The following is a 100,830-nucleotide window of genomic DNA, read 5'->3' as shown; positions in this document are numbered from 1 at the left end:
TCCCTGGTTGTAATGGTTTACTCGCTTACGCCGCCATAACCGGATTTAGGCAGAGCATGAGGCTTAACACTTTTCGCGCGAAGCTTGTGCTCTCCACTTACAGCATTTTTGTGCAATTTATGTCCCTCTTTTTTGGCTTTCATATGCATTTTGTGTTCTCCGTGCTTCGCCTTCGTGTGCAGCTTGTGTTCTGCATGATGCGCGGATTTCTCCATTTTGTGCGTAGGTTCTGTAGCAGCAGATGCGGAAGCGGATGCAGCAGTAGCAGCAAACAGCATACATGCAGCAATTGCAAGGCCTGTCTTATTCATGTTGTTTTCCTCCTCAAACGTATTTGGATTTGAATTTACATCAATAAGGTTGGCAGTCATGGTGATTTTTATGTTGAAAAATTTTGCCTTTATTCACATGCGAGAGTCGATTTCATTTTCGAACAGTTTATCAGCAAAAAACTACCGAATCTATAAATTCGGTAGTTTTTTCCCGAAAACGTATACTCTTGCGGGTGAGAGTTGTGATCAAATTCATGATCTTATAAAATCGTATGCATCTTTTAATGCTTTATGTTCTTAATTAATTCAAAAATTCATGACAGCGAAGGAGGCGGGAATTAAAGCGTGCATTGCATACATCCTTAGGTTCGCGGTAAGTATAACCTTTAAAGTAACGACTCAAAATCTTTCAATGGAAAGCAAAATGGAATGTGCCAGAATGGTTGGAGGTTGTTTTTCGGACGTTGTCCGCTGTAACTCTGCTTTTTATCATTACAAAAATGTTAGGGAAGCGGCAGATCACTGAACTATCTTTGTTTGAGTATATTACGGGTATTACCTCGGGTAATTTGGTTGGATACATATCACTAGATACAGACACAAGTTGGTATTTGGGCTTTCTGGCAGTACTCGTGTGGGTTTCAATCTCCGTAGGTGCGGAGTATCTAACCATGTGTTGTGGACGGGAAATCAACGGTACTTATATTAATAGAAGTATTCTTTCTTGAACATGCAAATAAAAGCAAACCTTCCACCGTGAAGCTGAGTTTATATCGTAAGCATAATAACGAGTAAAGGGTGGAAACGATGAACAATACATTTTGGAAGAAAATATGCATCATTAGTCTCATTGCAGCTATAATGATGGTGCTAATCATTTGTCTGTTTGTTAATTTTGGTGAAGCACTCAACAAATCATATCAAATTCTAGGATAGTTCAATCAAGAGAGGCAGGTACTTATGCGAAAAAAATGGATGCTTTCAACTTCAACTGCTGTGTTATTCAGTGTTATTTTATTGGCTGTTACTTTCGATGACAATTCAAAAATGCAAGCTTCTGGAGATGATATGAGGAAATCTTACACGGATTTAATGGAACCACTGCCTGCTAGCTTGGTATATGACAGTGAGCATCCTGATGAAATCTACGTCAAAGATTGCGGTGTTTTTGTGAAAAGTAAAAAGCCTTTTATCGACTATAGCGGGATGGTGGTCGTGCATGATGTGCAGCAGGTGACGAAAGAAACAACTCTCATTGTGGCTTACGAAGCACAGTACATAAAACAAAGAGAGTGGAAATAATAAAGAAATAGTACAAGCGAGAAGAACGAGTGGCAGAGCTACTGGTTCTTTTTTGTGTGCATTATAAAAGGTGGTTTTCAGAAATTTACATCAATTATGTTTCAAATATATGTTGATAGTTTCATATATAAAAGGTATACTAATTTTAAATTTGAAGCAATATAATTTTAAATAATTTATTTGGAGATGTTCATATGAATCAAGCGAAACAACTGGTTGATACACAGCGCATGTTTTTTAATACAGGAAAAACGAAACAAGTGCAGTATCGAATTCAGGCTTTGAAAGACTTGAGACAAGGAATTGAAAAGTACCAGCAACGCATTCTGGATGCCCTTCGAGCTGATCTGAACAAATCTGAAGCTGAGGGTTACGGTTCCGAGATTCGCATTGTATTGGGAGAGCTGGATCATGCGCTGGAGCATTTGCGTGACTGGGCTGCGCCGCGTACAGTACCAACGAGCTCGGTAATGCCTGATGCAGTTAGCACGATATACCCTGAACCATACGGAGTTGCGCTGATCATTGCCCCTTGGAATTATCCGTTTCAACTGGCGTTTGGACCTTTAATTGGCGCTATTGCTGCAGGGAACTGTGCAGTGATCAAACCTTCTGAGCTTACACCTGCAACATCTCGTTTAATTTATGATCTTATACAGGAGGTATATCCTGAGGAGTATATTGCTGTTATGGAGGGCGAGGTTGAGACTAGCACAGCGCTGCTGAATGAAAAATTTGATTATATTTTCTTTACAGGCAGTACAGGAGTAGGTCGCATTGTCATGAAAGCTGCAGCAGAGCACTTGACTCCGGTAACGTTAGAGCTCGGGGGTAAAAGTCCGGCGATTGTGCATCATGACGCGGATTTGCAAACGGCAGCACAACGTCTTGTACGTGGTAAATTTTTGAATGCAGGACAAACCTGTGTAGCACCGGATTATTTGTTAGTTCATGAGCAGGTGTATGATCAATTGATGGAACAGATCCAGGCGGAGGTACACGATAAGTTTGGTGATGACGTGATGCAAAATGCCGATTTTCCGCATATCGTCAACACTCGTAACTTTGATCGTTTAGCTGCTTTTCTTGCGAATGGGAAAACAGTTCTGGGAGGCCGCTCGAGCTGCGACCAACTTATGATTGAACCGACTGTTCTCACTGACATCGATTGGGATTCACCCGTGATGCAGGAAGAGATTTTTGGTCCTATTTTGCCTGTCTTCACGTATAGTGACCTTAATCCGATGCTTGATGAAATTGTGCGTCGTCCGAAACCGCTGGCGTTGTATCTGTTCACGGAGGATGAGGCTTTGCAGGAGAAGGTATTGAATCAGGTTTCCTTTGGCGGGGGATGTATTAATGAGACTTTGTCCCATATGACCTCGCATTATCTTCCTTTTGGCGGCGTTGGCGAGAGCGGCATGGGTTCATATCATGGGCAGCAAAGCTTTGAAGTATTCTCCCATCACAAAAGCGTTCTTAAACGCAATAAATAACCTTTGTTTTTTATCAAAAAAATAGATGAGGTTACTTCATTACACATGAGCATGTTTGTAACATAGGAGAGTGAATAAAAGAGGTTGTCCTGTAGTCAGGGCAACCTCTTTCATATGGCGTGAAATATAACAAATATAGAAACTAGTTGTATTAATGAATATCACGGAAAAGACCGATAACCTTGCCTAAAATGCTGACATGTTTCAAACGAAGCGGCTCAAGTGTAGCATTCTCCGGCTGCAGGCGGATGTGATCCTTCTCCTTATAGAACGTTTTCACTGTTGCTTCATCATCTTCAGTCATTGCTACGACAATGTCACCATTATCCGCGGTCTGCTGTTGACGAACAATGACATAATCTCCATTCACGATTCCTGCTTCAATCATACTGTCCCCGACAACGGAAAGCATAAACACTTTCTGTTCGCCAACATAGTGAGTTGGAAGCGGGAAGTAATCCTCGATATTTTCGGTTGCTGTAATCGGAACCCCGGCTGTAACCTTACCTACAACTGGAATTCGTGCAACGCTGTGGGCAAATTGATGAGAATGCTCCGACTCCTCCTGGCTCAAAAGCTCGATCGCTCTTGGCTTGGTAGGGTCGCGTCTGATCAGTCCCTTCTTCTCCAAACGATCCAAATGACCATGAACCGTGGAGCTGGAAGCCAGTCCAACAGCTTCGCCAATTTCCCGTACGGAAGGAGGATACCCCTTCAACCGGACTTCATTTCGTATAAACTCCAGAATTGCCTGCTGCCTGCTGGATATCTTCGACATACCGTATCAACCCCATTTTAGTAACGTTTGGGAAAATTATAACATAGAACCTCCGTTCGTACAAACATAAGTTCTAAACAAATCGCAAGTTTTCAGTGTTTTTTTCGAAACTAAGACATGATCTGATAAGAACATATGCAAATCCTTGAGTTTATGAATTCTGATAGCTGTCGATTGTTCTGCCAGGACTCAGTATGAATCCGTTCTCTCAAGCTTAAATATTGAGTTGTGTTATCAAACTTCAACAATAAGCTGCTTTATTAGACTTACTAATAGGAGAAGTTTTCGTTGGTCTGATAAAGGTCGTTAAATTATCGGAAAAAGAGCGAACAATTGTTCTAAAAAGTTATTGAACAAAACAAATGTTCGTGTTATATTGATTTCATGAGATAGGAACAAACGTTTGGAGGCGGGATACACATGAGATATTCTACTTATCAAAGCATTTATGAACCGGTAAATTCAGTAGCTGTGAAGTCTAACATAGGGCAATTGAGAACATTTATGGCACGTTTCAAGCTTTCCTCAGGATTAATCAAACTAGCTATCGCTTCATTAATTATATTTATAGGCTGCAGCACTGTACTAACCGTTTTTGCCGGCAACGAAAATGATTTACTTCCAGGGGGAAAGATCGCTGTATCTCAAGGGGAAACATTGTGGAGCATTTCTTTGGAGCATAAGCCAGCAGCAATGGACACCAGGGTATATATAGAAGCAATCAAAAAGGTGAATCAGCTGGAATCAACAACAATTCAGACTGGACAAGTTCTGATATTACCTCAGTTTGCTCAATAGAAATTCGTATCAACAGGCATTGCCGCTTACCAACTTGACAAGCAGCCCTGATCATGTCAAAGTTAATATGACTTTGTATTTTTGGAGGGGACAAGCTTGGATATAGATAGTCTGGTAGCACGTATTAATGAATTGGCTCGCAAGCAGAAATCCACTGGACTGTCAGAGGAAGAACTTGTTGAACGTGCCAAGCTAAGAGAGATTTATTTGGGTAACATTCGTAGCAATTTCAGACAGCAGCTGGATTCCATTGAAATTGTAGATGACGATAAGGGCAAAGGCCACCAAGGCAAACTCAAACATTAATTCCAGAAACCTAAACATATCTTAATGATATTTAGGTTTCTTCATGTTATTTGAGGCTGCTTACTATAAAGGGGGAATATCGGTTTGCATATTGTTATGTAAGCCGATACAAGACACATAAGGGGGATTTACATGTCACGGCGTTCGTTCGAGAGAACGGTTCGGAAAAATTCGAAGCAATTGAATCAGCAGCGTAAAAAAAATGGTCAGCCAATTACGGGAAATCCAGGTGAAGATATTTTCAAGGGTAGAAGCCTGTTATTCCCCATTTTTCTGATTGGTCTTGCCTTTTTGTATCTGTTCATGAGTACTTTTTTAGTGAAGGCGCCTATGACAACCTGGGATTGGGTAACGATGCTGCTTTATGTATTCCTGGCAGTTATTTTTATGCTTCGTCGTCCTTACATTAAAATCAGCAGTAACCGGATCATTACAACCAAGGGCAATCGTGAACGCTCCATCGGGGTTGATGACATCATCAAATTCAGATTTGAACCGGGCACTGTAGTGATTGAACATAACAGCCGTGGCAAAAGATGGGTCTTCACCAAGCTGTTAAACCGTTACGATACGGATGCAATGACAGAGCGATTGTTGAAATTTGCAAAAGCACACCAGATCACCGTAGAAACCATTGATAAGTAATTCAATGTATAAAGGGGCAGATGAGCAGCATGGCATTGAAAGCGATTATGTTCGACCTGGATGATACTTTATTGTGGGACGAACGCAGTGTTCGAGAGGCTTTTCATGAAACTTGTTTAGTTGCAGCGAACGAGACCGGAGTTGACGCCGAAGCGCTCGAAGAGGCTGTTCGTAATGAAGCACGTGAGCTTTATGAGTCCTACGAGACATTTCCTTTTACCAAAATGATTGGAATTAATCCTTTTGAAGGTCTATGGGCTAATTTCACCGCTGGAGAGCAGCCGGAATTCCGCCAGCTGGAACAATTGGCTCCAATCTACCGTAAGGAGTCCTGGCGCCGTGGCTTGTTAAAGCTTGGTGTAGATCAGGAAGATCTTGCAGAGCGACTGGCTTCGCAATTTGGGGCTGAACGTCGATCCAGACCGCATGTTTATGAAGAAACAATGGATACACTGCGTCATCTGCATGGAAAATACAAATTACTGCTTCTGACGAATGGATGTCCTGCGTTACAGCAGGAGAAGCTGGATGGTGTTCCTGAGTTATCTCCGTTCTTTGATGAGATTATCATCTCGGGAAGCTTTGGAAGAGGCAAACCCGATCCGTCCATTTTCCAACACGCTTTAAGTAAATTAGGTGTGAAGCCAGAAGAAAGCATGATGGTTGGAGATAAATTAACTACGGATATCCGTGGTGCGTTGTCTTCAGGTATTCGTGCAGTATGGATTAATCGCGAAAACAAAATCAACAATGAAACCTATTCCCCAGATCACGAAATTAAGCACTTATCTGAATTAGAAGAACTGATTGCTAATTTTTAAAGCTGTGATTAATTCTTCTATCTTATTTCTTTAAATTAAACATTGGTTATGACATGAATGATGTTTATCTCGTTCATGCATTAACCAATGTTTTTTTATTATCATCCAATTTTATGAGTGTCTTTTGCTTACTGTTAGAAGTGATTTGTATGATTTATCGAGAAAAAATATTGAAATTTAAAAGGCTCTGTTTTAAAATACAACTAACATACTAGTATGACTAGTATTTCGCAAGAGGTTCGTTGACAATGTCGTTTAAATATCTATCTCATCTGAACAGTACAGTGGCAGACAATCTGTGAATGGAAAAACAGAGTGCAACATGAATAGCAACAATGATTGCTGCTTTTTTACATCAATGCGTTGTAAGCGCTTTATAACAATTGTTCTTGTTGGACTCATTCAAACATCAGCATGTTTCACTTGCTTCAGAAGCATATGCAGATATGTTTGAGTGTACATAAAAGAAAAAGTTGATACCGCTTACAATTTATTTTGAGTGGGGGTGAAATGTACAACAGGCCCGACCTCTGCGTACAGAGGTAAGGCAGAATGACGTCACAAGGTGCAGCACAGAATCTCGTTAATCAAGTTATGGATCGGAGTGAATGACACATGGAGTCAGAGACATCCAAGGCGACGTTACCAATGATATCTTCACGTAAAGAAAGCAGGCTGCAAACAGCGCTCATATTGATTCGTAAAGATTGGCAATTGTACTCACTGTTAGTTCTTCCCATCATTTATCTGATTATTTTCAAATACGGTCCGATGCTGGGCAATATTATTGCCTTCAGACGATTTGTCCCGGGAGGCAGTATATTTGGAGAGACCTGGGTAGGTTTACGTTATTTCAAAATGTTCATTGAGGACCCGACCTTCTGGCGAGTCTTTAGTAACACCCTGATGCTGGGCGGGCTTGCATTATTATTCACGTTCCCCATGCCCATTATTTTTGCACTGCTGCTCAACGAGGTGAAGAGCAAACGCTTCAAAAAGTTTGTGCAAACGGCCTCGTACCTGCCACACTTCCTGTCCATCGTGATCGTGGCCGGTATGATTCTGCAATTGACAGCCGTGAATGGTTCAATTAACGGACTGGTTGCTTTTTTTACAGGGGATAACATTCCGTTTATGCAGCGAGCAGAGTGGTTCAGAACCATCTATATCTCATCGGAAATCTGGCAGGGCATGGGTTGGGGAGCCATATTGTATCTGGCGGCGCTGACCACCATTGATGATTCGTTGTATGAAGCCGCACGGATTGACGGAGCGAATCGCTGGAAGCAAACCATTCATGTCACCATTCCAGGCATTTTGCCAACGATTGTAACGCTGCTTATCCTGAACATGGGTAACTTTCTGGCAGTAGGCTTTGAGAAAATTCTGCTCCTGTACAATCCGCTGATCTATGAAACTTCCGATGTAATCTCGACTTATTTGTACCGTGTGGGTCTTGAATCCAGTAACTTCAGTTACGCTACAGCCATTGGTTTGTTTGAATCAGTGATTGGGCTGACTCTGGTGTTCACTGTAAACGCCATCTCACGTAAATTGACCGAGCGAAGCTTGTGGTAGAGGAGGAGCATCATGCAGGAATCGAGATCATACAAGGTGTTTAAGGTGTTTAATGTTACATTTTTGCTGTTTATCGTTTTTATTACGCTGTACCCGTTCCTGAACGTTGTTGCACAATCCTTCAGTAGTGAAGCGTATATCAATTCAGGCAAGGTTAGTCTATTCCCACGCGGGTTCAATGTGGATACGTATAAAACCATTTCCAAGGACAGCATGTTCTGGATGAACTATAAAAACACGGTCGTTTATACGGTGGTAGGTACATTAATCTCTATGTTTATGACAACGATCTTTGCATACGCACTGTCCAAAAAGAGACTGATGGGACGTAAATTTCTAACGATGTTTGCCGTATTTACGATGTTCTTCAGCGGCGGGCTTATTCCAAACTACGTGCTGATTAATTCCCTTGGTTTCAATAACACCATGTGGGCCTTGGTAGTCCCGGGTGCAATAAGCATATATAACATGCTGATTATGAAATCCTTTTTTGAAAACATGCCTGAAGAATTAGAGGAAGCTGCTGCAATTGACGGCTTGAGCACTTACGGCATCTTGCTGCGTATCATTTTGCCTCTCAGTAAAGCGGTTATGGCTACGATGGTGCTGTTTTATGCAGTTGCACACTGGAATTCCTGGTTTCCGGCCTTCTTGTATCTGGACAAAAAAGAGCTGTTTCCGGTTACGATCTACTTGCGCAACATGATTGCCGGAGCGACGAGCGGGGCCTCTGCCGGTGCGACCTCTGCGGATAACTTGACCCAGATTGCTGCCAACATCAAATCGGTGACCATGGTTTTGACCATCCTGCCGATTTTGACGATTTATCCGTTTGTACAGCGATATTTTGTAACCGGTATCATGCTGGGCTCTGTTAAGCAGTAACAAGAGTAGACCTGGTTCAAAACAAAATAGATTAAAGGGGATGAATGGTTTGAGCAGAAAGCCACGAAAAATGCTTGGCAAGATGATTTTGGCAATGACAATGTCTGCAGTACTCGCTGCGTGCAGTAGTGGTGCTGGAACGGGTCCGGATATCTCTGAAGTGGGTACGAAATCAGCGATGGAGAGTTATAACGTCGGTGATACTTTCAAAGCAACGGAGCCGTTTAATCTGTCCATTTTGTACAGTGATCACCCGATCTACCCATACAAAAAAGACTGGATGTTATTCGAAAAAATTACAGAAATGACGGGTGTCACGCTGGAACCAACAATTGTGCCGATGAGTGATTATCCGCAAAAAAGATCCCTTCTGATCAGCTCGGGTGATGCACCGCTTGTTATTCCGAAGACTTACCCGGGGGAAGAGGCTGCTTTTGTATCCTCAGGAGCGATTCTTCCGATTAGCGACTACATTGATTTAATGCCTAACTTCAAGGATAAGGTGGAAAAGTGGAATCTGGAGCCTGATCTTGAAAGCCTTCGCCAAGAGGATGGCAAATATTACGTACTGCCGGGATTGCATGAGGCCGTATGGCCGGATTATACGCTGATTGTAAGAACGGATTTGTTTAAAGACAACAATATTGCTACTCCTACAACCTGGGATGAGCTATATACTGCCGCGAAAAAGTTAAAAGAAATCTATCCCGACTCTATTCCGTTCTCGGACAGCTTCAAGTTTAAAAGTACGCTCGGCATTGCAGCTACCGGTTTTGGCACCAAGGCTGGCTGGGGTTATGGAAACGGCTTGACGTACAAAGCAGATCAGGACGAATTCGTATACACGGCTACGACACCAGAGTACAAGGAACTGCTCACGTTTTTTAACAAGATGGTTGCAGAAGGGCTGCTCGATAAAGAAAGCTTCACACAAGACGATGACCAAGCCATTCAGAAGTTTGTATCGGGCAAATCATTTATGATTAACGGCAATTCACAGACGCTGGTGCTTCATCGGAATGACATGAACAAAACACTCGGTGAAGGAAAATTCTCGATTGCCAAGATTACCGTTCCGGGAGGACCCAAAGGACAGTTAATGTCTGGTTCAAGACTTGAAAACGGTGTGATGATCTCGGGTAAAATTAAAGATAGCGACAATTTCAAAGCCATATTACAATTTATTGATTGGTTGTACTACAGTGACGAAGGACAGGAATTCGCAAAGTGGGGTGTAGAGAACGAGACATACACCAAAGAAGGCGGCAAACGCAAATTGGCAGATGACATCAACTACAACGGTTTGAATCCAAAGGGCACCAAAGACCTTCGTGTTGACTACGGCTTCTCCGGCGGTGTGTTTGCTTACGGAGGCACAACAGAGCTGCTTCAATCCATGTTTAGCGAAGAGGAGCTTGTTTTCCAGAAAAACATGAAAGAAACCAAAGAAGTCATCCCGGCCGAACCACCTATTCCGTATTCCTCCGAGGATCGTGAACGTGTAACACTTCTCAGCACGCCGTTGAAAGACTACACAGAACAGAACACATTGAAGTTTATATTGGGTGAACGGAAATTGTCTGAGTACGATACTTTTATCAAAGAGCTGGAGAGCCAGGGGCTGTCGAATTACGTGAAGCTGGCCAATGATACCTACAAGACATATAAAGAAAACAAAAAATAAGTTAATTGATTCATGCCAGACTGTCGTTTCGCTAAAGATATTTAAGTGGAACGGCAGTTTGTGCTAATATGAAGGAATATGGCTGAGAGAAAGAGGTCAATTCATGTCACTTAATCAGAAAATGAGAGGCTCGACAAGGGCTTATTCCTATAATTTGGTCAAAGAACGAATTCTGCATCTGGAGCTGAAACCCGGCACCAAAATTTCAGAAAAAGAAATTGCAGATGAGCTGCAGGTCAGCCGGACTCCGGTCCGAGAGGCTTTTATGAAGCTGGCAGAGGAAGAGCTGCTGGATATTATCCCGCAGAGCGGCACGATTGTGTCACACATTAATCTGGAGCATGTCGAAGAAGGCCGCTTTATGCGCGAGAAGATGGAGAAGGAGATTGTCACCCTCGCATGTGCTTCATTCCCGGAAGAATACGTATTCAGACTGGAAACGAACATTGCGATGCAGGAAGTGTGCGTAGGCAAAAACAATTTTTATCGACTATTTGAGCTGGACGAGGAGTTTCATCAGATCTTGTTTCAGGGAACCGGGAAGCTGCGAACCTGGAAGATGCTGCAGCAGCTGAACATGCCGTTTAATCGGCTTCGTTTGCTGCGACTTGCAGAGGATTCAAACCTTGAAGTCATTATATCTCAGCATAAAGAGATTTTGCGGCTGGTGACGGAGCGTAAGACGGAGCAAGCAGTACTTGTAATGGAAGCGCATCTGCGGCTTGTCGTGGTTGAACAGGAGATGCTAAAGGCTAAATATCCTCATTATTTTATCTAGCGAACACATGATCTGGAGAATACAAAGCAACCCCCCGTTCCTAAGAGCAGGGGGTAGATTCATACATACAAATTTTAAATTCTATAATAAGGTACAAAAATTCCGTGATACGGTATAAAAAGATGCAATCATACCGCTAAGAGAGCCGAGGTTAGCTTAGGCGTTCTTGATAAACGTTGGATCAGGATATGGATCGGCGATCCAGCCGTCTTTTTCGATAAACAGGCGCACGGCAATAATTTGTTTGTTCTCCATCAATGTGAAGAAATGCGGTGTGTTCTCGGGAACAGAAATGACGTCTCCAGGAGACAATTCTACATTAAAGTAACCTGTGTCATCTGTCGCCTTAATCACAAAGATGCCTTTACCTGCGACAATTGCACGAATCTCATCTTCTGCATGGGTGTGGATTTCTTCAAACTTAGCGAGCTTTTCTTCGATGTCTGGTGTTTGCTCTGAAAGAGTGATGACATCCCAGATTTGATACCCGCGGCGTGCGGCCAAATCCTTGATTTCGTAATCGTAGGTTTCCAATACCTGCTGCTTCTGATCATCCGTTAAGCCGAAGTTATTCTGTAACTCCGGGCTTAATTTGGTAGCGTCCCATTTTTCATATAATACATCATATTTGTTCAAGAAATTTCGAACGTTTTCGTCTCCAGTGATGCGTTCGTTCGTATTTCGGATAACAATTTCAGCCATGATCTTTCCCTCTTTTCCACTTGGATTAATTGATATTATATCGGATTGCTTGACTTTTGTCGATTCACAATTGGCCTGTATTCCTGTGAATTCGCCGCCATTCGGGAGCAAAACCGATCTTTCACAATAAGTAAGTTTCTGTTAAACTAAGATTTAACGTTTTGCGGGGGTGAAGATATTGGATAAGCTTAGTCTACACGATGCATTAAAACAACGAATATTAATCCTCGACGGCGCAATGGGGACGATGATTCAACAGGTGGATCTGACCAGCGAAGATTTTGGCGGTGAAGATCTGGATGGATGTAATGAAATGCTGGTGCTGACACGCCCGGATTTAATCCAACGAATACATGAGGATTATCTGGAAGCCGGTGCCGATTTAATCGAGACCAATACATTTGGTGCGACTTCTGTCGTGCTTGCTGAATACGATATTCAAGATCGTGCACGCGAAATTAATCTGGAAGCAGCCCGAATTGCAAAAGCAGCCGTGGATCGTTTTTCCACACTGGAGTCACCACGTTATGTCGTCGGCGCAATGGGGCCCACAACCAAAACGTTGTCCGTGACGGGAGGCGTAACGTTCAAGGAGCTGGTTGACAGCTATTTCGAGCAGGCTCTTGCTTTAATAGAGGGAGGCGTTGATGCGCTACTGCTTGAAACTTCGCAGGATACCCTTAACGTCAAGGCTGGAAGCATTGGCATCCAGCAAGCTTTTGATCAAAGTGGCATCAAGCTGCCTCTGATGATCTCAGGAACAATTGAACCGATGGGTACGACCCTGGCAGGTCAGAACATTGAATCCTTTTATATATCCCTAGAACACCTTAACCCGATTTCGGTGGGATTAAACTGTGCGACAGGTCCGGAATTCATGCGTGACCATATTCGTTCCCTCTCTGGCATGGCGTCTGTCGCTGTGAGCTGTTATCCCAACGCAGGGCTTCCTGATGAAAACGGGAACTATCACGAATCTCCGGATTCGCTCGCACAGAAGATCGGGGCATTTGCCGAACAAGGCTGGCTGAACATTGCAGGTGGCTGCTGTGGAACAACGCCGGCTCATATTCGGGCTATGCGTGACACGCTTGCCAAGTATCCCCCAAGAGAATTGAACGGAACACATCCGCCCGCATTGTCCGGGATCGACCCGGTATATGTCGAGCAGGATAATCGCCCTTATATGGTTGGTGAGCGTACCAACGTACTGGGTTCACGCAAATTCAAGCGATTGATTGTCGAAGGCAAGTACGAGGAAGCTTCAGAGATCGCTCGGGCTCAAGTGAAAAATGGAGCACATATCGTTGACGTCTGTGTACAGGACCCTGACCGTGAGGAAACGGAAGATATGATCAAGTTCCTCGAGCTTGTTGTCAAAAAGGTCAAGGTGCCGCTCATGATTGACACCACAGATGCGGCAGTTATTGATACGGCTCTTCAATATTCTCAAGGGAAGGCGATCATTAACTCCATTAACCTTGAGGATGGGGAAGAAAAGTTTGAGCTGGTCACCCCGTTGCTCCATAAATACGGCGGAGCAGTGGTTGTCGGAACCATTGATGAGCGTGGTCAGGCGATCAGTCGTGAGGACAAGCTGGAAGTGGCGAAGCGTTCGTATGACCTGCTGGTGAACAAGTACGGCTTGAAGCCGGAGGATATTATTTTTGATACACTGGTATTCCCGGTGGGCACAGGCGACGAGCAATACATCGGTTCTGCCAAAGAAACGATTGAAGGCATTCGGATTATCAAGGAAGCCATGCCGGAGTGTCACACGATTCTCGGTATCAGTAACATCTCCTTTGGTCTGCCCGAAGCGGGCCGTGAGGTGTTAAACTCCGTATTTCTGTACGAATGTACCAAGGCCGGACTGGACTATGCCATCGTAAATACCGAAAAGCTGGAGCGTTATGCATCCATTCCGGAAGAAGAGCGCAGACTCTCGGAAGAGCTTTTATATAACACAAACGATGATACACTTGCAGCCTTCGTTGCGGCATTCCGCAACAAAAAGGTCGAGAAAAAAGAGAAAATCTCCAATCTTTCGCTGGAAGAACGTCTTGCATCCTATGTGGTGGAAGGCAGCAAAGAAGGGCTGCTGCCCGATCTGGAGCAGGCTCTCGCCAAATATTCCGCGCTCGAAGTTATCAATGGTCCATTGATGCGGGGCATGGAGGAAGTCGGCCGTCTGTTCAACAACAATGAGTTAATTGTAGCAGAGGTGCTTCAAAGTGCAGAAGTGATGAAGGCTTCCGTAGCGTATCTGGAGCAGTTTATGGAGAAAAATGAAACTTCCGTAAAAGGAAAGATCATTCTGGCTACCGTTAAAGGGGACGTACACGACATCGGCAAAAACCTGGTGGAGATCATCTTGTCCAACAACGGTTACCGGATCATTAATTTGGGTATAAAAGTACCACCAGAGCGTATTATCGAGGCTTATCGGGAAGAGAAGGTTGATGCCATCGGCCTGTCAGGGCTGCTTGTTAAATCGGCTCAACAGATGATTCTCACCGCTCAGGATTTGCGTACAGCTGGCATTGATGTACCGATTATGGTAGGTGGCGCCGCTCTAACACGCAAGTTCACCAAAAACCGCATTCGTCCTGAATACAACGGTATGGTTGTGTATGCGAAGGATGCAATGGATGGTCTCGATCTGGCGAATAAGCTGATGAATCCTGTTACGCGAGAAGCGATGCAGGCCGAGATGGATGCGGAAAAAGAAGCCGATGCTTCCAGTGCTGGTGAAGTTCAGGCATTGCCTGAGCTTACACGGGTGGAGCGATCAGCGATCTCCGCTGATCATCCGGTGCTTGTACCGCCTGATCTGGAGCGGCATACGCTCCGCAATTATCCGCTGTCCCACATCCTGCCGTATGTGAATATGCAGATGCTGCTGGGACATCATCTGGGGCTGCGCGGCTCGGTTGAGCAGCTTCTGGCTTCCGGCGATCCCAAGGCTACCGATCTGAAAGCGGTTGTGGATGGCATCATGCAGGAAGCGGTTAGAGACGGAATTATTCAGGCGCATGCGATGTATCGTTTCTTCCCGGCCCAGTCGAGCGGCAACAGCGTCATTATTTATGATCCGCAAGATACAAGCAACATCCTGCATACCTTTACGTTCCCGCGTCAAAAGGTAGAGCCGTTCCTGTGCTTGTCCGACTTCCTGAAGCCGGTTGAATCCGGTGAAATGGATTATGTTGGTTTCCTTGTCGTCACTGCGGGACATGGCGTACGTGAGCTGTCTACGGCTTGGAAAGATCAAGGGGATTATCTCCGTTCACACGCTCTGCAATCGGTAGCGCTTGAAGTAGCGGAAGGTTTGGCAGAACGCGTGCACCATATGATGAGGGATATATGGGGGTTCCCGGACCCGGCCGAAATGACCATGAAGCAGCGTCATGGTGCGCGTTATCAGGGTATTCGTGTGTCCTTTGGATATCCAGCCTGCCCGGATCTGGAGGATCAGGGTCCGCTGTTCAAGCTGATGCAGCCTGAAGATATTGGAGTAGAATTAACGGAAGGTTTCATGATGGAACCGGAAGCATCGGTGTCTGCAATGGTGTTCAGCCATCCTCAGGCCAAATATTTTAACGTCGAAAAAGCATAAAATCGTCAGTCGTCAAGCAAGCCCTCCGCATGGTCGGAGGTTTTTTGCTGGCAACAGAAAGAGGTGCGATCCAGAATGGAACTATATTTCCTGGGAACGAATGCTGGTGTACCTACGCTGCAACGGAATGTAACGTCTATTGGGCTCCGTATGTTGGATGAACGCAGAGCTTTGTGGTTGTTCGACTGCGGGGAGGGAACACAGCATCAGATTTTAAGCTCACCGCTTAAATTAAGCAAATTGGAAAAGATTTTTATCACTCATCTGCACGGTGACCACGTGTTTGGATTGCCCGGTCTGCTCTCCAGCAGAGCATATCAAGGCGGAACAAGTCCACTCACGGTATATGGACCGCCAGGGACAGAGCGAATGATTAAAACGACGATGGAACTTAGTCAGTCACACCTGAACTATGATCTGAACATTGTTGAGCATACAGGCGGCATTGTCTTTGAAGATGACAGCTTTGTTGTAGAGGCCGCCTTGCTTGAGCATCGGATTGACAGTTACGGGTATCGCGTGACAGAAAAAGATCGTCCTGGCAGTCTTGATCCTGCAAAGCTGGCAGCATATGGCCTGAAGCCGGGCCCCTTGTTTGGAAGATTAAAACGGGGAGAACCGATCTCACTGGATAGCGGAGAGACCGTGCGTCCCGAGGATGTGCTGGGAGCGCCCAAACGCGGAATGGTGATCACCATACTTGGCGATACCCGCCCTTGCGCTAATGTTCAACCCCTGGCACAGAATGCCGATGTCCTTGTTCATGAAGCGACGTTTATGCATGATCTTGCGGATACTGCTCATGAGTACTACCATAGTACATCCATAGAAGCGGCGGAAGCGGCCCGAGCGGCTAATGTGGGTCAGCTTATCATGACTCATTTCAGTTCACGCTACAAAGATGAAGAGCAGCTTCAACCACTTTTGGAAGAGGCCAGGTCTATTTTCCCGAACACAAGGCTTGCTGATGAGCATCAGCTTATTCCTGTTGTTCATCGTGAGCAGGACTCATTACCTTCAGACTGAGGGTTGGGGCTTACAGGCGAGGCATGGTGCATCATGCGGAGCTGAACCGTATGTGATGATGCGCGAAATGCACGATTTCAAGACCGGCGAATGAAACGGGACTGAGGGAGAATTGTTCCCGAGGTCCCTTTTGCAATCTGGTCAAAAAGCGTGTAGGATGGGCAATATGAGCAGGGAAATGATCTGAATTATTTTCCGGGAAAGCGCAGGAAATGACAAGCTTGTACACCAGGCGCGCGAGAGAAAACGTCTGAGTTCGATTTCGTTCGACTCGTTACGTGTCTCTGATAACAAGATTCATCCTGTATGCCTGAATACATATGATTATTATTTATTTTCATGCATGTGTTTTTTTAATGGCATGAACTGTTAATGGAATGAAGAAAGGAAGTGCTTGTATGATCAAAGCTTATCTGATCGATCTGGATGGTACACTGTATCATGGCAGACATCGAATTGATGGAGCTGATCAGCTTATTCGTACACTACAGGAGCAAGGTGTGCCTTATTTGTTTGTGACCAACAATTCCTCGCGTACACCTCAAGGTGTGGCGGATCATCTAAACGGCATGGGCATAACCGCTGATGCTTCTCAGGTGTGTACCTCTGCGGTGGCCGCAGCTGAATATGTTGCAGCAGAAGCTCCGGGAGCGAAGGTGGCATGTATTGGGGAGATTGGTCTGATTCAGGCGATTAAGGATGCTGGTTTGGTCCTGACAGAGGATAACCCGGATTATGTAATCCAGGGGATTGACCGTGAGTTTTCCTATCAAAAACTAACGAAGGCTCTTCGCTGGATTAATGGCGGAGCTCAGTTTATTATGACGAATCCGGATTTACAGCTTCCGGCTGATGACGGTCTCACGCCTGGTGCGGGTACAATTGGAGCAGCGATCGAGGCGGCAACGGGTGTACAACCCGTCGTTATCGGCAAACCTTCAAGTATCATTATGAGATCAGCCATTCGCCGTCTGAACCTGAAGGCTGACGAAACAGCGGTTATTGGTGACAATATGCGTACAGATATTGCTGCTGGTGTGGCGGCCGGCTGTGAGACACTGCTTGTGCTGACGGGTGTGACAACACGTGATAATATGGATGGTCATATTCAGGCGGCCAAGGCACGGCCTGATCATGTTTTTGAAGATTTGCATACACTGATTGCATGGCTGACCGAACAGGCAGACCCAGCTTCCAAGAAGGAGTAGATAAAGAATGCCAGAGTTGCCGGAAATGGAAAACTACCGGACGTTACTGTCCGAGCATATACTTGATAAACTGATTACCGGTGTCGTTGTGAATCGTGAGAAAACGATTAATACATCAACGGACGTGTTCGTAAGTGAACTGACGGGTAACCGTATTATTTTTGTCGAGCGCAGGGCAAAACATCTGATTTTTCACCTCGCAAATGGCAAACGTCTGGTGCTTCACCTGATGCTGGGCGGCATGCTGTTCTGGGGCACGGAGGACGAGCGTCCTGACCGCACCACACAGGTAGAGCTTCAATTTGGAGATCATATTCTGTTTTTCATCGGCTTGCGTCTCGGATATCTGCATCTGATGACTTCGAAAGAAACGGAAGCAGCCATGGCTGATCTGGGTCCAGAGCCGCTGGACCGGCGAATGAATCTGGAACGCTTTGCTTCCCTCCTCAAAGGACGCCGGGGAACACTCAAAACAACGCTGGTGAATCAGCATATTATTGCGGGCATTGGCAACTGTTATTCCGATGAGATTGCTTTTGCAGCGAGTCTCAGACCAAGCTCCAAAACACAGAATATCGCGAGCTCGCCCGAGTTGACAGAGCGTCTGTATCATGCGATGCAGTCCGTGCTGCGTGAAGCCGCATCCGAGGGTGGTTATATGGAGATGCCTTTGATGCAGGGAGATACCAAAACCGGTAAGTTTGACGAGCAGTGTCGGGTGTATGATCGGGAAGGCGAGGCTTGTCCGCGCTGCGGGGGAATCATTGAGCGTGTTGAAATTACGGGCAAAAAAGCATTTTTCTGTCCGAACTGTCAGCATGAGGCCTAAAACCGGCATCGGGGCACATGTCAGCACCAGAGGGGGATTTGTACAAGCGGCCAAACGGGCATATGAGATGGGAGCAACGGCTTTTCAGTATTTTCCGAAAAACCCGCGCAGTCTCAGCTTGAAACGCTTTGATCCGAAGGATGCTGCTCAGTGCCGGGATTGGTGTGAAGCGCATGGACTTGCCTCCATTGCCCATTCACCTTATCCTACGAATCCGGCGCTTGGCATGACCCGTGGAGAGGCGGGGTTTCATGCTGTAGTTGATTCCATACGTAATGATCTTGAAATCTCTGATGCGTGCGGCTCGGTGGGAACGGTTGTTCATTTTGGACATCTTCAGACCAGAGACCCGCTGGAAGGATACCACAATCTGATTCAATGTCTGGATACTGTACTTGAACAGTGGCAGGGTGAGGCCAAGATTTTATTGGAAAATCAAGCTGGCGATCATGGGCCTATGGGAACAACGATGGAAGAGATGATACAGATTCGCAAGCTAAGCCGGTACCCGGAACATATTGCTTTTTGTTTCGACACATGTCATGCTTTTGCTTCAGGGATGTGGACTGCCGGAGATGAGGCGGCTTTACTGGATAAGGGCAGGCAGCTTGGGTACTGGGATGCACTGGCCGCTGTTCATTTTAATGATTCCAAATACGCCTCCGGCTTGAACAAAGACAGGCATGCGAGGATTGGTCAGGGAGAGATCGGTTTTTCTTCCATGCAAAGTCTGCTGCAATCGCCGGAGATTCATCAATCCGTTGTTGTACTGGAGACAGAAGCGGGAGAAGACGGAACGCATCGTGAGGATATAAAGATCATGCGTTCCTGGTTATAAGTTGGGGAGGTGCGAGACGATGCATGTTTTTCTGGATGATTATCGTTCTTGTCCAAAAGGGTTTGTTCTGGCAACCAATGCCGAGGAATGTCTTATGCTCCTGAGAGAAGGCGATGTAGACATTCTTTCGCTGGATTATGAGCTTGGGCCGGATTCGATGAACGGTGGTGAAGTGGCTGCAGCGATTGTAAGAGAAGGGCTGTATCCAAGTCAAATCTATTTACATACTTCAAGTATGTATGGAAAGCGTCAGATGTTCGAGATGCTGTACAGCAACAAACCTGATTCGGTGGTTATTCATAACGGGCCGATGACAGGTGAAGTAATGCTGCGTGTAGCTGCAGAGGCTGAGAAGTTATGAAGCCGATCACATCGAAATTGTTAATGCGCGGTGTATGGGAAGGCGTGCCTCAGGCTGTTTTTATCTATACTCCGCTGTGTGGAACGTGCGCGGCGGCTCGCCGCATGCTGGAGGTTACAGAGCATATGCTTCCTGACAACATTTTATATGAGATGAACATTCATGACATTCCTGAACTTGTGCAGCAGTTCCAGATTTCAAGCGTACCTGCGCTGATGCTGTTTGATGGGGAAATGGATGTACCCTCGATGGTGTACCGCATGAATTCGGTGGAGCATCTGCTGAATGAAATTCGGAAGGTGGTAGTGAGATGAGTGTTGTCGCTATGGAGAAAATTTCGCTGCGCCGTGAAGAGCATCAGATTCTTGATGACGTTCATTTACGAATCGAACCAGGTGAACACTGGGTAATTCTGGGCCGTAATGGCTCAGGCAAAACCACACTGCTGGAGATGATGAACGGTTATCTTTTCCCAAGTCAAGGTCGTATTGAAGTGCTCGGCAATGTTTATGGACAATGCGACGTCAGGGAGGTTCGCAAAGAGATCGGTTATATCAGTCAAACGCTGATTGAAAAGCTGACCTTGCGTGATCCGGTGTGGGAAGTTGTCGCTACAGGGGCTTATGCCTTTTTACGCTTTTACCAGACGATTCCTGATGAAGTGAAGAACAAGGCCATGCAGCTGCTGCACGACATGGGCTTTACCAAGTTGGCGAATCAGCCGTTGGGCACTTTATCCCAGGGAGAACGCAAAAAAGTCATGCTCGCACGTTCATTGATGGCTGAGCCTAAGCTGCTTATTATGGACGAGCCCTGTGCCGGTCTTGATCTGTATGAACGCGAGAAGATGCTGATCGAGATTGATCGTCTGCGTCAGCGAAATATGACGGTGGTATACGTCACCCACCATGTGGAAGAGATTGTACCTCTTTTCACACATGTTGCTCTGGTTCGTGATGGACGGATTGCGGCTGCGGGGCCGAAGCATGAGGTATTAACAGAAGAAACAATTAAGCATACGTATGATATCCCGGTGGATATACAGTGGCATGAAGGCCGGCCGTGGATACGCGTACGTTCTGGAGGGTAACACAAGTTGAGTACACAATCGTCATGGGGAGAAGGCGACTTTTCCCGTTTCATATGCACGGCCAATCATGGCTTTGCACCTTATGCTCAGGAGGAACTGCGCCGAACCTTCGGTGCAGTGAAGAGCACTGTGCTGGTACCAGGTGAGATTTTGCTTGCCGGCCTGCCTGCTGCAGAGGAAGAGGTTTCGGTCAGGCTGCTGCAGGAGTCTCCAACGTTTTTACGTCATATTCAGCCTGTGCAATTTCAGGAAAATACAGAAGATGCTGCGCAGTCGCTGGAAAAACTGGTGGCCTTCATTCTAAATCATAAGGAATTGTCTGGTGCTCAGGTCGTTCTGCAAACGCGTAAAACAGAAGCTTCTTTCTGGCGCGAAAATGCCGCTTCCTTGAAACAAACGCTGACAGAGAAGCTGGATGAACTCGGATGTGAGTGGGTTATTCGGGACGCCGAGTATGTTATCTCGGTATTTGCTGCGGATGACATGTTATATGCCGGTGTGTCCAGACCTGATCAGAATCTGTCCGACTGGAGCGGCGGGGCAGTTCGTTTCCAGAAGGAAGAAGGACAGATTTCACGAGCCAAGTTCAAGCTGCTTGAAGCAGAGCAAACGTTTGGCATTGATTTTACTTCTTTTCACAAAGCACTGGATATCGGAGCAGCGCCAGGAGGCTGGACATCGTTCCTGCTGGAGCGCGGACTTGAAGTGACGGCTGTTGATCCTGCCAAAATGGATGCATCTCTGCTGGCTTCGCCCAAATTGACGTTTTTGAAAAAAAATGCAGGCGATGTCCGCTTCCGCGAAGGAGAATTCGACTTGCTTGTATGTGATATGAGCTGGAGTCCCAAGCTGATGAGCAGACTCGTATCGGATTTGTTATACAGCTTGCAATCTGGTGGAACCGCTATTGTAACGGTAAAATTGCTGCATAAGAAACCGCTCGCGCTGATCAAGGAAGTCATTGATACGTTTGAGCGTTCACGCATGCAGATTCAGCGTTCGAAGCAGCTGTTTCATAACCGTGAGGAGATCACGCTCTATATGATTAAATATTAAATCATATATGTTATGAAATTTCTGCTTTACAACGAATGATGCTGTATACTATAATGATACCAATATTAACCATAACGTTACAAATTTTGAGGGAAAGCATCCCAAAGTGAACTTAACCAGCATGCTGGTTGGTTCGTTTCGGTGAAGCTTTCCCTTTTTTGTGCTGTGTGGAAGGAGGTAAACCTATGAGACATCCGGTCAGGCTGGAACGCGGAAGCCTGCTGGGAGGAAGATATCGTATCCTGTCGGTGCTGGCATCAGGCGGGATGAGCTACGTGTATGAGGCAGAGGATCTGAAGCTGCCAGGGAAAATGTGGGCTGTGAAAGAAAGTGTCACGGAGATGCCTTACGAGGGAAGTGTAGAAAGGGAGGCGTCGCTACTCACATCGCTGCGTCATCCGAGACTTCCGCAAATTGTTGATTTTTTCGCACCTGATGAAGAGGGGTATACGTACCTGGTGATGGAGTACATCGAGGGTTTGACGCTTAGCGATTACATCAAGCAGTGCAGGGGTAAAATCCCGATCCAGCAGTTCGCTGAATTTCTGCTTCAGCTGCTCGATGTACTAAGTTATCTGCATAATCTGGACCCGCCCGTCATCTACAGGGATATGAAGCCGTCTAACATTATGATTACACCAGAGCATGAAGTACGTTTAATTGATTTTGGCATCGCTCGCAGCTACAAAAGGCAGCACACAGAGGACACGATCAAGCTGGGAACCGCAGGGTTTGCAGCACCCGAACAATATGGTTCAGGGCAAACGGATGCCCGCTCCGATCTGTATGGTCTTGGCGCTTTAATGTTATATCTGATGACGAGCGGAGCTTATACCGAATGGATTCAAGGGGTCGAAAGCTCGATACGAAGTGATGTGCCTCGCACCTATATTCCTGTAGCCAGGCGGCTGCTAAGGTATAACGCCGAGGAACGCTTCCAAACGGCCGATGAGGTGAGGAAGGAGCTTCTGCGAATACCGGGAGCGGCGGTTCCCGCCTCTGCTTCCGAATCACAGCTGATGTTTAGTGGAGGGACCAGAGTTATAGCATTAACGGGAACCTCTGCCGGAGCAGGAGTGACACACACCGCGATAGCCATCAGCCATTTTCTGGAGCGGCAGAACTATAAAGTTGCTGTAATTGAGATGTCTCCACGTTCCCAATCGTTTGCTCGCATTCAGCAAGTCGTGCAAGGTGGTAAAGCTGTGGCGACAGGAAGGAAGTTTGCCGTGGACGGTGTGCATTATTGGAAGCAGTCTGGCCGAGCGGATATTTTATCCCTGCTGGGTGGCAGCTACCAGTTTATTGTGATGGATCTCGGGAGCGGTCAGGATCAGAATCGGCTGGAAGAGTTTCTGCGTGCGGATCTGCCCATCGTTGTCGGGTCGGGTGCGGAATGGAAACAGGCCGAGATTACTGCTTTTGTCCGCACGCATCACAGCTATCCCCAAGATAAATGGATATATTGTCTTCCGCTTGCTGCAGCAGATGCTGTGGAGCGTGTACGCAGAAATCTGGATACGTCCAGTGTTTACGGACTGCCGCTGCAGCTGGACCCGTTTGACAAGGACTCACATACGGATAAGGTGTTTTCACATATTCTGGGGCATCTAATGGCAAAGCAGTCCAGAAAACGTTCATTTTTTTCACGAAGAAGACCAGTTGAATAGAGGAGATAACGAAAGGAGAGCCTCTTTTGTCCAAATTAAGAAAACAAAGTCGTGAGCGGATTTACGCAGGGCTGATTGGAGCTGGAGTGGTGGGGATGTTCTTTGCGGGATACGTGATATATGAGGTCAGAACTGCCGAGCATGTCAGGTCAGTGATTGAAGACCGTTACGCTTCAGCATACGAGGAAAAGCAGGCTGAATTGTTGCAGCAGTGGAATTCAGGAGCTCAGGGCTGGGTGACAATCAGGGATATTGAAGCTGGTGAGCCTGTCATGCCCGATGATCTGAAGCTGATTGCGATACCTGATGCGCAGGCCCCTCGAAATCTGTGGTCCAGTACAAAGAAGCTGCAGGGTCAGGTAGCCAAGATCGAGCTGAAAAAAGGAACAGCGATTACGACCGAAATGGTCTATGAAGATACGCCGGCTCCATCCGATTTAAGAAACCGCGAGCTGCAGGTGGTGTTGCTGCCTTCTTCTTTGGCTAAAGGAGATATGATCGATATACGGATTCAGTTTCCAACCGGACAGGATTACATTCTGTTATCCAAGAAAAAAGTGGAGCGGCTAAATGCAGCAACTTTATGGGTTACGATGACGGAAGAAGAGATTTTGTCACTGTCCAGCGCAATCGTAGATGCTTACTTACATAAAGCTTCAATCTATGCTCTGACGTATGTTGAACCACAGTTCCAGACAGCGGCTATTCCCACATATCCAGCCAATTCCGAAGTGTTAAAGCTGCTGGAGAGTGATCCAAACATTGTGCGGCATGCCGAACAGGAGTTAACCAGACAGGTGCGCAGCTCGCTCGAAAGCTCGTTAGCTGCTTCCATGTCTGCACCATCCAAAGGCATAGAACAGGATGTCGCCCAATCGTCGGTTACATATAACAAAAGACCGTCCGCACAAGAGTCATCATCGGCGGGAACCTTTTGGAACGATGGTTCAGGAAGTACATCGGATCAAGCGGGGAATGCATCGAATGTTCTCGATTCCTCGACACTTGATGAGCAGCAGCAGTTGTTAACGGGAAATGAATAGATTTTGAGACAAGAAGGGAGTGCTTTTTCATGCATATATGGATGCTGGCAAGTTTATGTGAGAAGCATGATTTAATGTTATACCTGTGCAAAATACTTGCTTCAACGGGTAAGCGTGTGCTGCTGGTCGATGGTACGCTGCAGCAAAAATATGGACACAGTGTTGGAGATCATCGTCACCAGTCACTGCGAATTGTGGAATTTGAGGGCTTTGATATTGCATGTCAATTTGTGACTTCAACGGCAGTAGAGCAGCATTTGCAGGTAAACGGCGACAGTATGGAAGGGTATGATTATGTATTATACGACCTGGAGACGTTACACTTTGCTTCGCGAAATCTGTGGCTTGCGGCAGAGGTGCGTGTCTGGGTAAGTGATTATGAAAGGTACAATCTGGAGCGCGGCAAAGCATGGCTGGAGCAGCTGCTTGCTGAACAGGAGCTGCCTCCAGAGCTGACCTTCCACCGCATGCTGATCAACGGCGTGGACTGCAAGCTTGAAGCGCATTATCTGTGGGCTTATCTGGAGGGAAGTCCCTTCACATGGACCGGGGAATCGCTGATCCTTCCGTGGGACGAGCTGAGTGCAGCCGTTAAGCTGGAAAACGAGCATCATCACCGGGTAGAACTGGGGCATTTATCGCGAAACTACAAAAAAACGTTATGTCGTGTTGTGCAGCAATTCACTGGCTGGGAGCGCATGCACAGTCGTCGTGCAATGAAGGCTGCGGGGAGGATGAGGGCATGAGCACAATCTCCTTCTGGAGCCCTTTTCCTGCAACGGGCTGCTCCTCAAGTACTCTAATCGGTGCTTATGCGTTGGCACTCCAATATAGAACGAGAGTGCTGCTGGTGAATACAGGCCTGGCAGGCGAGGGTATCGAAGCAAGTTTGTTTAAAGACGAGAAACTTTCATCCGAAGTGTTGTTTTCTTTTGAAGAGAACGGCCTGGATGCTGTAGAGCGATTGTTTATTAGCGGTAATCTGAGCAAACACAATTTAAGAGACTACACCAAGCCGCTTCTGAAGGATCGATTGGATCTGCTCACCGGAAGTCAGAACAGGGCCGAGCGTTCCGCCGGATTCAAAGGGGAAATGCTCAAAAAACTGCTGCATACGGCTAATCAATGTTACGATCTGATTCTTCTGGATGCGCCTCATGACCATGTCGATACACCGCTAATGCTAAGGGAAGCAGACTGTGTTGTTGCTGTGCTGAATCAGAATATGAGGAACCTGGAAACCTTCTTTGGACAGATTATGCCAGATCAGCTGCGTGAAAAGAAAGTGCATGTGCTCATTAATAAATATGACTCTCAATCTCGTGCAACTCTCTCTAATATTAAGCGTGGCTTCAAATATAAGGGAAGTTTGTCTGCGATCCCGTACACGACCAGCTGCCTGGATGCTATGAATCGCAGAGATGCGGCCAGATATCTGCAGCTTGAGATTCAGGGAGACAGCAAACATGCCCGTAAAGGGAGTTTTGCCGCTGGTCTGGGTGAACTTGCCCGCCTGATGATGGATGGTGCGGAGATGCGTACTGTACTGAAGAGGCTGGAAAGGGGAGCCTGAATATCCAATGCTCATGAATTCGATAGGCATAACGATGATTGTTATGGCCGGTTTGTATTTTATCTGGTTTAAGTATCGCGCCGTACTTCGGGAACAAAATGAAGCATTACCTGAGCGAGAAGCTCTTACCATTGAATCATTAATTAATCAGGTTAAACATTCATTGCATGAAATAAGCCACAGTCAGCTTGCGGATGCGGGTTTACATGAAGAGGAGTATCGCCGAAGAGTAAATCAGCGTGCCGAGATGAGAAAGGCACTGAAGGGATGTGTATCGGGAAGCATCAGTGACAAAACGTATGTCAAAAACCTGATCGCAGATCTGCTGACAAGAACGATTGGTCTGAACAAGTCTAATGCGGATGAAGTTATGATGTTTGCAGAGCCCGAACGTTTGACTGCACAGGATCGTTTTGAAATTGTCTTTTATATTTATCGTCAGCAATTTGGTACGGATGCACTTTCCAGAATGATTGACACGTATGATCTGGGTAAACTCAGGCTGGAAGCGAATTCTGAAGATGGTGGAAGCTATTATATTTCCGAGCAGGATATCCAATATGTCTTTGAATGTGAGTATCGCGAGCTGGAATTCAGAGAAAAGGTCGAAATTATTGTGCAGCGTATCTACCAGAGCTATAAAGGATTCTCGGTTGTAGATGAGATTCGTGACCAACGGATTGACGGGGTAAGCGGAGGGGTAAACGGGATTCCAGAGGTGCTTCCACATATGAATCATTACACTCCTGCTTCCTGGAATGACCTGCTGGAACATGCTTTCGAGGATCAGCAGTACGAAGAACCGGTTAGCGGCGTGCAAAGTGTCTGGATATTTTATAAAGGAAAGTCGATTCATTTGTCCTTTTTAAGCTTTGGCAGCAACCGGGAATTGAAGCGTGTATGTCAAAACATATACAAATACAACTATCCTGGTCAATTGTCGGAGGCTAGTGGTTATAAAGTCAATGAAATGAAAGACGGCTCGCGTGTTGTTGTGGTTCGTCCGCCATTTGCCGAATCATGGGCGTTCTTTGTACGAAAATTTGATATTCCTAATGCATCACTTGAACAGCTGATTACAGGTAACAACGCACAGTTACCAATCCAACTCCTTCAATATTTGATGAAAGGCAGCCGGATTACAGCGGTGACGGGTGCACAAGGGTCTGGTAAAACGACATTACTGATGGCTATGGTCAAGCACATCTATGCTTCGTACACCCTCAGGGTACAGGAAATGGCGTTTGAACTGCAATTAAGACGGATTTACAGCCGCCGTAACATTCTCAGTTTTCGTGAGACAGAGCATATATCTGGACAGCAGGGGTTGGATTTACAGAAAAAAACAGATGGTACAGTGAACATTCTCGGTGAGGTAGCAAGTGATGAGGTGGCTGCATGGATGATCCAGATGTCTCAAGTGGCATCCCTGTTTACCCTGTTTACGCATCATGCCAAAACATTTCGTGATCTGGTATTTTCACTTCGCAATTCATTGCTGAAAACAGGCATGTTCCAGCATGAACATATTGCAGAGGAACAGGTCGTCAGTGTGATTAATTTCGATGTTCACATGAAAAAGGATGCAGAAGGACGCAGATATATTGAACGAATCACCGAATGTATTCCACATGCTGGCCCTGCAGGAATGGCTCAAGAGAGGAATGGATTTGCATCTCGTAATGTTGTGGAGTATCGGGACGGGACATATGTGGCAAATGCGCCGCTTTCCCTTTTAAGCATAACGGAGATGCGGGAGCAGATGACGCTGCAGGATGCGGAACATTTCGCTCGATTCATCGGGCAGTATTGGGGGGAAGACCAATGAGTGTTAAGTGGCTCTTGCTGCTGGTATTAGGTGTCTGTGCAGTTGGCCTGGTAATTACCCAGATGATCCTGTATGTACTGCGGAGAAAAGGGGCACTGCCGATACATGCTGCTGCCCTTGTAATTCCCATTCGAGGCAAGAGATATAAAGGCTGGGGTTCCCTCCTGCTGCAGGCATATCGGCTTGGCATCAAGATGCCTGGGATATCGACATATATTTTACAGGTCAGAAAAAGAATCTCCTATCGCTATGCCAGGGATGAACCTACACTCAGACGTCTAACAATGAGTATTGTGCTTATCATTATAGGCGGGTATGGAAGTGTTAGTATTGTGCTGTTCTTGCTGCAACCGGGACTTGCTTTTGTTATCCTGTCCATTCTCTGCGCCGTTGTTTTAAATAGTCTTGTGCTGGATATGTGCCTGAGCCGGATGGAGAAGAAGCTGCTTGTACAGATGCTTGATCTGTTTGCAGATGTGAGACATCGGTATCATCAGCATGGAATGGTTGAGGAAGCATTATATGAAGCCGCCGAGGCGGGAACAGGGGAAGCTGCCGAGCAAGTAAGGCTGATCTATGAAGCACTGACCTCTCCCGATCCCAATGAAGCGCTGGAGCGCTATTACGAGATTGCGCCCAATCGTTTTCTGAAAGGGTTCGCCGGTATTTCTTATATGGTTATGGAGTTTGGTGACAAGCACAAGGAGCAGGGATCTATTTATCTTCAAGGATTAAGTCATCTGACTCAGGAGATTCATCTGGAGATTTTGAGACGTGATCGACTCGACTATATGCTGCAAGGATTAAATGTGATCGCGCTTGCCCCTGTGCTGTTTACAGGTCCGATTGAGCGATGGGCCAGGCTCAGTTTCCCTACAATGGATGAGTTTTATCGGAGCAAGCTTGGCTTTATCACGAAAATATCCATCTACGTGATCATCATTGTTGCCTACCTGCTGCTGCAGCGGCTTCAGCAGTACGATGAGACTCGTTACCGTTCCGGACAAAAGCATTCCAGACTGGATCGTTTTTTGTATAAGCAGCTCTTTTTACGAAGGCTGGCTATGCTGTTCACCCCCAAGCCAGGCAGTGCTTCATATCATCAGATAATCCGGCTCATGAGAGAGAGCAGTATCGAGTTGAAATACGAATGGCTGGCGATACGCAGACTTATGTTATTTGTCAGCTGTCTGGTTCTGACTGTGGGTTTTATACTTCTGCTGCACCAGGTTCAGCGTAATCACATCCTGTATGATCCCATCAGGGATGACCGCATGTTCGGTGCGATGTCTGAAGCAGATCTGAAGGTGGCTGAAGTCAAGACACAGCTGGACCGTTCGGTTATGGAGTACGTGGGGATGCAGCGTGGAGTTTCGTATGAGGATATTTCTGAAGCAATGCAGCAGCTTGCACCGCTTGCAATGAATCACGATGCACAGGCGGAAGCAGTTACACGCATTATGGAAAAGATCGAATCGTATAACAAGCAGTATATGCGCTGGTGGGAAGTGGTTTTGGCCATAAGCATTGCTCTATGCGGTTATCATCTGCCGATCTGGCTTATGTTGTTCCAGCGTAAGATGCGAAGCATGGATATGCGGCATGAAATCTATCAGTTTCAAACGGTGATTTCGATTTTGCGTGAGATGGATCGCATGTCTGTGGAGGAAATGGTTGAATGGCTGAATCGATTTGCTGTCATTTTCAAGAGGCCGCTGCAAAAGTGTTTGTTACACTTCGAGCATGGTCCCGAAGACGCGCTTGAGCAATTAAAAGAGGAGGTGGGGCTGCCTGAGTTTCAGCGTTTGATTGATAAGCTGCAGCTTGCGCTGGGTAAAATCTCTATCCGTGAAGCGTTCGATGATCTGGAGAGCATGATGTCCTTTTATTTTGAACAGCGTAAACAGGAGTACAGCAAAATGATTGATATTAAAGCAGGCTGGGGAAGAACAATCGGTTTCGCACCGATGTATGCCTTGATTTTTCTGTATCTGGTCATTCCGCTGGTTGGTATGAGCTTTGTGCAGATGAACATGTACTATGAACAAATTCAGAAGCTGTAGCATACAGAACTGATTCGCGAAGCAGTTGGAGACGGGATATTAACCAATATAAATTAGAGGAGGGTATTTCATTTATGAATAATGCATCAAGTGCCTTGAAGGTAGCCGCAGGAATCTTTTTGACCATCGCTTTGATTACGATTGTGGTGTTGTTGTTTATATCAGCGCAGGAGGCTACCAAAACAGCGCAAAATAATTTTGCAGATATTCAAACAGAGCTGTCCCAGGCTGCATTTACGGTATATGACGGGACAACCATAAGCGGATCACAGGTGACAAACGCTCTGCGTAAATACGCGGACAAAGACCAGTTCGGCATTCAAGTGATTACAGGGAAAAATAGAGGTGGACAATGGTATGGCAATCAGCTCAACATCTCTCAAGACATTAACAACGCGGACTATGGCTCTGTCCTTGCACCAGATGAGAAGGTAGGCAGCATCAATCAGACGATGAGTGAAAAAGACAATCAATATGTTAATCCGAGTGGTAAGTTCAAGGCTATTATCATCAAGGACCGATCCAACGTTGTGAGAGGGCTGATTTTCCAGCAGTCTTGACTGGAGCTGTTATAACATGTCACGTAATACACAGCATCTGATGCTGTTCTGTACGGCGGTTGTGCTTTTTGTGGCAGCCTGCCTGTACGGGCAGCGGAACATCGCTATCTTAACGGGTGCCCTGAATGAAAGAGCAGCAAGCGTTACAGCAATGGATGGCAGAATCCATACGACGCTGCATTCAAGTCAGCTGAATCGTTACACTGGAGCTGAAGTGCTGCATACTGTGCGGCAAATGACAGGCACCGGGGTCCAGGTGGAGGTAGATGGTCATGAATATGTCATTGATCCGCTTGCTGATTCGTCAGCCACAATTCCGGTCGAACTGGAAGGCAGTTACCTGCCTGTGTATAACCGTAGCGACGCGGGAGAACTGTTAAAGCTTTCTTTTCGGAAGGAGGTAGAAAGCAATGATTAATGCAGCGTCCAAATTATTGGCCGTACTGCTGGCCGTGCTGCTGCTTTATATTTATCCTGCAGCCGAGACGGCTCAACGTCAGGATGACATAGCACGGATGACTGCGTCCCAGAGTGTCACTCGTTTCGTTGATGCTGTGCGGACCAAAGGATATATTTCTCCTCGAATGCTGGCAGAGTTTGAAGAGCAGTTAGCGCAGACGGGCAACAATTATGAACTCTCCATGGAGCATTTGCATAAAAAATATGTACCGCGTTATACGGACCCTATGAATCAGAGCAGCTTTACGGGGACCTATGAGGTCGTTCATGACGGCTATTATTTTTACCAGATCCGGGAACGCCTCTTTCCGGTGTCAGGCACATTGACAGTGGATGATCCTGGGCGCAGATATACGCTAAGCGTGGGGGATTTTTTCTCTGTAAGCCTTAAAAGCACCAATCGTACACCTTCTATGCTTATTCGGGAATGGCTTCAAGGTGGTACGGCGCAGGCGGCCGCGATTTTTACTGCACATGGAGGCATGGTGCTGAATGAAGATTACTGAGCTTGGCATCGTGTTTGTATTGATTTTCTTCCCGTTCTTTTACATGCTCACACTTCATACGGATGATGCACAAAAGGCGAATCTGCTTGCAACCCGTTACCAAAAAGCGCTTCAAACCGCAGTAATGGATGCAGGTGCAGTTATGCATCAGAACGAGAAACCGCATGCGGAGGCGGCTTATGATTCTGCCAAGTTTGTCAGAGCGGATAAGGAGCTGGCATTGTCCACCTTTACACAAACGATGGCTCTAAATATGGGAATTCAGGATGATATGCGGGCTATTCAGCATATGTTTGATTACATTCCAGCCATCGTTGTACTGGATTATGACGGTTATTATATTTTTGCCAAAGAAAACGAGATGACCGGGGATATGCAGCAGTCCTTCAGACAGGTGTGGAGCCCCAAAAGGCCTTATACATATACAGATTCGGATGGGAACAGCATTAATTTTACACTTGATCGATATGTGTATGCATATGATGCTGGTACTGGTAAATGGATCGAGGGCTTTCAGCAAGAACTGGCTGACAGCAGCACGATCGGACTGCTTCAGGATTCAACTGTATTTGAACAGGTACGGCGTAGTCGAATCGTGACTCTTGTTCAGGACGAGCTTGCAGAGGTCATTAATCGGCATAATGAGTTTGCAAGAAAAAATGGTGTGTCCTATGTATTCACGATGCCGCTGATTTCGCAGGAAGATTGGTACAATTCGATCAATGACATCGGTATTATCGCTTTTATGCAGGGAATCGCCGTGGGGGATCAGAAAATAAACAATTTTGCGATCGGCGGGGGCAGACTGGTCAAAAGAACAGCAGTTGTTGGCGGGCTCGATCCCGCAACAGGTATTAAATATCATTATCCTGCCACCTGCAATCCTGGCTTTCGTGCTCAAGAGGTGTTTACGACATCGAGGCAGGCATCGGCTCAAGGTTATTTTGAATATAATTGCTCTGCTCAATTTTCATTACTTTCAGAAAAGACAGAACCTGTGCTAAAATAAAGGTTCAAAAATTAACTAAAGTCATGTAAATAGATAGGAGCAGCCTCATCTTATGAGTTTATTGTCTGTAGAGAATGTCAGTCACAATTTTGGAGACCGTACATTATTTAAAAATGTTTCTTTTCGTCTGCTTGCCGGAGAGCGCGTCGGCCTGGTCGGGGCCAATGGTGCAGGTAAATCAACCCTTATGAATATCCTCACGGGTAAACTGCTGAAAGACAGCGGTAAAGTGGAATGGACGCCTAAAGTCCGTTATGGATATCTGGATCAGCATACAAAGCTGACCCCTGGCAAAACGATTCGTGATGTACTGTAGGATGCTTTTCTGCCACTGCTTGAGCTGGAAAAGGAGCTGATGCAGATCACCGATCAGATGGCCGATGCAGATCCGGACAGACTTGAGCAGCTGCTGGAGGAAATGGGTGAAATTCAGGAGCAGCTGGAGCAGGGCGATTTTTATCTGATTGATGTCAAAGTGGAAGAAATGGCAAACGGTTTGGGGTTAAATGCGATTGGTCTTGATCGGGATGTTGCTGCCCTGAGCGGTGGACAGCGCACTAAGGTGTTGCTTGCAAAGCTGCTGCTGGAGAAGCCAACTGCCTTATTATTGGATGAGCCGACAAACTATCTTGATGTAGAGCACATTGAATGGCTGACGCGTTATTTGAAAGACTATCCGCACGCCTTTCTGTTGATATCACATGATACAGAATTTATGAATGAAGTTGTGAATGTGATTTATCATCTGGAATTTGCCAAGCTCACACGCTACGCTGCCAATTATGAGAAGTTTCTGGAGATGGCGGATATGCAGAAGGCGCAGCATATTGACGCTTATGAAAAGCAGCAGGAATATATTAAAAAGCAGGAGGACTTTATTCAGCGGAATAAAGCTCGTGCATCCACCTCGGGACGCGCAAAAAGCCGGGAAAAGCAGCTTGGCAAAATTGAGCGGATTGATCGTCCGGACGAAGCGGCAAAACCAACTTTTAAATTCAAGGATGCCCGTGCAAGCAGCAAAACCGTGTTTGAAGGTGTTGATTTTGAAATTGGTTACACGTATCCGCTCCTGCCAAAGATGACGATGACCATCGAACGCGGAGAGAAGATTGCTATTGTGGGCTGTAACGGTGTCGGCAAATCAACACTGCTCAAGACAATTCTGGGTAAAATCCCGCCCATTAGCGGTAAAACCTTTCTCGGAGATTATCTGGAGACGGCATACTTCGAGCAGGAAGTACGTGCTGCAAATATCACGCCGATTGACGATGTGTGGAATGAGTTTTCTCATCTGACTCAAAATGAAGTGCGTGGACATCTGGCCCGCTGCGGCCTCAAAAATGAACATATTACACGTCCTTTGAACATGCTGAGCGGTGGGGAGCAGGCTAAGGTTCGTTTGTGCAAGCTGCTAATGCGTGAAAGCAATTGGGTGCTGTTTGATGAGCCAACGAACCATCTGGATGTTACTGCGAAGGCCGAGCTTCAGCGTGCGTTGAAGGAATACAAAGGAACCGTTTTGCTTGTATCCCATGAACCTGATTTTTACGAAGGCTGGGTCACCAAAACGTGGAATGTGGAAGAATGGTCTGAAAAAGCACGATGACAAAAAAATCCGACTGTGGTAATATAGGCTACAACTTCAACTTCATATGAACACTAGGGGGGCCGCACGATGCGGCTGAGATGGAAGAATGCGATTCCGGACCCTTTGCACCTGATCTGGATCATACCAGCGTAGGGAAGTGGCGCGTTTCAGCATAATGACAGTAAGTGATCCTTTTATGAACGAACAGGAACCTTACTATACAGTGATGCAGGCATGAGTTACCGCCGAACGGTTATGGACTTAACTGTTTAACAGGTATTAGCTGCACGCTCGTTATTTAACTGGACCTTTGTTTATACGCAGCCACTCCTACGGGAGTGGCTTTTTTGTGTTATGCCATTTCCGTACTTTATGCTGAACCGATGAGAGGAAGGACAACGTGAACAAAACAGAACTTGCGGCAGAAAGTAATGAAAAGAATAAACCGCTGATCGCTAACTCTCCAATGCAAATGGACACATGCAGCCCGACATGCTGCCAAGATGACTCTTCCTTTGAACTGCATGTTGTGTCTACCAATAAGGGTGAGCGAACCACGGTACTGAATGTTGTCAAGCAGATATGGCCTTGGGTGGATTACATTCATATCCGGGAAAAACAGCTCTCGCTGCAGCAGCATTTCATCTGGGCCAGCCACATGACAGAGTCAGGGGTTCCATCCTCACGTATAGTCATCAACGGGGCCAATCCGTTTGTGCCCAGCGAATTTTGCCGGGGTGCACACTGGAGTCAGCAGATGCTGACGAAGGCGGATGTGAGCATAAATGCTGTGAATAAGGGGGAACGGATGCGCTTGGGAGTATCGGTGCACTCCTTAAATGAGGCACGTGTGGCAGCGGATTACGGTGCAGATTACCTGTTCTTCGGGCATGTGTATACAAGCCGAAGCAAGCCTGACTTAACGCCCAGGGGGTTGGAGGTGCTGGCTGAAGTATGCTCAGGCGTTGACATTCCTGTGATTGCCATTGGTGGTATCCAGGCATCCAACATCCAGGCGGTGCGGTTAGCGGGAGCTCGTGGCGCTGCTGTGATCTCGAGTGTATTTCAGCATGAGGACCCAGCTCATGCGATCCGTCTTATAAAACAGGCTGCAGAAAGAGTAATATGAATGTTTCAAAATCAAGGAGATGAGCACATGCAAAAGCGAGGAACCGTCACACGGGATCAAGGTTCTGATGATCAATCCAGATGGAATGCATGCTATGCCTCGGATGAAACATATGAATCCGATACTTCATATGAAACTGCCAATATCCCGCGATCTGTATCATCCGGCATGCAGCATGCAGAAACCATTATTGTTGGCGGAGGCGTTATAGGCTGTGCTATTGCCTATGAATTGACACGAAGAGGACATGAAGTGCTTCTGATCGAGCAAAACGAGATTGCCAGCGGAAGCTCCTGTGCAGCTGCGGGAATGCTGGCTGCGGATAGTGAGGATTTTGCTCATCCTGTTATTGCTCAGGCTGCTCTTGAAAGCAGAGCATTGCTGCACAGTCAAAAGGATCAATTGTCTGCTCTATCGGGCATGGAACTCGGGTTGAGGCAGAGCGGATTCATCACACCGTTCAGATCATACAGTGAAATAAGTCGTTATAAGGAAAATCGAAGAGTCTTGCCACTGACGGAACAGCTTTGGTGGGATAGAAATACGGTGCAGCGAGAAGCAGGCTGGCTTAATCGGGATACGTATGGTGCTTATTACCGATCATTGGAGAGTGAAATTCTGCCCGTGTCGTTGACCAGAGCTTATGTGAGGTCAGCACACAGGATGGGCGCCCGGATATGGGAAGGCGTCAAGGATATTCAATTAATAGTGAATCAATTTGGTGTACAAGGGATTGCTACCCCGAAGGGAAATGTTACCTGTAAACACGTAATTATAGCCGCTGGCTTGAATGGTGAAACGCTGCTGCAGCAGGCTGGTATCAACCTGCCTTCAACTCCGGTCAAAGGCGAGGTAGCTGCGATTCAATTTCCGGCGGACCAAACAGCTTACAAACCGGATCGCACGCTTTATGCGGAGGATGTCTACATCGTTCCAAAAGCGAATGGAGAGGTGTGGATCGGGGCTACGAGCTGGCCCGGGAAAAAAGATCACAGCGTATCAGCCTATAGTGTGCAACGATTGCTTAGTAGCGCAAGCAGCTGGGTTCCTGGCATCAAAGAAGCTCATTTCTTGCGGGCGTGGGCAGGTGTAAGACCTTCGACTCCGGATGGTCTTCCGTATATAGGAGAATGCGAAAACATGCCTGGTTTGTTTACTGCCTATGGGCATTACCGCAACGGAATATTGCTCAGTGCGGTAACCGGACGCTGGATTGCAGACATGCTGGAGGGCAAAAGTGCTGAGGATATTGGGATTGAAGCCTTATCGCCTAATCGATTGAACAGAAAGGAAGTTGTGCGTTGAACATTATCGTGAACGGACAGAAGATGGAAATTGATGATGATTTGAATCGGGTGGACAAATTGCTGCAATCCTTTAACCTGCAAGTGAAAACGGTTGTTGTAGAGCTGAATCGTAACATTTTGACAAAGGATCATCATGAAACAACAGCGCTGAGAGAAGGCGATCGAATCGAAATTGTTCATTTTGTCGGTGGGGGCTAAATTAAGATAGGTCGCAGCATAGTTAATCATTTAAATTTGGGAGAGTGATGATATGCTTCATATCGGAAAATATGAATTTAATTCAAGACTGCTGCTGGGAACAGGCAAGTTCACGGATTTGCAAGTTCAGAGCCAGGCTGTGGATGCCTCGGGTACAGAGATATTGACCTTTGCGGTACGCCGTTTGAATCTGGAGGAGGCGGGTAAGCAGCATTTTCTGGACACGCTGGATTTAAGTAAATATACACTCCTGCCAAATACGGCAGGTGCCTCAACTGCAGAAGAGGCGGTGCGGATTGCGGAGCTTGCACGGGCGTCAGGACTTTGTGATATGATAAAAGTTGAAGTCATCGGAGACGGAGTAACGCTGCTTCCCGATCCGCTTGAAACGTACAAGGCTTGCAGCATTTTGCTGGAAAAAGGCTTCACGGTGCTGCCTTACATTTCGGACGACGTTATTTTAGCCAAACGACTGCAGCTGCTGGGAGTTCATGCGGTGATGCCGGGTGCTTCTCCGATTGGTGCGGGCCGAGGCATCATTAATCCATATAATCTGGAGATAATTATTGAGCAGGCCGTTGTGCCCGTCATTGTTGATGCAGGTCTGCGCTCACCCAAGGATGCTGCTTATGCCATGGAACTGGGAGCAGACGGTGTACTCCTGAACACGGCGGTATCCGGATCTGCTGATCCGGTCAGCATGGCGAAAGCGATGCGGCTGGGGGTGGAGGCAGGAAGGCTCGCGTATACGGCAGGCATGATCCCGGTGAAGCGTTATGCGGCAGCAAGCAGTCCGGCGGAAGGAATGGTTCATACATGACAGAACAGTTATACCAAGCGGAGCAGGGCGATCGTTATTCCAGACAGGAGCGATATGCTCCTCTCGGCCCAGAGGGTCAGGCCAAATTAAAGGACAGCAAGGTATTAATTATTGGAGCAGGCGCACTTGGAACAGGTATTGCCGAAACGCTGGTTCGCTCTGGTGTTGGACAGATAACTATTGTCGATCGGGACTATGTGGAATGGAGCAACCTGCAGCGGCAGCAGCTCTATGTTGAGCAGGATGCAATAGAACGCATGCCCAAAGCCATGGCGGCAGTCAAACGTTTAACTGCGATTAACTCGACCGTTCACATTGAAGCCAAGGTGATGGATGTACGCGTAGACGAACTGGAAGAGCTCATCCCGGAGGCCGATCTGATTATGGATGCAACCGATAATTTTGATACAAGGTTACTCATTAATGATATGGCTCAGAAGCATCAGATTCCATGGATTTACGGGGGCTGTGTCGGCAGCTACGGGATTACGTATACGTTTTTGCCCGGGGAGACACCTTGTTTGAACTGCCTGCTGGGCGAAGTGCCTCTTGGCGGAGATACCTGTGATACGTCGGGAATCATTCCTCAAGCGGTACAGATGGTAACGGCGAATCAGACAGCGGAAGCAATGAAGCTGCTTAGTGGCAACACAGCGGCTCTTAGACGAAAGCTGTTGTCTTTTGACGTGTGGCGCAACGAGTACATATCCATTAATGTGGATGGAGCGAAAAAGCAGGACTGTGCTTCATGCGGCCCATCTGCCACGTATCCGTTTCTTTCGGCATCCAATCTGGAGAAAACGGATGTACTTTGCGGCAGAGACACGGTGCAGATTCGTCCTGCGCGGCCCATGCGGCTTGATCTTCAGCAGACAGCTGATCGTCTGACTCGGCTTGATGAAGGAAAAGTGGAGAGCAATCCTTTTCTGGTGTCATTGACAACAGGTAAGCATAGATTGGTCATTTTTCAGGATGGCCGTGTTCTTGTTCACGGTACAAAAGACACTGCTGAGGCGCGTTCTCTGGTACATCGCTATTTTGGCTAAATAAATAAACTCAACGTACACTCCAATGTGATGAAGGTTTAAAGTCTGTTCCCGGTGGGAATGGACTTTTTCTTTTTAAGGCATCCTAACGGTACAATGCATGCCAGAGAGCGGCGGAAAACAGACGGGCCGGGTGAGATGTATGAAAACAGCGATTATGTTAGCAGGTTTGGGTGAGGCAGCTCAACGTATAGAGCATATTTTGCAAGAAGAGGGTTATGAAGTGAGGCAGCTTGACTGGTCTGAAATTGATAAGCCGCGAGAAACAGATGCTGCTCGGGAACAATTAATCATTCTTGTGGATCGGGATACAGAGGATATACAGAGGACCGAACAGGATAGAATGACTTTGAGAAAATGGATGAATCAAGGAAACGTGACCCCCATTCTTGTTATTATTCCCGAAGCTTCTCCGCAGCGAGTAATTGACTGGCTTGATTTTGGAGCAAACGACGTTATGGAGGAACCGCTGCATCCGAAGGTGATGTTAGCCAGAATACGCAGCTTGCTTCGGCTTTTTGCCAGTGCTTCGTATGATGGGGAGGAAATCATCGTTGTGCAGGACCTCAAAATCAATCTTCGTTCACGCAGAGTGAGCCGTGCGGGGCAGTACCTGAATCTGACTCCCAAAGAATATGAATTATTGGAATATTTAGCGACACATCTGAATGAAGCTTGCACGCGTAGTGATATTTTACGTGAGGTGTGGGGGTATGACTTTGCGATGGATACAAATGTCGTAGACGTGTATATTAAACATCTGCGGGGCAAGGTTGATAAAGGGAGAGATGTGAAGCTGATCCAGACGGTGCGGGGGGTTGGATATATGTTATACGGTTAATGAAATAAATGGTAATGGTTCTCTGTATTAAAGGGAGAGCATCCACCATTATCCAGTTTGAACGGAACAGCATATCGGGTAAATATATAAAACAGAAACAATGAACTAAATGGGGACTTTGAGGAAATCTATTCCGTTATTCGGTTAAATATGAAAAGACCGGATCAATATGACCCGGTCACGTATCATTATTTGATTGTAAGGTAAAGGCGTACTAGAGTACACGACGAGCTGTAATGTAAGTTCTTTTCCAATTACCAGAGTTCAGATCCGACAGCGTTACGCCTGGAGAGCCATACGTATGAAGAATCTGTCCGTTGCCAGCGTAAACACCCACATGGGTAATGTTCGAACCGGTTGAGCGGCTGCCGCTAGAGAAAAAGACCAGGTCGCCTACACGAAGATTCGCTTTTGAGACAAATTTACCTTCCTTGGATTGTTTTACGGACGTGCGCGGAAGGTCTACACCATACTTTTTGAAAATATATTTCATGAATGAAGAGCAGTCAAAGTACTTGGTTGTTGTAGTCGAAGCGCCAAATTTATATGGAGTTCCCATAAAGTTTTTTCCATAGTTCACAATTTGTTGTCCTGTCGATACAGATGCTGTTGCGGCTTGCGCCACAGGTGCATTTGTCATTAGTACAGCTCCAAAACCTAGTGTAGCGCACAACCCGACGGTTACGGCCTTTTGGATCAAGAAGTTTGTTTTCATGTTGTTATTACCTCCAAAATTCGTTTTCGTTAAGTTGCTAGAGCGAGTATAACAGGTTTGTAACAACCTAGAAATTGGATACATAAGCAAAAAGGCTGATAGATCAGTAGTTTTACTACGTTTATTAAAATACGATTAAAAATGTCAAAAAATTAATCATTGACGAATGATATAATAGATTGAAATTAAAAATCCCCTTGATTATCAAGGGGATTCTGTTGTTTGTTTATGTTTTTATCTCTGAAATATAGGTTACAAAAACGTAATAATTAAAGATGGCTCAGGGGGGAATCGAGCGAAAGAATCAGTCTTTGCTTTGGATAATCAACAGAAGACCACTGTCTATTGTCACTGTGCCAGAATCACTTAACAGCTTGTTGCTGATCCCCAGGGACTGTCCCATTCGGATGGTTGCCTGATCCAAAGGGTACATAAATCCTTCAAGACATATGCCGGTAACCTCGTGCGTTAAAGGAAGAAGTGACACATATGTATATCCACGTTTTTCTACAACAGCACTTGAGGTGGTCAGCGTCATATAATTATGCTCGTCCTGCAGTGCACATGTAATATGATGCTGCATAGCCCGAACCATAATATGAACATTCGCAAGTGTGTGGTCCATTCGTGTACCTGTTGCTCCAAAGATGAGAATATGGGTAGGCTCCTGATCCAGAGCTGTCTCAAAAGCCATTTCTGTATCAGTAAGGTCCTTATGCACAGGATCACATGCAATAAACTCTACACTATTACGGCTGACGATCTCCCGTTCCGCTTCGGAGATAGAATCAAAGTCACCTACAGCGATATGTGGTTTAATTCCATGTTCGATTAAATACAGGGCTCCGCGGTCAGCCGCGATGACGATGTCATCGGCCTTGATTTCCTGAAGGAACTCTTTAGCGAGCAAACCGCCTGTAAAAATCACGATACGTTTATAATCCATTCTATTTTCATCCTTCCTTATTATATAGAGGAAAACCATTTACATTTATAGTAGGTTGCAATACAACAAATGATACAACTGTACACAAAACCAGTATAATCGACAAAATGTGGTTGCACAATTTCTACACTCGCGGATACAATGGGGAGAGCGACATGGAGATGACTTGAAAAGTGAGGTTTGAACAGGTTGGACTTACACATTTTTGAAGTATTCAGCATTATCGGTACAATCGCGTTTGCAATGTCTGGTGCATTTGTGGCAATGGAAGAGGAGTATGATATTTTGGGTGTGCTGGTGCTCGGGCTGGTGACAGCATTCGGAGGAGGTATTATCCGCAATGTGCTTATTGGTGTGCCAGTAACGACGCTATGGAGTCAGGGTACGCTTATTATGCTTGCGTTGGTATCGGTAGCTGTTGCTTTTGTATTGCCTCTCAAATGGATAGGTCATTGGAAACGCACAGAAGCATTATTTGATGCGATTGGACTGGCTGCCTTTGCGATCCAGGGAGGATTATACGCAGCTAACATGGGCCATCCGATCAGTGCAGTCATTGTAGCTGCTGTGATGACGGGCATCGGGGGAGGAATCATTCGTGATCTGCTTGCCGGACGAAAACCACTTGTGCTGCGTGATGAAATCTATGCCGTTTGGGCAATGACAGCCGGGTTTGCAATCGGTATGGGCTGGTTTACTACGAACGTTGGTCTTCTGATTTGTTTCGTGACGGTAGTCTTTTTCCGGATGTGCTCGGTGCATTATAAATGGAAGCTGCCGCGCCGCTCATTGGCTGCAGGCGAGAGTACTATCGTAAAGTCGGAGAACCTGATCAAGCAGCATACACCGTCCGCAATTCAAGGGACTCTAAGCAAGGGGGATTAACATGATTAACGTTGTATTTGTATGTCTTGGTAACATTTGCAGATCACCTATGGCGGAAGCGGTTATGCGCCACAAGGTCATTCAGAAGGGATTTGCGGATCAGATTCAAGTGGATTCGGCGGGAACAGGCAACTGGCATATAGGAAAACCTCCGCATGAAGGTACGCGAAAATTGCTTGATTCGGTTCAAATTTCATATGCGAATATGACAGCGAGACAATTTGCGAGTGAAGATTTTACTCAATTTGACTACATTATATGTATGGATAACTCGAATGCGGATAATGTACGAAGCTTGCCGGGAGGAGAAGAGGCAGAGATCCTTAAATTTATGGACTTGCTTCCGAATGAAACGCTGAGAGAAGTACCGGACCCTTATTACACAGGCAACTTTGAAGAAGTGTACGAGCTGGTGAATGCTGGCTGTGATGTGTTGTTAAACAGAATTGAGCAAGAGCATTCGTTATAGATATCAAACATTGGTGAAATGGCAAAGAAGCAGGAAGGAAACGAGAATGATTCAGAAGCTCCTGCTTCTTTTTCAGGGCATTAATGTAAGCGGTAACAATATGGTGTGGGATCAAATCAAGTTTTCAAAAAAAGAAAAGCGGCTGGGCAGCCGCCTGACAAATGAATGAGTTAGAATCGTGCTTGTATTATTCTTGCAAAAAGTAGAGCAAAGCATCCGGCAGTTCCTTTTGCCAGAAGCCCCATTGGTGATTCCCGTCCTTCTCCTGATAGGAGACGTGAGCCCCGCGTTTTTCCAGCAAATCACGAGTATTCCGGTTCAGCTGTACAAAATCATACGTTCCAGTGTCGGCTTCGAAGGCCGTTTCCTGTAAACCGACAATCATCCAGATCGACAGCCATGACAGATCCTCAGCCGCAGCATAGATTTCCTGAGAAGCGGAGTAGAATGCGCCAGACATGCTGATTACGCGGGTAAAGAGTTCTGGATACAACAGTGCCAAATGGAGTGAAACACTGCCGCCAAGCGAATCGCCAGCAAGAACACGCTCCTGCGGAGAACGTCTTACAGGATATTTCTCTTCCACATAGGGAATAATCTCTTCTGCAAAGCACTTGGTGTAGGCTGTGAATCGACTGCCGAAAGGAGCGTACTCCTGAGTTCTTACGGGTACGTGCACTTGAACCCCTACTATTATGAAAGGTTCGGCACCTTCATCGAGAATGATGCGGTTGGCTGTTGTGGCGATTCGTCCAAAGTTAAAAAATTCCTCGCCATCCTGGCAGTACACCACAGGGTAGCTAAGCAGTTCGTTGTAGCCTGGAGGAAGATAGATGCGAAGGGTCCGTTTCTCACCGAGGTAACGGCTTTCAATCTCTTCCTTAACAATTGTCCGTTTCAAATAGCGGGAATCCGTCATAAAACGTCACCTTTCCGGGTTATTTTTGCATTCGACCGCGCAATACGGTAAGATTAACCTGGTGCGGGGATGGGTCAAACACGCAATCATGTATTATGCTGTTATACCAATATTAGACCCCTGTTATACATACAATCCAAAAGGAAACATAAAAATATTACGGATTTCTTTGACGTATGCAGTGAAACAGGTGTATAATAATAATATAACAGCGGAACTTGATATTCAAATTTTTTGTTGAGGTGAAGAAAAAAATGAGCAAGGTTCCTTATGAAGTATACACGGAGGATGTAGAAGCTCTGTCCGTGCTGTCTCCTGACGGCGAAATTGTTAACAAAGACATGATGCCTAAGCTTTCCGACGATCAATTAAAAGAAATTATGTATCGCATGGTATTTACCCGTACTTGGGATGACCGTGCAGTAAACCTTGGCCGTCAAGGACGTCTTGGTTTCTATGCTCCAGTATCTGGTCAAGAAGCTACAATGGTAGGTAGTGAGTTTGCCCTTGAAAAAGAAGATTTTATCGCTCCAGGCTATCGCGACATTCCGCAACTCGTGTGGCACGGACTTCCTCTTTATCAAGCGTTCCTGTACTCCCGTGGACACCAGCATGGTGGACAAATTCCAGACGGCGTTAACGTATTGATGCCGCAAATCATCATTGGTGCACAAATTCTGCACGCAATGGGTATTGCTATGGGTTACAAATTGAAAAAACAAAAACAAGTAGTTATCACATACACAGGTGATGGCGGTTCTTCCGAAGGTGACTTCTATGAAGGCCTGAACTACGCTGGTGTATATAAACTGCCTGTAATCTTCTTTGTACAAAACAACGGTTATGCCATCACAACTCCTTTTGCTAAACAAACAGCAGCTCTGTCCATCGCTCACAAAGCGGTAGCAGCAGGTATCAAAGGTGTTAAAGTTGACGGTATGGACATCTTTGCTGTTATCAAAGCGGTTCAGGAAGCTGCTGAACGCGGACGTAATGGCGAAGGCGCAACGTTGATCGAAGCTGTTACTTATCGTTTCCGTCCACACTCCCTCTCTGATGATGCTTCCAAGTATCGTACAAAAGAAGAAGAGGCTGAGTGGAGCGTAAAAGATCCAATTGCACGTTTTGCTAAATATCTGGAGAAAAAAGGTCTGTGGACTGAAGAAGATACAGCACGTGTAAAAGAAGAAGCAAAAGCAAAAGTGAACGAAGAGATCAAAAAAGCGGAAAAAACCGAGAAAATGACTATTTCAGGCCTGATCGACAGCATGTTCGAACAAACGCCTAAGCACTTGGAAGAGCAAAAAGCTGATTTCCAATAAGTTTTTTCCGATAAAGCATAAACATCCGGCACCTGCACTGGTGTCTCGGTATACATGTATGAATTCAAATGTGAACTGTCAATGTTTAAGGAGGAAATGAAGCAAATGGCACAATTGAACATGAAAGAAGCAATTCGTGATGCGCTTCGCGTAGAGCTGAAACGTGATCCTAACGTTCTGCTCTTCGGTGAAGACGTAGGTAATGTAGGCGGCGTTTTCCGTGTAACGGAAGGTTTGCAAAAAGAGTTTGGTGAAGAGCGTGTATTTGATACACCGCTGGCTGAATCCGCAATCGGCGGTCTGGCTGTAGGTTTGGGTATTCAAGGCTTCCGTCCGGTAGCTGAGATTCAATTCGTAGGTTTTATCTTCGAAGCCCTTGACCAAATGGTGGTTCAAGCAGCTCGTATGCGTTTCCGCTCTGGCGGCAAATACAATTCTCCAATCGTATTCCGTACACCATTCGGTGGCGGCGTTAAAGCGGCAGAATTGCACACAGACTCTCTGGAAGGTTTGCTCACGCAAACTCCGGGTATTAAAGTGGTAGTTCCTTCGAATCCTTATGATGCAAAAGGTCTGATGATCGCTTCTATCCGTGATAACGATCCGGTATTCTTCATGGAGCACTTGAACCTGTACCATGCATTCCGTGCAGAAGTGCCTGAAGAAGACTACGTTGTTGAGCTTGGTAAAGCAAACGTTGTTCGTGAAGGTTCTGACGTTACGATTATTACTTACGGTATGATGGTTCATACTTCTGTAAAAGCTGCTGAAGAGCTTGAAAAACAAGGCATCAAAGTTGAGGTTATCGACCTTCGTACGATCAGCCCGATCGATATCGATACGGTAGTTGCTTCTGTTAAGAAAACAAACCGTGCAATTGTTGTACAAGAAGCTCAGAAGAGCGCAGGTGTTGCTGCTGAAGTCATTGCACAAATCAATGAAAAAGCAATCCTGCATCTGGAAGCACCGGTTCTGCGTGTAGCTGGTCCGGATACGGTATATCCATTTGCACAAATCGAAGATACATGGCTGCCTAACCCTGCGCGTATCGTTGCAGCGGTTAACAAAGTCATGAACTTCTAATTCAATCATCTGACATGCCGCAAGGCGCAGTATGGTGATTCACATCGCAGCTCAGGCTGCACTGTAAACAGCCATTAGCCCCTTGATTGACAGTTATTTGCACTCGCAGTAACAGTTGGTTTTTGGAGCTAAGGGTTGTTTTCAGGATTGAGCAAATAATCAAGGAGGTTTTTCAGTTGGCTAAATTTGAATATAAATTCCCTGAACTGGGCGAAGGCCTTCACGAAGGCGAAATCATCAAGATGCACATCAAAGTCGGGGACAAAGTAACTGACGACGATATCATCATGGAAGTACAGAACGACAAAGCGGTTGTTGAAGTTCCTTGTCCGGTTAACGGCACAGTAACTGAAGTTTTCGCTAAAGACGGTCAAATTTGCCACGTTGGTGAAGTTGTAGCGGTAATCGATGCAGAAGGCGAACTGCCTGAGCAAGACGATGCTCCTGCTGGCGACCAAGGTGCACAAGAGAAAGACGCAGCACAAGGCGGAGCTGATACTAGCGGTTCTTCTGCAGCAGCTTCCAGCTCCAATGCAGCGCAAGAAGGTGGCAGCAACAGTGTTCCTGCAGTACCTGCAAAAGACGTTCTGGCTACGCCAAGCGTTCGCAAATTTGCTCGTGAGCAAGGTGTAGACATCGCTCAGGTTAACGGAACTGGCAACAACGGTAAAGTAACCAAAGAAGATGTGGAATCCTTCAAAAACGGTGGCGGTTCTTCCGCAGCGGCATCTTCCGAAGCTCCGGCTCAAGAAGAGAAAAAATCCGCAGCACCTGCAGCTGCAGCAGCTGATCAACGTCTTGAAGAAGAGCGCGTACCATTCAAAGGTATCCGTAAAGCAATCTCCAATGCGATGGTTAAATCGGCTTACACTGCACCGCACGTTACAATCATGGACGAAGTGGATGTAACTGAGCTGGTTGCTTTCCGTACGCGCATGAAACCAATTGCAGAGAAAAAAGGTACAAAAGTTACTTACTTGCCATTCATCGTTAAAGCATTGGTTGCGGCTTCCCGTCAATTCCCTGCTTTGAACGCAATGATCGATGAAGAAGCAAATGAAATTGTATACAAAAAATACTACAACATCGGTATCGCTACAGATACAGACAACGGCTTGATCGTTCCTGTAATCAAAGATGCTGATCGCAAATCCATCTGGATGATCGCTGATTCCATCCGTGATCTGGCAGCTCGTGGACGCGAAGGCAAGTTGGGTCCTAATGAAATGAAAGGCAGCACAATCTCCATCACTAACATAGGTTCTGCTGGCGGTATGTTCTTCACTCCAATCATCAACTTCCCAGAAGTTGCAATCTTGGGCACAGGACGTATTAGCGAAAAAGCCGTTGTGAAAAACGGAGAAATCGTTGCAGCACCTGTAATGGCTCTGTCCTTGAGCTTCGACCACCGTATTATCGATGGCGCAACAGCACAAAACTTTATGAATTACATTAAACAGCTGCTCGCTAACCCTGAGCTGCTTGTTATGGAGGTGTAAGATATGGTAGTAGGCGACGCTTCTCTCAATATCGACACATTAGTAATTGGTGCGGGACCTGGCGGCTATGTAGCTGCCATCCGCGCTGCACAACTGGGCCAAAGCGTATTGATCGTAGACAAATCCGAGCTGGGCGGCGTATGTTTGAACCGCGGATGTATCCCATCTAAAGCTCTGATCTCTGCTGCACACCAATACGAGTCTGCACTTCACGGCGATGCTTTCGGTATCTCCGCTGAGAACGTAAAAGTAGACTTCGCGAAAACGCAAGAATTCAAAAACGGCGTTGTTAAGAAAATGACTGGCGGCGTAGCTGGTTTGCTTAAAGGCAACAAAGTTGAAGTTTTTAACGGTGAATGCATGTTCATCAACGAAAATGAAGCGCGTGTATTCAACGATCACGAATCCCCGCGTTACAAATTCAAAAATGCAATTATCGCAACAGGTTCCCGTCCAATCGAACTGAAACCTTTCCCGTTTGGCGGACGCATCTTGTCTTCGACAGAAGCATTGAACCTGCCTGAAGTGCCAAAAAGCCTGATCGTTATCGGCGGTGGCTACATCGGTGCTGAGCTTGGTCAAATGTACTCCAAATTCGGTGCGAAAGTAACCATCATCGAAGGTTTGGATACTGTACTGCCAGGTTTCGATAAAGACATGACTAGCCTTGTTGCTAAAAACATGAAGAAAACAGGCATCGAAATCGTAACGGGTGCAAAAGCGGAAAGCGCTGAGCAAACAGATAAAGATGTTACTGTTAAATATTCTGTAAATGGTGAGTCCAAAGAAGTAACTGCAGATTACCTGCTCGTTACTGTAGGACGTCGTCCTAACACAGACGGAGAACTGGGTCTTGATATGATCGGTGTTGACGTTGACGAGCGTGGTTTCGTTAAAGTTGACCACCAAGGTCGCACAAGCATTCCTCATATCTTCGCAATTGGTGATATCGTATCTGGTCTGGCTCTGGCACACAAAGCTTCTTACGAAGGTAAAGTGGCTGCTGAAGCAATCGCTGGACAACCATCTGTAGTTGACTACAAATGTATGCCAGCTGTTGTGTTCACAGATCCTGAGTGCTCCAGCGTAGGTTACACGGAAAAAGAAGCAAAAGAAAAAGGCTACAAAGTAAAAGCAGGCAAATTCCCTTATGCGGGTAACGGCCGTGCGGTATCTTTGAACCATGCTGAAGGCTTCGTGAAAATCGTTGCTGACGAAGAAAGCGGCCTTGTACTGGGTTGCCAAATCGTTGGTCTGGAAGCTTCCAACCTGATTGCTGAGCTTGGTCTTGCAATCGAGATGGGTGCAACTTTGGAAGATCTGGCGCTTACTATTCACGCTCACCCAACTTTGGGCGAAATCGTAATGGAAGCAGCGGAACTGGTAATGGGTCACCCGATCCACATCATCTCCCGTTAAGATCATCTAAAGCTCGGATTCGTCCGGCATCATATGTACATCCGAAAGAGACGAATAGCGCTGATGCGCTGTTCGTCTTTTTTTTGTTAAGTGTGTATCGTGGTATTACGGTTTTACAGTGTTCTGGTACAAGTTTGATGAGGTTATAAGTCTCTTGCCATAGTGTGAAGGATTTATGGTACACTATTAAAATGATCAGACCTGAAATGTCTGTAGCCCATTTGGTTATTAGTGAGCAACATATATAGAGATGCGAGGAGATACCAACATGAAAAACTATCTCGATTTATTACAAGATATACTGGATAACGGCGTGCATAAAGGGGATCGTACTGGAACAGGCACGCAATCCGTGTTTGGCAGACAGCTCCGTTATGACTTGTCCGAAGGATTCCCGCTGGTGACGACCAAGCGAATTCACCTGAAATCGGTCATCCATGAGCTGCTGTGGTTCTTGAGCGGTGATACAAATATCGCTTATCTGAAGGAAAACGGTGTGAAGATCTGGGATGATTGGGCCGATGAGAACGGTGATCTTGGCCCGGTGTATGGCTCACAGTGGCGTACATGGGAAGCGCCCAATGGGGAAAAAATAGATCAGATAGCAGCTGTGGTGGATTCCATTAAAAATAATCCGGATTCCCGCCGTCATCTGGTAAGCGCATGGAATGTGGCCGAGATCAACAATATGAAATTGCCGCCTTGTCATTTTGCGTTTCAATTTTACGTAGCTGAGGGTAAGTTATCCTGTATGCTGACGATGCGATCTGTCGATACATTCCTTGGACTTCCCTTTAACATTGCCAGTTATGCGCTTCTGACACATATGATTGCTCAGCAGTGTGACCTTGAGGTTGGTGAGTTTATCTGGTCCGGTGGAGATGTGCATATCTATTCCAATCATGTGGAGCAGGTGAAAACCCAGCTGGAGCGAGAGCCCTTTGCCCTGCCCAAGCTGATTATCAAGCGGAAGCCAGATTCCATTTTTGACTACAAGTTTGAAGATTTCGAGTTCGAAAACTATCAGCACCACCCGGGCATCAAAGCACCAATAGCGGTATAACAGGCGGCATTTTCCCCTAAAGAAAAGGGAATCGAAAAAATCTGGGGATAACCGCTGCTCTCCAGATTGTTCTGTCATCGGAGTGGATGGTGTAAAATCTTTTGTTCAACCTTTACTTATTTTCATTCAACGGAAGGAGGCACGTTTGTTGAGTATTGAACTTGTATGGGCTATGGGAGAGAACGGTGTTATCGGGCTTAACAATTCGCTTCCCTGGCGATTGCCGAAAGATATGGCGTTCTTCAAACAGCAGACGATTAACAAAACAATTATTATGGGGCGGAATACATGGGAGTCCTTTGGCGGCAAGCCGCTTCCCCAGCGTCGTAATATTGTTGTGACCCGGGACTTGAATTACAAAGCAGATCAAGCGGAGATCGTACATACGATTGAAGAGGGGCTTGCTGCTGCACGGGGCGAGCAGCTCTGTGTTATCGGTGGTTCTCAGGTGTATCGGGAGTTCTTACCGTTTGCCGACCGTCTGGTCGTGACCAAAATTCACGCACAATTTGAGGGCGATACCTTCTTTCCTGAAGTAAATTGGTCGGAATGGGAATTGAAGGAGCAGATTGAAGGCGAGCAGGATGAGAAAAACGTCTATCCCTTCACGTTTGAATTTTACGAGCGTAAACAACAGGTGTGAAGCGTATCGTGTGATTCGAGTGAGAATACAATAGAACAAGAGGCATCGACTTGCGAATTTTTCGTGAACGGTGCCTTTTTATTTTTCATGGATAGTTAAAATTGAAGCAGCATTATGATATGACATTAATATGACACCTGAACTGGATGGTTTTGCATAATATACATTTGGCCGGATTGAGTTTTGGTTAAAAAGTGTAAAAACAGTGTGAGTCAACATTGTAAAGCTTTAAATCATGACTCTAATTCGGTATCAGAGTTATTTTTTCCAAAACTATTGATTTTAATGGTAATTTATCTTACATTTATATAACATTATTAAGAATTATCTCTGAAACTATCGGTTATTACGAAGGGCATCTTGCGTTTTAAAACCAAATTTCTGCTATTGACCATATGTTGATTTGAACGCTATCATGAATAAAATACAAATAATTATGCGGATAATCCATTTAATATTCATTGCCATAAATGCTACTATAATTGAAATATCTTTGAGTAGATTTTGTGATACAATAGACAAAAACTCAGGTAAACGAGTAATCCATTTCATATAGAGCCATGCGCATGAAGGGATTAAGACAAGAACGGATGGGGGAAACGTAAGATGTCTACACCTACTGGATTTATGGAATACAAACGGCAGCTCCCTGCCGATCGAGAGCCAGCGGAGCGCATCAAGGATTGGGAAGAGTTTCATAAACATATGGCTGAGGAAGAGCTCAGAACACAAGGTGCACGATGTATGGATTGTGGTACCCCGTATTGTCATACAGGTATAGATATGATTGGCGGGACGTCGGGATGCCCAGTTCATAACCTGATTCCAGAGTGGAACAATCTCGTCTATCGTGGTTTGTGGAAAGAAGCGCTTGAACGCCTTCACAAAACGAACAATTTCCCGGAATTTACAGGACGCATCTGTCCAGCTCCTTGTGAAGGATCTTGTACAGTCGGACTCATTGGTCAACCTGTAACCATTAAAACGATTGAAGAAGCGATTATCGAAAAAGGATTCGAAGAGGGCTGGGTAGTTCCACAGCCGCCGGAGAAACGCACAGGCAAGCGAGTAGCTGTGGTTGGTTCAGGTCCAGCGGGACTTGCAACAGCAGCTCAATTGAACAAAGCCGGACATTCGGTAACCGTATATGAACGTTCGGACCGTGTCGGCGGATTGCTGATGTACGGAATTCCAACGATGAAGCTGGATAAAAAAGTGGTACAGCGTCGCGTAGATTTGCTGGAAGCGGAAGGCATTCAGTTTATTACGAATACCGAGATCGGAAAAGATATTCCCGCTCAACAGCTTGTTGATGAATATGATGCAGTGGTTCTGTGTGGCGGAGCAACCAAACCACGTGAATTTAACATCGAAGGCTCTACTCTGAAGGGCGTACATTACGCCATGGACTTCTTGAATGGCAGCATCAAGAGTTATCTGGACTCCAACCTGGAAGATGGCAATTATATTTCAGCGAAGGATAAAGATGTGATTGTAATCGGTGGCGGGGACACAGGTTCTGACTGTGTTGCAACCTCGCTTCGTCATGGCTGCCGTACCATTACGCAATTTGGTACACACACGCAAGCACCAATGGAGCGTGATCGTATCAACAACCCTTGGCCGCAATTCCCTAACGTGTATACGCTTGACTATGCACAAGAAGAAGCAAAAGCTTTGTTTGGTCAAGACCCGCGTGAGTTCTCGATCATGACTACAAAATTTGTGGGTGATGATGAGGGCAATCTCAAAGAGCTGCACACGATTCAAATCGAGCGTATTGTTGATGAGACTGGCCGCAAAATCTACCAGCCAATCCCGGGTACAGAGCGTGTATTTCCTGCTCAAATGGCCATGATTGCAATTGGTTTCGATGGACCGGAACAAACGCTGGTTGAGCAGCTTGGACTGGAAACAGATCGTCGTACAAACGTTAAAGCACGTTATGGCAAATACAACACCAATGTGGACAAAGTATTTGCAGCGGGTGATATGCGCCGTGGTCAAAGTCTGGTCGTATGGGCAATCAATGAAGGCCGTGAAGCAGCTCGTGAAGTTGATAAATATTTGATGGGTGCAACGGTGCTTGCTTAATACTGCTGCATAAATGAGCTGTTATTATTACTGTTTATTAAGAAGTCAAAGCAAATAGCATATTGCATAAAAGATCAGCCCTCGCAGATGCGGGGGCTGTTTGTTGTTCATTGTATTACACCGCAATCGTTGCCGTATTTGTTGTGAAAGTGTGATTGAAAGCATTGCTTTTTACAAAATAAAGACTTATTATTAGATTATAATTATTATAAATAAGATAATGTGTAGTGTGAAACATGACCATGATAAAAATGTGAGTATATCTAAGAACATACGTTTAAGTAAAATAAGGTAGAATTATTAACGGAGGTGCACCCGCATGGCAGGTAATCGGGACAAGTCCATTACAGAGCAAATTCATCAAATTAAAAATCAATTGGTTGATAAAGGTTATAAGTTAACGCAACAGCGTGAAGTGACAGTACGTGTGCTGCTTGAACATGAGAAGGATCATTTCAGCGCAGAGGAAGTATTTTTGCTGGTCAAGGAGAAGTTCCCGGAGATCGGGCTTGCAACCGTCTATCGAACACTGGAGCTGCTGAGCGACCTTCAGGTTGTTGAGAAAATTAATTTTGGGGATGGAGCGGCTCGTTTCGACCTGCGCAGCACAGACGGCTCTCATCATCATCACCATCTGATCTGTACCGAATGTGGAAGTGTAGAGGAAATTATGGAAGATGGACTGCTGAAACTGGAGCAGCAGGTGCTGCGCCAGTATGGATTTGCGGTCACAGATCATCGGCTTGATTTTCAGGGAGTCTGCAAAGAATGCAGAGAAAAGCATAAGGTAGATGAGCAAGCGGCTGGATAATTCATTTCCGGTAGGTGCTCTTGAATCCAAAATCTGATATAATATGTTTCAGAAGCAAGGGGCTTCCGTCGGCGGAAGGCCCCTTTTTGCCGTCATACATGGCGGTGAAGGAGGAGAGATGGACGGATGAAGACACTGGTTATCGCGGAGAAACCCGACATGGGTCGAACCATTGCCGCCGTCATAGAACCAAAAGCCAAAAATAATCGAACATATCTGGAAGGTGAGCATTATATCATCACCTGGGCAATTGGGCATTTGCTCGGATTGGCTGAACCGGATGCCTATGATTCGAAGTACAAGCGCTGGAACATTGCAGACCTGCCGATCATCCCGGAGCAATTTAAAATTGTGCCCAATCCACGGACAAAGGATCAGCTTAAAACGATCGGAGAACTCGCAAAGCGGGCTTCGTCTATCGTGAATGCATGTGATGCCGGGCGGGAAGGGCAGTATATTTTTGCCCTCATTCAGCAGCAGTTGAAGCTGCGCCAGCCTGTCAAACGTTTATGGATATCGGACTTGACGGCCGAGAGCATCCGGCGTGGATTTGATGGGCTTAAAGATGCGTCTGAATTTGAAAATCTGACACATGCAGCGCGTGCGCGAAGTGAAGCGGACTGGCTGATTGGCATGAATGCCTCCAGGGCGTTCACGACAAGGCATAATGCTCTTTTGTCTGTAGGCCGTGTGCAGACACCCGTGCTCGCGCTGATCTATGATCGGGAGATCGAGATTGAGGCTTTTCAATCACAGACGTTCTATGAAGTAGCAGCCTGGTTTCGACAGGAGGGTGTCGAGTATCGGGGGGTACGTCAAGGCGACAAGCTGACGGATGCGGAAGCCGCAGAGGCCATAGCAGTCAGTGTGAAGGGCAAGACAGGGCACATCGCGAAATATGAAGCCAAACAAACGAAGGAGTATCCGTATCGGCTGTATGACCTTACTCTTTTGCAGCGGGAGGCGAATGCGAAGTATGGTTACGGGGCCAAAAAAACACTGGATATCGCGCAGGCGTTATATGAAAAACATAAAGTCATTTCGTATCCGCGTACCAATTCCAACTATGTGACGGAGCAGAACATTGAAGGCATGCACAAAACGCTGCAGCTGCTCAAAAATGGAACCTACAGCGAGCTGGCATTGGGTGCAAAGCCTGAGCTGGTGCACAAGAACAATAAAGGGGTATGTAATCCGACCAAGGTGGAGGATCACCATGCGATTCTGCCAACGTTGAAACGGCCAGGAACGCTGTCCAAGGATGAACAGAACATTTACGATCTGATTGTGCGACGTTTTTTGTCTCATTTCTATCCCCCAGCGGAGTACAAGCAGCATACCGTGCTGACGGTAGTTGAAAAGCATGAGTTCAAAACGTCTGTCAAAGAGCTGTTGTCGCTTGGCTGGAAAGTCGTACTGGGTTCCAATGATTCGGAGCAAGGGGCTTCGGGCAAGAAAAAAAGCAAAAAAAACGGCAATGAAGAAGAGGAAGCCGAGGAATGGACCGACAAAGCGTTTGCGGTACAGCCTGACTTGCCTGTTCATTGTACAAAGAGTGAGTTTAAAGAGAAAGCAACCCAGCCGCCCAAAAGTTACACAGAGGGAACGCTGCTCAAGGCAATGGAGAGCGCAGGCAAACAGATCGAGAATGAAGAGCTGCGGGATGCGATGAAAGACAGCGGTCTGGGTACCCCGGCGACACGTGCCGCAACGATTGAGCGACTCAAAAATGTAGGTTATATCACGATGCAGGGGAAAAAGATGCAGTTGACTCTGAAAGGACGGACAGCCATCGAGCTGATTCGTCGTGCAGGTGTAGATTTGCTGACTTCCCCTGAGATGACCGGGCAGTGGGAACGCCGATTGCACCAGATTTCCAAAGGTGAGGCAGGACAGGACAAGTTCATGGAAAACGTCAAAAAATTTACGTTGTCCATTATTGAGAAGGTACGTGTTCAGACTCCGGCTGCGGCCAATGCTTTTGGTGAAGATACACGTGGAGGTAAGGGCAAGGGTAAAGGGACTTCAGCTCGCAAGTCACTGGCAGGAAACACCTCCACTAATCGTGCCGGTTCAAGGAAAGCTTCCGCAGCCAATACAAGCTCAAGTACACAAACGGCTGTGCGAACAAGCGCTTCACCGCAATCAGGTGTGAGAGAGGTGCTTGCTTCATGTCCTTCTCCCGGCTGCAGCGGGCAGATCATTGAGGGCAAGAAGGGGTACGGGTGCTCTCGTTTCAAAGAAGGCTGTACGTTTGTCATCTGGAAAGAATATGCGGGTAAAAAGATTACAAGCAGCATGTTAAAGTCGTTAGTGGAGAAGGGCAGCACGCAGGTGCTCTCGTTCAAACGCAAGGACGGCAGCACGGTGAAGGCACGTATCATTTTGAAGAATGCTGCGACAGGCGAGTTATCAGGGGAGAAGCAGGAAACCTAAAAAATCCTGAAAATCTGAAAATCCTGTCCGTATACACAATGAAAAAGAAACCCGTGTTACCGGTGAAATGTCCTAAACAAAGGATGCATTCGCCAGGAAGCAGGGTTTCTTGTCATTTGCAGGACTCATTATCCATGGGTTCTTTGCTTCTGCTGCTGTTCTATATTTTCATGAATTACTTTAGGGACCTCTTCCAGCGCAGTGATCGTATACATGGAGGTTTCCGGGTTGGGCTGCAGCTCCACGATATTATACTGCCATTCATTGGGCTGTTTGATATAGATGCTGTGAATTCCGGCGTTCACGGCAGGCATGATGTCTGTGCGAAGCGAGTTGCCGATCATCCAGGTTGCACGCCGGTCAAACGGGCCGCTCGCGAGAATGCCCTCCAGTGCTTCGATATTTTTGTGCTGACGAATGTAAATACGGTCATCAAAGTAAATAGAAAGTTTCATCTGATCAATTTTACGCTGCTGAATCACCGTTTCCCCGCCAGTGTAAAGATAGAGCGAATGTCCAGCGGACTTCAGGTCTTCTAACGTTTCTACCATATGGGGGTAAGGTTCAACTTCCTGTGTGTATACACTCATGCCCAGCTTGCTCAGGTATGTTTCTTCTTTGGTTGAAGTAGGCCGGGCATACTTTTTGGAAAAGTAACGATACGTATCAATCAGGGACTGCGGAAAATGGTGGCTTGCGAACCCGACCTTGTTTACACCAGTCACGTCTATTTCAAGCTGCTTCTCCCGAATCTGCTGCGTGGTCAGGGGATGTCCATCAAACCATTGCATCATGTTCTCAAAGAACTCTCCCAGAACCAGATTAAAGTATTTATTACAATACACAAGGGTATCATCGAGATCAAACAAAATATGTTGTTTAATTAAAGCCATAGTTACTCACTCCTTACAGCCGGCAAACTTCTATTGCTCACATCATTCAGATGCGAATATAGGATTCCAGAAACATATTTAATTCAGATACGCCGTCTGGCCGAATGCTGTATTTTTCTTTACGATTGCTTCCAAGCAGATGCGTACGCAGCAGACCGGCAATACGAAGGGCCATGACCTGATCTTTCACTGGATCTTCATCTTTGCCAAGCTCTTCACACATCTCTGCAAGCGACTTCGGTTCGTCCGATACATATCTTAACAGGCGAAGTCTTTCGGGATCTGCCAACGCATGCGTGAATCGAAGCAAACATGTTGGCGGCTCGTCTTCGCTTTCCTCGGGTGTATCTACAGGATACTGTATAATCATCATGCCTTCATAGAAGCAGTACATGTTAATTGGACGGTTATGCACAGTCGGGAACAGAATAACTTCGTTAAGTCCGGGCATCGGTTCAACAATTACACCTGCTGTGGCGTATTCAATTAATAATTCAGGCCCCATCTTTTCAAGCAAAATACGTTTTTCTTCAGCGTCTTCTTCAAGCCATACACGATAATCCTCGCTTATATTCTTGCAGTAATGCTGATCCCATAGTCGCAATAATGGGACATAGCTGTTCCGAATACGCGTGGATTCTTCTATTGTAAGCTCAGGCATTAAAGGAGATACGCGTGCAAACAATTCTTCTGCTGAAAGTTCGGAGAGCATATTCAGAAAGTCCTGGTTCTCCGAGGTTGTATTCTGATAAGCTGCCCATGCAAACAGAACATCGAAATCGTCAAAGGGCCACGTTGCGGCTGGTGCAAGTGCGGCTCTCACATTGGAGCTTAGCTTGCCTTCAACGTCCTGAATCCATTCAGGACCAATGTCCAGATGCTGAATCCATTTCTTAGTAACATAGACCAGAAAGCTGTTAAGCATCTCATATATCGGTGAGACATCAATTTTAACGTGATAAGCCATAATGATGCAGAATCCTCCCGTCACATCTAGATATACACAGCGACTTATGTACTATTATGGCTTGTTTTGCAGGGCGTTGTCCACTATAATGTTCAAGTTCGGGATTATATCGCTTCACAATCGTTAAAGTATACACCTATATAAAGACAGACTAAAGATCGTCAGCGATGGCGATTTTTCTTTGTTTGCGCTTGCAGGAGGAATAAATTATTGTGACATCCCTATTCAAATCTAAAATATCACCTTCCACATTAAACTATTTGATCCTGATTACTGTTATTGTTGCAGCAGGAGTCAGCCAAGGGCTGTTGCTGCCTGTGCTATCCATTTTCCTGGAGCAGCAGGGCGTTTCTCCCGGGGTGAATGGGCTAAATGCTGCAGCGCTCTATGTGGGCTCCTTTGCCATGACACTGGCTGCCGAGCGTCTGCTTGGGGCATTGGGATTTAAAAAGCTGATTGTTGGCGGTTTGATTTTGGTCATGCTGCCTTTACTGTTGTTTCCTTACTTTCCTGGACTGAAAATATGGTTTGTGCTTCGCCTGATTGTTGGCATTGGAGATAGTGCTTTGCATTATGCTGCCCAGCTATGGGTGCTACTGGTCACGGCACCTGAGAAGCGGGGGCGGTACATATCGCTATACGGTATGTCTTATGGACTGGGCTTCAGTATCGGCCCGCTAGGAATTAAACTGCTCACGTTCGGTGATGCTGTTCCGTTTCTGGTGCTGTTTGCAGGTATGGCCGCAGTGCTTGTTCTGGTCATGCTGAAGCTGCCAGATACCAGGCCAGAAAAAGCAGAGCATGGTCATTTGCCGGAACGGCGTTTTCGCCGCAGCTTCGCCTGGGCATGGTATGCCTTGCTGCCGGCACTATTATACGGTTATATGGAGGCTGGCATGAACAGCAATTTCCCGGTGTATGGGCTCCGAATCGGATATGATGCAAACGAGATTGCTTCCCTGCTTCCTTTTATAGGGATCGGGGGATTGTTTCTTCAGCTTCCGCTTGGCATGTTAAGTGACCGATATGGTCGAAAACATGTTCTGATGACAGCTGGTATAGGAGGAGGCCTTGCGTTTATGCTAGTTCCTCTTGTAGGCACGCATTTTTGGTTAACGCTGATACTCATGCTCATTGCGGGCGGGCTTGTCGGTTCCTTTTTCTCTCTCGGTCTGGCGTATGCCGCAGATATTTTGCCGAAAGCCTTGCTGCCTGCAGCAAATGTAGTCGCCTCATTTCATTTTACGATCGGAAGCATCGTTGGCCCCAATCTGGGGGGGCAACTGATTAATTGGGTGTCCCCTGGCAGCATGTTTACGATGCTTGGTTGCCTTTATATCATTTTTGGCATCACGGGTGTATTATTTCGGCGTAAACGTGAAGCGGAATTTGTGTTAAAATAGAAGCGGGTGTTCGCATGGAAATTGATGTCCATTTCCGAGTACACTAGTAGCAGGGAAAAACATGGACAAGAGGAGACATCGCGATGATCAGAGTGGAGAACTTGAGTAAATCCGTTGGAGTGGATCGTATTCCCATCCTGCGTGATATTCGTTTTGATATGCAGCAAGGAGAGATGATTGCGGTGGTCGGCTCCAGCGGGAGCGGCAAAAGCATGCTGCTGAAATGTTTGGCGATGAAAGAAAAGTGGGATTCCGGCAGTTTCACGGTCGATGGCATCGATATTTTGAAAGAGGGCTGGTCCGGTAAACAGAAAATCAGAAGAGAATGGGCATACTTGGAGCAGAACCCGCAGTTGTATCCGAGAAAAACGGCGCTTAAAAACGTACTTATTGGACGTTTTGGTCAGACTCCGTTATGGAGGATGGCAACAGGCATGGTGCGTTCAGACGACTACATGGGAGCGATGGATCATCTCGAAGGCCTTGGTCTCTTGGACAAGGCTCATCAGACTGCCGAGAAGATGAGCGGCGGCGAGAAACAGCGTGTTGCCATTGCACGTGCTCTTGCACACGGGGCCAAGGTTGTTCTGGCGGATGAACCGGTCATCGGTCTTGATCCCCACACCGCTGACGCCGTACTGGAGACTTTGCGCAAATTATGTGAAGAGGAACGAGCAACCATAATTACCGTGCTTCCGATTGAACTCGCAGAGAAGCATGCTTCACGAATCTGGGGCATTGCGGAAGGCCGGATTGTGTTTGATATACGCGGACGCAGATTGACACAGCAGGAAAAAAATCAGATTTAACCGATATAATGAAAAGAGTGATGAGATTGCTTAATTCGCGTTGGGGGCGCTGCATAGCAGCAGGTTCAATGGCTGTTCTGCTTGGAGCGGTGCTGAGCGGCTGTACGGTAATTAGCGACCCCAAGCTTCTGATGAAGCCGCCGATGATGTCTACGGACAAAGAGAAGCTGTATAATATTGTGCAAAAGGAAACTCCGCCCGAAAGCAAGCTGATTCGTCCTAAGGACATGAGCAACACGAGCATGATTCGTGTCGAGGACCTGAATGGCGACGGTATTCGTGAGGCGAGTGTTTTCTATGAGACGCCGAATGAAAATGTGCGTATCCATGGCATGATTTTGGAGGAGCAGGGAGGCTCCTGGGTCAAAAAACTGACGTTTGATGTACCAGGTAACGAACTGGAATCGTTTAAGGTAATGGATATTACGAATGATGGTAATCCGGACATCGTGGTGGGAGTCAGCCTGCAGGATCAGAAAGCTTTGACGGCTTATTCGTATAAGGGAGGCGTACTGGAGCAGGTACTGGGTGGTGTGCCGTATAATCAGGTGATTATTGATGATATGCAGGGCGATGCGCTTGATTTAAGCGGGGACGGCAAAAGTGATTTTGTTGTTGTTTCGTTAAATGCCAATGGATTCGCCACGATTGCTTTGTACCAGTATCAGGACGACAGCTTTAAGGAAATAGACAAGGTTGTTACGGACTATACGGTCAAAGAAGTATACAATGCGCTTGGCGGCGAGATTACTGACGGAAAAATGGGCATCGTGCTGGATGCAGACCTCGATGATCGCAGTTCCTTCACACAAATTATGTATGTTCAGGACAACAAACTCGTCAGCGCTTTTAAATCACCGGATCAAACGTACAGAGATGACAAAATTTTAAGCGGTGATGTGAATAATGATGGTATTATTGAGTTTGGATTAAAAGAAACACCAAAGGGCTGGGAGCATTACGTGTTTGATTCACGCATGTGGTTCTATACGTTCTACCAGTGGGATGGCAAAGAAGGCAAGAAGTTTGTGTCGTTCCAGTTCCGGGATGATGCAGACCTGTTCCATCTTAACCTGAAGCCGGAATGGTACGGCAAGATCACAATTGACACCAAATCGGAGAAGGAAAAATATATCCGGTTCAAAATGATCAAAACGGATGAAACCGTGGCCGAGGTCAAATATTTTACATTTTCACAGTGGGATCTTGAAAAGGGGAAAAGCTGGAAGGAAATTACGCGAACGAAAGATCGGGTAATTGCATCACGTGTTGCACAAGCGGAGGCGGGCAAGGATGCATTAAGTAAAACTTCTCAGCTGAATAGAAAGGAAGAACTTAATGAGTAAAGTACTTATTCTTGAGGATGAAGAATCCATCCGTAGTTTTATCGTAATTAACTTGAAAAGAAACGGATTTGAAGTCCTGGAAGCCGGGGATGGGCATGAAGCGCTTCGCATTCTACAATCCGTCCCGGATATTGATCTGGCGCTGCTGGACGTTATGGTGCCGGGAATTGACGGGTTTGAAGTATGCAGACGCATTCGTGAAACGAACGAACGGCTTGGCATTATTTTTCTGACGGCAAAGGTTCAGGAGCAGGATAAAGTATACGCTCTGTCAGTCGGGGCAGATGATCACGTAAGCAAACCGTTCAGTCCGACCGAACTGATTGCACGTATTCAATCCTTGCTGCGCCGGGTCAACGTGCATCGCGAAACCGCCGCCAAGGTAACGTTCCAATCCGGACCGTTCTCTCTCGATCTAATCTCCAAACAGTTTAAAAAGAATAATGAAGCGATCGAGCTGACGCCTACAGAGTTCTCTTTAATACAGTTTTTCCTTGAAAAAGAAAATACGCCGCTGAGCCGGGATCTGCTGCTGGATCACGTATGGGGCAAAGAGTACATGGGTGATCCTAAAATTGTGGATGTTAACATCCGTCGTTTGCGTCAAAAAATCGAGAACAATCCTTCCGAGCCTGAATACCTGCAAACTGTATGGGGTCACGGGTACAAATGGAAGGGCCGGGATCAATGATAAAAAAAGGTATTACGCGGCAGATTGTGCTGCATTATTTTATTGTAGTATTTCTCGCACTCGTACTGGTTGAATTTGTATTCATGCTGGCCGTGCAGCGGTTTTATTACGAGAGTATCTACAATACGATTAGCACCCACATCACCAACAACAGAGACTTTCTTGAGCCGATAGCCAGAGCGAGCAATGGAGAGGACGGCAATAACAATTTGTCCAGATTGCTCGTTCGCCTTGCTTTGGACAACACCGAGCTGGAGATTCTCGATCTGAACGGGCGGGTGTTAGCAAGTTCGACAGCATTTGAATCAGATCGGGCAGTGCTGCAGACAAGTGATATTATGCAGGCGCTGAACGGTGATATGGGACGCTGGATCGGCAGGCAGCCGAATACGGGTGAATCGGTCATGGCTGTGGCTAACAAATTCGATCTGGGCGGGGAGAACACGTACATTGTACGTTATCTGACCTCTCTAGAATCCGTCAACTCGAAGCTGCTCGTCATGGGACTGCTGGCTATTGCGGTCGGTGTTGGCGTACTTGCCATCGTGTTAATTATCAGTATAGGTATGGCTAACTCGATTGTACGTCCAATCAACAGCATTACAGCGGTATCCGCACAGATGGCGAAAGGACGGCTGGATGTGCGAGTCAAGGGCAATTACAAACACGAACTCGGCGAACTTGCTTCAACGCTGAATTTCATGGCCCATGAGATTGTGCGCAGTAACCAGATCAAGGATGACTTTATTTCCTCCATATCGCATGAACTGCGAACGCCGCTGACCAGTATCAAGGGATGGAGTGAGACACTCGACTCGGGCGGGTATGACCCGGAAGAAACACGCATTGGTATGGGAATCATCGCCAAGGAAACCGAGCGGTTGATTGGGCTAGTGGAGGAAATGCTTGATTTCTCCAAGCTGCAGCAAAATCAGATGAAGCTGGTTAAAGGTACAGTGAATATCCGTGAGATTGTACAGGAGACAATGCTGAATGTTTGGGCCAAAGCAGAACAAAAGCAGGTTCATCTGAAGCTGGAGACGGATGAGACGCGTGCCTACAATGTGTATGGTGACGGGAATCGTCTGAAACAGGTCTTTCTGAATATCGTGGACAATGCGATCAAGTTCTCGCATGAGAATTCCTGGATCTTTCTGTCTGTCAAAGAGGAGAACGGGCAGATTGTTGCTTCCGTTCAGGATACGGGTATCGGTATTAGCGAGGAGCATTTGATCAAGGTAAGAGATCGCTTTTTCCAGGTCAACCATCAAAATGGTGGAACCGGGCTTGGGCTTGCCATCACACAAGAGCTAGTGGAGCTTCATGAGGGTACCATTACGATTCAAAGTGAGCTGGGATCAGGTACAACAGTTACGGTAACTTTGCCTATGCTTATCGAGGAGAATTCGCTGGCTGAACAAGGTATGATAAGTACAGAGCCTGAAGTGAAGCCTGAATCGGGCAATGCTCTTGCTCAGTCGGAGCAGCAGCGTTCAGCTCAAGATTCGTCTGATCAAGAGAAGAAATGATCAATGTGGGTGAATCTCACTTACCAGGATGATATAGTTAAAAACGAAAGGCGAGCCGTCATGGCTCGCCTTCTTATCATATCGCATGTTCTTATGTTGTTATTTATGTTTAAATCCTGAAAATCCCAAGTTCATACATTATGAGGATAATCCACCTGTACGGAGACGACCACTTTTTTCGTAAACTTCTTTTAGTATACGCACCGGCTGTGTGCGAACAGCTGGTTTAGGTGTTACGACTTCATTTGGTCCAACAACGACAATTTCGTCAGCTGTACCTTTAACAATGGCACCGTCCTTGATGATGGCTCCTTCACCGATAATGGCACGTTCAATATGAACGCCGCGGCCTACGCGTGCATTTGGCATAATAACACTGTCAAGCACTTCGGAGCCTTTGCCGACTTCTGCACCACAGAAGATGACGGAGCGTTCTGCACGGCCTTCAATGGCACAGGAGTCGTGAACCATAGAGGAGATATGCTCCGTTTGTGGCTGTCTTGCTTTGATTGCACTCGGTTTAGAGCGCCATTCGCGGGTAAACATCGGCCAGTCTTCTCTCTGCAGGCTCCAGTTCTCCTCGTTGTACAGCAGATCCATATGTGCATCCCAAAGACTTTTCACCGTGCCAACATCTTTCCAATATCCATTAAAGTTGTATACATAAAGAGAGTTTGTTTCATTTAACATCTGCGGGATGACATCTTTACCAAAATCATGACTCGAGTTTGGGTTCGCAGCATCTTCAAGCAGATGCCGTTTCAAATATTGCCAATTAAACATGTAAATGCCCATCGAAGCGAGGTTGCTTTTCGGTTCAGCAGGTTTCTCGGCAAATTCGGTTACGCGCAGATTTTCATCTGCGGCCATAATGCCAAAACGATGAGCTTCGTTCCAAGGCACTTCCATAACGGAAATCGTCGCAGCAGCGTTGTTAGCCTGGTGTGCCTCAAGCATCTCGCGATAGTTCATATGATATATGTGATCACCCGACAAAATCAGCACATTTTCGGGGTTTTGCTGGTCAATATAATCCATATTTTTAAATATGGCATCCGCAGTTCCCAAGTATTCGTCATTTCCTGTATGATAAGATGGAAGCAAGGAGATTCCGGTCTTTTTTGAATCACCATGTGACCATGGCTCTCCTTGACCAATGTGTTCGTGCAACGATTCCGCTTGGTACTGCGTCAGAACTCCTACAGTGTCGATTCCTGAGTTAACGCAGTTACTGAGAGGAAAATCGATGATACGGTAGTGCCCGCCAAACGGTACAGCGGGTTTTGCAATTCTCGAGGTTAAAGGAGCTAATCGCTTTCCTTCTCCTCCCGCCAACAGCATAGCGATGCAATCTTTATTAAACATGATCGTTTCCCTCCCAAAATATTTGTGCATTGTAGTACATTAGTAAACGAAAGCAGGGCTTGTGAAACTATTGTTATTGTAAAAATTCTGAAAAACTACATCATTTTTTTAAATAACGCATTTTTCTTTTCAACTTGGCTAAAATGGGGTAATGGTTAGCGTTATATCTATTTTCTGGAGAAAAGAAGGTGATCTCTTGGCTATTCAACCGCTGACACATCCGGATATTTTGCCGGAGCATATTTATTTATTTCATGAAGGTAATCTTCATCACAGTTATCGAATGTTGGGCGCGCAGCCTGAGACTCGCGATCACCGTCAAGGGTTCCGCTTTACCGTGTGGGCACCAAATGCCGTAGAAGTTGGACTGGCTATGGACCGTAATGGGTGGAAGGGTGAAATGGAACCATTATATAAGATACCCGAATCAGGATTTTGGAGTCGTTTTTTTCCGGGAATTGAAGAAGGTACTTTATACAAATTTCGCATTTTAACGGAAGACGGCACCGAAATGCTCAAAGCCGACCCTTATGCATTTCAGGCCGAGGTTCGCCCTCAAACGGCATCTGTTACAAGTTCGATCCAAGGCTACAAATGGAATGACGGTGCGTGGAGACGCAAGCAGCGCACGATCTTCAATAAGCCTTTACATATTTATGAAATGCATTTGGGCACCTGGAAGCGGAAAGACGATGGAAGTTTATACAGCTATCGTGAGATGGCAGACTTGCTCGTTCCTTATTTACAGGAGATGAATTACACTCATGTCGAAATGATGCCGCTCAGTGAACATCCGTATGATCTGTCATGGGGATACCAAAACACCGGGTTTTACGCGCCAACCAGCCGTTATGGGCATCCAAAAGATCTGATGTATCTGGTGGATACTTTACATCAGGCGGGTATCGGCGTATTGCTGGATTGGGTGCCTGCTCATTTTGCCAAGGATGCTCATGGTCTGCGTCTGTTCGACGGAACACCGCTGTATGAATACGCAGATCCGATGTTAGCCGAGAAGCCGGGATGGGGCACACTCAGCTTTGATTATTCCAAACCGGAGGTTCGTTCATTCCTCATCTCCAATGCATTGTATTGGCTGGAAATGTATCATTTTGACGGACTTCGGGTAGATGCGGTAACAAGTATGCTGAGACTTGATTTTGAAAAGCAGCCCGGTCAGTATCGTACCAATGATGAAGGCGGCCTAGAAAACAAGGAAGCGGTAGCCTTTCTACAGCAATTAAATACTACGGTTTTTGAATATTTCCCCTATGCACTAATGATGGCTGAAGAATCCAGTGCATGGCCGATGGTTACGATGCCGGTGGACAAAGGCGGTCTGGGTTTTAACTATAAGTGGAACATGGGCTGGATGAACGATACGCTGGACTACATGGAATCTGACTTTCATGAACGTGCTTCCAAACATCATTTGCTGACATTCCCGGTTGTATACTCCTTTTCTGAAAATTATGTGCTTCCTCTGTCTCATGACGAGGTGGTGCATGGTAAAAAGTCACTTCTGAACAAAATGCCAGGAAGTTATGAGCAGAAATTCGCGGGTATGCGCGCGTTTCTCGGTTATTTCATGACATTCCCGGGCAAAAAGCTGTTATTCATGGGCGGAGAGTTCGGCCAGTTCATCGAATGGAAAGATGAGGATCAACTGGACTGGTTTTTGCTCGATTATGACAGTCACCGCAGCCTGCACAGGTTTGCACGGGAGCTGTCTAATCTGTACATCCGTGAAAAAGCTTTGTGGGAGCTTGATCATTCCTTTGACGGTTATGAATGGATCACTCCGGATGATCAGGGCCAAAGTGTCATTTCATACGTACGCAAAGGAAAAAAACCTGCGGATACACTCCTGGTGCTCATTAATTTCCAGCCTGTCAAAAGGGAGCGTTACCGGATTGGCGTCATGCGTCCCGGTATGTATACCGAAGTTCTGAACAGTGATCATATCGATTACGGTGGTTCAGGGATAACTAATAATATGCAGTTGCCTACGCAAAAGATTCCTTTTCACGGGCATGGACACAGCCTGGAACTGGATTTGCCGCCGCTCAGCGTTGTCATTTTAAAGAAGATGACACGTCGGAAAACGGAGCCCAGCGCTGAAGGTAGCGCTTCCGTGAAATCGAAAAAAAATATAGCAAAAAAAGAGAAAAAGACCAAAGTGAAAGCTATATAAGTTGAACTATTTATTTACACGTTAACGGAGAGGATAGAAAAAACCTGTAAAAGCGTAGCGGTCGCCTTTATCACCGGATTTTCCCCTTTGGAAAAGGGAATCCAAAAAATCTGGTGATAACAGCGATTGGAAGGTTGTTCTGTCATCGGAGTGGATTGTGTAAAATCTTTAGTTCAATTTATATGGCCCAGAGGACAGCACGCTTAAGCCAAAAAGGGGGACAAAAGCATGAACATTTTATTTGCCGCAGCGGAGGCACATCCGTTTATCAAAACAGGAGGACTGGCCGATGTCATTGGTGCTCTGCCTCAGGCCTTGAAAAAAAATGGAGCAGATGTACGTGTGATTCTGCCGAAGTACAAAGGTATTCCTGACGAATACAAACAGGCGATGAAACCTGTGCTTGTAACGGATATTCCACTGGGATGGCGCAGACCTTATTGCGGGATTGAAATGTTGGAGCATGATGGAATTCCGGTCTACTTTGTAGATAATGAGTATTATTTTGCAAGGGACGGGGTTTATGGATATATGGATGATGGTGAGCGGTTTGCATTTTTTAATCGTGCTGTGCTGGAGGTGCTGCCGCAGCTCGATTTCAAGCCAGATGTTCTGCACACGCATGACTGGCATGCGGGCATGATCCCTCTGCTTTTGAAGGCACATTATGCCCATGATTCGTTCTATAGTGAGATGCGAACGGTGTTCACTATACATAATTTGCTGTATCAAGGTGTGTTCCCGCACGAATTGTTTAGTGAGATTATGGAGCTGGATGACCGTTATTTCACGATGGATGGTGCCGAGTATTACGGAAATGTGAATTTTCTAAAAGCAGGCATAGTGTTCTCGGATCATGTGACTACCGTAAGCCCGACATACGCAAGAGAGGTACAGACTTCACATTACGGATACGGTCTTGATGGACTGCTCAGCTCATTGGGAGACCGCTTTAGCGGCATAGTGAACGGGATTGATACCAAAAATTATAATCCGGCAATGGATAATAAAATTGCTGTTAAATATAGAACGAGCCTGTCCAAAAAGGTTGAAAATAAAATCGAGCTGCAAAAGGAGTTGGGACTTCCCGTTCGCCCGGATGCTCCTCTGATGGTGATGGTGACAAGACTTGTGGATTCAAAGGGTTTGGATCTCGTATGTCGCGTGCTGGATGAACTGCTTTATTATGATGATATTCAATTTGCGGTGCTGGGGACTGGTGATGAAGCATACGAGCATTGGTTCCGGGAAGCGGCCAATCGGTATCCTCTCAAAATGTCAGCGCAAATTACGTTTAACGATGGTTTGTCTCGCCGCTTCTACGCAGGCAGTGATATTTTCCTGATGCCATCAAAGTTCGAGCCATGTGGAATCAGCCAGCTGCTGGCACTGCGTTATGGCAGTGTACCGCTGGTAAGGGAAACTGGAGGACTAAACGATACAGTGCAGGCCTATAATGAGTTTACCGGGGAAGGGAACGGCTTTTCCTTTACGAATTTCAATGCCCACGACATGATGAACACCATACGCCGTGCAGAGGAGTTCTATCGTAAGCCGGATCACTGGAAGAAGATTGTTAAAAATGCAATGGGTGGAGAGTACAGCTGGGATGTGTCAGCAGAGGAATACATGGAAATTTACCGTCGTATTCAGGTTTAGATCATCTCGTTGGGCTTGTCTTGTTTCTACTCAGAGAGCTTAGTATTGCCGCAGTGTTGAAACTGCGGTTTTTCCATTTAACAGCATGTTTAGAGTGAGATAGTGTGCTGTTTGATGAAGTTGAAATGGTAAAAATTGAAAAGAGTCAGCTTGAAATGAGAACAGCTGTGAATTAAATAATTCTTGTCTGTGCATTTCAAGCTAACACTGATTTTAAGTGAGGTGGTTTCTTATCGAACGGCCTGCTCGAATTCTGCGCGAACAGCTTGCAGCAGCTCAGGTTGGCTGATGACGTCAAACGCAGTTCCGGCGAGTGCTTTGGCGCCAAGAATCATGCCATCAAGGGCACGTTCTTGCAGGGCGAGATCACGGAATTCGATCGAGTGCAGCGTGTGTACTTCGTCCACCACCTTGATGTACGGGTGGATGGCTGGACAGCGCAGCGATACGTTGCCAATATCCATCGAGCCATGATCGTTTCCGCTGATAATCTCTTCCTGCGGAATGCCAAGCTCAATCAAATTATGGCTGAACGCGTTAGAAAAGGTTTCATTGGTTACCATCTCATCATAAGACGTTTCATAATTGGATGTTACGAGCCTGCAACCTGTCTGGAGAGCGGCTCCTTGTGCAATTTGAATGACACGCTCGGTTAACACGTTTAATTCTTTGCGGGTAGCAGCGCGAACGTAAAACTGAGCGGAGGCATAATCCGGGATGATGTTTGCCGCTTGTCCGCCGCTGTTAATAATGCCATGAATGCGAACAGTGCTTTTGACCTGCTGACGGAACGCGTTAATTCCGTTAAAGGTTTGAATGACGGCATCCAGTGCATTGATACCTTCATGCGGGCTGGCAGCAGCGTGGGAAGCTTTTCCGTGAAACTCGAATTGCACCGCATCAATCGCAAGGGAGCTGCCTGATTTTTCATACGCATAGAACGGATGGGCCATCAGGGCTACATCACATGTATCAAATAAACCGGCTTCCGCCATTGGAACCTTCGCTCCACGTGTTTCCTCCGCAGGTGTACCAAAAACCTTAATTGTGCCGCCCAATTCGTCAAGAACAGCTTTCAAGCCGACAGCTGCACCGAGGCTCATCATGCAGATCAGATGGTGACCACAGGCATGGCCGATCTCAGGCAAGGCGTCGTACTCACAGAGCAGCGCAATCGTAGGGCCGGGTTTGCTAGCAGTGTAAGTTCCGATGAAGGCAGTCTCCAGTCCAAGCACCGGCGCCTGTACTTCAAATCCATGATAGGACAATTCTTCCTTCAGACGGGCAGAGGCCAAATATTCTTCATTTCCAAGTTCAGGATGTGCTCCAATATATGATGAAATGTCTTTGAAACGGGAAGCATATTGATCAATCACGTTAAATATTCGGGTTTTATCTGATGTCATAGGTAAACTCCTTTGGTAAAATGAAAATTGTCTTGTAATCATAACATATTTGCAATGTTGTTTTCAGAAACACATCAAAATTCATCTCGAAAATGCATTGCATAATCATGCATTGTACTTTATAATGACTCAGTCATCAACACATTGACTGACGAATCAGTACGTAAAAGTAATTATAGCATTGTAAGGGGAGAACAAGGTTGAAATTAATAAGTCGTTATACCGTAATGCTGTTGACGTTTCTTCTTTTTCTGACGGCGGCTGCACCTGCGGCGCTGGCGAGCGGAACTACCAACAGCTCAGGCGGCAAGAAGCTGGTGCTCGGGACGAGTGCCGATTTTGCACCCTATGAATTTCACAAAGTAATTAATGGTAAAGATGAAATCGTTGGCTTTGATATTGCGATTGCCAAAGAAATTGCCAAGGATCTGGGAGCAGAACTTGTCATCGAGGATATGGGCTTTGACGGACTCCTGCCTGCGCTGCAAAGTGGTCGTGTGGATCTGGTCATCTCAGGTATGACACCGACAGATGAGCGCAAAAAAAGCATTGATTTCTCGGAATCATATTATAAATCAAAGCAAGTCATTATGGTCCGTAATGTTGACAAAGACAAATACCCGGATATGAAGGCGCTGGAAAACGCAAAAATCGGTGTACAAAAGGGCTCCATCCAGGAAACGATTGGACAGAAGATTCCAGGTGCGAAGCTGACTTCCCTGGATAAAATCTCCGACATCGTGCTTCAGCTGCAAACGAAACGTGTGGATGCGGCGATTGTGGAGGATACCGTAGCTGCCGGATATCTCGATGATATGATTGGTCTTGCCCCGGCGGTTCCGGACGAGGAACAGGTTGAGGCAGCAATCGGGATTCGCAAAGGCAACACAGAGCTGCTGACCGCAGTGAACCAAACGCTGGAGCGACTGAAAAGCGAAGATAAAATCAACCAGATGGTGACGGATGCAAGTCTCCTGATGGCTGACAGAGTCAACAAATCACAAAATATTTTTGAAGTATTCTGGCAGTATAAAAGCTTCTATGCAACAGGTATCGGTTATACGCTGCTGTTATCGGCATTGGGTGTATTGTTCGGGGTGATCATCGGTCTGATTATCTGTCTCTTCCGTCTTCATAATATGGCAGTATTGCGCTGGATCGGTACAGCTTATGTTGAAGTCATTCGGGGTACGCCAATGCTGGTGCAGCTCATGATTATTTATTATGGTGTTTCCTTGACTTTTGGCATTAACTTCTCGGCGCTTCAAGCAGGTATTATGACACTTTCCATTAACAGTGGTGCGTATCTTGCAGAGATTTTCCGTGCAGGGATTCAAGGCGTGGACCGTGGTCAATTGGAGGCAGCCCGCTCACTTGGTATGGGCAGAGGCGCTGCGATGCGTTATATTATTTTGCCACAGGCCTTCAAAGCCGTGTTGCCGGCGATCGGTAACGAGTTTGTGACCATCATTAAAGAATCTTCCATTATCTCGGTCATCGGTATGGTGGATATTATGTATCAGGCAAGTGTAGTCAAAAACATTACGTACCAGGGAATGAATCCATTCCTTATTGCGGCAGCGATTTATTTTGTAATGACATTTATTTTGTCCAAGCTGCTGGGTCGATTGGAAAGGAAGTTGGGTGCAAGTGATAGACGTTAGACAATTACACAAATCTTATGGAAAAAATGATGTACTGAAGGGAATTGACGTAACCATCGCCAAAGGTGAGGTTGTTGTGGTAATCGGTCCTTCCGGTTCAGGGAAAAGTACGTTTCTGCGCTGTCTGAACCTGCTGGAGCAGCCAACCTCAGGCCAGATTGAATTTGAGGGTGTATCGATTACTGACCCCAAGCACAATATCAACGCAACTCGTGAAAAGATGGGCATGGTGTTCCAGCATTTTAATCTGTTCCCACATAAAACGGTGCTGCAAAACATCACGATTGCTCCGATTAAGGTGAAGAAACAATCGACGGAGGAGGCCAACAAAATCGCCGAGGATCTTCTAAAGACGGTCGGTTTGGCTGACAAAAAAGATGTGTATCCCAATCAGCTGTCTGGTGGACAAAAGCAGCGGATTGCAATTGCAAGAGCACTGGCTATGCAGCCGCATGTAATGCTGTTTGATGAGCCTACATCAGCTCTGGACCCTGAGATGGTTGGAGAGGTGCTGGAAGTTATGAAACGACTGGCCGAAGGTGGCATGACGATGGTGATTGTTACACATGAGATGGGCTTTGCGCGTGAGGTGGGTGACCGCATCCTGTTCATGGACGGTGGAGTTATTGTTGAAGAAGGTACACCTGATGAGGTGTTTGGCGCTCCCAAGCATCCACGGACACGTGATTTTCTTGCAAAAGTTCTCTAATTGATTTTTATATTCCATTAGAATCAAAGCGTTATCGACCTGATGTGTCGGTAACGCTTTTTTTTAATTTTCGATCAAGAAATGTAACCTTTCTGTTACCTGATTGCTAATGATAATACCTGGGGAATGGATCTGAAATAGTGATTTTTTTATGAAAAAGCAGACTGGATCAGGCTGGTGAATCGCAAAATGGTAACATTTACTACAGCTCATGGTTACAAAATTGTGATATATTGAATGCGGCCGAAATTTCCGGAGAGGAAATGCGGGGGATGTAACAATGCAATTGTCCTGTCATATGGACAGCACACTGCTAGGGGTGAATTAGGAATACATAATGCATCAGCATGTTCAGTACAGCCTATAGGGTGGGTTCCTCCATCCGAATCCGACAACTAACTTCGCAGGCATAATGAGGAGGAAGACCATGTTTAACCACAAACGTATATCAAAAGCAGCCATCGCACTACTGACATCCGTACTATTGATTCAAGCTGTTCCCGCTCACGCAGAATCTGTACATGTTGCTAAAGAGGGAGATACGTTCTTTACGTTATCGAAGCAGTATGGCGTTTCCACAGACAAATTAATGAATGCCAATAAAAATATTTCACCGTATAACATCTATGGTGGTTTGAAAATTACGATTCCGGGCCAGGAAGAAGCAGCGGCGGCACCAGCAAAGATGAAAGCTCAAGCAAATACGGTTAAAGCTGCCAGTCTGGATGTGAATGCCGAGAATAAAGTTGTACAAGCCTGGGGTAAAACCTTTGATTACAGCAAAACCATCAATGTGAAGGCTACAGCATACTCCGCGGATGCTTCTGAAAATGGAGGATGGGGCGCTGTCGATTATTTCGGCAATCCGCTGGAGCTTGGAACCATTGCGGTAGATCCGAAGGTCATTCCTTTTGGCACGAAAGTGCTTGTAACGGGCCATTCACATCCGGGGCTGCCGAAGCAAGCCTTCGTAGCTACGGCACTCGATGCAGGGAGTGCGATTAAAGGCAATCGCATTGATATTTTCATTCCGGGCAGCAAGCAGTTTGTAAATACATTTGGTTTCCAGGATGTTGAGCTTTACGTTTTAAAGTAGTTGCTTGATTAATGGACTTGATTCTGGATGTATCCATGATTAAAAGCTAATAAAATTGAATAACAAACAGATACAGGGTGTTCTTGGGTATTATCATGATGTGTTGTCATGTTAACGCCAAGGAACACCCTGTTTATTGCAGTCAGCTATATTTACTGCTTTTCCTTGGATAGCTTCAGCATTTCATCCAAAGTAACGAGATCATATCCTCGATTCCGCAGTTCCTCAATCACTTCAGGCAATGCTTCAACGGTACCATTCAGATTGGACCCTGTGCCTCCACCGGCATGCTGCAGTACAATGGAGCCGGGTTTGACCGCAGAAAGAATGTTATATTTCACTTTCTCTTTCGGAAGGCCCTTCCAATCCAGAGAATCAACATTCCAGTTAACGATGCTGTAACGCTGCTTTCGAGCCCAGCGAAGCTGTTCCTCATTAATATCACCATATGGGGGGCGAATCATTTTCGGCGTGTATCCGGTCAGACGCTGGATAATGTCTCCAGTACGTAAAATTTGCTTGCGAAAAGCGGTCATGGATAACTTGCTGAATTCAGGATGATTATAGCTGTGATTGCCTATAACATGCCCTTCCTTCACCATACGTTTTACCAGATCTGGATGTTTCTCGGCCCGGCTGCCTACAACAAAAAATGTTGCGCGCACCTTGTATTTTTTTAATACATCCAGCACCTGACCGGTAAATCGCGGATCGGGAACATCATCAAAAGTAAGCGCAACCTGCTTGGTGGAAGGACCGTTTGTTTTAAAGGTGTCCGCATATTTCTGCCGCAGTTGTCCCAAGGTCAGCTGCTCTTCTCCGGTATCTGAAGTGGATGCAGGGGTATGAGACCTTTCCTCAGCGCCTTCTGGGGACACATAAGCATGAGCGGGAGAAAGCGGCAAAGCTCCTAAGCTGATAACCGTAATAAACACAATCATAATGAGGCGTAAACGCATATGTAAAGGCCTCCTTTTTTCAAAAATGACGTTCTTTATGGTATGCCCTGTGATAGTGACTTTTATGCGTGTGTGAGAAGTCTCATTGCACAGTAGACGTCTAGAAAGTCATAATTCTACCATATATCACATATAGAGAAGGACAGGTGGAGTGAGATGAGTACATATGATCTGAAATCCATTCGATTAGAGGTTATTGAAGCCGGAGTGGATAAAGTATTTCTGGTTACTGGCGGGAAAGCTCATATTGGGGCTGTATCGACCTTCTATGTGGACCAGGAGCGCGTTAGCGGTACGACAGTGCATATCCCTGGTCATAAGGAGCAGGAGCTATGTGAGCGGCTTGCCCGAAAGGCAGCTCTTCAATTAAAGGTAACCGTTACGGTAATTATGGGCATTCATTTTGACAGCATCACACGCATGCAAATCGACGAAATCGTGCACACTGCAGAGAGGCTTATGGACGAACATTTGAGCAGGATGCCAGAGCAAACGCAGCTATCTGAGGAGTCGCAGGAAGAGCGGCCGAACTAAAAACGAATATAAACAGGATGTAGAAATTGCTTCTGGTAATCAGGCTTTCATCTTGTTTTAATTTTTTTGTGCTAAAATTGAAACGAGTTACAGAATGCTGCGTATGTATCTATATATACGATGAACTATCACTAGGAGGAATAACCTAATGTCCATTTTCAAAAGATTACGTGACCTGACCATGTCCAATATTAACGCGATTATCGACAAAGCTGAAGATCCAATCAAGATGACCGATCAATATATCCGTGACATGCAAGAAGATCTGGAGGATGCCGAGAAAGCAGTAGCCGCTCAGATTGCCATTGAGAAAAAGTTCAAGCAGCTGTATGAAGAGCAGGAAGCTCTCGTAAAAAAACGTGAAGAGCAGGCCCACACAGCAGCTCGTGCACAGAATATGGATCTGGCGCGCCGGGCATTGGAAGAGAAAAAAGCAGCTGAAGAAAAAATGGTGGAGTACAAAGCCAGCTACGATCAAAACAAAGCTTCTGCTGACAATCTTCGCGGCAAACTGGATGAGATGCGTAAACAGCTGACACAAATGAAAAACAAACGCGAAACGTTGGTTGCTCGTTACAATGCGGCGAAGGCTCAAACCGAGATCAACAAAGCGCTGAACGGATTCAGCTCTGACACAGCAAGTGCAGGCATGAAACGTATGGAAGAGAAAATGATGCAAATGGAAGCTCAAGCGGAAGCCAGCAACGAGATGTCTTCCAAAGGCAAATCACTGGATGAAGAGTTCGAAAAGCTGGGCAAGGATGCCGCAGTTGAAGACGAACTTGCTGCTCTGATGAAGCAGTACGAGAATAAAAACTAAACACCTTGGCAGTCAGCAGGGTTAATCAGCGGAGGAGAACAAAGTTTCTCCTTCGCTTTTAAATGCGAATCATGTTGATAAGTGGAGGCTGTGTAAATGGATTTAAACATTTTGGCGATGCTGGTCTGGACTGCTTCAGGTTCGGTTTTGCTGTTTTTGCTGATGTACGTGGATTCACTGTTTACAAAATATAAAGATTTTGCTGAGGTAAAGGCTGGCAACATGGCGGTCACCACCCGGATGGTTATGAAGCTGTTCGCACAAGGGTATGTGCTTGCAACATCCATCTCTACGGCTGGGCATCTTGGGGAAGCACTTCTCGTTTCTGTAGTTTCCTTTGTTATTTTGTTGGTTCTGGAAAGTATTGTTCATTTCGTCATTCGCAGGTGGGCTGCTTTGGATCTGGATACAGGGATTCAGCAGGGCAAAACGGGATATGGACTTTTCTCAGGCGCTTTACATATCGTGGGCGCACTGATTATTGCAGCTTGTCTATAAGATAAGGAACAGGAGTAATTGGCATGAGTGTATGGAAACGTATTAAAGGAATACTAGCTAAACCTGAACCGCCTAAGGCAGAGAAAACGATGCTTCAGCTCGGACCTGGCGATATCTGTGAAGTGTCCCTCATTACGTACGAAGTTGTTGGCAGGGTGCAGAATCGGGCACGCAATGCCGTCGTGCTTACGCTGCAGGATGGCAGTTCATTCCGGTATTTGCATGTGGAAGAGCGGGAAATCACACGTTATGCTCTGTACATTCCTATTGACGGCAGGCTTGATGCTCCAGATGAAGTGCCGACCATTCTTGAGCTGGATGATCATGTGTATCATCTGGAGGAGGAGTATGGGGGAATGGTCCAAACGGTGGGCAGAACACCTTATGGTCAGGCTGGCGAACAGCTGGTATGGCAGTATCAATCGGATGATAACAAACTTCTTCGTGTGGAATGGCAAGACAGAAGGTTTAACCTGTATGAGGGTGAGTCCATTCTTCCTGCGGATATCAAAGTGATTCGTTCGAACTAGGAGAGGTTCCAATGAAAAAACGCTTGGCACATGGATTAAAATTAATGCTGGTCCTCAGCCTTGTGATGTCTCTGCTGTCTGCGTGCGGGGCAGCCCCTTCGGTTCAGGAGAACTACCCGCTTGAATCGGTCAGCGGCAGCGGCCAATCCACATCTTATGTGTACCGTGCTGCCGACCGCACCGTGCCAGAGGTAGCTCAGGAGCTTTCCGATCAGCGGAAGCCGGATCAAATCTCGGCCGAGAGCACGGAGCGAATGTTCCTGGTGTATTCCGATCAATATTACCACTTGCAGCAGGACCCCAAGAAACCGGAAGATACACTGGTTGAGGTGGATTCCAAGGAATATGTTCGGCAGAACTACAGCTCTTCCTTTTTACAAGGGTATCTGACAGCAACGCTAATCGGTAATCTGTTTGATACTTTCGGCGGGCGCGGGTCTGGTAACTATCGGGGTTATACAGAACGTGATACGTATAAACCGAGCGCCGGATCATACCGGGCACCTACGAGCAATGATAAAAAACTGGCCCCGCCACTCACCGTTGAACGCAAAGGTTCAATTACGAGACGTGGAAGTGACAAGGATACAAGCGTTGGTTCTGGCGGTGGTTTGTTCGACCGAAAGAAGGATCAGAGCAGAGGCAGCATCGATCGTAACAAAAGCAGCGGCGGCTTGGGTGGTTTGTTTGATTCTCCGAAAAAATCCTATAAAAAGCCAAAAACCCGCGTTGGCGGCGGCCGGATTATGAGGCGAAGATGACGGTCTGAGACCAGGTGGCTGAAGATGAGAACCAGCATAAAGCTAAGAGCAAAATAAGGAACAGTAACATGGTGAGCTGACAAAGTGTCAGCAGGCAGCGTGTTACTGTTTTTTTATGTTTTGCGGACGTGATGAGACTTCCGTACACGAGGTATCGTGGAAGCGGGTTGTTTACGTATCCAGCGCAGATATGGAACGATACGTTCATCTGCTCGCAGCGACTCCAGTGTGGTCAGACCGAGTGTGATCAGATCACGATTGGTGTATAACGAGTGAATCTGCTTGTGACAAGGGATGCATAGATTGGCTGTAGGCATAAACGTACCGCCCATCTCCTTCGGAGTTAGATGATGCACCGTTGTTTCGACGGGCTCTCTGCCGCATAACTCACAATGATTGCTTATATTCATGGTATTCACCTCCTGTTAACGAATGCTATTATGTGCAGTACGATCGTTTTTCATTTTGGCGTGGGATGCAGTGAGGTATCGACTTGTCATCTACACGTATTCGGGATACACTTTCTAAAATGAGATCACCACTTCAGGAGGTACTTTACAGTGAAACCAAGTTCGCATTCCTATGAGATGAGCACCGCAAAATTCCAGCGTACAGCTGTACAAGTACATGAGGCACAGGCCAGAATTGCTTCCCATGTTCCAACAGGCCGGATCGAATATGTTTCCCTTGCAGATGCGCATGGGCGCACACTGGCCAATACGATTACAGCACCACATGCATATCCTTTTTTCCGCAGATCAGGTATGGATGGCTATGCGATTCAAAGCGCAGATACTCTCCAGGCTGGAAGTGAGCATCAAGTGTGGTTACGTGTAATTGATGAGATTCCGTGCGGATACACTTCCGAACATATCATTACACCTGGAACAGCAGCCAGAATCATGACAGGGGCACAAGTGCCGGAAGGTGCGGACGCCGTAGTGATGATGGAGATGACCGAAAGCAAACAGGAGCAAGGTGAGCACTGGATTGCTTTGAAACGTCAGATTCAGGCGGGAGCGAATATTACACCGATCGGGCTTGAGGTTCAGGAGGGGCAACTGCTGCTTGAAGCGGGTACGGTAATCGGGGCAGGTGAACAGTCTGTGCTGGCGACATTCGGGGTAGCCGATGTACCTGTGTTTGAGCGCCCGAAGGTGGCAATTTTCGCAACAGGAACCGAACTGCTTGAAGTGCATGAGCCGCTGCAGCCAGGCCGGATACGGAACAGTAACAGTTATATGCTGCGTTCTCTTGTGGTTGAAGCGGGTGGAGAGCCAGTGATGTACGGAGCGATTGCCGATGATGTGAACACAGCAAGAGCCAAGCTGGAGGAAGCGATCCGCGACAATGATTTTGTTGTTACAACAGGTGGTGTGTCTGTAGGCGATTACGATATTATGGGGGAGCTTGTGCTGGAAGAGCAGATGCAGATGCTTTTTAATAAAGTCACCATGAGACCCGGAAGTGTTACTACGGCTGCTGTGTATAAGAACAAGCTGTTATTTGCATTATCAGGTAATCCGGGGGCCTGTTTTGTCGGTTTTAATCTGTTTGTTCGTCCGACTTTGCGTGCGATGCAGGCGGATGCTCAACCTTATCTGGAGGAATGGACGGCAATTCTGCAGGATGGCTACGATAAAGTCAACAATTTCACACGTTTTGTACGCGGACGTACGATCATTCGTGATGGCAAAGTCTACGCTTTACCGGCTGCTGCTCGTGTAGATGAATCCAGCGTCATGATTACGATTAAAGATAGCGATTGTCTGATTGTTGTTCCACCTGAGAAAAAAGGCATTGCCGCAGGAGAACAAGTGACCATCCTCAGGCTTCCCACCGGGCAAGCGAGGTAGCTGGCGATGATGAAGGAGAAGGGAATAGACGCTGGAATAGATGTTGGCTCACCGCACATCATTCAGGTTGTCGGGTACAAAAATACAGGTAAAACCACGATGACCGCTTCACTTATCGCTGGACTTGCCACCAAAGGATTGAAGGTTGCTGCCATCAAGCATGATGGCCATGACCATTTTGAGATGGATCAGGAGGGCACGGACTCATATCAGTTTGGTAAAGCAGGTGCAGCTGCCGTTGCTGTGATGTCGCGCAATAGAACGGCAATTCTGAAACAACAGCACACCGGCCTGGAGGACATGCTGAAGGAATTTTCTCAATATGATTGGGTTGTGGTGGAAGGGTTCAAGCAAGCTGCTTATCCCAAACTGGTGATGGTGCGACATGAGGCTGACCTCAAGCTGGTGAGCCAGCTTCAATCTGTCGTTGGCATTGTTTTTTGGTCACCGGACTTATTGGAGGAAGCCGAAAGCAGAGGGGATAAGAGTCTCTCAAGCTTCTTGTTTAATGACAAGGAGACCATTGTAGAAGCTGTGGTTCAACTGAATAGGCTGGTGGGTAAAGAGGAGGCTACAATGCAAGCTTTTAATGAAGATGATGATAAAGATATAGATAAACATGAAGATGATGGAGCTTAGAGTAGTGATTTGGGAGAATGAAGTTTTGTGTTGTAACGATCTCCAGTAACGCTATTTAAGCGATATTACACGGTTTATAATTCTAACGATCTCAGCAAACTCTATTTCGAGAGTTCAAGGTAAAAATAGGCGTTTTTGCTTTGTTTTCAATGAAATAAGCTTTCTTGAGATCGTTACAATTCGAAGCAGCGCTATTTTACTTAAATAAGCTTATCTCGAATCGTTAGGAGCATAATACGCGAGTGGAAACTTCACACTTTATGCCGAACGGGTTATGACCAGGAACGGATTATGAAAAGTAATATCAAGTTGGACGTGCCAGATCCTGTGAGTAGAAAGCAATTATTAAAATGAATTGAACGAATTAAACTGAAATTATACGTAACTATTATTATGTAAACCATCAAATTGACTGGATTGCATCATACGAAAAATTCAGGTTTCAGAGTAAACAGTAAACTGAAAGAGTAGATTGACATGTTTACGTCCTAGGCCGGAAGATTAACGCATTACGCGTTATCTTCCAGACGACGTTCAATCGCTTCAGACATCGTTTTATCGGTCAGATGAGCATAAATCTCGGTTGTTTCAGTGGAAGCATGTCCAAGCTGCTCTTTTGTTTTATAGATATCATTTTGCAAATAATAGTCTGTTGCGAAGGAATGGCGTAATTTATGCACCGTCAGGTAAGGCTTGCCAAAACATTTGGCGTATTTCATTATCATGGCCTGAATCGCGCGTTTGGTCATGCGGCTGCCTTCGGATTCTCCATTGCGTAGTGCGATAAAAAGTGCTTTTTCCCGTTTAGGGGTGCGGTAACGCGTTTGACGCAGGCTCATGTAGGTTGCGAGCTCATCTTTGGCTTGCTCCCTGAAATAAACGGGCGTTTTGAACGTTTCATCATTGTTACCTTTGCGGTAAACATAAAGCAGCTTGTTGCCCAAGTCCAGATCGTCCACATTCAGGTTGACCACTTCGGATACCCGCAGACCAGAGTTCAATATGAGGCTGGCAATACAAGCATCGCGTTCCTTGTTCAGCTCATGTGAGTATAAGGCCTGTTTGTTCTTCTGCATATCTGCCGCATACCCTTCCAGGATATAACCGATGAATTCAAGCAACTCGTCTTCTTCGAGAATTTTGCCTTTGAGTTTAGCAGCGGTGTCCTTCGGTTTATGCGTGCGCTTGATTTCGATTTTGGCCATAATGTTCCGTTTAAGCAGTGGATAGAATTCTTCATCCTCCGCAATCTGGCTTAAATAATGAAATAAGGAGCGGAGAGAGGACAGTTTACGTGAAACGGTAATTCTCGAATTCGTTCCCTCGCGTCTGGTGGTGAGATATAACCGATAGGCCGTAACGGAATCCATACGCAGCACCTCAAGTTCGGTTAAGGTCACGCTTTGATTCGAGTCAGCCTGAGACAAACCTTCTGCACGTAACCAGGTGAAAAAAGTATCATAGTCTCTTAAATATTCCAGCAGCGTGGACGGCGACAGATCGGGTAATTTATAGTCAATGAATTGCTGAACAAACCAGGGCATAGAAGGCAGCTTTTCATCCAGTTTGCGTCGGTCAATCTCTTTTTGCACGTTGGTCAAGTTCGGCACCTCCATGTGTACATGTTTTTTATCAAAAAAAATGAAAAACGTACTCCTCTATCAAGACTATTCGCTAAGAGGAAAATCTAAACCAGTCAAATGAGGCAAGCTCTATTTAGTGTACCATAATTTACATGAATCATCTGGCTTGATTTGCTTCGAGGTCACGAATGATCAGTCTTTTATGCTTTGCGAATCAGGCTCTACAGCGTTAATTTTGGCGCATTGTTGCCCTTCAACTAATAAAGCTTTACAGTTGTAAATATGCAGACACAAGAGGAGGCGGACCTAATGAATATACAGATCGAGCTGGTTCCCCGTGAACGTAGTCAGGTCATTCGGCATCTCATGCAGTTTTATTTGTATGATTTTACGAAATATCTGAATATTGATGTAGATCAGGATGGTATTTTTCCGGAGTATCCGGGTTTGGACGCTTTTTGGGTGGAAAAGGATCGCAAATTTCCTTTTCTCATTACAAGTGATGGAACACCTGCGGGTTTTGCCCTCGTAGAGAAATTAGATCCGGGAAGCAAGGATAACGATTATTATTTGACTGAGTTTTTTGTTATGCAGAAGTACAGACGGAGCGGGGTAGGGACCAGCGCAGCGTACGAATTATTCAGACGTTTTCCGGGGAGATGGAAGGTGACACAGGTACGAAACAATGTGATTGCACAGGCGTTCTGGCGTAAAATTATTGGAGATTATACCGGGGGACGTTTCCGTGAAAAGTTTCATCCCGAGCTTGGTAATCCCAGCCAGTATTTTCTGACCTGATACATATGAACCTGCGATGAAACGGTTATCGGACTATAGATAAAAGGAGCTCATAAACAATGAATGTACCGGCATTTCAACTTGATGGACAAACAGCACTGGTGACGGGTGCAGGTAGAGGCATTGGTAAAGCAATTGCCATCGGACTGGCGGAATCGGGAAGCGATGTGGTGCTTGTATCCCGTACAATGAAGGAAATTGAAGAAACAGCGGCATATATTACGGAGAAAACAGGGCGTAAAGCTCTGGCGCTAAGCGCTGATGTGACAAGCAAAGAGCAGCTGGAGGTCACATTTCAGAAGGCTATTTCCGAGATGGGGCGTATCCATATTCTTGTAAACAATGCGGGGATGAACATTCGCACACCTGCGCTGGACGTGACAGAGGAGCAGTGGGAAACCATTATGCAAACGAACCTCAAATCTGCTTTTTTTGCTTCGCAGTTGGCGGGTCAGCATATGAAGTCTTATGGAGATGGTAAAATCATTAACATTTCCTCCGTAGGAGGACATACCGCGCTTCGGACAGGCGTAGTATACGGCTCAACGAAAGCGGCTCTTATTCATATGACAAAGGTACTGGCGATGGAGTGGGGGAAATACGGCATTCGTGTGAATTCAGTTGGCCCTTGGTATTTCAGAACGCCGCTGACCGAGAAGCTGCTCGATGATGCCCGGTATTTGCAGGAGATTGTCAGCCGAACACCACTTGGCCGTGTGGGTGAGCTTCCAGAAGTGGTGGGGCCCGTTGTTTTTCTTGCTTCAGCTGCAGCGGGGTATATTACAGGACAAACCCTATTGGTGGATGGCGGGATGTCGATTTATGGTTTTTAAGGTAGAGGGGTGAGAAGGCTTAAGCTGGATATATAACCCCAAAAAAAGATAATAAAAAGTTGTGCCGCGTTGCGTATAATAGGTTAATAACATATGATAACGATGAGACAGGGACAAGTCATGAAACGATGGTGAGGTTAACGTAACTTGTATTACATGATTGCATGGATTCTGCATAGTTCACTAATTTGATATGGAGGACGATCACGATGGAGCTGCGTAATTATGGAAATACCGGGATGAAAGTTAGTACGCTTGGTTTTGGCGGATCTGAGATTCGTGATGCTTCGAGAGCCGATGTCGAACTGTTGTTAAACCATGCGCTGGACGCGGGCTTGAATGTGATTGATACGGCGGAATGTTACGGAGATAGCGAGGAGAAGATTGGTGAAGTACTGGCCCATCGCCGCGATGAATATTACCTTTTTACCAAATGTGGACATGCAGCGGGCGTAGATGGTCCAGATTGGGATGCTAAAGTGCTCGCGCAAACCATCGATCGCAGTCTCAAACGTTTGAAGACGGAATATGTGGATGTGGTGCACCTGCACAGCTGCTCGGAGGAAGTGCTACGGCAGGGTGAGGTCATCGAGGTGTTGCAGCGTGCCAAGGAGGCAGGCAAAACCCGATTTATCGGATATAGTGGGGATACAACCGATGCTTTATATGCGATTCAAACAGGTGTGTTTGACAGCCTGGAGACCTCGTTAAATATTGCAGATCAGGAAGCCATTGAATTGACTTTGCCTGAGGCACGTAAAAGAAATATGGGCATTATCGCCAAAAGACCCATTGCAAATGCGGCATGGACCTATGATTCAGTCACAGAGGAAGACTATGCTTATCACTATTGGAAGCGGTTAAAAGAGCTGCAGTATGATTTCCTGGATGAAGAAACACAGAAAGTGGTGGAAATCGCACTACGCTTCACACTGAGCACCGACGGAATCGATACTGCGATTGTAGGTACAGCCAAGCCGGATCGCTGGCAGCAGAATGCCGCATTGACGGCGAAAGGGCCGCTCCCACAGGAACAATATGATGCAATCCGAGCGCGCTGGAAGCAGGTTGCAGCCAAGGATTGGACAGGCCGGATCTGAACGGCTGGAGTGGTGCGAAACAAAGCAAACCGTATATGAACAAGTGGAAAATCCCTTTGGCAATAAGGCTAAGGGGATTTTTTTTGTTAAAACGCCAAATAACATGTTAAGTTTAAACGTCTAAAATATTACTTATTTTCAACATATGAAAAATTCACAATAATATAGCAAAAAATAATATCCGTCATAAGGAGGGCCTTTCCACCTTCTCCACCAAAAATCAAATCCAATTCAGCAAACCTATAAAGAAGAATAAGCCCCCTGAACAAAAGAGGGGGCGTGTTCGCACACTGTAACGACTTATTTGTGAATGGATGGAATGACATGAGGTCTGGAGGCGGCGGGACTTGTTTTCATACCTCCGTAAGTTAATCTGCGCCAGATCCATTCCATCGGGCCGTTCTTATAACGATTAAGCCAGAACGTACTGAAGGCGACCAGCAGGGCGTATACTGCAAAGCTAATGAACAGTACATGAATCGGCTGAACCTTCTCAGCAAGTCCAAAGCCATAACCCAGAAAAAGAATCGTACCGATAATCGAATGAAGTAAATAACAAGTTAATGACATCCGTCCTACTTGACCAAAAATCATGAGTCCACGGCGTAGAAAGGGAGCATACAGGAAGAGTATGGCAAGTGTGCTCATGTAAAACATACTTCCAGTCAATCCACTGATTTGACCTAGTACAGAGGAAAGCTCCATCATAAGTGTATTGTCAAAAGGAATAAGTGTGCCGAGCAGTGTGCTGCTCAGCGTAATGAGATAAGCGATGAAGCTAATAAGAAAAATTCGCTTCCAAGTCTGTTTTTTTGCTCCATGTTCTTAAACCATTTCATTTTGACAAAATACATACCCAGCAGAAACATAATGAACATAGAATAGACGGTAAAAAAAGAACTTGAAGCCATAAACGACATGTCAGCCCAGCGAGCACCGATGGATTGGATATAGGAAAGTCCGCTGCTGTGACTGTTCAGCGAGAAATCTGCAAAATTCAGATCAGTGGGAGCGCTGCTACTGAACGCTTTGAGGATCAAACCAAGCACGGGGGCCAGACATTGAACAACAATGAATGTGATGATCCAGCGCAGCAATGTTTGTGCTGAACGGTTGTAGAAAACAAGCAGCAGCAAACCTGCAATCGCATAATAGCTTAATATGTCACCGACCCATACAAAAGTAATGTGCAACAGACCAAAACCTAACAGAATCATCAATCTGCGGATGAAAAGCCTGTTTGGATGCGCTACTCTCTGTGCTGCTCGATCCATAAAAATCATAAATCCAACCCCGAACAGGAAAGAAAACAGCGTAATAAACTTACCTTCAACAAACCAGGAGACCAGATTATGTACCGGATCATCCGATGAAATCTCAAACCCTTTTACAGAATCGACGATGAGAAAATAGTTAACAATAATGATACCCAGCATGGCAAAGCCACGTACGATATCCAGATAATGAAGGCGTTCCTGCAGACCCATGGGCTGTCCATGGCCGTCTTTCAATAAAGTCATATCCATACTTCCTTTCTATATTATTATGATTGAAGAGGGTGTTCGGATCTGCCAGAGGCATAAGCAAGACCCTTACAATGGTAAATATAAGAAAAAAATCTTAACCATTTATGAAGGCTCCATATTTTCCTCGGAACTTGTGACAGATCAGTGTCAATTTCTCCGTTTCATAAACTGTTAAGATTTACGATGTAACCTGTAATGAATACCTGTCGTATTGACGAAATATAGTCAGGACACACAATCAATTGCATCATCAAGAGCATGAGGTGAGAAAGTATGAGCCATAGAGTATTAGTCGTAGAGGATGATCGGGATATCGGGGATCTGCTCCAAGAATCGCTTAGAAGAGCAGGGTATGAGGTGTTAAGAGCAACAGATGGGGGAACGGCTCTGCAATTCGTGGACAGTTCACTAGGACTGGTTATTCTGGATATCATGATGCCTGGTATGTCGGGCATTGATACTTGCAAGCAGATTCGAAGGACATCCAATGTGCCTATATTATTCCTGACAGCCAGATCAAGCGTATTGGACAAAACGGAAGGGCTTTTAGCTGGTGGTGACGACTATATGAGCAAACCGTTTTCGGAAGAGGAGCTGCATGCCAGGGTCATTGCACAGTTAAGAAGATATACCGTATATCAGGAAAAAACGGATCGTGAGGAGACTTTTCATGTTGCGGGCAAATTGCGAGTGAGTGATCAGTTTAATGAAGTGTGGAAGGAGAGCGAGCAGCTCAGGCTGTCTGATCTGGAATATCGCATACTCAAATTGTTGATGAGCAAACGAAGCAAAATATTTTCCGCACAAAATATATACGAAAGCGTGTGGGGCCAGCCTTATTTTTATTGCTCTAATAACACAGTGATGGTTCATATTCGCAAGCTGCGCGCAAAAATTGAGGATGATCCGGCACAACCGGTTTATATACTAACAGAATGGGGAAGAGGCTACCGCTTTGGCACATCGTAAATTTACATTGAATCAAAAACTGGCTTTACTGATTGTGGTGGCTGCCTTCGCAAGTGGTATCGTTTTTCTGACCCTGCAAAAGATCAGTAATGACTTAATCGACAGTTATATGAACTCTGACGAGTATTATCAAGAGACATCTGCACGATATATTAAGCGGTTCAGCCAGTATGTTTCATTGAATGAGCTGGCTTCGACGGATCGGAAAGCTTTTGGCGAGTGGGTGCGCAAGGAAAACTACATTATGCTTACGATCTTTAAAGACCAATTGCTGCAATATGACTCCAATTACACGACTGCAGATGAAGCAGCGTACGGAAAAGAAAAGGTCAATCAATACGTGCAGAATCACTCACATCCGGTTGAATTCAGTGATGGTGAAGGGAGAGTTATCATTGATGGCTTTTACTCTTCTCGCTACTATGACCTGGCCTTTACAGCAGAATTGATCGGGGCTACCCTTATCTTTTTAACAGTTGTTTTACTTGGCATTCGCCGCAGAGTTCGTTATTTGAGGCAAATCAATCAGGAGATTCACATGCTGGAGGGCGGAGAACTGGACTACCGGATGACGGTCAGAGGGCATGATGAAATCGCGCTGATTGCCGAAAGCATCGAAGAATTGCGTAAAGCTTTTCTGGACAAGCTTTTGGCTATTGAGAAGCTGCAAGCAGAGAGCAGAAGCCTGGTTACAGAAATGTCGCATGATATGCGTACACCGCTGACTTCGTTGATCATGTATCTGGAGTTCGCCAAGCAAGAGGATTTTCCGATCGTAACAGATCAAGGACGTTATATTGCGAGTGCATATGGAAAAGCTTTGCAGCTAAAGACGTTATCCGATAATCTTTTCGATTATTTCCTGCTGGATAAAGAACATGCGGCCGATCTGGAAAGTGTTGCGGTCAAGGAAGTGATCTACGATCTGATCTCGGATCAGATGTCGATTCTTCACCAGGAGCAATTTCGAGTCTGTATTACGGGGGAGCTGCCAGATACGTTTATTGATGTAAATATGGAGGAACTGGGCCGTGTATTCGATAATATCATGTCCAATCTGTTGAAATATGCGGATCGGCAGGAAACGGTTAATATCACCTTTGGTTCTGATCGGGAAAAATTCGAGATTCATATCAGTAATACAATTAAAGCAACAGACAGCACCACTGAAAGCACTCGTCTTGGTGAACGAAGCATAGCTAGGATGATGTCGCGGATGCAGGGGCAATTCTATAGCTCACAGGACAATACGATCTATAAGACCGTGCTTCGTTTCTGGAATACCCGGATTCAGCTTGCTGAAAAGACACCATGAAAAAATGAATACAGGAGCAAAAATGATGAAGATTCCTTTCCAATTCCAGAAAGTTCCACAGCTGTTACAAGGTTTATTAAACTTTTGTCTTTTCTTTCTCGCCATAGCTTTGAGCGTACTTCTAATCAGTGAGACGTGGTACATTGTGACCTTCGTATATAAGTCCTTGTTTAACAGAGCGGACAGTTATTATGAAATGTTGTCCGAATTGCTTGTATTTTTCTTATACTTCGAGTTCATCGCGTTAATTATCAAATACTTCAAGTCCGGTTTTCATTTTCCGCTCCGTTACTTTATTTACATTGGCATTACAGCCGTCATTCGATTAATCATCGTTGATTATGATGATGCACTCAAAACATTCTGGTGGTCTATCGCCATCCTGGTCATGATTGCTGCGCTCTTTATTGCCAATCGGCGAAAAACGGTAGGAGAACATGACTAGAATTGAATAACATCAGAGGACAAACGCTATGAACAAGATTACTATTCAGGGTTGCGACATAACCACACGGGAAGAGCTGTACAACGTTTTTCATCGACAGCTTGGTCTGGAGAAATTGTATTTCGAAAATTTGGATACATTACGAGATGGGTTAATGTGGAATGTTCCGGTGCCAATAACAGTAGAATGGACACATTATACCGTCTGCAGATATGCTCTTGGTGCTTATGCCGATCAAGTATTAAATGTGTTCTATGAAGTGCAGGAACAGTTGGAGGAACTATTTACTTTTCGACTGAAATTTTAGCATTAGATTATACTGGAAAATAATAATCAACGAAAAGGCAACGTCGAGTTGAAAAGACGTTGCCTTTTTTCAATTGTATGCAGTTTGTTTATACTATTTCAATATATGAAAAATTCACAATAATAGAGCAATCATCTCCTTTGCTTCTTCACACCAAAAAGAAACTACAGCTCTCCATATATTCAGAAAACTCGTATAAAGGAAGTCTCACACTCAAAGGCCAGAGTCAACCTCCATTTATCCACTGCTCAGCTTAGCTTCATTCGGAAGTAACCAAAATGAAAGGACTGCTTCTTTCAAGATGAAAGAGCAGCCCCTCTGAATAAACTATGTACAAACAATGTGAGATTTGTAAAAGCAATGAGACATACAAGAGCGAAAAGGGATGTTTTAAATATACTGCCAGACGGCCATGACAAACTTGTACAAAAAGTAGAAGGAAAAACCGATCAACAGCACGCCTGCCAGGCTGGATACGAGCTGAATCATTCGCGAGCTCATCATTTTACGTGTAACGGACACGATGGAGAGCAGTCCCAGATCATGAAGTAAAATGCCGCATAAAATGCCGATTGCCGCGATCATAAAGCTGAGCTGACCCGTGGATTGATAGGAATCCGATAAAACTGTACCGAAAACAGAAATCCAAAAAATGAGATTACCCGGGGAGACAGCGACAAATAAACCGTTCCGATAGGTGCGCCAGAAGGATGCATTGGTTTTGCCTGTCTTATCCGCTGCACTGTTCAGAGGAAGATCGGAGTGACGGATGGAATCGTAGCCTAGATAGGCAAGAACTCCTGCACCCGCAAGCCATAGCGGTATCTGTATGTAGGGAAGCGATAGCAGGGAAGCAAAACCAAAGTACATAGCCAGGATTAAAGCGGTATCCACGGTCATACCACCCAGACCTACAGCCCATCCATGTGTAAATCCATTTCTTAATCCCTGCTTGGTCATCTCAACGGTGATTGCTCCGACAGGCATGGCAACAGCCAAACCAATAAGAATGAACTTGATATAGATTTCCATAGTCATACCCTTTCCAGTGAGATGAGCTGACGAAAAGAAAGCTTGTCCAACAGTTAAAAGATAATGACTGTTTAAATAGCTAGTAAAAGATACAAGCTCTCCCCATGCCATCGGCTGGTATACAGCTTATTCAGGGAAGAGCTTGTTTAGAATACCAGAATACCTGACTTACGAAGGATATTATTCTTTTTCCTGCTGCTGAAGGGATCGCAGAAAAGGGCATTTAGTGGGAGCCGTATCATCGTCGCGAAGAAAATACTGTTTGTACTCCAGATTTCCCTCGGCTCCGTATTGCTTCAATTCCCGATGTGCGGGAACTGTATCGTACGTAGCGAGACGAGCACGAATTCTAGGCCCGATTGCCGCAGCTCGCTGCGGCTGCTCATTCCACAAATCAAGTACCCAGCGCGGGGTCATAGCCAGCATAAAGTATGGAAAATGTCTGCTTTGTCTCGCAGCATGTGCTGGTGTACCACAATACACAAAGTAACGTTCGTCGTTGTAACAAAATTCCCACAGCGGATTTTCGGGGTCTTCTGGAATGTCTTCTGGCCAAGGTGTGTTGTCCATGCTTCGAAGCTCACTTAACAGATTCCAAAACGACATTTCATAAGTAAGAACATCCTGGATATGCTCCTCTTGCTCGAAAAAGATGACCAGTGATGAGTAATCTCCGAATGTACGTGAAGAAACTCCGTATTCATGCACTATACGAGATAGCTGCTCAGCCGGGGTTGCTTTGCCGGATCGGGTTATAAATCCATAGCGCAGGTGGCCTAATGCATATGCCTGTGTGGCAGGAATGCATGGAAACCGGGCTTCCCGGTCACTCATCTTCTTGGAGAAAAGATGGTGAGCATCTTTTTTCCAGAGATCAAGAGCGTCTCCGTTATGTTCGATGTCAGCAGTAGAAAACAACAGTTGCATCAACAGTCCTCCTTTTACTTACAGGATATCGGCCCGGAAGGAAATTGGTGACTGTCCGTTGCATAGGGAGCTCTTTTTCAATTGGAGCAGCAAATATAACAAAAAAAGAGCCCGATTTTCGGGCTCTTGCTTTGGCATAACCAGTACAGTATGCAGAGATTTATTGGCGATGCTGATTTGAAAAGCTGCCGAAAGACTGGCCTTGACCTTGAATCGAAATGTTAGGTGTGTTGTACGGTTGGTCGATGTATGAACTCTGTTGTGAAGAAGTGTTCGCAAGCTGCTGAGCCAGGTTGGCAATTTGCTGCAGCTGTTGAATGGCAGTCTGATGGCCTTGAAGTGCCGTCTGAATGATATGAGCTGCTTGCTGCTCGCGCTGAGCCAGCTGTTCAAGCTGTTGGGCATTGCTTTGCTCTTGTCTCAATAGTTGTTGATACTGCATGGAAGCTTGTTGTGTTTGCTGTGTTAACTGTTGAGCGAGCTGTGTAATCTGTTGTGTCTGAGAGAATTGATTCATGAGTGGTTCCTCCTATGTGTTTGAATTTACCTGTATATTATGATGTTAGATTTTTAGAAATATTCAGGGAGATGTTTTGGTCTAAAAAGGGCAGGCTACCTGTAATGATTAAATTACATCGGAAAGGATTGACGAAATGTCACAGGGCTCAACCAATTCCACAGCAGAAAAGAAACTGAAATGGTGGCAGCTCAGTTTGTTAGGTGTAGCGGGTACCATAGGAACCGGATATTTTCTGGGCTCAAGTCTGGCGATTTCAATTGGCGGTCCAGCTGTACTAATCGCTTATGCTCTGGCCGCTGTAGGTACATATATCGTTTTTGATGCTTTGGCACGCATGACCTCCAAGCAACCAGAGCAAGGCTCGTTTCGTTCCTACGCCAAGAAAGCGTTCGGGAGCTGGGCTGGATTTGCCAGTGGCTGGGTCTATTGGTTTTCCGAATTGCTTATTATGGGGAGTCAGTTAACGGCGTTATCTATATTTTCACGTTTCTGGTTCCCGGCAGTTCCTTTGTGGATTTTCGCTGCAGGCTTCGGGCTGGTTGGATTATGTATTGTTTTCTTTGGAAACAAGGGTTTCGATCGGGTGGAGAATGTACTGGCTATCATTAAAATTGCGGCGATTATTATGTTTTTAGTTCTTGCTGTCGCTTTGCTCGCCGGCTGGATTGGTGGTACAAAGTATGCTCATAAAGTGCCTATGGACATGGCTTCTATTTTTCCTAAAGGAGGTCTGGGATTGTGGTCCGCATTTCTGTTTGCGTTTTATGCTTATGGTGGAATCGAAGTGCTGGGTATTATGTCATATCGACTAGAGAAACCGGAAGATGCACCAAAGGCGGGCAAAGTCATGCTTACTGCCCTGTCTATTGTATATATAGTATCCATCGGACTCGCACTTACGATGGTTCCATTAAGCGCGTTTAATCCTAAGGAAAGTCCATTTGTGCTTGCACTAAGCAGTGATCATCTCGCCTTTGTACCACACGTGTTCAATGGGGTGTTGATTGTTGCCGGATTTTCCACAATGACAGCATCGCTCTATGCGGTAACGTCCATGATGATTACACTTGCACAGGAGAGTGATGCTCCACAGATATTTTCACGGAAATGGAAGGACAAATATCCCCTTTTTGCACTTTCTTTGATTGGGTGCGGTTTGATCGGAACGATTATTATGTCACTTCTTTTACCCGGAAAAGTATACGAATATATAACTACAGCTGCAGGGTTAATGCTGATGTATAACTGGCTGTTCATCCTGCTTTCTTCAGCTCGCTTATTGGAATCACGAACGTTGGACGTACTCAAACGGTGGACAGGTCTTGTATTAATCAGCTCGGCTGTAATAGGAACACTGTTTCACAGCCTGAGTCGGCCCGGTTTTTTTATCAGCTTGCTATTGGTTTGCCTGATTGGCATAAGTGATTTCATCGTGCAGAAAATGCGAAAGAAAAAGGGGATGCCAGAAGGTACCTGTCAACAAGATATGAATAACCCGGTAGAGGACAATGTTCATGCACAAGGCACTCGCTTTCATATCACAGGGCTTCGAAAGCAAAGAAGCAAAATAAAGTGAAGCTTCTATACGGGCAGATATTATAAGGTCTACGCGGAGAACAGAACAGGAGCCCTCATTCGAGGGCTCCTGTTCTGTTCTATCTCCCCAGCTATTGTTCGTAAGCAAGGATCACTTTAATCATCGATTGAAATACCTGCGGCTTTTAAGTGTCCATGAGTTAGAATTTTTCCGAATTGAGAAGCGAGTTCATTTGGAGTATACGAAAAATCATTTTTAACCCACCATATTACAATGCCCATAAAAGTAGATGCGATGTATTGGAGCAATAAGTCCTTTGAAATCTTCAGGGGCGTATCATGCAAGCCATCTTCCACTGTATTTTTTATAATTTTCTCCATTTTTGATTGAAAACCATATATTCTATTCTCATCCAGTAACAGTGCTTTGTAAAAGGGAATATTGTCCTTAATTTTCTCAAGTATGGTTTGCATTAATTGTTCAAGCATAGTGCCGCTTATAGGAGATTTGCTGCTTGAACAAAGATTGAGTGTATTATTTAATTCTTCTAATAATTCGTCCATAGATACATTTAACAAATCGGGTTTGTTCTGATAATGAAGGTAAAATGTATTTCGGTTAATCATCGCTTTATCAGCTATATCTTGAATCGTAATCCCTTCATATCCCTTTTCATGAAGAAGTTCTATAAACGCCTTTTTTATCGAATGTTTGGAGCGAAGGATACGCAAATCGGTTTTTTTGTTCATTATGACTCCGTTCCCTTAACTTTTTTTGTTAGATATACGACATTTGGACTCAAACTGTATTTTATCTCTCAAAATCAAAATTATTAAACATTGAAGGCCGACCTTTTATTAATCATAATAAACAAAAGATAAATATACAACACGTTGACCATTATTTATCTTACTGATAATTAACTCTAATTAAAGGGGAGATTTTAAATGAAAACGATAGCGATTGTTGGAGCAGGAGCAGGTTTAGGAATGTCCATTGCAAAGAAATTCGGACAAAATGGCTTTCGCGTAGCGCTTATTGCTCGAAATGAAGAAAAGTTGAACCAACTGGTTATTGAATTAGAACAATTGGGAATCGAAGCTGCTTCATTTCAAGCGGACATATTGAATAAAGAACAAATTGAGAAGGCATTTGCTGCTGTTAAAGAGAAGTACGGATTTATTGATGTTCTTGAGTACAGTCCAACGCCGAGCTTTGACTCAGTAGCGCCAACATTAGATGTAACTGAAGAAAATGCGTTATACCAATTTCAATATAATGTTTTAGGTGCTTTATCGAGTGTTAAACAAGTACTTCCGGATATGTTGGATAAGCAAAGCGGTGCTCTGTTATTTACAACTGGAGGTGCTTCAGTCCACCCGGTTCCAAGGATGGGTAACGTCGGAATTGCGATCTCAGGACTTCGTAATTATATCTTTAATTTGAACAGCGAATTAGCTGACAATGGAGTTTATGCAGGTCACCTTTCGATCGGAATCTGGATGCAACCGAATTCAGGAGTTCAGGATAAAATCGCTGATATTTGGTACGACATGTACACCAAAAGAGACAGAGTAGAAGAGTTTATAACTGAAGATAAAGTGTGAGTTGAATAATATATTTTAAAGGAGATACAAGAGAAAAATATGAATATCACTATTTTTGGTGCAAGTGGTGCAATTGGACAGCTTGTAACACAACTAGCTTTAGATCACGGAGATTTCGTTACGGCATACGTTAGAAACCCCCAAAAAATCAGCCTTAAACATCCAAATTTGAGTCTTGTACAAGGGGAACTTTCAAATAGCTCAACCATCGAGAAGGCCGTTGATGAATCCGATGTCGTAATCAGCACATTGGGGCCAGGATCCGATATGTCACGAAAGCTTAAAGGCACGCCGATTGCTGACGGACACGAACTGATCATTAAGGCTATGAAGAAACATAACAAAAAAAGGTTCATTACACTTGCGACGCCAGCTTTGCAATCCGATGACGATAAGAAAAATGTGTCCACGATACTTCCAGGTGTTTTAGCCAAAGTACTCCTTCCAAACGGATATGCAGAAATGAAGAAAATGGAAGGAATGATTAAGAAATCGAATCTGGATTGGACAGTCGTTCGAATTATTAATCCCAATGTTAAATACACAGGGCAGTCTTATGGCTATTACTTCGGAGATCAATCGGCTAAAATGTCTGTTTCTAGGGAAAATGTTGCTAAATTCATGTACTCTGCAGCTCGTGACAACGCATTGATTAGGAAAATGCCTATTATTTATAACAAATAATAGGGGTAAAAATGCAACATTCAACTATTAGTGGTTAGTGAAGGAGGATTCAAAATGAAAATCGAGATATGGTCGGATTATGTTTGTCCATTTTGTTATATTGGGAAACGACGATTAGAGTCTGCACTGGAGCAATTCGGCCATCAGGATGAGGTGGTTATCGAATACAAAAGCTTTGAACTTAATCCGCAAACATCCATGTACTCAGGCAAAAGTATGCATCAAATACTATCTGAGAAACATGGTATGAGTATCGAGCAAGCGAAAAAGGCACATGCTGAACTTGAACAACAAGCAGCAATGATGGGGCTCGTGTATAATATCGACGAAATAAAGCCCACCAATATGTTTGATGCGCATCGTTTAACCCAGTATGCCAAATCTATGGGTAAAGATCAGGAATTAGCAGAGAAGCTGTTCTATTCTTATTACACGGATGCCAAGCTAATTAGCGATCATGATACTTTAGCAGATATTGCAGAATCAGTTGGAATGAATAGGGACGAATCCATGGCCGTTCTCCATGATTCATCCCAATATGCTGGCGATGTGCGTTCAGATGAAGCCACCGCAAAACAATTAGGGATCACAGGAGCACCTTTCTTTGTCATTGATAGAAAATACGCGATATCCGGCGCACAACCAACAGAAGTATTTCTAAAAGCTCTTAACCAAGCATCGCAATAAGCAATAAAGACTACATCATAATTATTATGTAAACCAATATATATTTTCTGAGCACAGTGCCGCCGAGAGAGTTTCAAAAAGAGCAAAAAAGCCAGCAGAATCTGCTGGCAAGATCGGGATTTGTCCAAGTTTTAAGTATTGCTTGAGCCAGGAAACATCGGATTTCCCTTCATTCCAATCCACAGTTCCGATGTCTCCAGCTGTCCGGCCAGATGTAATAACCAGTCTTCACGGCCTTTGGTCGCCATCACCTGAACGCCCATCGGCAGCCCTTCTGCAGTTAAATGCAGTGGAAGACTTATGGCGGGCTGCCCTGTTAAATTCGCGAGCTGCGTGAACGGGGTGTAAGTAAGACTTGGCTCGAACATATCATAGATCAGCTCTTGCTGTGCTGTTTTGTCGAGATCACTGACAGCCATTAATTGCTGGATCCGCTCTGCGTGTGGTGTTAGTTCTCCAACTTGTGGAGCGGCAAAGGCATTAACAGGGGAGATGTAAAAGTCATACCGTTCAAACAGCGTGGACATCTGCGCAGCAGCTACGTCCCATTCTGCCAGGCTATGTACGAATTCGGCAGCAGACACTTTTTTACCGGCCTCGGCCAGTACCCAGGATTCAATCTCCATATCCCCGGCAGTAAGTGCACGGCCCATGTTATGTTCCATAGACGAGATCATGGCGGCCATCTCGCCGCTGTTCATCATATAATAGTTTTCCATGAGCCGCACGCCGTTGACTGGACTGAGCTTCTCTTCGACATGATGACCCTGAGCTTCAAGAAAACGAACAAGCTTCATGACGGCTTCTTTGGCATCTTCGCTGACAGGTGTGCCTACAGGAGAGTCCACTGTATAGGCGATTCGCCAAGTCCGTTGATGCGGATAATTCATATCCGCCAGATAACTGCCCGGGAATAACGGGGCATGAAATGCAGCTTCCGGCTGGAGAATCTGCAGCGTATCCAGCAGGGCAGCACTGTCTCGCACGGAGCGGGATAATGCAAAATCAATGGAAGCCCCTTGCCACTGTCTTCCGATACCCGGTCCAACCGGGGTACGCCCGCGTGTAGGTTTTAGTCCGAACAAACCGCTGAACGAAGCCGGAATGCGGATTGAACCTCCGCCATCGCTTGCGCCGGCAAGAGGTACAATGCCTGAAGCTACAGCGGCTGCGGCCCCGCCGCTTGAGCCGCCTGGCGAATGATTCACATTCCACGGATTGCGCGAGGGTCCGTGCAGCCGGGGCTCTGTTATATTTTTTAACCCGAATTCCGGAGTGTTGGTATGACCAATAACAATAAAGCCAGCCTGCTGCAAACGAGTTACAAAGTTGGAGCTTCGCTTGGCGCGATGCTCGCTGAACAGGCGTGAACCAGAGGTGAGAATTTCACCTTCCAGCGCTTGAGAGATGTCTTTTAATAGCAAGGGTACACCAGCAAAGGGCTGTTCCCCTGGCCGAACTGCACCGGCTTCCTGCCGGGCACGGGTTTCATATGTACGAATGACTGCATTCAGCTGCGGATTCACTTCCTCCAGACGCGCGAAGGCGGCTTCGAGCATTTCCACGGGAGATACCTGACGGGAGCGAATCATTTCAGCCAGCCCGATAGCATCGTAAGCAGTATATGTGAATGAAGACATGGGTTATCGTTCCTCTCTAATTCTGGATCATGTATTTTAACGGGCACACGATATATTCGTGTTCCATATCTCATCGTACCACCCCAAAGAACAAAAGACAAAACAAGCTGTAACGATAGAAAAGCACGGTTCCCCTTGAAGGTGAAGCCGTGCTTTCGTTGAGTTGTATTCATCGCGTTTTAGTAACATGCGGCACAATGCGATGGGGAGATGTAAATTCGGTTTTGTAAAGGTTACTCTGTACGTAATTTTGGTGCAGCATCAGCAATCGGTACTGAACGCTCACGCTGTTTGGAGATGGCAAACAGGGCAATCCAGATCAGGATAAAACCGATTAATTGTTCCCATGTTACCAGTGTACGGAAAGCAATCCAGTTCACAAGCACACCAGCCATAGGGAAGCTGAGTTCTGCGAGTGTTGCAACAGAAGCTTTGGTTGATGACAAGCCTTTGTAATATAGAAGCAGACTAAGCAAACCGGGCAGCAAAGCCTGACCAAGAATATTGAGAATAACAGCAGTTTGTGCACCAGCACCGGCTGGTAGTGTCCACGGTGCGCCTTCATTCCAGGTCATCAAGATCAGGAGTGGAAGTGCAACGACAAAGCGAAGGGCGGTCACTGTTTCATACCGAGCTTGCCCCAGCATCAGACGACCCATGACGGTTGAACCGCCCCACAACGCTGCCGCACCCAGAGAGAGCAGGCTGCCTGCATGAATCCAGTTATCCCAGTTGCCCAATGGCAAGGAAAAGCCAAATGTAAGCAGATATGTTCCTGCAAGTGCAATAATGAACAGGCCGCCGAAATGACGCGGCAATGTTTCTTTCAATAACACTTTGGCGAGTACAATCGCAAAGAGTGGCTGCATTTTTTGCAGTAACAATACGGTGTTGGGATCGTTATGAGTCAGAGCTAAAGTAAACAATACCGTTGCGAGTGCCGAGCCACCCCAGGAGATAAAAATAACAGCGATCCAGTGACGTGCGCGAAGCTGCTTGAGATCATCACGGAATTTCCATAGTACCGGAAGTGCAACCAGACTCACGATAATGTGTTCTACAAGCACAATCTGAGTAGAGGTCATTGTTTCAAGCAAAAGGATACGGAATAACGGGTCTACACCCCAGAGGGCCGCACCCAGTACGACAAGCCAAAAGCCGGTGTTGCTTCGTTCCTTGCGATAAAGCGTTGATGCAGTTGATGTGTTTTCCATATTCAGGACTCCTTCGTCAGAACACGGAATCTTCAGTTGGCAAAATCGACAAAATCCCCCGTCCTTGGTGTACACCAAATAAACGGGGGATCATTCAAAGACAAGACGTCAGGGAAAAAGACTCCCAAGAAACAGGCCTGTCATTGTGTTGATCTTCTCTCATCCGGACTGTACCGTCGGCCTTGGAGTCTCACCAAGTCAGTCGCTGGAAGTCATCACAAGCACAAACAGCGAGTCGCGGGCTGGTTCTATCAAATAAGAACATCACCGCCGGTTGGGAATTGCACCCTACCCCGAAGATCCTATTCAATTCATTAGTATATTGAACAAGTTGTAACCTTATGAAGTTCATCTTATTCCTGAAAGCGCTAGCAGTTCAAGTGTTTTTTAGAAAACAATACTCCAGCAGCCCTGTTGTCTGCGTAACTGCACAATTTGCCCTGCATGATAAGCATCGTGCAGAACCCACCGGGCAAGGGTTTGAGCCCAGTTTTGTTCGGAATCCATATAAGCTTCTTCGAGTTTAGCTTCCTGCAATGTAGCAAGGGTATCGCGCAACTGCTCAGCCAGTTTAGTAGTGTGCTCCATCAGCTTGCTCCAACCGGCTTCGTTCAATGGATCACCGGAAATACCAAATGTAGCTACGTTAGAATCAGCAGCAGGCATAGATGGAGTTTTATCCTGAAGACGATCCAAGATCCGTTGGTTGTAGTAGTACATATGATTGACGAGCTGCCAAATGCTTAGTCCTCCTGAAGGAGGAATCCAGGCTGCTTGCTCTGCGGTCAGCCCTTCAAGAGCCTTCGACAAGGGGACAATCCAGTTACACTGATCCCAGGTATCTTCCTTTTGAATAAGTAATACATCTAATGCGGTTGTAACAGACTTCATATTCAATTTCATTCCTCTCTTGTCAGACTCATTTCGTTTTTGCTTCATCGTGCTTGTAACTAGCTAATATGGTTTGAAATGGTTACAATTAATATAACACAATTCGAAGAGGGGTAACCATCTTTTTGATTTTAGACAGTTACATATGCGGAGGTATGTATGGACAGATTATGGACTGATTTTGTGAACAGTGATTATCATGACTGGCGTGGTGGGGACCGATCAGAAGACAGGCTGGGGAAAGCAAGCTGGCAGCAGGATTTTTTGAATCGTTGGAAATTAGAAGCGACGGTACCCGCCTCGAGTGCAGAGGAATCCGCGATGAGAAGTTTTAGAGATGAATTACAGGCTCTGGCTATTCGCATTTCTGCTGGAGGTCTGTTAACGGATAAGGACCAAGCGTGGTTAAATGACCGGATGCAGGCAGGTGGGGTAACCAGACGACTGATCTCACAAGAAGAAGGACTGGATGTTGTGCTGGTTCCGATGCATGCTCATTGGCAGCAGGTAATCGCAGAAGTGGCCGCTGATTTTGCCATGACATTATTAAAGGGAGAAGGACAGCGCATTCGAAGCTGCGACAATCCGGACTGCCGCTGGATCTTCTACGATGATACCCGGAGCAGAACACAGAAATATTGTGATGACAAAATGTGCGGTAATCTTATGAAGGTTAGACGGTTTCGGGCTAAACGAAAAAAGAAATCTAGTGAGGAATCTGGTGAGTAAAAAATGAAATTTAACCCGGTAGATTTACCTTGTACGATCAGTAAGCACCAACAGAGTAAAAGTGAGCTGTACCAGAATTGATAAATATTAACACTTCATATATAATGGTTATATACTAGCGAAAATATAGTCATAAGTAAAA

At 45.8% G+C, this 100,830-nt stretch carries 96 protein-coding genes, 2 pseudogenes and 3 riboswitches; of the genes and pseudogenes, 77 read left to right on the top strand and 21 right to left on the bottom strand.

All coding sequences use genetic code 11. The annotated features are described in order from the left end of the window. Positions 1-17: 17 nt before the first annotated feature. On the bottom strand, positions 18-311 hold the full coding sequence (locus tag ACQSGY_RS08360; RefSeq protein ID WP_427051496.1) for a hypothetical protein: 294 nt from the start codon (positions 309-311) through the stop codon (positions 18-20). Between the two features lie 921 nt (positions 312-1,232). Between ACQSGY_RS08360 and ACQSGY_RS08355 the strand changes: the two genes are divergently transcribed. Further along, the gene (locus ACQSGY_RS08355) at positions 1,233-1,574 is read left to right on the top strand and encodes a hypothetical protein (protein WP_427051495.1); all 342 of its coding nucleotides are present in this window, start codon (positions 1,233-1,235) and stop codon (positions 1,572-1,574) included. 194 nt (positions 1,575-1,768) lie between these two features. Further along, positions 1,769-3,070, top strand: a complete 1,302-nt coding sequence (locus ACQSGY_RS08350) for an aldehyde dehydrogenase (protein WP_427051494.1) — start codon at positions 1,769-1,771, stop codon at positions 3,068-3,070. Between the two features lie 151 nt (positions 3,071-3,221). On the opposite strand, the gene lexA is transcribed toward ACQSGY_RS08350, so the two are convergent. Further along, complete coding sequence (lexA, locus tag ACQSGY_RS08345; protein ID WP_090916776.1) at positions 3,222-3,848, bottom strand: transcriptional repressor LexA; 627 nt, start codon at positions 3,846-3,848, stop codon at positions 3,222-3,224. 420 nt (positions 3,849-4,268) lie between these two features. Here lexA and ACQSGY_RS08340 point away from each other — a divergent pair, with 420 nt between their 5' ends. From ACQSGY_RS08340 to ACQSGY_RS08305, 8 genes are all read left to right on the top strand, one after another. After that, complete coding sequence (locus ACQSGY_RS08340) at positions 4,269-4,646, top strand: LysM peptidoglycan-binding domain-containing protein (RefSeq protein WP_427051493.1); 378 nt, start codon at positions 4,269-4,271, stop codon at positions 4,644-4,646. Between the two features lie 96 nt (positions 4,647-4,742). Further along, a complete protein-coding gene (locus tag ACQSGY_RS08335) occupies positions 4,743-4,952 on the top strand; it encodes a DUF896 domain-containing protein (protein ID WP_289372043.1) in 210 nt (69 codons plus the stop codon). 132 nt (positions 4,953-5,084) lie between these two features. Then, entirely contained in the window at positions 5,085-5,597 is a 513-nt protein-coding gene (locus ACQSGY_RS08330; RefSeq protein WP_145401804.1) for a vitamin K epoxide reductase family protein, read from the top strand. 29 nt (positions 5,598-5,626) lie between these two features. Beyond that, a complete protein-coding gene (locus ACQSGY_RS08325) occupies positions 5,627-6,418 on the top strand; it encodes an HAD family hydrolase (protein WP_188591736.1) in 792 nt (263 codons plus the stop codon). Between the two features lie 648 nt (positions 6,419-7,066). Further along, positions 7,067-7,996, top strand: a complete 930-nt coding sequence (locus tag ACQSGY_RS08320) for an ABC transporter permease (protein ID WP_229729774.1) — start codon at positions 7,067-7,069, stop codon at positions 7,994-7,996. 12 nt (positions 7,997-8,008) lie between these two features. Then, on the top strand, positions 8,009-8,881 hold the full coding sequence (locus ACQSGY_RS08315) for a carbohydrate ABC transporter permease (RefSeq protein WP_427051492.1): 873 nt from the start codon (positions 8,009-8,011) through the stop codon (positions 8,879-8,881). A gap of 49 nt (positions 8,882-8,930) precedes the next feature. Continuing rightward, entirely contained in the window at positions 8,931-10,565 is a 1,635-nt protein-coding gene (locus ACQSGY_RS08310) for an extracellular solute-binding protein (protein WP_427051491.1), read from the top strand. A 103-nt stretch (positions 10,566-10,668) separates the two neighbouring features. Next, positions 10,669-11,343 (top strand): GntR family transcriptional regulator, encoded by a 675-nt coding sequence (locus tag ACQSGY_RS08305; protein ID WP_426332917.1) that lies wholly within the window; start codon positions 10,669-10,671, stop codon positions 11,341-11,343. Between the two features lie 156 nt (positions 11,344-11,499). On the opposite strand, the gene ACQSGY_RS08300 is transcribed toward ACQSGY_RS08305, so the two are convergent. Next, positions 11,500-12,045 carry a cupin domain-containing protein gene (locus tag ACQSGY_RS08300; RefSeq protein WP_111271731.1) on the bottom strand — a complete coding sequence of 182 codons (546 nt, stop codon included), beginning with the start codon at positions 12,043-12,045 and terminating at the stop codon, positions 11,500-11,502. A gap of 178 nt (positions 12,046-12,223) precedes the next feature. Between ACQSGY_RS08300 and metH the strand changes: the two genes are divergently transcribed. The 26 genes and pseudogenes from metH (at position 12,224) to ACQSGY_RS08170 (ending at position 39,712) form a co-directional block, all read left to right on the top strand. Then, a complete protein-coding gene (metH, locus tag ACQSGY_RS08295; protein WP_427051490.1) occupies positions 12,224-15,664 on the top strand; it encodes a methionine synthase in 3,441 nt (1,146 codons plus the stop codon). Between the two features lie 75 nt (positions 15,665-15,739). Further along, a complete protein-coding gene (gene rnz / locus ACQSGY_RS08290; protein WP_427051489.1) occupies positions 15,740-16,690 on the top strand; it encodes a ribonuclease Z in 951 nt (316 codons plus the stop codon). A gap of 398 nt (positions 16,691-17,088) precedes the next feature. Continuing rightward, complete coding sequence (locus ACQSGY_RS08285) at positions 17,089-17,898, top strand: TIGR01457 family HAD-type hydrolase (RefSeq protein WP_427051488.1); 810 nt, start codon at positions 17,089-17,091, stop codon at positions 17,896-17,898. 7 nt (positions 17,899-17,905) lie between these two features. Beyond that, positions 17,906-18,727: an Fpg/Nei family DNA glycosylase gene (locus ACQSGY_RS08280; RefSeq protein ID WP_427051487.1), complete on the top strand. Its 822-nt coding sequence runs from the start codon at positions 17,906-17,908 to the stop codon at positions 18,725-18,727. Next, positions 18,717-19,565, top strand: coding sequence for a deoxyribonuclease IV (locus tag ACQSGY_RS08275; protein WP_427051486.1), 849 nt, complete (start codon positions 18,717-18,719; stop codon positions 19,563-19,565). The genes ACQSGY_RS08280 and ACQSGY_RS08275 overlap by 11 nt, the downstream gene beginning before the upstream one ends. A gap of 19 nt (positions 19,566-19,584) precedes the next feature. Beyond that, complete coding sequence (locus ACQSGY_RS08270) at positions 19,585-19,926, top strand: cyclic-phosphate processing receiver domain-containing protein (protein WP_427051485.1); 342 nt, start codon at positions 19,585-19,587, stop codon at positions 19,924-19,926. Beyond that, the gene (locus ACQSGY_RS08265) at positions 19,923-20,240 is read left to right on the top strand and encodes a thioredoxin family protein (protein WP_145401818.1); all 318 of its coding nucleotides are present in this window, start codon (positions 19,923-19,925) and stop codon (positions 20,238-20,240) included. The genes ACQSGY_RS08270 and ACQSGY_RS08265 overlap by 4 nt, the downstream gene beginning before the upstream one ends. Further along, entirely contained in the window at positions 20,237-21,016 is a 780-nt protein-coding gene (locus ACQSGY_RS08260; protein WP_216514509.1) for an ABC transporter ATP-binding protein, read from the top strand. Before ACQSGY_RS08265 ends, ACQSGY_RS08260 begins: the two co-directional genes overlap by 4 nt. 6 nt (positions 21,017-21,022) lie before the next feature. Next, entirely contained in the window at positions 21,023-22,072 is a 1,050-nt protein-coding gene (locus ACQSGY_RS08255) for an SAM-dependent methyltransferase (protein WP_427051484.1), read from the top strand. Between the two features lie 185 nt (positions 22,073-22,257). Further along, complete coding sequence (locus ACQSGY_RS08250; RefSeq protein WP_427051483.1) at positions 22,258-23,742, top strand: serine/threonine protein kinase; 1,485 nt, start codon at positions 22,258-22,260, stop codon at positions 23,740-23,742. Between the two features lie 26 nt (positions 23,743-23,768). Then, the gene (locus ACQSGY_RS08245) at positions 23,769-24,785 is read left to right on the top strand and encodes an SAF domain-containing protein (RefSeq protein WP_427051482.1); all 1,017 of its coding nucleotides are present in this window, start codon (positions 23,769-23,771) and stop codon (positions 24,783-24,785) included. 29 nt (positions 24,786-24,814) lie between these two features. Next, positions 24,815-25,531, top strand: a complete 717-nt coding sequence (locus tag ACQSGY_RS08240; RefSeq protein ID WP_427051481.1) for a hypothetical protein — start codon at positions 24,815-24,817, stop codon at positions 25,529-25,531. Then, positions 25,528-26,358, top strand: coding sequence for a hypothetical protein (locus ACQSGY_RS08235; protein WP_427051480.1), 831 nt, complete (start codon positions 25,528-25,530; stop codon positions 26,356-26,358). Before ACQSGY_RS08240 ends, ACQSGY_RS08235 begins: the two co-directional genes overlap by 4 nt. Positions 26,359-26,365: 7 nt before the next feature. Then, positions 26,366-28,186, top strand: a complete 1,821-nt coding sequence (locus ACQSGY_RS08230; RefSeq protein ID WP_427051479.1) for an ATPase, T2SS/T4P/T4SS family — start codon at positions 26,366-26,368, stop codon at positions 28,184-28,186. Beyond that, positions 28,183-30,249: a hypothetical protein gene (locus tag ACQSGY_RS08225; protein WP_427051478.1), complete on the top strand. Its 2,067-nt coding sequence runs from the start codon at positions 28,183-28,185 to the stop codon at positions 30,247-30,249. The genes ACQSGY_RS08230 and ACQSGY_RS08225 overlap by 4 nt, the downstream gene beginning before the upstream one ends. Before the next feature lie 74 nt (positions 30,250-30,323). Beyond that, positions 30,324-30,809: an ABC transporter permease gene (locus ACQSGY_RS08220; protein ID WP_111271715.1), complete on the top strand. Its 486-nt coding sequence runs from the start codon at positions 30,324-30,326 to the stop codon at positions 30,807-30,809. A 16-nt stretch (positions 30,810-30,825) separates the two neighbouring features. Next, positions 30,826-31,227, top strand: a complete 402-nt coding sequence (locus ACQSGY_RS08215; RefSeq protein ID WP_427051477.1) for a hypothetical protein — start codon at positions 30,826-30,828, stop codon at positions 31,225-31,227. Next, positions 31,220-31,774: a hypothetical protein gene (locus ACQSGY_RS08210; RefSeq protein ID WP_427051476.1), complete on the top strand. Its 555-nt coding sequence runs from the start codon at positions 31,220-31,222 to the stop codon at positions 31,772-31,774. The genes ACQSGY_RS08215 and ACQSGY_RS08210 overlap by 8 nt, the downstream gene beginning before the upstream one ends. Next, positions 31,761-32,783 (top strand): hypothetical protein, encoded by a 1,023-nt coding sequence (locus tag ACQSGY_RS08205; protein WP_427051475.1) that lies wholly within the window; start codon positions 31,761-31,763, stop codon positions 32,781-32,783. The genes ACQSGY_RS08210 and ACQSGY_RS08205 overlap by 14 nt, the downstream gene beginning before the upstream one ends. Before the next feature lie 52 nt (positions 32,784-32,835). Beyond that, a pseudogene (locus ACQSGY_RS08200) lies at positions 32,836-34,389 on the top strand (ABC-F family ATP-binding cassette domain-containing protein). A 45-nt stretch (positions 34,390-34,434) separates the two neighbouring features. Further along, a riboswitch (TPP riboswitch) is annotated at positions 34,435-34,544 on the top strand. A gap of 227 nt (positions 34,545-34,771) precedes the next feature. Next, positions 34,772-35,500 carry a thiamine phosphate synthase gene (locus tag ACQSGY_RS08195; protein ID WP_427051474.1) on the top strand — a complete coding sequence of 243 codons (729 nt, stop codon included), beginning with the start codon at positions 34,772-34,774 and terminating at the stop codon, positions 35,498-35,500. 27 nt (positions 35,501-35,527) lie between these two features. Then, positions 35,528-36,805 carry a glycine oxidase ThiO gene (gene thiO / locus ACQSGY_RS08190; RefSeq protein ID WP_427051473.1) on the top strand — a complete coding sequence of 426 codons (1,278 nt, stop codon included), beginning with the start codon at positions 35,528-35,530 and terminating at the stop codon, positions 36,803-36,805. Beyond that, positions 36,802-37,005: a sulfur carrier protein ThiS gene (gene thiS, locus ACQSGY_RS08185; protein ID WP_111271708.1), complete on the top strand. Its 204-nt coding sequence runs from the start codon at positions 36,802-36,804 to the stop codon at positions 37,003-37,005. The genes thiO and thiS overlap by 4 nt, the downstream gene beginning before the upstream one ends. Positions 37,006-37,057: 52 nt before the next feature. Further along, positions 37,058-37,825: a thiazole synthase gene (locus ACQSGY_RS08180; RefSeq protein ID WP_427051472.1), complete on the top strand. Its 768-nt coding sequence runs from the start codon at positions 37,058-37,060 to the stop codon at positions 37,823-37,825. Beyond that, positions 37,822-38,871, top strand: coding sequence for a ThiF family adenylyltransferase (locus ACQSGY_RS08175; RefSeq protein WP_427051471.1), 1,050 nt, complete (start codon positions 37,822-37,824; stop codon positions 38,869-38,871). Before ACQSGY_RS08180 ends, ACQSGY_RS08175 begins: the two co-directional genes overlap by 4 nt. Positions 38,872-38,971: 100 nt before the next feature. Then, positions 38,972-39,712, top strand: a complete 741-nt coding sequence (locus ACQSGY_RS08170; RefSeq protein WP_427051470.1) for a winged helix-turn-helix domain-containing protein — start codon at positions 38,972-38,974, stop codon at positions 39,710-39,712. Positions 39,713-39,926: 214 nt separating this feature from the next. Here the strand turns inward: ACQSGY_RS08170 and ACQSGY_RS08165 are convergent, their stop codons facing one another. After that, on the bottom strand, positions 39,927-40,427 hold the full coding sequence (locus ACQSGY_RS08165) for a C40 family peptidase (protein WP_427051469.1): 501 nt from the start codon (positions 40,425-40,427) through the stop codon (positions 39,927-39,929). Positions 40,428-40,731: 304 nt separating this feature from the next. After that, positions 40,732-41,373 (bottom strand): thiamine diphosphokinase, encoded by a 642-nt coding sequence (locus ACQSGY_RS08160; protein WP_184184584.1) that lies wholly within the window; start codon positions 41,371-41,373, stop codon positions 40,732-40,734. A 189-nt stretch (positions 41,374-41,562) separates the two neighbouring features. Between ACQSGY_RS08160 and ACQSGY_RS08155 the strand changes: the two genes are divergently transcribed. Genes ACQSGY_RS08155 through ACQSGY_RS08145 form a run of 3 tightly spaced genes read left to right on the top strand, consistent with a single transcriptional unit; the run spans position 41,563 to position 42,896 of the window. After that, positions 41,563-42,258 (top strand): trimeric intracellular cation channel family protein, encoded by a 696-nt coding sequence (locus ACQSGY_RS08155; protein WP_427051468.1) that lies wholly within the window; start codon positions 41,563-41,565, stop codon positions 42,256-42,258. Position 42,259: 1 nt separating this feature from the next. Further along, positions 42,260-42,727, top strand: coding sequence for a low molecular weight protein-tyrosine-phosphatase (locus ACQSGY_RS08150; protein WP_145401860.1), 468 nt, complete (start codon positions 42,260-42,262; stop codon positions 42,725-42,727). A 46-nt stretch (positions 42,728-42,773) separates the two neighbouring features. Further along, entirely contained in the window at positions 42,774-42,896 is a 123-nt protein-coding gene (locus ACQSGY_RS08145) for a hypothetical protein (protein WP_427051467.1), read from the top strand. Between the two features lie 18 nt (positions 42,897-42,914). On the opposite strand, the gene ACQSGY_RS08140 is transcribed toward ACQSGY_RS08145, so the two are convergent. Beyond that, a complete protein-coding gene (locus tag ACQSGY_RS08140) occupies positions 42,915-43,646 on the bottom strand; it encodes an alpha/beta hydrolase (protein ID WP_111271700.1) in 732 nt (243 codons plus the stop codon). Positions 43,647-43,900: 254 nt separating this feature from the next. On the opposite strand from ACQSGY_RS08140, the gene pdhA reads away from it, so the two are divergent. The 9 genes from pdhA (at position 43,901) to ACQSGY_RS08095 (ending at position 56,016) form a co-directional block, all read left to right on the top strand. After that, positions 43,901-44,968: a pyruvate dehydrogenase (acetyl-transferring) E1 component subunit alpha gene (pdhA, locus tag ACQSGY_RS08135; protein ID WP_145401862.1), complete on the top strand. Its 1,068-nt coding sequence runs from the start codon at positions 43,901-43,903 to the stop codon at positions 44,966-44,968. A gap of 105 nt (positions 44,969-45,073) precedes the next feature. Continuing rightward, entirely contained in the window at positions 45,074-46,051 is a 978-nt protein-coding gene (locus ACQSGY_RS08130) for an alpha-ketoacid dehydrogenase subunit beta (RefSeq protein WP_111271698.1), read from the top strand. Between the two features lie 176 nt (positions 46,052-46,227). Further along, a complete protein-coding gene (locus tag ACQSGY_RS08125) occupies positions 46,228-47,550 on the top strand; it encodes a dihydrolipoamide acetyltransferase family protein (RefSeq protein WP_145401864.1) in 1,323 nt (440 codons plus the stop codon). A gap of 3 nt (positions 47,551-47,553) precedes the next feature. Then, positions 47,554-48,969, top strand: coding sequence for a dihydrolipoyl dehydrogenase (gene lpdA, locus ACQSGY_RS08120; protein ID WP_111271696.1), 1,416 nt, complete (start codon positions 47,554-47,556; stop codon positions 48,967-48,969). 268 nt (positions 48,970-49,237) lie between these two features. After that, the gene (gene thyA / locus ACQSGY_RS08115) at positions 49,238-50,032 is read left to right on the top strand and encodes a thymidylate synthase (RefSeq protein ID WP_145401866.1); all 795 of its coding nucleotides are present in this window, start codon (positions 49,238-49,240) and stop codon (positions 50,030-50,032) included. A 148-nt stretch (positions 50,033-50,180) separates the two neighbouring features. Then, on the top strand, positions 50,181-50,675 hold the full coding sequence (locus ACQSGY_RS08110) for a dihydrofolate reductase (RefSeq protein WP_427051466.1): 495 nt from the start codon (positions 50,181-50,183) through the stop codon (positions 50,673-50,675). 606 nt (positions 50,676-51,281) lie between these two features. Continuing rightward, on the top strand, positions 51,282-52,769 hold the full coding sequence (locus ACQSGY_RS08105) for a glutamate synthase subunit beta (RefSeq protein ID WP_145401870.1): 1,488 nt from the start codon (positions 51,282-51,284) through the stop codon (positions 52,767-52,769). Positions 52,770-53,088: 319 nt separating this feature from the next. Beyond that, positions 53,089-53,580 carry a Fur family transcriptional regulator gene (locus ACQSGY_RS08100; protein ID WP_427051465.1) on the top strand — a complete coding sequence of 164 codons (492 nt, stop codon included), beginning with the start codon at positions 53,089-53,091 and terminating at the stop codon, positions 53,578-53,580. 126 nt (positions 53,581-53,706) lie between these two features. Continuing rightward, on the top strand, positions 53,707-56,016 hold the full coding sequence (locus tag ACQSGY_RS08095; RefSeq protein WP_427051464.1) for a DNA topoisomerase 3: 2,310 nt from the start codon (positions 53,707-53,709) through the stop codon (positions 56,014-56,016). A 128-nt stretch (positions 56,017-56,144) separates the two neighbouring features. On the opposite strand, the gene ACQSGY_RS08090 is transcribed toward ACQSGY_RS08095, so the two are convergent. Both ACQSGY_RS08090 and ACQSGY_RS08085 read right to left on the bottom strand, forming a co-directional pair. After that, positions 56,145-56,909, bottom strand: coding sequence for an HAD family hydrolase (locus ACQSGY_RS08090; protein ID WP_216514486.1), 765 nt, complete (start codon positions 56,907-56,909; stop codon positions 56,145-56,147). A 46-nt stretch (positions 56,910-56,955) separates the two neighbouring features. Then, on the bottom strand, positions 56,956-57,876 hold the full coding sequence (locus ACQSGY_RS08085; RefSeq protein ID WP_216514485.1) for an ArsR/SmtB family transcription factor: 921 nt from the start codon (positions 57,874-57,876) through the stop codon (positions 56,956-56,958). A gap of 212 nt (positions 57,877-58,088) precedes the next feature. On the opposite strand from ACQSGY_RS08085, the gene ACQSGY_RS08080 reads away from it, so the two are divergent. The 5 genes from ACQSGY_RS08080 to ACQSGY_RS08060 all read left to right on the top strand — a co-directional run bounded on the left by ACQSGY_RS08080 (position 58,089) and on the right by ACQSGY_RS08060 (position 63,654). Continuing rightward, positions 58,089-59,279 (top strand): MFS transporter, encoded by a 1,191-nt coding sequence (locus ACQSGY_RS08080; protein ID WP_427051463.1) that lies wholly within the window; start codon positions 58,089-58,091, stop codon positions 59,277-59,279. A gap of 83 nt (positions 59,280-59,362) precedes the next feature. After that, a complete protein-coding gene (locus tag ACQSGY_RS08075; protein WP_145401876.1) occupies positions 59,363-60,088 on the top strand; it encodes a phosphonate ABC transporter ATP-binding protein in 726 nt (241 codons plus the stop codon). Positions 60,089-60,096: 8 nt separating this feature from the next. Next, positions 60,097-61,434: a hypothetical protein gene (locus ACQSGY_RS08070; RefSeq protein ID WP_427051461.1), complete on the top strand. Its 1,338-nt coding sequence runs from the start codon at positions 60,097-60,099 to the stop codon at positions 61,432-61,434. Beyond that, positions 61,427-62,125, top strand: coding sequence for a response regulator transcription factor (locus tag ACQSGY_RS08065; protein ID WP_090916668.1), 699 nt, complete (start codon positions 61,427-61,429; stop codon positions 62,123-62,125). The genes ACQSGY_RS08070 and ACQSGY_RS08065 overlap by 8 nt, the downstream gene beginning before the upstream one ends. Beyond that, entirely contained in the window at positions 62,122-63,654 is a 1,533-nt protein-coding gene (locus tag ACQSGY_RS08060) for a sensor histidine kinase (protein WP_427051459.1), read from the top strand. The genes ACQSGY_RS08065 and ACQSGY_RS08060 overlap by 4 nt, the downstream gene beginning before the upstream one ends. A gap of 138 nt (positions 63,655-63,792) precedes the next feature. Here the strand turns inward: ACQSGY_RS08060 and ACQSGY_RS08055 are convergent, their stop codons facing one another. Next, complete coding sequence (locus tag ACQSGY_RS08055; protein WP_427051457.1) at positions 63,793-65,019, bottom strand: glucose-1-phosphate adenylyltransferase; 1,227 nt, start codon at positions 65,017-65,019, stop codon at positions 63,793-63,795. Positions 65,020-65,215: 196 nt separating this feature from the next. On the opposite strand from ACQSGY_RS08055, the gene glgB reads away from it, so the two are divergent. Together glgB and glgA are read left to right on the top strand one after the other, a co-directional pair. After that, entirely contained in the window at positions 65,216-67,213 is a 1,998-nt protein-coding gene (gene glgB, locus ACQSGY_RS08050) for a 1,4-alpha-glucan branching protein GlgB (protein WP_427051456.1), read from the top strand. 228 nt (positions 67,214-67,441) lie between these two features. After that, positions 67,442-68,872: a glycogen synthase GlgA gene (gene glgA / locus ACQSGY_RS08045; RefSeq protein WP_427051455.1), complete on the top strand. Its 1,431-nt coding sequence runs from the start codon at positions 67,442-67,444 to the stop codon at positions 68,870-68,872. Between the two features lie 230 nt (positions 68,873-69,102). Here the strand turns inward: glgA and ACQSGY_RS08040 are convergent, their stop codons facing one another. Beyond that, positions 69,103-70,278: a M20 family metallopeptidase gene (locus ACQSGY_RS08040; RefSeq protein WP_427051454.1), complete on the bottom strand. Its 1,176-nt coding sequence runs from the start codon at positions 70,276-70,278 to the stop codon at positions 69,103-69,105. Between the two features lie 227 nt (positions 70,279-70,505). Between ACQSGY_RS08040 and ACQSGY_RS08035 the strand changes: the two genes are divergently transcribed. The 3 genes from ACQSGY_RS08035 to ACQSGY_RS08025 all read left to right on the top strand — a co-directional run bounded on the left by ACQSGY_RS08035 (position 70,506) and on the right by ACQSGY_RS08025 (position 73,747). Further along, positions 70,506-71,942, top strand: coding sequence for an ABC transporter substrate-binding protein/permease (locus tag ACQSGY_RS08035; RefSeq protein WP_427051516.1), 1,437 nt, complete (start codon positions 70,506-70,508; stop codon positions 71,940-71,942). After that, complete coding sequence (locus ACQSGY_RS08030; RefSeq protein WP_427051453.1) at positions 71,929-72,651, top strand: amino acid ABC transporter ATP-binding protein; 723 nt, start codon at positions 71,929-71,931, stop codon at positions 72,649-72,651. Before ACQSGY_RS08035 ends, ACQSGY_RS08030 begins: the two co-directional genes overlap by 14 nt. Before the next feature lie 231 nt (positions 72,652-72,882). Further along, a riboswitch (cyclic di-AMP (ydaO/yuaA leader) is annotated at positions 72,883-73,076 on the top strand. Positions 73,077-73,078: 2 nt separating this feature from the next. After that, complete coding sequence (locus tag ACQSGY_RS08025; protein ID WP_216514474.1) at positions 73,079-73,747, top strand: 3D domain-containing protein; 669 nt, start codon at positions 73,079-73,081, stop codon at positions 73,745-73,747. A gap of 152 nt (positions 73,748-73,899) precedes the next feature. Here the strand turns inward: ACQSGY_RS08025 and ACQSGY_RS08020 are convergent, their stop codons facing one another. Beyond that, positions 73,900-74,706 (bottom strand): polysaccharide deacetylase family protein, encoded by an 807-nt coding sequence (locus ACQSGY_RS08020; protein WP_427051452.1) that lies wholly within the window; start codon positions 74,704-74,706, stop codon positions 73,900-73,902. Positions 74,707-74,862: 156 nt separating this feature from the next. Here ACQSGY_RS08020 and ACQSGY_RS08015 point away from each other — a divergent pair, with 156 nt between their 5' ends. The 5 genes from ACQSGY_RS08015 (at position 74,863) to ACQSGY_RS07995 (ending at position 77,849) form a co-directional block, all read left to right on the top strand. Further along, on the top strand, positions 74,863-75,240 hold the full coding sequence (locus ACQSGY_RS08015) for a hypothetical protein (RefSeq protein ID WP_427051451.1): 378 nt from the start codon (positions 74,863-74,865) through the stop codon (positions 75,238-75,240). 148 nt (positions 75,241-75,388) lie between these two features. Continuing rightward, complete coding sequence (locus ACQSGY_RS08010; protein ID WP_111271969.1) at positions 75,389-76,060, top strand: PspA/IM30 family protein; 672 nt, start codon at positions 75,389-75,391, stop codon at positions 76,058-76,060. 96 nt (positions 76,061-76,156) lie between these two features. Continuing rightward, positions 76,157-76,558, top strand: coding sequence for a DUF350 domain-containing protein (locus ACQSGY_RS08005; protein WP_216514471.1), 402 nt, complete (start codon positions 76,157-76,159; stop codon positions 76,556-76,558). 23 nt (positions 76,559-76,581) lie between these two features. After that, the gene (locus ACQSGY_RS08000; RefSeq protein WP_216514470.1) at positions 76,582-77,088 is read left to right on the top strand and encodes a DUF4178 domain-containing protein; all 507 of its coding nucleotides are present in this window, start codon (positions 76,582-76,584) and stop codon (positions 77,086-77,088) included. An 11-nt stretch (positions 77,089-77,099) separates the two neighbouring features. Then, positions 77,100-77,849 (top strand): DUF4247 domain-containing protein, encoded by a 750-nt coding sequence (locus ACQSGY_RS07995; RefSeq protein WP_145401889.1) that lies wholly within the window; start codon positions 77,100-77,102, stop codon positions 77,847-77,849. A 113-nt stretch (positions 77,850-77,962) separates the two neighbouring features. On the opposite strand, the gene ACQSGY_RS07990 is transcribed toward ACQSGY_RS07995, so the two are convergent. Then, positions 77,963-78,259 carry an HNH endonuclease gene (locus tag ACQSGY_RS07990; protein ID WP_289372144.1) on the bottom strand — a complete coding sequence of 99 codons (297 nt, stop codon included), beginning with the start codon at positions 78,257-78,259 and terminating at the stop codon, positions 77,963-77,965. A gap of 177 nt (positions 78,260-78,436) precedes the next feature. Between ACQSGY_RS07990 and ACQSGY_RS07985 the strand changes: the two genes are divergently transcribed. Both ACQSGY_RS07985 and mobB read left to right on the top strand, forming a co-directional pair. Then, complete coding sequence (locus ACQSGY_RS07985) at positions 78,437-79,705, top strand: molybdopterin molybdotransferase MoeA (protein WP_427051515.1); 1,269 nt, start codon at positions 78,437-78,439, stop codon at positions 79,703-79,705. 6 nt (positions 79,706-79,711) lie between these two features. Continuing rightward, positions 79,712-80,344, top strand: coding sequence for a molybdopterin-guanine dinucleotide biosynthesis protein B (mobB, locus tag ACQSGY_RS07980; RefSeq protein ID WP_427051450.1), 633 nt, complete (start codon positions 79,712-79,714; stop codon positions 80,342-80,344). Between the two features lie 509 nt (positions 80,345-80,853). Here mobB and xerS read toward each other — a convergent pair. Beyond that, positions 80,854-81,945, bottom strand: a complete 1,092-nt coding sequence (xerS, locus tag ACQSGY_RS07975) for a tyrosine recombinase XerS (protein ID WP_301285622.1) — start codon at positions 81,943-81,945, stop codon at positions 80,854-80,856. A gap of 291 nt (positions 81,946-82,236) precedes the next feature. On the opposite strand from xerS, the gene ACQSGY_RS07970 reads away from it, so the two are divergent. The 3 genes from ACQSGY_RS07970 (at position 82,237) to ACQSGY_RS07960 (ending at position 84,658) form a co-directional block, all read left to right on the top strand. Further along, on the top strand, positions 82,237-82,725 hold the full coding sequence (locus tag ACQSGY_RS07970) for a GNAT family N-acetyltransferase (protein ID WP_427051449.1): 489 nt from the start codon (positions 82,237-82,239) through the stop codon (positions 82,723-82,725). Between the two features lie 59 nt (positions 82,726-82,784). Continuing rightward, entirely contained in the window at positions 82,785-83,558 is a 774-nt protein-coding gene (locus ACQSGY_RS07965) for an SDR family NAD(P)-dependent oxidoreductase (RefSeq protein WP_427051448.1), read from the top strand. Between the two features lie 209 nt (positions 83,559-83,767). Then, positions 83,768-84,658 carry an aldo/keto reductase gene (locus ACQSGY_RS07960; RefSeq protein ID WP_427051447.1) on the top strand — a complete coding sequence of 297 codons (891 nt, stop codon included), beginning with the start codon at positions 83,768-83,770 and terminating at the stop codon, positions 84,656-84,658. 300 nt (positions 84,659-84,958) lie between these two features. Here ACQSGY_RS07960 and ACQSGY_RS07955 read toward each other — a convergent pair. Then, a pseudogene (locus ACQSGY_RS07955) lies at positions 84,959-86,178 on the bottom strand (DUF418 domain-containing protein). A gap of 279 nt (positions 86,179-86,457) precedes the next feature. Between ACQSGY_RS07955 and ACQSGY_RS07950 the strand changes: the two are divergent. The 4 genes from ACQSGY_RS07950 to ACQSGY_RS07935 are packed head-to-tail and all read left to right on the top strand — an operon-like array spanning position 86,458 to position 89,220. Continuing rightward, positions 86,458-87,153: a response regulator transcription factor gene (locus tag ACQSGY_RS07950; RefSeq protein ID WP_216514463.1), complete on the top strand. Its 696-nt coding sequence runs from the start codon at positions 86,458-86,460 to the stop codon at positions 87,151-87,153. After that, the gene (locus ACQSGY_RS07945; RefSeq protein WP_427051446.1) at positions 87,140-88,468 is read left to right on the top strand and encodes a histidine kinase dimerization/phospho-acceptor domain-containing protein; all 1,329 of its coding nucleotides are present in this window, start codon (positions 87,140-87,142) and stop codon (positions 88,466-88,468) included. Before ACQSGY_RS07950 ends, ACQSGY_RS07945 begins: the two co-directional genes overlap by 14 nt. Before the next feature lie 25 nt (positions 88,469-88,493). Next, positions 88,494-88,913, top strand: coding sequence for a phosphate-starvation-inducible protein PsiE (gene psiE / locus ACQSGY_RS07940; RefSeq protein ID WP_427051514.1), 420 nt, complete (start codon positions 88,494-88,496; stop codon positions 88,911-88,913). A 28-nt stretch (positions 88,914-88,941) separates the two neighbouring features. Further along, positions 88,942-89,220, top strand: a complete 279-nt coding sequence (locus ACQSGY_RS07935; RefSeq protein ID WP_427051445.1) for a barstar family protein — start codon at positions 88,942-88,944, stop codon at positions 89,218-89,220. Between the two features lie 390 nt (positions 89,221-89,610). Here ACQSGY_RS07935 and ACQSGY_RS07930 read toward each other — a convergent pair whose 3' ends face one another. From ACQSGY_RS07930 to ACQSGY_RS07920, 3 genes are all read right to left on the bottom strand, one after another. Then, positions 89,611-90,252 carry a LysE family translocator gene (locus ACQSGY_RS07930; RefSeq protein WP_216514950.1) on the bottom strand — a complete coding sequence of 214 codons (642 nt, stop codon included), beginning with the start codon at positions 90,250-90,252 and terminating at the stop codon, positions 89,611-89,613. A 180-nt stretch (positions 90,253-90,432) separates the two neighbouring features. After that, positions 90,433-91,179, bottom strand: coding sequence for a YqcI/YcgG family protein (locus tag ACQSGY_RS07925; protein WP_427051444.1), 747 nt, complete (start codon positions 91,177-91,179; stop codon positions 90,433-90,435). Positions 91,180-91,339: 160 nt separating this feature from the next. Further along, entirely contained in the window at positions 91,340-91,696 is a 357-nt protein-coding gene (locus tag ACQSGY_RS07920) for an AMP-dependent synthetase and ligase (RefSeq protein WP_426332896.1), read from the bottom strand. 136 nt (positions 91,697-91,832) lie between these two features. Between ACQSGY_RS07920 and ACQSGY_RS07915 the strand changes: the two genes are divergently transcribed. After that, the gene (locus tag ACQSGY_RS07915; RefSeq protein WP_427051443.1) at positions 91,833-93,275 is read left to right on the top strand and encodes an amino acid permease; all 1,443 of its coding nucleotides are present in this window, start codon (positions 91,833-91,835) and stop codon (positions 93,273-93,275) included. Between the two features lie 116 nt (positions 93,276-93,391). Here the strand turns inward: ACQSGY_RS07915 and ACQSGY_RS07910 are convergent, their stop codons facing one another. Continuing rightward, positions 93,392-93,985, bottom strand: coding sequence for a TetR/AcrR family transcriptional regulator (locus ACQSGY_RS07910; protein ID WP_427051442.1), 594 nt, complete (start codon positions 93,983-93,985; stop codon positions 93,392-93,394). Between the two features lie 198 nt (positions 93,986-94,183). Between ACQSGY_RS07910 and ACQSGY_RS07905 the strand changes: the two genes are divergently transcribed. The 3 genes from ACQSGY_RS07905 to ACQSGY_RS07895 are packed head-to-tail and all read left to right on the top strand — an operon-like array spanning position 94,184 to position 96,214. Next, positions 94,184-94,843 (top strand): SDR family NAD(P)-dependent oxidoreductase, encoded by a 660-nt coding sequence (locus ACQSGY_RS07905; RefSeq protein ID WP_427051441.1) that lies wholly within the window; start codon positions 94,184-94,186, stop codon positions 94,841-94,843. A gap of 39 nt (positions 94,844-94,882) precedes the next feature. Further along, positions 94,883-95,527, top strand: a complete 645-nt coding sequence (locus tag ACQSGY_RS07900) for an NAD(P)H-binding protein (RefSeq protein ID WP_427051440.1) — start codon at positions 94,883-94,885, stop codon at positions 95,525-95,527. Positions 95,528-95,581: 54 nt separating this feature from the next. Next, a complete protein-coding gene (locus tag ACQSGY_RS07895; protein ID WP_427051438.1) occupies positions 95,582-96,214 on the top strand; it encodes a DsbA family oxidoreductase in 633 nt (210 codons plus the stop codon). A 131-nt stretch (positions 96,215-96,345) separates the two neighbouring features. Here the strand turns inward: ACQSGY_RS07895 and ACQSGY_RS07890 are convergent, their stop codons facing one another. The 3 genes from ACQSGY_RS07890 to ACQSGY_RS07880 form a co-directional block, all read right to left on the bottom strand. Continuing rightward, the gene (locus ACQSGY_RS07890) at positions 96,346-97,854 is read right to left on the bottom strand and encodes an amidase (RefSeq protein ID WP_427051437.1); all 1,509 of its coding nucleotides are present in this window, start codon (positions 97,852-97,854) and stop codon (positions 96,346-96,348) included. Positions 97,855-98,087: 233 nt separating this feature from the next. After that, a complete protein-coding gene (locus ACQSGY_RS07885; protein ID WP_427051435.1) occupies positions 98,088-99,068 on the bottom strand; it encodes a DMT family transporter in 981 nt (326 codons plus the stop codon). Between the two features lie 147 nt (positions 99,069-99,215). Continuing rightward, a riboswitch (FMN riboswitch) is annotated at positions 99,216-99,373 on the bottom strand. Between the two features lie 82 nt (positions 99,374-99,455). After that, positions 99,456-99,971: a DinB family protein gene (locus tag ACQSGY_RS07880; protein ID WP_427051434.1), complete on the bottom strand. Its 516-nt coding sequence runs from the start codon at positions 99,969-99,971 to the stop codon at positions 99,456-99,458. A gap of 147 nt (positions 99,972-100,118) precedes the next feature. Here ACQSGY_RS07880 and ACQSGY_RS07875 point away from each other — a divergent pair, with 147 nt between their 5' ends. Continuing rightward, complete coding sequence (locus ACQSGY_RS07875; RefSeq protein ID WP_427051433.1) at positions 100,119-100,688, top strand: CGNR zinc finger domain-containing protein; 570 nt, start codon at positions 100,119-100,121, stop codon at positions 100,686-100,688. The last annotated feature ends 142 nt before the right edge of the window (positions 100,689-100,830 follow it).

The organism is Paenibacillus sp. TC-CSREp1 (genome assembly GCF_050171015.1).
GTDB classification, from domain to species: domain Bacteria; phylum Bacillota; class Bacilli; order Paenibacillales; family Paenibacillaceae; genus Paenibacillus; species Paenibacillus silvae.
Note: the sequence above shows the minus strand (reverse complement) of the source record. Positions and strands in the feature narration are given on the sequence as shown.

What these genes read in the sequence shown, in the direction of transcription:
- ACQSGY_RS08360 (WP_427051496.1), bottom strand. Translation starts at nt 311, where the DNA reads ATGAATAAGACAGGCCTTGCAATTGCTGCATGTATGCTGTTTGCTGCT.
- ACQSGY_RS08355 (WP_427051495.1), top strand. Translation starts at nt 1,233, where the DNA reads ATGCGAAAAAAATGGATGCTTTCAACTTCAACTGCTGTGTTATTCAGT.
- ACQSGY_RS08350 (WP_427051494.1), top strand. Translation starts at nt 1,769, where the DNA reads ATGAATCAAGCGAAACAACTGGTTGATACACAGCGCATGTTTTTTAAT.
- lexA (WP_090916776.1), bottom strand. Translation starts at nt 3,848, where the DNA reads ATGTCGAAGATATCCAGCAGGCAGCAGGCAATTCTGGAGTTTATACGA.
- ACQSGY_RS08340 (WP_427051493.1), top strand. Translation starts at nt 4,269, where the DNA reads ATGAGATATTCTACTTATCAAAGCATTTATGAACCGGTAAATTCAGTA.
- ACQSGY_RS08330 (WP_145401804.1), top strand. Translation starts at nt 5,085, where the DNA reads ATGTCACGGCGTTCGTTCGAGAGAACGGTTCGGAAAAATTCGAAGCAA.
- ACQSGY_RS08325 (WP_188591736.1), top strand. Translation starts at nt 5,627, where the DNA reads ATGGCATTGAAAGCGATTATGTTCGACCTGGATGATACTTTATTGTGG.
- ACQSGY_RS08320 (WP_229729774.1), top strand. Translation starts at nt 7,067, where the DNA reads ATGATATCTTCACGTAAAGAAAGCAGGCTGCAAACAGCGCTCATATTG.
- ACQSGY_RS08315 (WP_427051492.1), top strand. Translation starts at nt 8,009, where the DNA reads ATGCAGGAATCGAGATCATACAAGGTGTTTAAGGTGTTTAATGTTACA.
- ACQSGY_RS08305 (WP_426332917.1), top strand. Translation starts at nt 10,669, where the DNA reads ATGTCACTTAATCAGAAAATGAGAGGCTCGACAAGGGCTTATTCCTAT.
- ACQSGY_RS08300 (WP_111271731.1), bottom strand. Translation starts at nt 12,045, where the DNA reads ATGGCTGAAATTGTTATCCGAAATACGAACGAACGCATCACTGGAGAC.
- rnz (WP_427051489.1), top strand. Translation starts at nt 15,740, where the DNA reads ATGGAACTATATTTCCTGGGAACGAATGCTGGTGTACCTACGCTGCAA.
- ACQSGY_RS08285 (WP_427051488.1), top strand. Translation starts at nt 17,089, where the DNA reads ATGATCAAAGCTTATCTGATCGATCTGGATGGTACACTGTATCATGGC.
- ACQSGY_RS08280 (WP_427051487.1), top strand. Translation starts at nt 17,906, where the DNA reads ATGCCAGAGTTGCCGGAAATGGAAAACTACCGGACGTTACTGTCCGAG.
- ACQSGY_RS08275 (WP_427051486.1), top strand. Translation starts at nt 18,717, where the DNA reads ATGAGGCCTAAAACCGGCATCGGGGCACATGTCAGCACCAGAGGGGGA.
- ACQSGY_RS08270 (WP_427051485.1), top strand. Translation starts at nt 19,585, where the DNA reads ATGCATGTTTTTCTGGATGATTATCGTTCTTGTCCAAAAGGGTTTGTT.
- ACQSGY_RS08265 (WP_145401818.1), top strand. Translation starts at nt 19,923, where the DNA reads ATGAAGCCGATCACATCGAAATTGTTAATGCGCGGTGTATGGGAAGGC.
- ACQSGY_RS08260 (WP_216514509.1), top strand. Translation starts at nt 20,237, where the DNA reads ATGAGTGTTGTCGCTATGGAGAAAATTTCGCTGCGCCGTGAAGAGCAT.
- ACQSGY_RS08250 (WP_427051483.1), top strand. Translation starts at nt 22,258, where the DNA reads ATGAGACATCCGGTCAGGCTGGAACGCGGAAGCCTGCTGGGAGGAAGA.
- ACQSGY_RS08240 (WP_427051481.1), top strand. Translation starts at nt 24,815, where the DNA reads ATGCATATATGGATGCTGGCAAGTTTATGTGAGAAGCATGATTTAATG.
- ACQSGY_RS08235 (WP_427051480.1), top strand. Translation starts at nt 25,528, where the DNA reads ATGAGCACAATCTCCTTCTGGAGCCCTTTTCCTGCAACGGGCTGCTCC.
- ACQSGY_RS08230 (WP_427051479.1), top strand. Translation starts at nt 26,366, where the DNA reads ATGCTCATGAATTCGATAGGCATAACGATGATTGTTATGGCCGGTTTG.
- ACQSGY_RS08225 (WP_427051478.1), top strand. Translation starts at nt 28,183, where the DNA reads ATGAGTGTTAAGTGGCTCTTGCTGCTGGTATTAGGTGTCTGTGCAGTT.
- ACQSGY_RS08220 (WP_111271715.1), top strand. Translation starts at nt 30,324, where the DNA reads ATGAATAATGCATCAAGTGCCTTGAAGGTAGCCGCAGGAATCTTTTTG.
- ACQSGY_RS08215 (WP_427051477.1), top strand. Translation starts at nt 30,826, where the DNA reads ATGTCACGTAATACACAGCATCTGATGCTGTTCTGTACGGCGGTTGTG.
- ACQSGY_RS08210 (WP_427051476.1), top strand. Translation starts at nt 31,220, where the DNA reads ATGATTAATGCAGCGTCCAAATTATTGGCCGTACTGCTGGCCGTGCTG.
- ACQSGY_RS08205 (WP_427051475.1), top strand. Translation starts at nt 31,761, where the DNA reads ATGAAGATTACTGAGCTTGGCATCGTGTTTGTATTGATTTTCTTCCCG.
- thiO (WP_427051473.1), top strand. Translation starts at nt 35,528, where the DNA reads ATGCAAAAGCGAGGAACCGTCACACGGGATCAAGGTTCTGATGATCAA.
- ACQSGY_RS08180 (WP_427051472.1), top strand. Translation starts at nt 37,058, where the DNA reads ATGCTTCATATCGGAAAATATGAATTTAATTCAAGACTGCTGCTGGGA.
- ACQSGY_RS08175 (WP_427051471.1), top strand. Translation starts at nt 37,822, where the DNA reads ATGACAGAACAGTTATACCAAGCGGAGCAGGGCGATCGTTATTCCAGA.
- ACQSGY_RS08170 (WP_427051470.1), top strand. Translation starts at nt 38,972, where the DNA reads ATGCCAGAGAGCGGCGGAAAACAGACGGGCCGGGTGAGATGTATGAAA.
- ACQSGY_RS08165 (WP_427051469.1), bottom strand. Translation starts at nt 40,427, where the DNA reads ATGAAAACAAACTTCTTGATCCAAAAGGCCGTAACCGTCGGGTTGTGC.
- ACQSGY_RS08160 (WP_184184584.1), bottom strand. Translation starts at nt 41,373, where the DNA reads ATGGATTATAAACGTATCGTGATTTTTACAGGCGGTTTGCTCGCTAAA.
- ACQSGY_RS08150 (WP_145401860.1), top strand. Translation starts at nt 42,260, where the DNA reads ATGATTAACGTTGTATTTGTATGTCTTGGTAACATTTGCAGATCACCT.
- ACQSGY_RS08145 (WP_427051467.1), top strand. Translation starts at nt 42,774, where the DNA reads ATGATTCAGAAGCTCCTGCTTCTTTTTCAGGGCATTAATGTAAGCGGT.
- ACQSGY_RS08140 (WP_111271700.1), bottom strand. Translation starts at nt 43,646, where the DNA reads ATGACGGATTCCCGCTATTTGAAACGGACAATTGTTAAGGAAGAGATT.
- pdhA (WP_145401862.1), top strand. Translation starts at nt 43,901, where the DNA reads ATGAGCAAGGTTCCTTATGAAGTATACACGGAGGATGTAGAAGCTCTG.
- ACQSGY_RS08130 (WP_111271698.1), top strand. Translation starts at nt 45,074, where the DNA reads ATGGCACAATTGAACATGAAAGAAGCAATTCGTGATGCGCTTCGCGTA.
- lpdA (WP_111271696.1), top strand. Translation starts at nt 47,554, where the DNA reads ATGGTAGTAGGCGACGCTTCTCTCAATATCGACACATTAGTAATTGGT.
- thyA (WP_145401866.1), top strand. Translation starts at nt 49,238, where the DNA reads ATGAAAAACTATCTCGATTTATTACAAGATATACTGGATAACGGCGTG.
- ACQSGY_RS08105 (WP_145401870.1), top strand. Translation starts at nt 51,282, where the DNA reads ATGTCTACACCTACTGGATTTATGGAATACAAACGGCAGCTCCCTGCC.
- ACQSGY_RS08100 (WP_427051465.1), top strand. Translation starts at nt 53,089, where the DNA reads ATGGCAGGTAATCGGGACAAGTCCATTACAGAGCAAATTCATCAAATT.
- ACQSGY_RS08095 (WP_427051464.1), top strand. Translation starts at nt 53,707, where the DNA reads ATGAAGACACTGGTTATCGCGGAGAAACCCGACATGGGTCGAACCATT.
- ACQSGY_RS08090 (WP_216514486.1), bottom strand. Translation starts at nt 56,909, where the DNA reads ATGGCTTTAATTAAACAACATATTTTGTTTGATCTCGATGATACCCTT.
- ACQSGY_RS08085 (WP_216514485.1), bottom strand. Translation starts at nt 57,876, where the DNA reads ATGGCTTATCACGTTAAAATTGATGTCTCACCGATATATGAGATGCTT.
- ACQSGY_RS08075 (WP_145401876.1), top strand. Translation starts at nt 59,363, where the DNA reads ATGATCAGAGTGGAGAACTTGAGTAAATCCGTTGGAGTGGATCGTATT.
- ACQSGY_RS08070 (WP_427051461.1), top strand. Translation starts at nt 60,097, where the DNA reads ATGAAAAGAGTGATGAGATTGCTTAATTCGCGTTGGGGGCGCTGCATA.
- ACQSGY_RS08065 (WP_090916668.1), top strand. Translation starts at nt 61,427, where the DNA reads ATGAGTAAAGTACTTATTCTTGAGGATGAAGAATCCATCCGTAGTTTT.
- ACQSGY_RS08060 (WP_427051459.1), top strand. Translation starts at nt 62,122, where the DNA reads ATGATAAAAAAAGGTATTACGCGGCAGATTGTGCTGCATTATTTTATT.
- ACQSGY_RS08055 (WP_427051457.1), bottom strand. Translation starts at nt 65,019, where the DNA reads ATGTTTAATAAAGATTGCATCGCTATGCTGTTGGCGGGAGGAGAAGGA.
- glgA (WP_427051455.1), top strand. Translation starts at nt 67,442, where the DNA reads ATGAACATTTTATTTGCCGCAGCGGAGGCACATCCGTTTATCAAAACA.
- ACQSGY_RS08040 (WP_427051454.1), bottom strand. Translation starts at nt 70,278, where the DNA reads ATGACATCAGATAAAACCCGAATATTTAACGTGATTGATCAATATGCT.
- ACQSGY_RS08035 (WP_427051516.1), top strand. Translation starts at nt 70,506, where the DNA reads ATGCTGTTGACGTTTCTTCTTTTTCTGACGGCGGCTGCACCTGCGGCG.
- ACQSGY_RS08025 (WP_216514474.1), top strand. Translation starts at nt 73,079, where the DNA reads ATGTTTAACCACAAACGTATATCAAAAGCAGCCATCGCACTACTGACA.
- ACQSGY_RS08020 (WP_427051452.1), bottom strand. Translation starts at nt 74,706, where the DNA reads ATGCGTTTACGCCTCATTATGATTGTGTTTATTACGGTTATCAGCTTA.
- ACQSGY_RS08015 (WP_427051451.1), top strand. Translation starts at nt 74,863, where the DNA reads ATGAGTACATATGATCTGAAATCCATTCGATTAGAGGTTATTGAAGCC.
- ACQSGY_RS08010 (WP_111271969.1), top strand. Translation starts at nt 75,389, where the DNA reads ATGTCCATTTTCAAAAGATTACGTGACCTGACCATGTCCAATATTAAC.
- ACQSGY_RS08005 (WP_216514471.1), top strand. Translation starts at nt 76,157, where the DNA reads ATGGATTTAAACATTTTGGCGATGCTGGTCTGGACTGCTTCAGGTTCG.
- ACQSGY_RS08000 (WP_216514470.1), top strand. Translation starts at nt 76,582, where the DNA reads ATGAGTGTATGGAAACGTATTAAAGGAATACTAGCTAAACCTGAACCG.
- ACQSGY_RS07995 (WP_145401889.1), top strand. Translation starts at nt 77,100, where the DNA reads ATGAAAAAACGCTTGGCACATGGATTAAAATTAATGCTGGTCCTCAGC.
- ACQSGY_RS07990 (WP_289372144.1), bottom strand. Translation starts at nt 78,259, where the DNA reads ATGAATATAAGCAATCATTGTGAGTTATGCGGCAGAGAGCCCGTCGAA.
- ACQSGY_RS07985 (WP_427051515.1), top strand. Translation starts at nt 78,437, where the DNA reads ATGAGCACCGCAAAATTCCAGCGTACAGCTGTACAAGTACATGAGGCA.
- mobB (WP_427051450.1), top strand. Translation starts at nt 79,712, where the DNA reads ATGATGAAGGAGAAGGGAATAGACGCTGGAATAGATGTTGGCTCACCG.
- ACQSGY_RS07970 (WP_427051449.1), top strand. Translation starts at nt 82,237, where the DNA reads ATGAATATACAGATCGAGCTGGTTCCCCGTGAACGTAGTCAGGTCATT.
- ACQSGY_RS07965 (WP_427051448.1), top strand. Translation starts at nt 82,785, where the DNA reads ATGAATGTACCGGCATTTCAACTTGATGGACAAACAGCACTGGTGACG.
- ACQSGY_RS07960 (WP_427051447.1), top strand. Translation starts at nt 83,768, where the DNA reads ATGGAGCTGCGTAATTATGGAAATACCGGGATGAAAGTTAGTACGCTT.
- ACQSGY_RS07950 (WP_216514463.1), top strand. Translation starts at nt 86,458, where the DNA reads ATGAGCCATAGAGTATTAGTCGTAGAGGATGATCGGGATATCGGGGAT.
- psiE (WP_427051514.1), top strand. Translation starts at nt 88,494, where the DNA reads ATGAAGATTCCTTTCCAATTCCAGAAAGTTCCACAGCTGTTACAAGGT.
- ACQSGY_RS07935 (WP_427051445.1), top strand. Translation starts at nt 88,942, where the DNA reads ATGAACAAGATTACTATTCAGGGTTGCGACATAACCACACGGGAAGAG.
- ACQSGY_RS07930 (WP_216514950.1), bottom strand. Translation starts at nt 90,252, where the DNA reads ATGGAAATCTATATCAAGTTCATTCTTATTGGTTTGGCTGTTGCCATG.
- ACQSGY_RS07925 (WP_427051444.1), bottom strand. Translation starts at nt 91,179, where the DNA reads ATGCAACTGTTGTTTTCTACTGCTGACATCGAACATAACGGAGACGCT.
- ACQSGY_RS07920 (WP_426332896.1), bottom strand. Translation starts at nt 91,696, where the DNA reads ATGAATCAATTCTCTCAGACACAACAGATTACACAGCTCGCTCAACAG.
- ACQSGY_RS07915 (WP_427051443.1), top strand. Translation starts at nt 91,833, where the DNA reads ATGTCACAGGGCTCAACCAATTCCACAGCAGAAAAGAAACTGAAATGG.
- ACQSGY_RS07910 (WP_427051442.1), bottom strand. Translation starts at nt 93,985, where the DNA reads ATGAACAAAAAAACCGATTTGCGTATCCTTCGCTCCAAACATTCGATA.
- ACQSGY_RS07905 (WP_427051441.1), top strand. Translation starts at nt 94,184, where the DNA reads ATGAAAACGATAGCGATTGTTGGAGCAGGAGCAGGTTTAGGAATGTCC.
- ACQSGY_RS07900 (WP_427051440.1), top strand. Translation starts at nt 94,883, where the DNA reads ATGAATATCACTATTTTTGGTGCAAGTGGTGCAATTGGACAGCTTGTA.
- ACQSGY_RS07895 (WP_427051438.1), top strand. Translation starts at nt 95,582, where the DNA reads ATGAAAATCGAGATATGGTCGGATTATGTTTGTCCATTTTGTTATATT.
- ACQSGY_RS07890 (WP_427051437.1), bottom strand. Translation starts at nt 97,854, where the DNA reads ATGTCTTCATTCACATATACTGCTTACGATGCTATCGGGCTGGCTGAA.
- ACQSGY_RS07885 (WP_427051435.1), bottom strand. Translation starts at nt 99,068, where the DNA reads ATGGAAAACACATCAACTGCATCAACGCTTTATCGCAAGGAACGAAGC.
- ACQSGY_RS07880 (WP_427051434.1), bottom strand. Translation starts at nt 99,971, where the DNA reads ATGAAATTGAATATGAAGTCTGTTACAACCGCATTAGATGTATTACTT.
- ACQSGY_RS07875 (WP_427051433.1), top strand. Translation starts at nt 100,119, where the DNA reads ATGGACAGATTATGGACTGATTTTGTGAACAGTGATTATCATGACTGG.